This is a genomic window from Porticoccus sp. W117, from assembly GCF_030341905.1.
GTDB lineage: Bacteria > Pseudomonadota > Gammaproteobacteria > Pseudomonadales > Porticoccaceae > SCSIO-12696.
In genome coordinates this window covers 5,001-120,343 of sequence record NZ_JATAAF010000004.1, presented here as the reverse complement: position 1 = coordinate 120,343, position 115,343 = coordinate 5,001, and the positions used below count along the sequence as shown (strand labels likewise).

Here is a 115,343-nt window from a genome sequence, read left to right as displayed (position 1 = left end):
CTGGTCAGCGATGCCGAAGTGGACGCCACCACCATGTCCACTGTGGTGGCGGACAGCGCCCGCTACAACGTGTTTACCCTGGTGGACAAAATCCTGCTGGGGGACGCCCAAAGCACTGCCCGCACCCTGCGTGGTTTGCGTGAGGAAGGCTCTGAGCCACCGGTGATTCTCTGGGCTCTAAGCCGGGAAATCCGCATTCTGCTGAAAGCCAGCGACGCCCACCGCAATGGCGAGCCCCTGGAGCGCGCCCTGAAAAACGCCGGAGTCTGGGACAAACGCCAACCGCTCTACAAACAAGCCCTGCGCCGCCTGCAGGGGCCACAACTGCGTGCCATGCTGCGCCTGTGCCGCAATACCGACCAAGCCATCAAAGGGCTAGGCCGCGATGACCCCTGGCAAAACCTTACCGAGCTGGTGCTTAACCTTTCTGGCACCCCCGCCTTGACAGGTGCCACTATCAAACTAGCGGTTACTCCATAACCACCTTTGTCATCCTGAGCGCAGCGAAGGATCTCGCACTTCAATGCTACAAAGAGATTCTTCGCTACGCTCAGAATGACAGCGGGCGCGGTTCAGAATGACGTAATGTCGGGAACCCCCACCGCTTTACAGGTACTAAGGTGTCACTACCCGGAGACACTGAATGCACTTGAAATCCATCCTTGCCTGCCTGGTGCTTGCCACCACACTCAGCCACGCCGACAGCTACCAAAGCGGTCAACACCAGGTACAACTGCTGGAACTGTATACCTCGGAAGGTTGCAGCAGCTGCCCACCGGCGGACCACTGGCTGTCCCGCCAGCAGCAACACCCTGGTCTGTGGAAGCAATTTGTACCAGTGGCTTTCCACGTGGCCTATTGGGACTGGATTGGCTGGCAAGACCCTTACGCCAGTGAAAAGTACGACAAACGCCAGCGCACTTACGCCAGCACCGGAGCCGTTGGTAATGTTTACACACCGGGCTTTCTACTCAACGGCCGCGAATGGCGCGGCTTTTTTCAACATGAGCGCACACTGCCCAAAGCACTGAAAAGGGACGTAGGTAATTTGCAGCTGACAATTGATGGCAAGCAGTTTGAAGCCAGTTTTAATGGTGAAAAAGCCCAGCAATTGCACATTGCCATCTTGGGAATGGAGCTAACCAGCCAGGTGACCAAAGGGGAAAATCGCAACAAAACTCTGAAACACGACTTTGTGGTGATTGGTTTTGGCAGCTATCCGATGTCCGCGGGAAAATGGCATGGCAGGCTGCCGATGCTGATGCACGAAAGCGAACGCTACGGGATTGCCGCCTGGGTAACCGATGGCAAATCTCAGCAACCTATTCAGGCTTTGGGTGGGGGATACGCGCCTTAATCGTTATTACCAAAAGCCAGCCAATGCCAATACCGGCAATATTGGCCAACAAATCCAACCACTCCATGGATCGGTAACCACCCACTCCCTGCAACAGCTCAATCGCAATCCCATCCGCCAATAACAGCAAGGCGAGATGCCACTGAAAGCGAGCCAAAAACCACGCCCACCAACCGACAACAAACAGGTAAACATAGGTAACCCCATGGCTTACCTTATCCTGATGGGGGAACAGCGTTTGCCCATCGGGCATAGGCATTAGCGACAGCACGGTAATCAGCAACAGTGAGCCTATAAACACCAGGCGACAAAAGAGACTTCCGGGAGCGAACAGGCGTTTCACTGGGTTTATGCGTCCCTGTTGAACTGCTTTTTGCTGAGTTGAGAGTCCAGCACCTGTAAACGCTCCACGGTACCAATATCAAACCAGCGGCCGTTGTACTGCTGGCCACTTACCGCCCCGACAGTCATGGCCGGGCGCAACACATCCCACAGGGGAAAAGCAGCCTGTTGTGGTTTGTGATTGGAAAAATTCTGTGGCCGCTGCAGGCTAATACCACTGAAAGTAGATGTGCTTTGACCAAGCGATTGTGGGTAGGTAATCCGCTGGCGACTATCCATCACAAAATCCCCCTGCGGATGTTGGGGTGGGTTAGGCACCAGTACCAGATGAGCCTGCTCATCGTCTGCCAAGCCCCGTTCTGCCAATTGTCGAAACGGGAAATCTGTCCAGATATCGCCATTCACTACCAGGAATGGCTGCTCACCCTGTTGATCATCCAAAAGAAAGGACAATGCCGCGTAGATACCGCCCCCGGTTTCCAGCGGTTCCGCCTCTGGCGACCACTGTACCTGCACCCCGTAGCGGCTGCCATCACCCACATAATCCTGAATCTGCTGCCCCAGCCAGGCGGTATTGATCACCAGATCCGTAATGCCCGCTGCCGCCAAGCTCTCGATATGATATTCAATCAACGGCTTGCCACCCGCCAACAACAGGGGTTTAGGGGTGGTTTCCGTGAGCGGCCGCATGCGTTTGCCATAGCCTGCCGCCAAAATCATTGCCTTCATAAGCGCTATTCCCCAGCTGTTTGCCAATCCTTGTACCAAGGATGCTGAGGCAGTGCTGGTAACACCCGTTCATGGAACCACTGGTTGAACCCCGCCAACTCCGGATAACGCGCGGCAACGTCCAGGGTGTAACGAATCACCAATGGCAGATCATTGAGGTAACCGTGCTTGCCATCTCGCAACGACAGGCGGGAAAAAATGCCCAGCACTTTAATATGGCGCTGCAGGCCCATCCAATCAAACCAGCGCAAAAACTGCTCGTCGCTGACACCTTGCAACTGCCCCTGATTGCGAAGCTGTCTGGCATAGGCCAACGCCTGCTGTTCTATCCACTCCTTCTGCTGCAATTGATAACAGTCCTTGAGAATAGAAACCAGATCGTAGGTCACCGCTCCGATCACCGCATCCTGAAAATCAATGACGCCAACCTGACTAGAATTGAGGATCATCAGGTTGCGGCAGTGATAATCCCGGTGCACCACCACCTGAGGCTGTTCAAGAGCGCTGGCAATCAACAATTGTTCCACCTGCTGAATCAACTCCCGCTCATCCGGGCGCAATTCAAGATGCAGCAATTCCCCCAAAAACCACTGGGGGAACAACCCCAACTCATCCGCCAGTAAACGCTTGTCGTATTTGGGGAATACCTTCGCTTGGGGTGTCATCGTTTGTATCTGCTGCAAAGTTTGCAGCGCGGCGGCGTAACGGGATTCGGTCAAATCCTGTGCGTAAAGCTGGTCGCCAAAATCTTCTATCAGCAAATAACCGTTGTGGTAATCCACAGCATATACCTGCGGCGTATGAATGCCGCCATCCTGAAACGCCAACGCCTTGCTGACAAACGCCGGGCTGTCCTCCCATTGCGGTGGTGCCCACACTGCCATCAACGACGGCTGAGTATTGAGCCGAAAATAGCGCCGGAACCCGGCATCCCCATTGAGGGGCGACAAGGTCAACTCCCCTTCCAGCAGAACTGATGCGGGAAGGTAATCGAGCAGCCAGCTTTGCAGGGCTTTTGTATCGGGTTGTTCGGACATTGAAACTTCAGGTATTCAAAAGGAAACAGATTCTACTCTCTACAGATAAAAAGTCACCACACCCAAATGTAAAGAGCTGGTTCGGGTGGTGCCTTTCAGGGCCATATGCGACAGGGATGTCGCATCCGAGCCTACATGGATGTACTTGCGGCGTGCCCTGAAAGGCGCCACCCGAACCAGCTCGCCACCCAAACTAAATTGTCTACTAACTCCCCCCTGTTACGTTACAATGACCGTTTGCCGTACCAATAACAAAATAGCACCCATGCCCCCAGCCAATTCCCGCATTCGACGTCACCGCCGCACACCTCTGCATATTGCATTAAACCGCTATCGTTTAGGCCTGCTGGCGGCTTCCGTTATGGCGTTGCCAGCGGCTGCACAACAGGCGGTGGAATGGGACTGCCAACCCAACGAAAAAGGCGATGGCTGGGACTGCAAACAAGTCACCAAAAAAGCAAGCACCAAAGAAGGTGGCGCCAGCCAACTGCCAGCCCATGTAGCCGCGGGGCTGGCCCCATTAACCACCGCAGGAACCCCACTGGCCCAGCGCTTGGGCTGGGTGGAAAAAGAACAACTCAGCGAAAATCAAAAAGCGGAGGTTGCCACCGGTTGTTGTGGCATGTACGTCGCTCCCGGCGATCCGGAAAAGCGCGACCAGAACCCTGAGATTGCCCCGGTAAACGTCAAGGCAGACTGGCAGCAGGAAGCACACAAGCTAATCAGCCTGAAAGGCAATGTGGAAATTACCCAGGGTAATCGCAATCTGACCAGCGACAATGGCGTGATCGACGCCCCCAACAACACCGCCGATTTCCACGGCAATATTCGCATCGGCGAACCCAACCTGTTGCTGATGGGCGATAGCGCCAAACTCAACCTGGAGTCCGGCGCGGTAACGGTGGATAACGCCTCTTTCGTGTTTCCACAGGCCCAGGTGCGAGGCACCGCCGACAAACTGATTCGCGATGCCGAGGAAGATCTCCGCATTGAAGGCGTCACCTACACCAGCTGCCCACCGGACAGCAACGCCTGGCAACTGGTTACCGGCTCGGTGGATGTGGATACCGAAAAAAATACCGCCACCGCCCGCAACGTGCGTATTGAAGTCAAAGACATTCCCATTGTTTACCTGCCCTGGATACGCTTCCCGCTGGGAGACGAGAGCCAAACCGGCGTGCTGTTCCCCAACCTGGGAGTCGGCGGCCGCAATGGGCTGGACTTCTCCCTGCCCTACTACATCAGCCTGGCAGATAACTACGACTTAACCCTGACCCCGCGCTATATCCAGGAGCGCGGCAATATGATTGAAGCGCAATTTCGCCACCTGTCCAGTTGGGGGCGCACCGAACTCAATGCCTCCTGGCTAGGGGAAGACCAAGGCGGCGAAGCGACTAACGACCAGGAAACCGTTGTTGTTGGTGAGAATCGTTGGTGGCGCAATTTACAGCATGACGGCGCCTTCGCATTGGGCGACGGCACCTTTACCACCGAAGTGGATTACACCAAAGTCAGCGACAACCTCTACATTCGCGACTTAGGGATCAACTCGCTGGACGAGGACGAAAGCACCACACACCTTCGCCAGAAACTGGAGCTGGGTTACAACACCGATCACTGGGAGATCAGCTTTAAAAGTGAACAGTTCCAAACCATCTTTACCGACCCTAACCAGCCCTTGAGTGAACCCTACAAACAGCTGCCGCGCCTGGACGCCAACGGCACCTACAACCTGTGGGGTGGCCTCAACCTTACTCTGAGGCAGCACGTAGTGGCCTTTGAACACAGTGATGAAACCCGCTTCCAGACCGGCGACCGCGCTCGCCTGGATTGGGGCCTGGAATGGGCCAACCAGTGGCAGTGGGGCTTTTTTACCCCCGGTGTAGAATTCCGCCATATCAGCTACAACCTGGATGAAAATCTTGGGTCATTGGCGGACAAATCACCATCTGTAACAGCTCCCCTCGCCTATTTAAACGCTGGCCTGTTTTTTGAGCGCAACAGCAACGACTACACCCAAACGCTGGAACCACGCCTATTCCTGCTGTACGCCGAGCAAGAAGACCAGGACTTGTTGCCAAACCAAGGCGGGTTACCCAATTTCGACACCAGTGAACAAACCTTCGGCTTTAGCTCCTTGTGGCGCAAAGACCGCTTTAGCGGCGGCGACCGCCTTGGGGACGCCAAACAAGCGAGCTTTGGCCTGACCTCCCGCTTTATCGATAACAATGGAAAAGAATGGCTGAGTGCCAGTATTGGCAAGATTTTTTACTTTGAAGACCGTCGCACCACGCTCAACTCGGTGCTGACCAGCGCGGTACTCGATAACCCAGTGCAAGAGCTGGATACCAACGGCAACGGTGTGGTTGATGAGGGCGATGCCCGTGTTAATGAGCGGACACTCGTTGACCTTAACAACCTGACCCGCAACAGCTCACCCATTGCCGCCGAACTCAACTGGCGTATCAGCGACCGCTGGCAATTCCTCGGTGACACCACCTGGGATACCGATCTGGATCGCATCGATCGGGGAAGCGTTGGCCTGCGCTTTAACGACGGCAACAACGGGGTTTTCAACCTCGGTTACCGCTATACTCGCAACACCGCCCGGGTGGTTCGCAACCCTACCGACCCAGGGTTTACGTTCCTGCAAGACCAGAATATCAAACAGGGGGACATCTCCACCATCTACCCCCTGCGGGGCAACTTTAGTCTGATCGCCCGCTGGAATTATGACTTTACCAACAGCCGCAACCTTGAAACCTTCGCCGGAGTGGAATACAACAGTTGCTGCTGGCGCACCAGTGTCGTGGCGCGACGCTGGATTCGCCGCGACGACCTGCGCTTGTTGCCCAGTAGCAACCTGGACGAAGACGAAGGCATCTTTTTCCAGATACAGCTGAAAGGGCTGGCGGGAACCAGCACCAAAGTGGACGATCTACTGGAAGAAGGCATTTACGGCTACCAACCCGAACAGCAATGACAGAAAGAACACCACTATGAAAACTCTGATCAATAAGCACGCCCTGAAGGCGCTGGCACTCTCTACCTCTCTCGGCGTAGCGACTATGGCCAACGCCGAGCAGGTATTCCTGGATCGCACCGTGGCCATCGTTGGCGACAACGTAGTCATGCAAAGCGAGTTGGAGAGCCGTGTTAAAGACGTGATGCAACGCCTGCAACAACAACCCAACATCACTCTGCCACCGGAAGCGGAACTGAAGAAACAGGTGCTGGAGCAACTGGTGGACGAACGTCTGATTCTCAACTTCGCTGAGCGCAGCGGTGTACGAATCAGCGACCAGCAGATCAACCAGCATTTGCAAACTCTGGCGTCTCGTCAGAATCTGACTCTGGATCAGCTAGTGGAGCTGGTACACCAAAACGGCGACAGTCTCGCCGATCTACGCCGCAACATTCACGATCAGCTGGTTATCCAGATGATTGACGAGCAGGCCATCAAAGCCAATATTCCAGTGTCCCTGCAGGAAATTGAGCAACTGATGGCATCGGAAGAAGGTCAGGCAACCACTGCCGCCAGCTATCAAATAGGCCATATTCTGCTGCCACTGGCTTCAGCCGCCAGCAAAGACGAATTGGCCACAGCCATGGAAAACGCAAACAACCTGGTGGGGCAACTGCGCGAGGGCGGCAACTTCCAGCAATTTGCTGTCAACTATTCCAAGGGCCCCAATGCCCTTAAAGGTGGTGACCTGGGCTGGAAAAAGCCGATTCAACTGCCGGAGAAATTCCGCCCAGTGGTGAAAGAAATGGAAGTTGGTGGTGTCTCTGACCCCATCCGCAGCGATGCCGGCTTGCACATCCTCAAAGTACACGATCGCAAAGGTGGCGAGCCAAAAATGATGTTGCAGCAACACAAAGTGCGCCACATTCTGGTCAAAACCAATGCCATTCGCGACGACGAAGCCGCTTACAACCAACTTAATGAACTGCGCCAACGTGTCACCGATGGAGAAGCGTTCGCCGACCTGGCTAAAGAGTTCTCTGAAGACCCCGGTTCCAAGCAACAAGGGGGCGATGTGGGCTGGAATACTGTCGAAGAAGGCAGGCTGGTGCCAGAATTTCTGCAGATGATGGCATCTGTTGAACTCAACGAAGTGAGCTACCCTTTCCGCAGTGAGTTCGGCTGGCATATCCTGGAAGTGACCGAGCGCAGGGAAAAGGATTTTGGCAAGGTGGCCATGCAAAACCGCTTTTTGGAAGCCATTCAAAACAGCAAATTCGATGAAGAAAAGGCCATTTGGCTGCAGGAAATGCGCAGCGATTTCTATATCGAATTAAAACTATGACGCTTCGCCTGGCACTAACCCCCGGCGAACCCGCCGGGATTGGGCCAGACCTGGCAATACAGCTGGCCCAACAAGGGTCGCCTCACGAATTGGTGGCCTTTGCCGATCCAGAGTTTCTACAGCAAAGGGCCCAAGCTCTGGGCCTACCACTGACTTTGCGGCAGCCCGGCAGCCAACCACAACCATTGAAGCCTGGCGAGCTGGCAGTATCCCCTGTGCCGCTAAATGCCCCTTGCACACCCGGACACCTAAATACGGCCAACGCCTCTTATGTGCTTGCCACCCTAAAACAGGCAATTACCCAGTGCAGCCAGGGTAACTGCCATGCATTGATTACCGGCCCTGTGCACAAGGGCGTCATTAACGACGCAGGCATCCCCTTCTCCGGCCACACAGAATTTTTGGCCAAACACACAAACACCGAAAAAGTGGTGATGATGCTTGCCACTGACGGCTTGCGGGTGGCGTTAGCCACGACACACTTGCCGTTGAAAGACATCTCCAATGCCATTACCAGCGAGATGCTTGACCAGGCAATAACTATTCTGCACACAGATTTGCAGCAAAAATTCGGCATCGCGGAACCCACTATTCTGGTATGCGGCCTTAACCCCCACGCTGGCGAAGGCGGCCATTTGGGGCGGGAAGAAATAGAAATCATCGAGCCAGCCTTGGAAGCCCTGAGGCATAAAGGAATGAACCTGATTGGCCCTCTACCCGCCGATACCCTGTTCACCCCCAAATATCTGGAATCCGCCGATGCGGTACTGGCTATGTACCATGACCAAGGTCTGCCGGTACTGAAATACAAAGGCTTTGGCGCCGCAGTAAACATCACCCTGGGCTTGCCGATTATTCGCACCTCGGTAGATCATGGCACTGCCCTGGACTTGGCAGGCACAGGCAAGGCCGACTGCGGCAGCCTGCAGACTGCGATAGAATATGCAGCAGAGATTGCCAATCCAACCCCTACCCAGCAAGGCTGAATCCAGTTTTGGCAGCCATATCAGGTTATTGCGGGTACTGTTTTTCAGAACCGCCGACAGCATGGATGCTGTCGACGAGCTTACACGGACGTACTTGCAGCGTGTTCTGAAAAACAGTACCCGCAATAACCAGCAAACAACACAAAACAGGACTTCCCTTGCCCAAACCCCGCCACGCCGACCTTACCGACCACAAAGCCCGCAAACGCTTTGGCCAGAACTTTCTGGTGGACGATAATATCATCGACAAAATTGTTGCCGCCATTCACCCCAAAGACGGCGATAACCTGATCGAAATTGGCCCCGGCCAAGGGGCATTGACACGGCCACTGCTGGAACACTGTCCACAACTGCAAGTGGTGGAGCTGGACCGCGATTTGGCTGCACTGCTCACCGACAAATTTCACAGCTATGCGGATTTTAAGCTCCATCAGGGCGATGCCCTGAAAACCGACTTCCTGCAATTCAAACGCGGTGAAGCGCCCCTGCGTATTGTCGGCAACCTGCCCTACAACATCTCCACGCCACTTATCTTCCACCTGTTGAATTACGCTGGGAACGTCAGCGATATGCACTTTATGCTGCAAAAGGAAGTGGTGGATCGCCTGGCCGCCGCCCCCGGCGATAAAACCTATGGCCGCCTCACCGTGATGGCGCAATACCACTGCCAGGTGGAACCACTGTTTATTGTGCCACCGGGCTCATTTCATCCGACCCCGAAAGTCCAATCCGCCATTGTTCGCCTGCTGCCCTACAAGCAACCACCCTATGCGGCAACCGATCCAAAACTATTGCACAAACTGGTCAGTGCCTGCTTTCAGCAGCGCCGCAAGACATTGCGCAACAGCCTCAAACACTTTGCCACGGCAGAACAACTGGCTACACTGGAAATTGACTTGAGCCTGAGGCCAGAAGTGCTGACGGTAAAAGACTTTGTTGAACTCAGTAACCAACTGGCAATGCACCCATTATAAAAACCATGGAATGCCCGATTAGAGTCACCGTTAAGACAGAATACCTGGCCAACCAATCCCAGCCAGAACAAAACCGTTACGCCTTTGCTTATCACATAACCATCGCCAACCTTGGCGAACAGACAGTGCAACTGATATCCCGCCACTGGCACATCACCGACGGCAACAACCAGCGCCAGGAGGTTCAGGGAATCGGCGTAGTGGGTGAACAACCTCATATCAGCCCGGCCACCAGTTACCACTACACCAGCGGCGTGATTCTCGAAACCCCGGTGGGCACCATGGCCGGCAGTTACCAAATGAGTTCACCGGACGGAGACACCTTTGATGCCGCCATTCCATTGTTTGTGCTGGCCGCACCGGGGGCGGTGCACTAGTGGCCATCTACGTAGTCGGCGACCTCCAAGGCTGCCTGAAGCCGCTCAAAAAGCTGCTTAAAAAAGTCGATTTCGATCCCAAGCATGACCAGCTCTGGTCTGCTGGCGATGTGGTCAACCGCGGCCCTAAATCGTTAAAAACCCTGCGCTACTTATACAAGATGGGCGACGCCTTTCGCATGGTGCTGGGTAACCATGACCTCCATCTGCTGGCGGTGGCATCCGGCGCAGCCACCCTGCGTCCCAAAGACACCCTGCAGGAAATCCTCGACGCACCAGACCGGGAACAACTTATACACTGGCTGCAGCAACAACCTTTGCTGATACACGACCAAGGCTATTGCCTGGTACACGCAGGAATCCCCCCCAGGTGGAGCATCAAAAAAGCCAAACGCCTGGCGGCAGAGGTAGAAGCTGTATTGCGGGGGCCAAACCCAAAATCCTATTTTGATGCCATGTATGGCAATACCCCGGATAAATGGTCAAAACACCTGCAAGGCACTGACCGCCTGCGGGTTATCACCAACTACCTGACTCGTATGCGCTTCTGCACTGCCAAGGGCAAGCTGGAACTCACTCAAAAACTCGGCCCCAAACAGGCTCCCAAAGGCTACGCACCCTGGTTCTTCCACGAAGACCGCAAAGCCGCTCACGATAAAATCCTTTTCGGCCACTGGGCCGCCCTGGAAGGCCAGGATTGCGGCACCAACCTCTACCCGCTGGACACCGGCTGCGTGTGGGGAGGCAAATTGCGCATGATGCGGTTGGAAGACGAAGCGCTGTTTGAGGTGACCTGCGAAAGCTGCAGCTGAGGAGTGTTGGAGGTATATTGGCAATCGTCGTCACAGAGTAATGGAAATCTACAATGACTGAACAGAGCAAGTCCCAACAGGAGCAATGGCAACAGGCGGCCGCAAGAGAGCTGCGCTCCGATTCTGAGGATGATCAGTCAACAGCTACCCCGGAAGGTATTACCGTAAAGCCGCTCTACACCGCCGCTGATTTGCAGGGTATTGAACATCTGGACAGTTACCCCGGCTCGCCCCCCTACCTGCGCGGCCCCCGCGCTACCATGTACCGTGGCCGCCCCTGGACCATTCGACAATACGCCGGGTTTTCCACCGCCGAAGAATCCAACGCCTTCTATCGACGCAATCTGGCGGCGGGCCAACAGGGCATTTCGGTGGCTTTTGACCTGCCCACCCACCGCGGCTACGACTCCGACCACGAACGAGTCACTGGTGATGTTGGCAAAGCCGGGGTGGCTATCGACAGTGTCGAAGACATGAAGATCCTGTTCGACGATATTCCACTGGATAAAGTCTCGGTATCCATGACCATGAATGGCGCGGTGTTGCCAATTATGGCCAGTTATATTGTTGCTGCCGAAGAACAAGGTGTCGAAGCCGCTCAGCTTTCCGGCACTCTGCAAAACGACATCCTCAAAGAATTTATGGTGCGTAACACCTATATTTACCCACCTCAGCCTTCCATGCGCATCGTTTCCGACATCATCGCCTATACCGCTGAAAAGATGCCCAGATTCAATTCGGTTTCCATCTCCGGCTACCACATGCACGAAGCAGGCGCGACTGCGGCTCAGGAGCTGGCCTTTACCATTGCCGATGGTATTGAGTACGTGCGCACCGCCGTTAACAGTGGCCTGGATGTGGACAGCTTTGCGCCGCGCCTGTCGTTTTTCTTTGCCATTGGCATGAACTTCTTTATGGAAGCGGCCAAGCTACGCGCCGCCAGGGTATTGTGGTCAAAATTAATGGCGGAAAATTTCAATCCGCAAAACCCCAAGTCGCTGATGCTACGCACCCACTGCCAGACATCCGGCGTCAGCCTGACCAGCAAAGACCCCTACAACAATATTGTGCGCACCACCGTAGAAGCCATGTCTGCAGTGCTCGGTGGCACCCAGTCACTGCACACCAATGCGTTTGATGAGGCACTGGCACTGCCTACGGATTTTTCTGCCCGTATTGCCCGCAATACCCAGTTAATACTGCAGGAAGAAACCGGCTTGACTAACGTGGTCGATCCGCTGGCAGGCTCTTACTATGTAGAATCGCTGACCGATTCCCTGGTGAGCGAAGCACTAACAATCATTGAAGAAGTGGAACAGTTGGGCGGCATGACCAAGGCCGTTGAGTCAGGCATGCCCAAGCTGCGTATTGAACAAGCCGCCGCCCTCAAACAGGGGCGCATCGACCGTGGCGACGATGTGGTCATTGGCGTCAATAAATACCAGCTCGAGCAAGAACCGGACGTAGATTTGCTGGATATTGATAACACGTCGGTGAGGGAATCCCAGATAACGCGCCTCAATCAGATCCGCGAGTGGCGGGATGAAGCTGCCTGCCAGAAGACGCTGCAAAAACTCACCGAGGCCGCAGAGAGTGGCAGCGGCAATTTACTGGCACTGTCGGTAGGTGCCATGCGCGCCCTGGCAACCGTGGGGGAAGTTTCCCTGGCACTGGAAAAAGTATGGGGCAGACACAAAGCAGATATACAATCCATCAGTGGCGTTTACAGCTCCGATTTTCAGGAGGGCAGCGAGGTGCATCAAGCACAACAACTGGTGGCAAAATTCGCCGCACAAACTGGCCGCCGACCGCGCATGCTGGTGGCCAAACTGGGGCAGGATGGCCACGACCGCGGTGCCAAGATTATCGCCACCGCTTTTGCGGACATGGGCTTTGATATCGATATCGGCCCGCTATTCCAAACCCCGGAAGAAGCCGCACGCATGGCCATCGAAAACGATGTGCATATCGTTGGAATCTCCTCCCAGGCAGCTGGCCACAAAACGCTGGTGCCGCAGTTAATTAGCGCCCTTAAAGAGTTGGATGCTGAAGATATTGTGGTCATTTGCGGAGGCGTTATTCCCCCGCAAGATCACGATGAACTCCGCAGCCATGGGGTAGCCGCGATCTACGGCCCCGGCACTCATATTCCCACCGCCGCGCAGGAAATCGTCGCCCTGCTCAGCAAGCGTCAGGCATCTTGATGGCCGCCCAGGCCACATTGGCTCAACGGCTTCTCAGCGGAGAACGCCGCGCCTTGGCACAGGCCATTACCCTGGTGGAATCCACCCTGGCAAGTCATCGTCAGCAAGCTCTGGAATTGCTGGAAGTTTTAACGCCTCACACGGGCAACAGCCTGCGAATTGGCATTTCCGGCGCCCCCGGCGTGGGCAAGTCCACCTTTATCGAAGCCCTTGGCAATCATCTGGTTGAGAATAATCACAAAGTCGCGGTTCTGGCGGTAGACCCATCATCCACCCTCAATGGCGGCTCTATTCTGGGGGACAAAACCCGAATGGAAAAGCTGGCGCTGCAAGCCAACGCCTACATCCGCCCCTCGCCAGCCGGCAATACTCTGGGCGGCGTGGCGCGGCGCACAAGGGAGAGCCTGCTGCTCTGCGAAGCGGCTGGTTTCGATATTATCCTTATTGAAACCGTCGGCGTCGGTCAGTCGGAAGTGGCCGTCGCCAATATGACGGATATGTTTGTACTGATGCTACAGCCGGGAAGCGGTGATGATCTACAAGGCATTAAACGCGGCGTGATAGAGCTGGCGGATTTAATTCTGGTAAACAAGGCAGACGGCGCATCCGCTAAATTGGCGGAGAAAACTGCCCATGACTATCAATCTGTGTTGGGATTATTGCAACCAAAAAGTGAATATTGGGCGCCTCAAGTGGCTTCTATATCTGCTTTTAGCAACAAGCATATTGAAGGCGTTTGGCATACCGTTGAGGGTTATTTTTCCAAGCTGGAAAAGAACATCTCAGATTTACGCAATACGCAAAATATCGAATGGCTGTGGAGTGAAACCGCTGAGCGACTGATGGCTGAACTGCGCGCTGATTCCGCCGTAAAATCTGCTGCCGAAGCGCTTGAGCAAGCCGTAAAACAGAGCGATATACCTCCCACCATGGCAGCAGAAAAGCTGCTGAGTATTTTCAGAGAGAACAAACCATGATTGGCAAACTGAACCATGTGGCCATTGCAGTCACCGACATTACTGCCGCCAGTAACATTTATCGGGATGTTTTGGGGGCTCAAATTTCAGAACCTATGGAATTACCTGAACACGGCGTCACCACCGTTTTTGTTAACCTGCCTAACACCAAAATAGAACTGATCTCGCCATTGGGAGACGACTCGCCCATCAGCAAATTTCTGCAAAAAAATACCCAGGGAGGGATGCACCATCTCTGTTACGAAGTGGACGACATACTGGCATCCCGGGATAAGCTGGTGGCCGAAGGCGCCACCGTTTTAGGGGATGGAAACCCCAAAAAAGGCGCCCATGGCAAGCCGGTACTATTTCTGCATCCAAAAGATTTTTGCGGAACGTTAATCGAACTTGAACAGGTATAGCTCTAGCTACTCGTCACCAGCACGGCCGTAGTGGTCTTCAAAGCGAACAATATCGTCTTCACCCAGATAAGAGCCCGACTGCACCTCAATTAACTCTAAAGGAATCTCACCGGGGTTTTTCAGCCGGTGTCTGGTACCCAGTGGGATATAAGTGGACTGGTTTTCCGTCACCAAAAACTCTTCCTCGCCTTTGGTCACCAGTGCAGTTCCCTGCACAACAATCCAGTGCTCAGCACGGTGGTGGTGCATCTGTAAGCTCAATTCGGCACCGGGATTCACGACAATACGCTTCACCTGAAAGCGTTCGCCCTCGTCTACCGAATCGTAGTTACCCCAAGGCCGATAAACCTTACGATGATTCTGCAAAAGTTTACTGCTTGACTCCTTCAATTGTTGCACAACGGCCTTAACATCCTGAGCGCTATCTTTAGCGGCTACCAAAGTCGCATCCACTGTATCCACAACAATAACGTCATCAAGACCAACAGTGGCCACCAGTTTATCTGCAGAGCGAACCAAGCAGTTATTGCTGTTGTGGAATATAGTATTACCTGAAGATGAGTTACCCTGTGAATCTTTATCAGCAATCTCCCAAAGTGCCGACCAGGCACCCAGATCGCTCCAACCACAATCCAATGGCAGCATACGAATATCCTGAGCATTTTCCATCACTGCATAGTCAATAGAGTCGCTAGGAGAGCTAAGAAAAGCATTACGCTCAACACGTATAAAATCCAAATCTTTGTCCGTATTCGCCATAGCCTCCTGACAAGCACGATATATCTCTGGGCGATGCTGTTGCAGCTCCTCCAGGTACCGCTTTGCCCGAAACAGGAACATGCCGCTATTCCAGTAATAATCGCCACTATCCAGATACTGTTGAGCCGTTTTTTGATCTGGTTTCTCTACAAAATTTGATACTTCAAAAGCCAAGTTCTTTTGCTTGCCTGCACGAATATAGCCATAACCTGTTTCTGGGCTCTGAGGCACGATACCAAAGGTAACCAAGCTGCCTGCTTGGGCTACATTTGTTGCTTCTTCAATCGCTGCCTGGAAACCAGCTTTATCCAAAATAACGTGGTCTGCTGGCAACACCAGAAGCATAGAGTCTTCGTTTTGCTCGATAGCATGCAGTGCTGCCAGGGCAATGGCTGGAGCAGTATTGCGGCCCTCTGGTTCCAATAAAATACCATTGTGCCTGGAACCAAGCGCACGAACTTGTTCAGCGACCAAAAAACGGTGTTCTTCACCACAAATCATTATTGGCTCATCAACATGCTCACCCAACCGCAGAATGGTCTCCTGCAACATGGTATGGTTTCCTTGCAAATTCAGAAACTGTTTTGGGTAGCCATCACGCGACCACGGCCACAATCGGCTACCGGAGCCTCCACAAAGAACTACTGGAATTACTTTTTTATTTTCCACGTTCTGACAACTCCTTTATAAAAATGGGGAATATTCGTAATCCATCCACAAAATAGCGGCGCCACAAGCGCCTGGGATTTTGCAAAAACCGATAAAACCATTCAAAGTTCAATGCCTGAACCCATTTAGGCGCGCGACTCTCCGTGCCGACTAAAAAGTCGATTGAAGCACCAATACAAAAGCCAATACCTGTAGCCTTTCCTCGGGATTTCAGCTCATAAGCCAGAATTTCTTGTCGAGGAGAGCCTACTGCAAAAAACAGATACTTAAACGGCTTACTCTCCGCGAGCAAAAGGCACTTTTCCACCTCATCTCTGTTATTCATAAAACCCATTGGTGGATTGTAATGAGTCACATTATCCAGATTCAAATCAGATAAAAGCCTCGCGACTAGTTCATCACTCGCACCTATTATTAGCACTGAATCATCGCTTTGCACTCTTCCTAAAAATAACTCGCTGGTCAAATCGCTGCCCGGGATAACTTCTGGAAAACGAACACCACAAAGCCGCGCTAGCTTTTGCAAAATCCGACTGTCACAAACGCTGATGAATGCATTCTCATACAACGAGAGATACTCGGCCTTCTTATTTCCTCTAACAACATGGTCAACATTTGGCGTGACGCAATACTCAAAGCCAGTACTCTCTGACCAACATTGTTCAAGCCGCATTAGCATCTGCTGTTTTGTTAAAAGGTCGAAGGGGAAATTAAAAATATGCCGCCTTTTATTATCCAACACTGCTTCTCCCGACTGCGAACAACGAACTCTTTGCAGGCATAATACCGTAAACAAGCAAATACAGCGCATTCAAAAAAATGGCCATAATACCGGACAGCTCCAGTAACCAGTTAACTTTAATTCCATACCATGAGCTGGATATCAACACATCCATTCCATGAAAAGAAGACGCTCTCACTAATATAAAAACAAGCAAAAAGGTAAATCCCAATAATGCACCACTCAGGAATCTGAAATAACTTTTATACAGCATAAATATTAATAAAAACCCCAAAGCACCCAGCGATGCAATCACTACAATAAAGCTCTTTTGTATTAAGTGCTTTTTATCTACCCAATCGTTTATAACGACTATTTGACGCCCTATATCAGTTAGCAATGATTGCAAATCCAGTTGCTTATTCACCGACAAAAACAGCAAAAGTATTCCAGAGCACAGCCAAAAATATCGGTAACGTTTTGGCGAGGAAACAGATTTGCAATATACCGACACACAAGCAGAGCAGGCGAAGATGTAGGCCAAAACCGTTAACCAGCCTACTAAAGTCGGATCACCAATCTCTGGTTCCCAGGTTATTGCACTCCAAACATCTTCCAGAAGTGACATATCTTTCTCACCCATGGCAAATCAATCCAACCAGCAAACAACACCGCAACTTAAGGAAAATAACACAACAGAAGCACAAAAAAAGCCCCGACCAACCGGCCGGGGCTTTTTTTAGTGTACAAAGCCAAAGGCTAGAACACTATTACTCTTCGTCGCCCTCAACTTCTTCAACCACTTCCACTTGCGGACGATCCACCAGTTCAACATACGCCATAGGCGCATTGTCACCGGGGCGGAAGCCGCACTTGAGGATGCGGATATAGCCGCCGGGGCGCTCTTCGTAGCGCGGGCCCAGTTCGCCGAACAGCTTGCCAACAGTTTCTTTATTGCGCAGGCGGTCGAACGCCAGGCGACGGTTGGCAACGCTGTCTTGCTTGGCCAGAGTGATCAACGGCTCGGCGTAGCGACGCAGTTCTTTGGCTTTGGGCAGAGTGGTTTTAATCAGTTCATGCTCGACCAACGACGCAGTCATGTTGCGAAACATGGCCCGGCGATGCGAGCTGTTGCGGTTCAGTTGGCGGCCACTTTGACGATGACGCATGGTTAGTATTCCTTAAATTGGGCCACCGCTCAGCGAGCAGCGGCCAATTACAATTAGAGTTCTTCTTGCTTGATGCTGGCAGGCGGCCAGTTTTCAAGGCGCATTCCCAGGGACAGGCCGCGGGAGGCGAGAACGTCTTTGATTTCGGTAAGAGATTTCTTGCCCAGGTTCGGGGTTTTCAGCAACTCTACTTCGGTGCGCTGAATCAGATCACCAATGTAGTAGATGCTTTCCGCTTTCAGGCAGTTGGCCGAGCGAACAGTCAGTTCCAGATCATCTACCGGACGCAGCAGAATCGGATCGATTTCCTCTTCCTTCTCTTCCGGCTCGGATTGGGCTTCACTCTCCAGGTCAACAAATACTGCCAGCTGCTGTTGCAGGATGGTGGCAGCGCGACGGATGGCCTCTTCCGGATCCAGAGTACCGTTGGTCTCCAGATCGATAATCAGCTTGTCCAGGTCTGTGCGTTGCTCAACACGGGCGCTGTCTACTACGTAGGCAACACGGCGAACCGGGCTGTAGGATGCGTCCAGTTGCAGGCGGCCAATGGCGCGGGTTTCTTCCTGATCGCTGTTGCGAGCGTCGGCGGGCTGGTAGCCACGACCGCGCTGTACACGCAGGCGCATGCTCAGCTCAGTGTTGCCGGTGATGTTGGCAATCACCAGATCCGGGTTCATGATTTCGACGTTGCTGTCCACTTGAATGTCGCCAGCAGTCACAGCACCCTTGCCTTTCTTACTCAGGGTCAGCTCAACTTCGTCTTTACCGTGCAGAACCACGGCAACCTCTTTCAGGTTGAGCAGGATTTCGATCACGTCTTCCTGCACGCCTTCGATGCTGCTGTATTCGTGCAGTACGCCGTCGATCTCTACCTCAACCACGGCGCAGCCGGGCATGGAGGAAAGCAGAATGCGGCGCAGGGCGTTACCCAGAGTATGGCCAAAGCCGCGCTCCAGAGGCTCAAGAACCACTTTGGCGTGGGTTGGGCCCAGCTCGGTAACGTCGATGGTGCGCGGAGTCAGAAGTTCTGTCGCAGATGTTTGCATATCCGTACCTGTCAGTATTCAGTTAAACCAGATGTGTGTTCATTTACTCCAAATTAATTATTTGGAGTACAGCTCAACAATCAGGTTTTCGTTGATGTCGGAAGGCAGTTCACTGCGATCAGGAACGCGCTTGAAAGTACCGGCCATTTTGTTGGCGTCTACTTCAATCCACTCAATTTCACCACGCTGGGCAGCCAGTGCCAGAGCGCTGGAAATACGCAGCTGAGTTTTGGACTTCTCACGGATGCTCACTTCGTCGCCAGCCTGTACTTGGTAAGAAGCGATGTTCACTTTCTTGCCATTCACCAGAATGGAGTTGTGAGATACCAGCTGACGGGATTCGGCACGGGTGGCACCAAAGCCCATGCGATAAACCACGTTATCCAGACGCTGTTCCAGCAGGGTCAACAAGTTTTCACCGGTTGCACCGCGCAGACGGGCAGCTTCTTTGTAGTAGTTGCGGAATTGCTTTTCCAGAACGCCATAAGTGCGACGAACTTTTTGCTTTTCACGCAGCTGAACACCGTAGTCAGACAGACGGCCACGACGCTGACCATGCTGGCCAGGGGCGCTCTCTGCGCGACATTTGGAGTCCAGGGGACGAACGCCACTTTTCAGGAACAGGTCGGTTCCTTCGCGGCGGGACAGTTTACAAGTCGGTCCAATATATCTTGCCATGATTAAGCCCTGCCTTATACGCGACGTTTCTTCGGCGGACGGCACCCGTTGTGGGGGATCGGCGTCACGTCGGTGATGTTGGTGATTTTGAATCCAGCGTTGTTCAGTGCACGAACTGCGGATTCACGGCCGGGGCCAGGGCCCTTTACTTCCACTTCCAGGTTTTTCATACCGTATTCTTGTGCGGCAACACCGGCGCGCTCGGCAGCAACCTGAGCGGCGAAGGGAGTGGATTTACGAGAACCGCGGAAACCGGAACCACCTGCAGTGGCCCAGCTCAGGGCGTTGCCCTGGCGGTCAGTAATAGTAACGATGGTGTTGTTGAAGGACGCGTGAATGTGCGCGATGCCGTCAACAACGGTCTTTTTGACCTTCTTGCGAGCGGTCTTTTGTCCAGGTTTTGCCATGATCAGTTACGTCCTATCAATTAGCGCTTGATGGGTTTGCGCGGACCCTTACGGGTACGGGCATTGGTCTTGGTACGCTGGCCGCGCAGCGGCAAGCTGCGACGGTGGCGCAGGCCACGGTAGCAACCAAGGTCCATCAAACGTTTGATATTCATACTGATTTCCCGACGCAAATCACCCTCTACCGTGTGCTTGGCTACCGCCTCACGAAGGGTGTCCATCTGCGCGTCGGAGAGATCAGCTATCTTTACATCTTCCGCGATACCGACTTCAGCGCAGATTGCTTTAGCGGTTGGGCGGCCGATCCCGAATACATAGGTGAGAGAGATCACCGCATGCTTGTTATCGGGGATATTGACACCGGAAATACGGGCCATTGAGTTTCTCCACAGTGTTTACGAATAAAAAGTTGTAAAAAATACAAATAAAAGCACTATCCAACACGCCTTGGCTGGATAGCCATAAAAAAGGCGCGAAAGGATAGCTTTGGTTGCACTAAAAAGCAAGTGCCTGGCTGTTCAGCTACGAATCAACCCTGACGTTGCTTATGGCGCGGTTCCGCGCTGCAGATTACCCGCACAACACCATTGCGACGGATCACTTTGCAGTTGCGGCACATTTTTTTAACCGATGCACGAACTTTCATTACTCTTACCTCAGTTTCTACAGCAAACGGCGGAAATTACCGCTTGCCCTTCAAATTGGATTTTTTCATCAACGAGTCGTACTGGGACGACATCAAATGCGACTGAACCTGGGCCATAAAGTCCATGGTCACCACCACCGCAATCAACAGCGAAGTGCCACCCAGGTAAAACGGCACATTAAATTGCACCTGCAGCACTTCCGGCAACATACACACACCGGCCATATAAATACCGCCAACCACAGTCAGGCGGGTCATTACTGTGTCGATGTACTTGGACGTCTGCTCACCGGGGCGAATGCCGGGCAAGTAGGCGCCACCGCGCTTCAGGTTATCTGCCATTTCCTTGGTGTTGTACATCAACGCCGTGTAGAAGAAGCAGAAGAAAATAATCAAACCGGCAAACAGCAGGTAGTACAACGGCTGACCGCGGCCAATCAACAGGCCAACCTGGCTCACCCACTCCGGCGCATTGCTGCCCTCACCAAACCAGGTGGTAATGGTGTTGGGGAACAGCAGGATACTGCTGGCAAAAATCGCCGGGATTACACCGGCCATATTCACCTTCAGCGGCAGATGGCTGGTTTGGGCGTTGTATGCCTTGCGACCTTGCTGACGCTGAGCGTAGTTCACAGTAATGCGGCGTTGGCCGCGCTCCATAAACACCACAAAGTAAATCAGCGCGATAGCCAAAATCAGGATAAACAGCAGTGCCACACCGTGGATCTCGCCCTGACGCGCCATCTCAATGGAGCCGCCAATGGCACTGGGCAAACCCGCCACAATACCGGCGAAGATCAACATGGAAATGCCGTTACCCACGCCGCGCTCGGTGATCTGCTCACCCAGCCACATCATAAATACAGCGCCGGTTACCAGAGACACCACCGCGCCGGTGTAAAACACCGGGCCGGGATCCAGGGCAAAGCCCTGACTGCCAAGGCCAACCGCAATACCGGTACCCTGTACCAACGCCAGCAACACCGTGCCGTAGCGAGTGTACTGATTGATCTTACGGCGTCCGGAATCGCCCTCTTTCTTCAGCTGCTCCAGGCTCGGCACCACCGCAGCCATCAGCTGCATGATGATCGACGCCGAGATATAAGGCATCACGTTGAGCGTGAGAATACTCATATTCGCCAGTGCGCCACCGGAGAACATGTTGAACACGTCGAGGATGGTGCCCTGGTTGCTGTTGAAGAATTCGGCAACCTTTTCCGGGTTAATGCCCGGAACGGGAATATGAACACCGATGCGGTAAACCACAATTGCCAGGAACAAAAAGCGAAGGCGAGCTAACAGCTCGCCCATGCCTTTTTGGCTTCCCATCGGCATATTACCGGCTTTGGCCATGATTATCCTTTAACCTAATTCGTTCACAACGACGAGTAATTTCTTACTCGGCCTCTACCTTGCCACCAGCCGCTTCAATAGCAGCAATAGCACCTTTGGTAGCAGTAATACCCTTCAGAGTCACAGCCTTGGTGATTTCACCAGACAGGAACACTTTGGCGCGCTTGATATTGGCGTTAACCAAACCGGCTTTGCGCAGCTCTTCCAGGGTAATTACGTCAGCATCAACCTTGTTCAGCTCTGCCAGACGAATCTCTTCGCTAACGCGAGAGATACGCGAGGTAAAACCGTACTTGGGCAAACGCTTCTGCAGGGGCATTTGACCGCCCTCGAAGCCGGGCTTCACAGAACCGCCAGAACGGGACTTTTGACCCTTGTGGCCACGACCACAGGTTTTGCCCAAGCCGCTGCCAATACCACGGCCAACACGCTTGCCTTCTTTTACTCGCCCGGGAGCGGGACTCAATTCATTCAGTCGCACGATTATTCTCCCTCAACCTTAACCAGGTAGTTCACTTTGTTGACCATGCCGCGAGTAGACGCAGTGTCTTCAACCTCAACGGTGTGGCCAATGCGACGCAGGCCGAGGCCAGCAACGCACGCTTTGTGAGCAGCCAGACGTCCGTGAACGGATTTGGTCTGGGTCACTTTCATCATTTTCTTTGCTTTAGCCATGATTCTTTCTCACTGTGCATTTCGTCACCCCCGACTGTGCGGGGGCAACAAAGAATCAAACAATCTCTTCAGCCGCTTTGCCGCGCTTGGCCGCCACTTCGTCCGGAGAGCGCATGTTTTGCAGCGCTTTAAACGTAGCACGAACCACGTTTACCGGGTTGGTAGAGCCGTAACACTTGGCCAGTACGTTCTGTACACCAGCGATTTCCAACACGGAGCGCATGGCACCGCCAGCAATTACACCGGTACCCGCAGAAGCCGGCTGCATGTACACCTTGGAGGCGCCATGGTTGGCTTTGGTGGGGTACTGAATGGTGTCGCCGTCCAGGTGAACCTGAATCATATTGCGGCGCGCGGATTCCATCGCTTTCTGGATTGCCTGGGGCACTTCGCGGGCCTTGCCGCGACCGAAGCCAACCTTGCCATTGCCGTCGCCAACCACAGTCAGCGCAGTAAAGGCAAAGATACGACCGCCTTTTACGGTTTTGGCAACGCGGTTAACCTGAACCAGCTTCTCTTGCAGGCCGTCGCTTTCCTGTTGACCTTTTTGATCTCGTTCTCTAGCCATCTCAATAACCCTTAGAATTCCAGTCCGGCTTCGCGGGCAGCATCTGCCAGCGCTTTAACGCGACCGTGGTATTTGAATCCGGCACGATCGAAGGCAACGCGGGTAACACCGGCAGCCTTGGCACGCTCAGCCACCAGCTTGCCAACGGAGCTTGCCGCTTCGATGTTGCCAGTAGCGCCAGAGCGCAATTCCTTGTCCAGCGTGGAAGCGCTGGCCAATACACGATCGCCTTCCGGCGCGATTACTTGTGCGTACATGTGGCGCGGGGTGCGGTGAATGCACAGGCGGTTCTCGCCCAGCTCGCGGATTTTCATCCGGGAGCGGCGCGCACGACGCAAACGGGAGTCTTTTTTGTCGCTCATAATCAAACCTATTTCTTCTTCGCTTCTTTACGGCGCACATGCTCATCGGCGTAACGAACACCTTTGCCCTTGTAGGGCTCTGGCGGACGGTATGCGCGAATCTCTGCGGCAACTTGGCCCAGCAGCTGCTTGTTGGCAGAGCTCAGCACAATATCGGTCTGGCTGGTGCACTCAGCTTTCACACCTTCCGGCAGTTCGTACTCAACCGGGTGGGAAAAACCCAGGGTCAGGTTGAGCTTCTTGCCTTGCAGGGCAGCACGATAACCAACGCCTTGCAGCTGCAGCTTTTTCTCAAAGCCATTGCTGACGCCGGTGACCATATTGTTCACCAGGGCGCGGGTGGTGCCAGCCAGAGCGTTGGCTGATTTACCGCCACTTTTGGGGGCGAAAGTCAGCACGTTGTCGTCCTGCTTCACTTCCACGTCGCCGTGGATATTGTGGCTCAGCTCGCCTTTGCCACCCTTGACGGAAATTGCGCCGTCTTTCAGGGTAACGGTAACGCCGCCAGGGATTTCAATCGGGGCTTTTGCTATACGTGACATGTCGGCAACTCCTTAGAAAACCGTGCAGAGCACTTCGCCGCCGATGCCCGCTTCGCGCGCTGCGCGGTCGCTCATAACACCTTTGGAGGTGGAGATGATAGCGACACCCAGGCCACCGCGAACTTTGGGCAGCTCACCGGAACCGGCGTATTTACGCAGGCCGGGACGGCTGATACGGGCAATCTCTTCGATTACCGGCTTGCCTTCAAAATATTTCAGGTCAACGGTCAGCTCAGGCTTGGTACCTTCACTCACGCTGTAACCCGTGATGTAACCTTCACTTTCCAATACCTTGGCCACAGAGACCTTGAGCTTGGAACAGGGCATGCTTACTGCAATCTTGCTACGCTGGTGGGCGTTGCGAATGCGAGTCAGCATGTCTGACAATGGATCTTGCATACTCATCGTATTCGCTCCTTACCAACTGGCTTTAACAAGGCCCGGCACATCGCCGCGCATGGCTGCTTCACGCAGCTTGTTGCGGCACAGGCCAAACTTGCGGTACACCGCGTGCGGGCGACCGGTAACACGGCAGCGGCGTTGCTGGCGAGCCGGGCTGGCATCGCGAGGCAGTTTTTGCAGCTGCTGTTGCGCATCCCAAATCTCTTCGTCGGAAGAGTTGGCGTTTTTAATGATCGCTTTCAGTTCGGCGCGCTTGGCGGCGTACTGAGCAACGATCTTGGCGCGTTTGGTTTCGCGCGCAATCATGGATTTCTTAGCCATCTAACCTGCCCTCAGTTCTTCAGCGGGAAGTTGAATGCGCGCAGCAGAGCGCGGCCTTCATCGTTGGTGCGAGCAGTGGTGGTGATGGTGATATCCAGCCCACGCAGCGTGTCGACCTTGTCGTAATCGATTTCCGGGAAAATGATCTGCTCGGATACACCCATGGCAAAGTTCCCACGACCGTCGAACGACTTGGGGCTGATGCCACGGAAGTCGCGAATACGGGGAATCGCAATGCTGATCAGGCGCTCCAGGAACTCATACATGCGATCTGAACGCAGAGTTACCTTACAGCCGATCGGCCAACCTTCGCGGACTTTAAAGCCGGCGATGGATTTGCGTGCACGGGTTACCACGACCTTTTGACCGGAGATCTTCTCCAGATCAGCAACGGCGTTTTCCAGGATCTTCTTGTCACCCAGAGCTTCACCAACACCCATGTTCAGGGTGATTTTGCTGATGCGAGGTACTTCCATTACATTCGCCAAACCCAGCTCTTCTTTCAGCTTGGGGGCGAGTTCGTTTTTGTAAATTTCTTTCAACTTTGCCATCTCGATACTCTCCGGTTAGGCGTCAACAGCTTCGCCGGTGGATTTGAAGATACGGACTTTTTTATCGCCCTCTACCTTGAATCCCACACGATCAGCTTTGTTGGTTGCGCCATTGAAAATCGCGACGTTGGAAACCTGAATAGGGGCTTCTTTTTCCACGATACCACCGGCAATACCCTGTTGCGGGTTGGGCTTCTGGTGCTTTTTCACCAGTTGCACACCGCTGACGATCAGGCGCTGCTCGTCCAGCACACGCAGCACTTTGCCGCGCTTGCCTTTGTCGCGCCCGGCGATCACGATTACTTCGTCATCACGCTTGATCTTACGCATAGCCATTTTCCTCTTTGCTTTCCGCTTTCCAGTTTCCCGTAAACTAAACTAAGCTAAACTCAGCGTTACAGTACTTCTGGAGCCAGAGAGACAATTTTCATAAATTTTTCGCTGCGCAGCTCGCGAGTTACCGGCCCAAAAATACGGGTGCCGATGGGGGCGTGAGATGCGTTCAGCATTACTGCAGCGTTGTCGTCGAACTTGATCAGGCTGCCATCCTGACGACGAACACCTTTTTTGGTGCGTACAACCACGGCGTCGAGCACCTGGCCTTTCTTCACCTTGCCGCGGGGAATGGCTTCCTTCACGGTCACCTTGATGATGTCGCCAACGCCGGCGTAGCGACGGTGGGAACCGCCCAACACCTTGATGCACATCACGCGACGGGCACCGGAGTTATCGGCAACATCCAGGTAGCTTTGTGTTTGAATCATGTTATTGCTCCAGCATGAACGGCCGCGAAGTTACACTTCGGTAGCGCGCTCCACAATTTCGACCAGTTTCCAGGATTTGGACTTGGCCAAGGGACGAGTTTCGGCGATTTCTACAACATCACCGATTTTGCACTCGTTGTTTTCGTCGTGTGCCTTGATCTTGCTGGACTTGCTCACGATCTTGCCGTACATCCCGTGTTTTACGCGACGTTCGATCAGAACCGTGATGGTTTTGTCCATTTTGTCACTGACAACTTTACCTGCCAGAGTGCGTGCTTTTTCTGTCTGGGCCATTATCAGTTACCTGCTTTCTCTGTTAACAGAGTCTTAATGCGCGCGATATCGCGACGCACTTCTTTCAGTTTGTGGCTCTGTTGAAGCTGGCCAGTAGAGTGCTGCATACGCAGCTTGAACTGGGCTTCCAACTGAGCGTTGAGCTCAGTGTTCAGCTCGTCAACAGACTTTTCACGAAGTTCGTTAGCTTTCATCACATCACCGACCGTTTCACAAAGGCGGTTTGCACCGGCAGTTTGGCAGCAGCAAGGGCAAATGCCTCACGCGCCAGCTCTTCCGACACACCTTCCATTTCATAGAGAACCTTGCCCGGCTGGATCTGGGCTACCCAGTATTCAACGTTACCCTTACCTTTACCCATACGAACTTCCAGGGGTTTGTTGGTAATCGGCTTGTCCGGGAATACACGGATCCAGATTTTACCGCCACGCTTAACGTGACGAGTCATGGCACGACGGGCGGCTTCGATCTGGCGAGCGGTGATACGACCGCGGCCAGTGGCCTTGAGGCCGAATTCACCGAAGCTCACTTTGCTGCCGCGCAGTGCCAGGCCGCGGTTGCGACCCTTCATCATTTTCCGGAACTTGGTACGCTTGGGCTGTAACATTGTGCGTACTCCTTATTTATCCGCTGCTTTCTTAGGCTTTCTGGTCTTTTTCGGAGCCGGTGCTTCCACCTGCTCTTCGCCGCCCAGAATTTCGCCTTTGAAAATCCACACTTTTACGCCAATGATGCCGTAAGTGGTGGAGGCTTCGTAAGTTGCGTAGTCGATGTCCGCACGCAGGGTGTGCAGCGGCACGCGACCTTCGCGGTACCATTCAGAGCGAGCGATTTCAGCGCCGCCAAGACGGCCGCCCACTTGAATCTTGATGCCCTTGGCGCCTTGGCGCATGGCGTTTTGCACAGCGCGTTTCATGGCGCGACGGAACATAACGCGACGCTCCAGCTGCTGGGCAACGCTCTGGGCAACCAGTTTGGCGTCCAGGTCTGGCTTGCGGATCTCTTCGATGTTGATGTGCACAGGCACATCCATCATGCGAGCCACTTCGTTGCGCAGTTTTTCTACGTCTTCACCTTTCTTACCGATAACCACGCCAGGGCGTGCGGTGTGAATGGTGATGCGTGCAGTTTGCGCCGGACGCTCAATTTCTACTTTGCTGACAGAGGCGTTATCGAGTTTTTTCTCGATGTATTCGCGCACTTTCAGATCGCTGTTGAGGTTGTCTGCATAATTCTTGGAGTTGGCGTACCAAACCGAATTGTGCTTTTTAACAACACCCAAACGAATGCCGACGGGATGTACTTTCTGACCCATTATTCGTCTCCTAAACCGCTACTTTGACGGTGATGTGGCAAGTGCGCTTCAGGATGCGGTCAGCACGGCCCTTGGCGCGCGGCATGATGCGCTTCATGGTCATGCCTTCGTCGACGAAGATGGTAGACACCTTCAGCTCGTCGATATCCGCCCCATCGTTGTGTTCGGCGTTTGCAATCGCAGACTCCAACACTTTTTGGATCAGGTCAGCGCCTTTTTTAGGGCTGAACTTCAGGATATCCAGAGCGTCTTCAACGGACTTACCGCGAATCTGGTCAGCTACAAGACGTGCTTTCTGGGCAGAAAGCCTTGCGCCGCGCAGTTTTGCTGTAGTTTCCACAGTAACTTTCCTCTCTTAGCGCTTGGCTTTCTTGTCCACCACGTGCCCGCGATAGGTACGTGTTGGTGCGAATTCGCCCAGCTTGTGACCAACCATCTCTTCACTCACAACCACCGGTACGTGCTGGCGGCCGTTGTGAACGGCGATGGTCAGACCAACCATTTCAGGCAGGATCATAGAGCGACGAGACCAGGTCTTGATGGGACGACGGTCTTTGCTCTCTACGGCCTTCTCCACCTTGTTGAGCAGGTGAAGATCGATAAACGGGCCTTTTCTTAAAGAACGTGGCACTGTTATTTCCTCTCAATCAGTGTGGATTATTTGCCGCGACGACGTACGATGAGCTTATCGGTACGCTTGTTCTTGCGGGTCTTGTAACCTTTGGCCGGTGTACCCCAGGGTGATACCGGGTGACGACCACCAGAGGTACGACCTTCACCACCACCGTGCGGGTGATCTACCGGGTTCATGGCAACACCACGAACGGTCGGACGAACACCGCGCCAGCGGGAGGCACCAGCCTTACCCAGGGAGCGCAGGTTGTGCTCACTGTTGGACACTTCACCCAAAGTAGCGCGGCACTCAACCAGCACCTTGCGCATTTCACCGCTGCGCAGACGCAGGGTGGCGTGCTTGCCTTCGCGGGCAACCAGCTGAGCAGATGCACCAGCGGAGCGAGCGATTTGCGCGCCTTTGCCAGGCTTCAGTTCCACACAGTGAACGGTGCTACCTACAGGCACATTACGCAGCGGCAAGGTGTTGCCCACAGCGATGTCGGCGTCGGCACCAGAGCTGATCACGTCCCCAGCCTTAAGGCCTTTGGGGGCGATGATGTAGCGGCGCTCACCGTCGTTGTAGCACACCAATGCAATATAGGCTGTGCGGTTGGGATCGTATTCCAGGCGCTCTACGCGGGCTGGAATGCCATCTTTATTGCGCTTGAAGTCGATGATGCGGTAGTGCTGCTTGTGACCACCACCGATGTGACGGGTGGTGATACGACCGGCATTGTTACGGCCACCGCTTTTGGACTTCTTCTCCAACAAAGGCGCGTAAGGGGCACCTTTGTGCAGATCCGGGTTAACCACGCTAACAACGTGGCGGCGACCCGGAGATGTCGGTTTTCTCTTGATTACTGGCATCGCAACAATCCCCTTATTCCGCTACCGCAAAGTCAATTTCTTGACCTTCGGCCAGCCGAACGTACGCTTTTTTCCAGTCAGAGCGCTTGCCCATACCGTAACGGGTACGCTTGGCTTTGCCCTTGGTGACTACAGTGCGAACATCCAGCACGTCTACTTTGAAAAGCTGCTCAACAGCGGCTTTCACTTCGCGCTTGGTGGCCGTTTTGGCAACCTTGAAGATCACCTGATTGCTGCCTTCGGCAACAACGGCGGCTTTCTCAGAAACGTGAGGCCCAAGCAGGGTCTTAAAGACAATTTCCTGATTCATCCCAGCATCTCCTCAATCTTTTTCAGCGCAGACACTGTGACAACCACTTTGTCGAACTTGATCAGGCTAACCGGGTCAAGTGCACTGGTGTCGCGAACATCAACCTTGTGCAGGTTGCGAGACGCCAGGTAGAGGTTTTCATTCACCTCGTCAGACACGATCAGCGCTTCCTGCAGGCCCAGGCCAGACAGCTTGGCCACCAGACCTTTGGTCTTGGGGGCGTCGAGGTCAAAAGACTCAACCACCACCAGACGCTCCTGGCGAGCCAGCTCAGACAGGATGGAACGCAGCGCACCGCGATACATCTTGCGGTTCAGCTTTTGGCTGTGATCCTGAGGCTGAGCGGCGAAAGTTACGCCACCAGTACGCCACAGCGGGCTGCGAATGGTACCAGCACGGGCGCGGCCAGTGCCTTTTTGACGCCAGGGCTTCTTGCCGCCGCCAGAAACCGCAGAACGGTTCTTCTGGGCGCGGGTGCCTTGACGGGCGCCTGCCAAGTAAGCAGTTACCGCCTGGTGCACCAGATCCTGGTTGTATTCGTTGCCGAACGCTTGCTCAGACACTTTCACAGTGCCCGCAGCCTTGCCTTCAGCAGATGCAATATTCAATTCCATGGACGTTCCCCTCAAGCCTTCACTGCAGGACGAACAATCACGTCGCCACCGGGAGCGCCAGGTACGGCACCCTTGATGAGCAGCAAATTGCGCTCGGCGTCGACACGAACCACTTCCAGGCTCTGCACGGTGACACGCTCAGCACCCATATGACCCGCCATCTTCTTGCCTTTAAAGACACGACCGGGAGTCTGGCACTGACCGATAGAACCGGGAGCACGGTGAGAAATGGAGTTACCGTGAGTGGCATCCTGCATGCGGAAGTTCCAGCGCTTAACGCCGCCCTGGAAGCCTTTACCTTTGGAGGTGCCGGTAACATCAACTTTTTGGCCAGCTTCAAAGCCTTCAACGGTGATGGAATCACCGGCTTTCAACTCGCCTGCTTCGTCCACACGGAATTCCCACAGACCGCGGCCGGCTTCAACGCCCGCTTTAGCCAGGTGGCCCGCTTGAGACTTGCTTACTCGGGATTTGCGACGGGTACCGGTAGTTACCTGAACGGCAGTGTATCCGTCGACGTCGTCAGATTTGACCTGCGTAATGCGGTTGGGCTCTACCTCAACCACGGTCACTGGAACGGACTCGCCGTTTTCAGTGAATACGCGGGTCATGCCGCATTTGCGGCCGACAATACCTATAGTCATTTTATAACCTCTTGTGTACGGGGCTATTACCCGCTACGGCCACCCATTTCAGAGTGTTACACAGCCCATAAGGGCGTTTCGGTTTAACTTACGTTTTACTACTTATTAACCCAGGCTGATTTGTACTTCTACACCAGCGGCCAGGTCCAACTTCATCAGAGCGTCGACAGTCTTGTCGGTGGGCTCCACGATATCCAGCAGACGCTTGTGCGTGCGGATTTCGTACTGGTCACGCGCGTCTTTGTTCACGTGAGGCGAGATCAGAACCGTGTAGCGCTCTTTGCGAGTCGGCAGCGGGATGGGACCACGGATTTGGGCACCGGTGCGCTTGGCCGTCTCGACAATCTCTTGCGTCGAAGCGTCAATCAGCTTGTGATCAAACGCCTTGAGACGAATTCGAATTCGTTGATTCATGGAATCAAAATCCTGTATATAAAGAATAAAGAACCCAAGAAGCCTGCTTGAGACTTCCGAAACTATCTACTGCTTCCATTTTTTTTAGGCGATTTAGGCACACAAGGAGCCCCACCGGGAAAAATGGAGGCGCAATGGTAGTGATGTAGAAGGACTATGTCAAGCATACGAACGATCAAAAATATTTAGGGCGTGGAGCATACATTTGACCTGGACCCACACAAGCGTAGCGCAACAACCTAGACCTCAAGCACACCACCAAATCACGGCTCATTTCGCCACGTTCCTGTACGCCCGTGATCGCAAAAATACTTGCTATGCCTAACTACCACCTCCCCCCTTCTGGACTGCACAACATCGGTTGTGACTTCAGGGCCAGTGGTAGTCAACACACCCAAATCGTCTATATCTTGACCAGCAAAGAGATTACAACGCCTTAATGCCTCATCCAGACATGCCCGAATAACAGCATGCCCTGACACAGAGCCAAATAGATAGTTGCATATTTTTTCCGGGTGCTTTTCAGGTATTTGCTGCCGCATATGGTGCTGACTGCGCCAATCAATCCACTTTTGCGCCAACACTTCTTCAATAAAGTACACAGCTTCTGCTTCTTTCTTCTTCTGCAAAAAATTCAACAAAGAGAAATGAATAGGCCCTGCATCACAGTCCATATAGAAACCTCCGTGCTCCCACACAATGAGATACCTGGCTATATCTGCTCGCTGAACATCCCTTGGCACCTGTCTATATACGGCCTCCACTTCTGGGTACTTGGCAATCAACGCCTCAACCTCACTGCGCCCCCACAGCTTGGCCTCCCAACCCTGCCGCTGCCACCGGTCAATTGTTTGCTGAAACTCCGGCGGCAATGGGTCGTCACTCCACAACCCAAAAATGAAATGGGCACGTTGAGGAATTTTTGTCGCAACTCTTTTTGCAGGTGGCTTAAGAGGAATTCGGTTACACGTAGAAAGAAGAATCAGCTTTCTTATTAACTTTTTAATAAAGTTCATTTCAAAGTCTTATCCTGAAAATAACGATTTACAACACAATAGATCATGCCCGGCAAGCTCCACAAGACCTACATAAAAATATAGCCACACAATGTGTGGCTATATTTTGTCACTCTTAAATCTCATCGAGTCACTGCAAGCAACCACCTCCGAGCCAGACATAAAACTCCAAGCACAAATAGCAAGATACTCCCTACATTACCACCACCCCCAGAGCTACCAGACTCTGGCTGAGGTGCCGGCACCGTAGTTACAGGCGGCTCAGGTGTAGGTGTAGGTGTAGGTGTAGGTGTAGGTGTAGGTGTAGGTGTAGGTGTAGGTGTAACAACAGGCTCACGCTCACCTATAACGATTACATCACTGTCTGCCGGCGCCTCTTGACGATCAATCTGGCGAATATAAGCCATCAAATCCGCAAACTCTGCACTAGACACCGTACGAGCAACCGTATGAGCAGATGCCGCTTCAACAGCATCAAAGCTACTAACCGTGATGTCATCCACCATAACCGACGCGCCAGACCGAAGAGTAATGACAACCGTATTTCCAGTACCTGCATTTAGCGGAATTTCAAGAACAGCGGACTCAGCCATTGCCGCCTGCCCTCCATTAATCAATGCTGCCGCAGGAGTATCAACCGCACCGATATTCGTACCATTCACTGACACACCTAAAGAGCTACCAGTGGACTCAGCCATTGCTCGCAAGTACAAAAGACCTTGACCTCCGGCCGCACCACCATCTACATCGTTAAGAACAATCTGATCTGACTGGCTTGCCAGACGAGCAGCCCTTTCGCCTCTCAGGTTCGAATAAACACCATTATTCACCACCAGACCCGCATCTACAGCATCTTCCGCCTGATACACCACACCGCCTGAAAGCTCAAATACATCTTCTAACGTTGCCGCACGCCCATCGTGAAGATAAGGAGCGGATGCAAAAGCACCCAGCAACGAGGGGGTACGGATTTCAGTTAGCTCACCACCGAGGCGCCGACCAGAATAACTCCTGAGGCTACCCACATCATGAGAAACACCATCAGTAAATGCCCTATCAGCGTGGCACTGGGCACAACCTAACTGGCTAAATACATTCCTGCCACGCTCCCCAGCAGCAGTCATAGAACCATTACTGTTCCGATGTGGGCTGCGAGGCAAAGAATCTTGTCCTAAAGAGGAAACGTAAGCAGCAAGGTTATCCAAATCCTGACTACTTCCCGCCTTGGTGGGCCCAAGAGGCGTATCAGCTTGATCGAAGTCACCATCTGACATAAAGCCACGGCCTCTAAAAGCATTCCTTATGTCGTGCTCGAAGTCCTGGACCTCGTCAAAATTTCCAGACCAATGAATCCGGCCAAAACGGGCACCACCCCTGCCCACCAGAGAAGTTGTATTGCGCAAGCCCTCACCACGGCCAGTAAAGTCCCAAGTGCGACCGTCATGGCCACCATCGGCGTGGCAAGACGCACAGCTAATATAGCCCTCTGCACTCATGCGATCATCGCTAGCGTGATAAAAAATTTGCTTACCGGCCAATACCTCTGGGGTCAGCGCCTCATTAGTCACAGTAGAGAACACTTCAATAGGTGGATTTAAGGTTCCCTGAGAAAGAAAGGCAGTTAAGTCAACTTTCGATACATCGCGACTTAGGAAGTTTTTCACATATAGCGCGTTATTTGTCGCATCCATGCACAAGCCTTGAGGCGCAGATCCAACAGCAAAGAAACCGGTAAATTCAGCCACATTGCCCTGACCATTCAACTCTAAGGCCATCACCTCATTGTTTCCCTGCAAAGCAGCAAACAGATAGCGCTCATCCGCAGAAAACGTTAAAGCGAAAGGAGCCTCACGGTTATCTAGGTCTACCCTGCTGTCGTATTCTTCACTCGAAGACACCAGGTTAATCTTGCCAATCAGAGGGCGGACACTGTTGTCATCATCCAGATCAGAGGTACCAGTTAGCAGCCCTCTATCCGTATTATCTTTTTTACCTGTGTAGTAGGCGTAATCACCAGAAGGTGCAATAACAATAGACGACAGGTAATTTGGCACACCAAGGCCATTGATAATGGTATCTGGCTCATCACTTTTAACCAGGCGAATGGTATTGCGAAGGCTGAACGTTGCCAGGTCAATTTCCCAAATTTCACCCCAGTTTTCTGGTGATATAAAGCGGGTCACATACAAACGACGATCGTCTCTTGTAATGGCCATTGCCTTCGGTGTCGGCCCAACGGCAATCCGGTCAGCAACCGCACGAGTGGCAACATTAATTCTCGCTATTTCGCCGCTACCATAAAGAGCAACATATATATCGGCACCGTTATGACTTGCCACCAAACCGGATGGCGCGGAGCCATAGCCAGTATTAATTGTTGCAATCAGCCCACCATTGCTACTGTATGCACGAACACTGTCAGAGCCTTTTGACGCCACCCAAACAGTACCATCAGCACCCTGATATACACTTCTAGGATCATCAACACCCGAGATAGTATCGATAATGCCACCACCCTGCGCCGAAAGACTTACTACCGAGTCGTTATCTGGATTTACAACCCAAATTAGTTGATCTTCCACAGAGCAGTGTAGTGGAGAACTGGCATTAGCAAAATCAACGCCATCACTTGGAGGAGGGGAAACATTAGCCACGGATATCACACGGCTTGTGCTCACAATGCTACCGGAGTCATCACGGACTTCTACTCGAGCGGTGTAGTTTCCCGCAGCCGAATAAGATATTCCATGGCTACTGGAACCAATCCAGCCAGAAGTATAAGAGCCGTCACCAGACGTAAAGCGATAGGTAAGTGAGTCACCATCAGGATCCGCGGCACTTACAGTCAATACCACAGTCTCACCAACATCGACGCTGCTTCCCGGTGACAGGCTAACACCATCAATAACCGGCGGACGATTTGTTGGCTCTGGATCAGGATTGGGGCCAGGATCAACAACACCACTGCCCGTGGAGAACGCAAAGCTGTATGAAGGCATTGCATTGCCCATATAGTCTTCGATGCCCACCAAAGTCACTTGATAGGTAGTATTCGCCGTCAGTTCACCGTCTGGGTCAATGGTTAACATCCCAGCGTGACTGAGGCGGTAATCAAGCCCAAGAGGCTGCCCAAGATTACCCTGGGAATCTACTTGGCGAATAATGATATTTTGCCCTGGAACCAGAGTGCGGCCACGCAATGTCTCTGGAATTGAAACGCTGATCGGCGCAAAAGTAGGGTAGTTGGTTTGTCCATCCCTTGGCACATGGTAAGCTACAGATGGCGGGCGAGTATCTGGTGCCGACTGGTGAACCCACACAGACATACCTTGCTCATCGACACTCTCATTAGAGGTATCACGGGTGATGCCTCCGGCAATCAGTATATTACCTAACGGCAAGGCAAACTGACTCATCTCAGCATCATGAGCACCCTCATCAAACTCAACAGCCACCTCACAGGTTTCAATATTCACCTTGTAACGATCAACAAAAGCGTATTCATCCTGAAAGTTGACGTACATTGGGTCGTTATCCAGCTCGATGTAACAAGACACTTCCAGGTTAGTTGGATCCGAAAAGTCCACAACAATAATACCGCCACGCAGCACGCTGACATCATTAGCACGTGACGCAATAACCACATGGTGACCGTGCACTTCTTGCCAGTACCCGCCGATGGGGCGAGAGCGTGTAATTTGACCTTGGTTCTGAGCAGTAACAACAGTACCAACGTTAGTAGCACCCTCAGAATTATTCGGATTGATAACACCAACATTATCTTGCAAGAGGTCAAGCAGAACAGGGTTTGATGGATCAGAGACATCGTAAGCTGCCACACCTCGGTTCGCCTGATCACTCACATAAATCATCAGGTTGCCCATGAAGTTAGGCATACCAATCAAGTTGCCCGTTATACCCCAGTGATCCCAGGTAGCCGTGCGCTGACCCTCAAAATAGAGCTCACCAAGACTTTGGATGGGTTCATAAAAACCCCAAGTGGTCGCTGTCCATGGATAGTGGAGTGCCGACTTATTTGCACCTTGAGGGCCAGTACTTGGGCCACGCCATACACTAGTGCTCAGCTGCCCGTCTGTTCCCAGGGTTGCACCAACCTGATTGCCCAGATCTACCTGAACCTGCCCTGTCGACAAATCGTACCTTTTTACTGTGCCATGCGCTTGATATGGCATTGAGGTCTGGCCAAAGTCAGCCTCAATCAAAACAGGGTTCGACAAATTAGAAAAATCCCACACCTGATTTCTAAGATTACTGCCAGCACTACTGCCCGGACCTTCAGGAATCGATACGATATAGCCTCCCAAAGACTCCATAATGGCTAAACGCCCCTGCTGGGACAGCTCAGGATGAGTGCTCGGGCCAGCCAAGAAAGTTCCAGGCTGCCCCTGCTGCACATTAGGAACATCAGCAAACGAAGCACCCACAAAAATGGTTGCCAAAAAAGCTGAATACTTAAGTGCTGAAAAATGTTTAACGTTCATAAGATGTCTAGAAGTCAGTTCGCTCTTATCAAGAAACCTGGGCACAGCCAAGCTCTGCAATTCGCTGCCAAACGGTAGAACTTTACTACCCAGTAGCTAGGCGGAATTGTTATCTATCAAATAGTGAAATACCACGAAGGAACTACATTGTTGTGACGACTGTATCGTTCACGGGAGAATAATTTGAACCGCCTCACAAAACCCAAGAGCTTCACATACTTAGAGGCCTTCAAACAACGCCACAAAATTGGCACTGCAACCCCTTAAAACCCCCAAATGCAAAATTCCCGCCAAAAATGAGATCAAGCCAAACAAAAAGGCGCAAGCATATAGCAGCGCCTGCGCCTTTTAACCAAATACCCTTTGAAATCAAATAGCTACAGAAGGATCAATCAAAAACTCGACTATTACCATCCGCATCATTAAAGTTTTGCAGCTCGGTCCACATAAGCCTAACGATATCTGCGTAGTTATCCCTTACAAGAGGGTGAATAGTTGACGGAACCTGAAAGCTTGCCGGAGCCTCCACTTCATAAATCGCCATGTAAGTAACCAAACTAGCCAAGAAATAGATGGTTGGACGACCATGTGGTGCACTATCTTCATACAACTCTGCCACGGGAACTCCCTGCAGCGCTGAATTGCTCAATGCCGTCGTAATAACTGGGCCAACCGGTATCATCTTGACATTTGTATCGGGGCGGGCCTCCAAAACCGCATCATGGTAATCAATCCACCAAGTACTAAACCCCCCCACTACGTATGCGTTGTAATTCTCAAACTCTTGATTGGTCGGGGGGAAACTGGCCGCATAAGGCCCCATATCCGGCCAGTTCTCGTAGATGTATATATCAATGCTAGGCTCTTGCTGACGCACCCAGTCAACAATTTTCAGGGTTTCCAAAACTGGGGTAGTACCTGAAGGATTGCTGCCCTCGTAAGGGCTCGTCGGAGAACGATGCTGAATAAAATTCCCAGCCGTTAACAAAATGGTTGTGAAATCCGCATCCGCAAAAGACGCCCCAGTGGTATCCGGATCCCAAGCTGTAGGCACGATATCAAAACCCCAGTCTGCAACCGGCGGCAAGTTAGAGTGCTCTCTCAAGAAGCCGTATTGGCCAGAAACACTGTATCTTTGACTGGCCTCTTGGGCAAGAAGATACACCCAATGGGGCACCGATGCTTCATTACTATTAACTGGCTGAACAGGTACCGTGAAATTAATCAGACTATGCCCAAAAATATAGTTCCGAATCTGGCGACCACTGGTGGGCTGAGAAGATGCGATAGTGAAACTATCACTCGCGGAGCCCCCATTACCATCATTGGCCGTGATAGTTACTGTGGTAGTTCCCGCTCCCTGAGGCGTACCTGTCACTTGGCCCGCATTACTGGAAAAACCATTGGCACTGGGGCTCAGCACCACCGTGTAAGTTAGCGCATCACCGTCAGGGTCAGTAAAGGTAGCGCCACCTTGAGTAGCATCATAAGTAAAAGCCTGCCCTACGGTTGCCGCCTGATTGGCATTTGATGACGAGAGCACCGGAGTACGATTCACCGGAGGGGCAACAGCTGAAGAAGTAATGGTGAAAGCATCACTTGCCGTTCCACCATTGCCGTCATTAGCGGTTATTGTAACAGTCGTGGCCTCCGCAGCTTGCGGCGTACCACTAATCGCACCTGCACTCGCCACAAAGCCGTTATCTGAGGGACTAAACGCTATGCTATATGTCAAACTATCGCCATCTGCATCACGAAATACTGTACCTCCCCGTGTTGCATCATAACTAAATGCACTGCCGACGGTTGCCACTTGATCTGCGTTTGCTGAAGACACCTCTGGAGCCCGATTTGCCGGTGCCGGTTGGCCACCACCGCCACCGCCACCGCCACCGCCACCGCCACCGCCACCGCCACCGCCACCGCCACCGCAAGATGAAACAATAAGTGAGGTCACCAGTAAAACACCAGCTTTCAACTGCTTGAGTCGCATTTTACATCCTGAAGATATGTCACAAAGTCTGCGCGATTATAGAGAATACGCACCAATCTTGTCAGTGCCACAAGTCGCCAACTGCCCAGCACACTCACAGAATGAGAACTGCAACACAAGCCTTGATATTGGCACTTACATCTTAATCATCTTCAATTTAGAGCGGCACTCGCATAATTAATCCGCCATATCGACCACTAACTCTTCTGCGCAGTAACTCGGTGTCACACTTCTCGAGCCACTGGTACAATTCAACAGCGCAAAGCGCTCGCCCTTAAATGCCTAAATATTGAGCCACTGACCAAACAAACATGTCACACTCACAGACCTCAGCCCCCATATTCGTTGATATGGATGGCACACTTATAAAGGGCGATATTGCTCTGGAGTTGGCTGCGCGCAGCTTGAAACATTTAAACCGGTTTGCCGCACTGCTGAAGGCCTTATTCAAAGGACGCTCGGACTTCAAGAGATACCTAGCCGACCATTACACCTTTTCAGCCAAGCACCTCCCTTATAACTCGGAGGTTGTGGAATACCTAAAGACACAAAAGGCTTTGGGGAGAAAGGTTATTCTGGCAACAGCATCGGATGAAACCATTGCAGAACAGGTTGCCAACCACTTAGGCATTTTCGATGCAGTGATTGCATCTTCTCCCGGGCAAAACCTAAAAGGTGGTGCCAAACTAGCAAAAATTCAGGAAATGGCAGGGGTGGGAGAATTTGAGTACATTGGGGACTCCAAAGCCGACCTCCCAATATGGGAAGCCGCCAGTTACCGTGGGTTTGTTAACCTGTCAGCCAACATTAGCCAGCTTACGCAAGATCAGAGCAAAACAACTGTTGACGTTAGAAACAAACCCCCTTTGCTAAAAATAATTTGCAAAGCAGCCAGGCCTCACCAATGGGCCAAAAATTGTCTAATATTCGTTCCGCTTATTTTCTCCCACCAATATTCGGATATTGCCTCTGTCGGCCTTTCTGTTGTCGCTTTCTTCGCGTTCTCTTTTTGTGCATCTGGAATCTATATCGTAAATGACCTTCTCGATATTGAGTCTGATAGAACACACCCGGAAAAGAAAAACAGGCCTTTCGCTTCGGGCAACCTTTCGATCAGAGCTGGCCTCGTTAGCAGTGCTGCTCTGATTGTATTTGCCTTCGTAGCGTGCGGCCTACTGCTGAACACAAAAACTATCGTTGTACTTTCAATTTACTTTTTAATTACGAACCTTTATTCGTTCTACTTAAAGCACTATTCAACCATTGATGTCATTTCGTTAACTTGCCTGTACACCATCCGCATTGTTGCTGGAAGCACCGTCATAGCAGCCCCCCTATCTCTTTGGCTGCTCAACTTCTCGGTTTTCTTCTTCCTTAGCCTTGCCTACATGAAGCGCTACATAGAAGTATCTTCACTGTCCGACCAAGAAAAGGTGAATGGCCGCAATTACAAGAAAGATGAGATTGACGTAATTATGACAACAGGCATTGTCAATGGCGGCTTGGCAACGTTGACATTAAGCCTTTACCTAAACAGTGAGTATGTAGTGGAGTCCTATGCGTCGCCTCAAATTTTATGGCTAATTTGCCCACTCCTTCTATTCTGGATATATCGAGCTTGGTTATGGGCAAAGCGCGGAAAAATAAGCATGGACCCCGTGGTTTTCGCCCTGAAAGATAAAATCAGCTTGGTATCTGTACTGTTAGCGGGTATCGCTGTAATTACCGCCAAATTGATCCCCGTGAGTTTTTAAATTATGAGTATGAGCAATTTATGGGTCATTCTTAGCAGCGTCACTTTGTCTGCCATCGCACAGGTTTCTTTTAAGTATGGTGTATCTACCATAACTCATATGCACGATGACAGTACTATTGTTCGCGCCTTCCACCTATTGACCTCTCCATTCGTTCTAATTGGTCTTGCATTGTATGGAGTAGGAACTGTGTTATGGCTTTTTGCCTTAAAAAATACAGAACTATCCCTCGCTTACCCATTTGTCGGAATCAGCTTTATTATGGTTCTTTTTATAGGCGTTGGATTACTTGGCGAAACAGTGAGCGTCAACAAGATAGCAGGAACCCTTATCATTGTTGCCGGGCTATTTCTGCTGACACGCTAAAAACACCGCATATCTAAGAGAAAAAGCGAATGCTCAGTCGTTATTTCCAACACATTGCCGACGCGCCACCAAAAAGAATCTTCTTATTCCTCTTTATACTGGCCTTTGCGCTTCGTCTTATCGGAGTGAACTACGGTTACTGGCACGGGGACGAGCGAGTCAATGAAGCAGCAAAGGTTCTAACTGGGCAGCTGATACCTGGTCAGCACTTTTACCCTCCTTTACTAAACTACATAAATGCAGTTTTTCTTGGCATTCTTTATGCTATTGGCCGAATCATCCCTATTTGGCACAGCACCGCAGAATTTCGCGCACAATACTTTTCGGACCCAACAGCCTTTTATTTAACAGCTCGCACAGTTACTGCTGCCATGGGGGCAATTATCGCTCCTTTGTTTTATATTTTCGCGAAGTCGTTACGATTACCTTCAAAGAGCTGTCTTACTATCGGAATTCTCGGATTGCTAATTCCAGCAATGATATTTCTATGTCATATATCCAAGAGCGACATTCCTTTATCCGTTTGCTCAGTGCTGGTTTTCATTGCCATTCTGAAAAAAAACGATAATCCTCATAGCCTAAAATATGACTTCTTCCTGGGTGTAAGCATCGCCCTAGCAGTTAGCTTTAAACATTCTTACGTTATTATGGCCGCACCACTTATGCTTGGCCATTTAATACTCTTCTCTCTCCGATATGGTGCTCAGCTGGGCATTAAAACAATTCTTATTTCGTCCGCATTCATGCTACCAATATGGTGCGTGTTAAATATCGGAATTTTATTAGACATACAAAATTTTATTGACTATCAAAAAATTCAAGCGCAAATGTCCGTCAGAAGTGAGGAAGGGCTAGTAAGCAGCTTTTCCGCATGGGCATACTGGGCCGGACACCCATCCTATGGCATCAATTGGATAGCTACAGCCCTGTTCCTGATTACACCTTTTTATATAAACTCAAAGTATTGCGCGATAGGTTCGAAGAGCTTAATTAATTTATTTTGGACGGCCACATTTATCTCGATGATTGTTGTTATTGTGATTTCTGGATCGCGACAACACTCAGGCCTTTGGATACCTTACTTCACGTGTATGCAGCTTTTTGCTGCTCTAGTGATTACAGATGCGATATTTCACAAAGATCGGCCCAAGCGAACAAAGCTGGCATGCGGTTTGACATTAGCGGCTTTTTTGTCTGTTTCTTTACTTGGCTCACTAGAGATATGGCGACAAGCACTTGCAAAGCCGATCGCTGATGAAGTAGCAGATTTCATTAATGCTAACTATAAAGATAGAAAAATTTTAACTTCATTTGAAATCCGCTTGCCCAAGCAAAAAATAGCGCAAACCGATGAGCGAAGGAGACATCAAAACCTTGCCGACAAATATGGCATCACGCTACCCGAACAAGCTCAAGAGCGCTTAATCGAATCGTCTGACCCCGATGCGGTTTATTATTATGGGTTGCCTGGAGTAATGTTTGGCTTGGAAAAGGCGGACGACGACAGCCTGGAAGGCGCAGCAAAACCTTTCGCATGGCCCCTTCAGGATGAAGAGTGGCATTTAGAGTACTGGACATCGAAAGGGTTCAGCATCTTGGTCGTATCAAATTATGAGTATTTTTTGAATGAGAGTGGTGTACCACAGTTTTTTAACTTTTACAGCGAACTGGAAAAAAGCTGCTCCAAAGCAGTATCATTCGATGCCAGAAAGCCGTTCTTTCTAGAGCCTAACGTTACTGTATTTGACTGCACGGACCGCACAGACCTTTCAGTGCTGAAAGAAGGCCAAAAATGACTTCGTTAAATGCCATTAAAATACCTGATAGAGAACCTATCAACCTTGCCCCAGGTGGCATCAACATCGGAATAGTCAGCCCTTGTTATGGACTCGAAAAAGTTAGCTATGCGCTGAAACCAGATAACTATAATTTTTATAAGCTGAGAACAGTACCCTGGGAAGGGATCTCATCCCGCCATAATTTTTATGAAAACAACCGCATTTTACTTCCAACCAGAACTGACCTTATCCACACTTTTAACAAGGTTCCGATGAATGGGCCACCCTTTGTCGTCTCATTTGAGCTTGAGTTTCCCCGGCATTTTGGCCCAGTAAAAAACTGGCAAACCGAATTGACCAGAAAGGCATTGCGCTCTGATCGCTGTACAGCATTATTGGGCTTATCAGACAGTGCCGCAAAGCTTGCCATTCAAGGTTTTGAGGCAGCAGGTGAATATGAAATTGCAAAGAAGATACGTGTTTTTCGAGGAGGCATCAGCAGCTCAACAATAATTGATACCCCACCAAAGCCACCTGTTTCAAATAGGCCACTGCAGCTGCTTTTTGTTGGCAATGATTACCTTCGGAAAGGATTATTGGCTTGTATACTAGCCGTGGAAAATTTACAGGAAAAAGGGGCAGATATCGAGTTATCTGTCATTTCCAGCTTGGATAAGCACACATACTGTGGCGAGGAGTCGGAAGAGTCGAAAAAAATCATGCAGCGCGCCCAGAGTAATCCTTGGATAAAGTTACTTGGGGCTCAACCCAATGCTACTGTGAAAGAATTCATGAAAAGTACAGATATGCTGCTTTTCCCCACTCTGGATGAATCTTTAGGTTGGGTTCCCATAGAAGCGGGCATGGAAGGAACTGCCAGCGTTTGTACGGATATTTTCGCCATACCTGAATCTATCGAACATGAACAATCAGGCTTACTATTAAACGTTCCATTAAACTCCAACACAAATCGCTGGGAAGGAATAAATCGCCCTGATATGAACTCGCTATTTATGCCAATGCAATACAACCTTGCAGAACAATTAAGTAACTCCCTTGAAAAACTTTTAAACGAGCCTGACTACTGCCAGAAATTGGGCAAAGCAGCAAAACTCCGCATGGAAGAACGTTACTCCACAAAATTTGCATCTGAAAAATTGAGCTCTATCTACGAATCTTGTTTGGCATAGTTCTATTTCTTCCCAAACCTTTGAACCCATCGGCTAATCGGCGCAGAGAAAATATATTTAAATCCTATCTTTTTCACTACTGCAGAAAACACTATAGGCAGCAGCAACCCGAAAACCATTCCTAAGGCAAGGTGAACCCAAAAATTGTTTATGGAAAGCAATGACTGCAATAAAATTCTTACACCACTTCCAGATAAAATGTGAATAAGATAAATCGCCATTGAAGAAACACCCAGTGTAAGGAGCCATGCCAACCCCTTATCTGGCAACCTATGACAAAGCGAAACAATCAGAGTAATAGAGACTAGGGCCAGCAACAACGTGTTGACACCCCGGTCGCCGTAGTGCCCTCCCCAAGTTATATGAAATACATACTGACTAAGAGAAAAACCGACTATTGAAATATAAAGCAGCCACTTCTTGCGCCAAAAATCGTGGCAACTGAAGCGAGAAAAAGCGATGCCAGCTATAAAAAATACAAGATTCTGCGAAATATGAATGGATGCTGTTGATTCAGGCAATATTGACGGCCATAAATAAATAACCAAAGACGATAGCAAGGCAACGTATATAGCAGCCCCTTTAAAAGCCCAGAATATTACGCAACATAAGGAAAAAATTAAAAACAACGCATACAAAAACCAAAAGTGCGCTCTCGGATCCCAAAGCCGCAAAACCTCCGAAGCACTAACATCACCGTTAGTGTATTGAGCTAAAAAAACCTCTATAAAGCCTTGAAGCAAAGACCAGATAATATAGGGATATACAATAACATCCACTTTTTTTAAAACGCTTCTGCCTGCTTTGTATTTATTGTAAGTACTTAGGAAGAAAAGCCCGGATAGAAAAAAGAACAGCGGCATATGGAAACTATATATAACGCTATCAGATATTTGGTAGAAGCGTTCTGAAATAGGGATTCCAGCACTATATAAACCTCGCACAACATGGCCATAAACAACCAAGATGATCCCTATGCCTTTGGCATAATCTACCCAATTTTGCCGTTCTGTATTCTCTTGTAATTCGTTATTAAGTTGCGCACACACGGCCCATCTATGCTCCCCATTAGCTAGTTTGACGAACGCCATCAAATATTGCTTTTGCACTAACCTTTGAGCTAAAGCGCTGCAAGACAGTCAAACGCCCTTGTTTGCCGAGACTCTCAATAGCATCAGGGGCCTCTAGCAAGTTTTCTATTGTTTCTGCAAATTCAGTAGGGGAACGAGGCTCAACCAAAACCCCATTTTTGCCACTCTCTATCAGGTCCAACACTCCAGGGCTTCGAGTAACGATAACGGGCATTTCCATAGCCATGGCTTCCATAGTTGCCACACCCAAAGGCTCTTTCAAACTTGCAAGACAGAAGAAGTGTGCGTTTTCCAACTCTTCTTTTACTCGTTCTTCAGAAATAGACCCTAACAAATCTACGGAACACTCTACACCAAGCTCAGCAATTAACGATTCGAGGCTATCTACATAGCCAGTTCCATCTGTAGCACTTTGAGAGTCAGCAGCACCACATATTCTCAGGTGCGCCTTGACACCCTTGTCACGCAAAAGAGCAACAACGCGCACTAAATCGTCATGAGCTTTCACAAAATTTAAACGGCCGCAGGACACCAAATGGACTTGTTGATCCCGCTGAGGGGGAAGGTATGTTGAAGAGCGTCGAAATGAGTCTGTATTCACGCCCATGGGAGCCAGATGTATAGGGGGAAGTGAGCAGGCTGGCAACTTATTTTTGACCTCTCCAACAAGCTCCTTAGTAATGATGATAGCAAAACTCGCATGGCGCCACTTTTCAGCCTGATTACCACCATAATCTTGCATGGGGCCATGCAGAGTTATGCTGTAAGACGGCCCACCCAACAAACGAGCAAACATAGCGACATGGGCCGAATTAGCACAACTGTGGACATGGATATGCTCTACACCTGTTCTCTGTGCCCACTGTTTTAAATTGCTTCCGATGAGCAGTAAGCCTGGGAGCTGTAAACGCTCCTTAAAGGTCAACTCTGAACTCGATAAAATTGACTTTACCGACCGCCACCAAGCAGCTGGGCCAGACATCAGAATATAGAAAAACGCCTTTGCAATACTTTTAACGCCTATTGGAAACAAATAGTGTGTATCCTTTGCTGCCTCACTTGCCCAAGAGTGCTGAGCCATCCCCTCTCCTTCCACAGGCCTCTGAGTAGAGATCAATTCTGTATGAACACCCAGATTGGCCAATTCTGCACGCTCTCTCATAAAGAATGCATGGGTTTGGCCTGGAAACTCTGGAATAAGGAAACCAATAGACGTCATATTTGCTTCACAATTATTAGTTATACGGTGAACTCGCCCAAGATACCCGTAGCATAGATTGCTACGAACGCATAAAGTCTACATAGTAGACTCTGTGTTTCCACATAAGCATGCATTTTCGCCTAAAGGGAATAATCCTATGTATGTGTGGTATATATCTGAAGCAGCAAATGTATAATCCTCTAATCCCTGAGTCCAGAGCTTTACTTTATAAACAACGGAAATCATTCGCCATGAAATCTCAAAAGACCTTCCTCATTCCTCTTATATGCAGCTTTTTATGCCTAGTATCCTGCAAAGCGGACTCAACTGGCGCCATATCAAAAGACCACGAAGCAACAGTCAACTCAGTAGATAGCCAACCTGAGCTTGATGGAGGCGAAACATCGTCAAATACACCCACTCTAAAAATTAAACGTCAATCTAGTATCAAGAACTATTTGTTCGGGCACAGTTTAATTAACCATGTTTCCCCTGAAGCACCCGCCGGGAACAACGAAACATCTGTACCACATTGGTTACAAAAACTCGCCAAGGCAGCAGGGAACAAATATTACACTGCCGGCCAATACGGTTTTTTACGAAACCATGCTGAGTTACCACCAAAATCTCAGTGGGGGTTCAGCGAAGTTCCTACTGCTTGGGACCCTGACTTGAATGGAGAAAGCTTCTCTGATGTAGGCTTTACGAGCGTTATACTGACAGCAGCCAACTTTATTCAATACCAGTCACCAAATACCCCCTTTGATGGCGATAATCCAACAAGAAGCACCCCCTTAACGTCGACACTGGAGATCATTGACTGGATAAGCCTCCACTCCCCATCGAGCGATATTTATATCTACGAAAATTGGCCAGATATGGCTCAGTACATCTCGAGCTTTCCGCCTTCTAAGCGGGAATTCTCGCGATATCACGCCAAAACGCTTGGTGAATTCCATGAGTGGTGGATTCAGTATCAAGATCAGATTCGCGAAGCTCGACCCCAGAAACAGGTAAAAATGTTACCAGTTGGGCCAGTTATAGCCAGCGTACTTCAGCTAGATCCTTTGAATACGATACCTGCCACCGAGTTATATGAGGATGATGCCCCTCATGGCAAACCGACTATTTATTTTCTTGCCGCCTTGGTCACTTACATGGGAATCTATGGGGAACAAAGCCCTGACAACCTGAAGATTCCTTCGAGCATACACCCACTTGTAAAAGAGCATTACCAGAACATATCTCAACACATATGGAACCAGCTGTCTCTATACACCTTCAAGGATGGTCAGAGCCGAGTCTGGTTTGAAGAGAAGTAACCCCCCGAAAAGCTCCTGAAGTCAGGGGCTATATCAACAGAAGATGCGTTAGCTTTTTAAGCGTTCTAGAACTAAGGCTCGCATTCGCGAGCCCCAAGCATCCCAGTTAAGAAAATCCTTGTAATACTCTCTGGATGCCTGCCTTAACTTTAGGTAGTCATCGATATTGTTCTTGTAATAAAGCACTTTATCGACAAAGCTCTCACTCCCTGCATCAATAGGCAAACGAAACCCATTGACGCCCTGCTCGACGGGTACTCCCCCAACATCTATGCACAAAATCGGCAACCCGTAAGCACTGGCTTCGCAAAAAGCAAAACCGTAGGACTCATAGGAAGGCATCACGAAAAAGTGAGACCTGGAAAACAAACGTTGAAAAATCGCTAATTGCTCAGGGGCAGTCTTATCAAGGTATGGGTGGATTGTTACATTTTCATGATTAAGTAGTTCCGGAGGGTTGCAGCCCACAATTGTTAAATGAGCGTCGTGCTCTCTTTCGAGCAGTAAATTCAACACCTCAATCACAAGGGGGCCACCTTTATGAAACCAGTCCCTGCCAACAAATAGTAGATTGACCTGCTCGCTGATGTCAGCCGCCTCTGGAAATACTGGCTGACCAGGATCCTCAACATTTGCTCCCCAAGGCAGCATATAAGAGTGACTATTCGAAAGGCCATACAATTTATCTGCGTTATTCTTTAGCCATGCAGATGGCCAAAGTGCCAAATCCACATTTTGATATACCCTCTTCTCCAACTTGTATATATAAGAATCGAACTTACGCGATAATGAAAGATACGATCCAAAAACAGCACCAATCTCCGAGTTTTTATATACTGTATATGTTGCGTCAGATGAAAAAACCAGAAGCGAAGAGTGTGGAAGCCTCAAGTTTGCAAGACAATAAAAACTGTACGTACAAAATACGACATCATAATTACCTTTTCGTAATTCTGACGCTGTTCTTCGAGAAATAAACCGAGACAATAATAAATGCACTCGAAATCGAAGCCTCATAGATATTTTCAGAGGTAGCTTATCTATTAAAACCTTAGCCCACTGAAAGAACCCCCAGTGATATTCGATGTAGGTTGTATCACCAAGGTGTTTATCTATCGTCCGAAACAAGCGCTGATTGCCACCGGAATGCGCCCAGGCATGTACAGGATCAGTCTCACACAAATAGGCAACTTTTAAACGTCTCTCATCCATATGCTTCTATTTAAACAAAACATTAATAACGCTTGAATCCATGAGCCACCATAGCGCAATACAGATCAAGACTGAAAAGACAATTAATGACATATCTGACAAAAAGCACCGATAGCCATGGCGGTTTGCATAAGCGATCATGACAGGATGAGCAAGCAGCGAAGATATTGTAATTGCAACCACAATACCTACCGTACCCGCAAGATACCCACCCAGAAGAAGTGAGGCGATAAGAATTACCGCATTTGCTGTACTAAATTTCATTTGGCTAAAAGAATCGCCACTGGCAATCATAAAAGGCATCAAAGTTCCTGTTAACGCTCTGCCTACTTGGCCAACAGCTAATATTTGCAACATCCAACCTGCATCGCTGTACCGATCATCGTACAAAAAGTAAATTAAATGATCCCCGACGGCTGCCAAAACAATACAGATACCGACATAAAGAACATTCAGTAAATTGCGAACCCTGTAAATTTTCCCATAGTCAGAATGGTTATCAATAGCTTTTTTGAAATAGGGGTGCAACACTCTTGTTGAGATATTCACAGAGAATAACGATGTAATAGCCGCCCAAGTTGCTGCAACCGAATATTTACCAAGCTCTCCCATAGACAAGAAGGCACCTAGAATCAATCGATCACCTTGCACAGCCAAGTACGAAATAATCGACGACAATAATATCCATTTCCCGAAATTAAATAATTTTTTAACAACTTCTTTATCCCAGGCGAAGCGACTGTGATGCCCAGAAAACAAATAGTAACTGGTTATAACTTCAAGAACGGATGAAACTACTTGCCCCGCGACCAGGGCCCAAAGCGTTGGAGAAATGTACGCCCAGACGATAACTACCGCTAAACCTAAAACCTGAATCCCCAAATCTACTAACATCTGGGTTTTTAAATCCAATCTTTTGTCGTAGGCCAATGGCGCAATCGATTTAAAGCCCGTAATCAATGCAGAAAGTGCAATCCAGATTAGTACCGGAGCAATTATTGATGCGTCATAAAAACTTGCTATTGGGTACGCGATAGCAATACCCAGCAAACCAATAAACCCAGCCCTTACAATTTGTAGGGTCCATGCGGTCTGCATGAAACGAGGGTCATTAACGCGATCACTGTTTACAACCCCCTGACGAAGCCCGACATCCGACAACTGCCCTAAGCCAATCATCACCGCAGTAACGATAGCCATAACACCAAAAACTTCAGGGAAAAGTAATCGTGTAAGAACAAGATTGCCCAGCAAGCGTATTACCTGATAGCCCCCGCTTCCTACAAACACCCAAAAAGCACTATTTGCTAAAGAAGTTGAGGCAAGAGAAGATGCTCTTCGATAAATATCGGAAAGAGCTCTTCTATTTGTATTCAAGACATCTTTCACAAAGCGAACCAGCAATTTGAAGTGCAATCACACATAGATACTTCCTGATTTTTTTACTTCCAAAAAAGCAGTTTATCTAGCACGCGTCGTTTTAACGACTTTGGGGGCACCCAGAGTTCAGCCCCATCGAATATGGAACTTTCTGATTGTGTGCTGTGATTTTCTACCATGTTCACAGCCCAACGTGCCGACTCTCTTGGGTCTATACCGGTGAAATCGCTCATTCTTGTGTTCAAGTGCCCAGGTATCCATTCATGAACCTGAACATCTTTACCTCGAGTTAAAATATCCACACCTATGGCCTTTGTGAGCGCCCTTACACAACCCTTCGATGCAGAGTAGACGGCACTGTTTTCTATTGGCCCCATGTGAGCCCAACTACCAACATTAAATATGCGCCCATAATTTCTTTCCAACATAGATGGCAATACAGTTTTACAGCAATTGACAACGCCATTCACATTTACCGCAAGAGCTTCGGCCCAATCGTTACTACTTTCATCTAAAAAATTTATCTTTGGATATACCGCTGCGCTATTGAATAGCACGTCAACGTGCTTATGAACCGACAAAATTTCTTCAAAAGCATGCTCTACCTGCTCCGCACGAGAAACATCTGCCACATGACAAGTTATTGACTTGTTAGAGTTCATCAGGTCACTTAACGCTTCCTGTGATTCCGAGGTTCGAACGACAGCTGCAACTGAATAGCCGTTAGCAGAAAATTCTTGAACCAGCTCTTTCCCAAGGCCCCTAGCAGCACCTGTGATAACAACAACTTTGCTATTAGCCATAACAAAACCTCTTTAAATTCATCATTTATACGATCATCATTGGTTATTACAACTTGCTCGCCACCCTCAGGGCATTAGCAGCAATGGTCAGACTTGGGTTTGTTCCACCACTAGTAGGCATAAAAGAAGCATCTAGAACATAAAGGTTATTCAGCCCATGTACCCTGCAATCTTCATCGAGAACGCTAGAGCTGGGATCAGAACCCATTCGGCAGGTGCCACATGGATGTCCAAAATTCAGGGGAACACCCGAGCTAAGTACCATGCTTCTTTTGACACCGACTGAATGCCTGACTTTCTCTCTCATATATTTGAGTCTATGCTTCAACTCATCGTGAATAGAGTACTCAACAAAAAATCCTGATTTTTCCTCCTTGCAGTCCACCACTCTGTTCTCTTTATAAGGAAAGTCCTCAAGAATGGTTGCAAAAACCGTAGCGCCACCAAACAATTTTGAGCCAAGATACGCGGGAATTCTAAGCAACTGTTTGAATAGCTTTATTTTTGAAAATTTGCTTTGCTCAAATTTCATTATGAGTGAATACAAGATATTTCCATAATCTGCATCCAAGCCTGAAGATTGAAGTTCACCAAGTTTAAGATCGCCATGCTGATAGAAGTCTCTAATAGCGATTGTTTTTCTCGCACCGCTTTTCGATTTTTTCGACCCGCTCCAAATAGCAATAAAATCAGAAACGTGAAACATTAAATTTCGACCAACCAGATCATGATCATTCCCAATACCACTGGGCCAGCTTTTATTTTTGGAGCGCCTCAGAATGACCGGTGACATGTAGGCCCCACAGGATAGAATTATATTTTTCGAATGAATCTTAAATAATTTTCCATTCTGAACAACATCAAGACTCTCGGCAGACTTTGCATTTGCGGAAACAGTAGACACTTCACACTCTGTCGCCAACCATAGGTTGCCGGTATTCATCGCAGGCTCTATACAACTATTGTATGAATTTTTCTTGCAGTCTTTTAAACAAACTTTTCCACCACATTCGAAGCACTGATCTTTATAATCAATCCCAACATGCAGTCTGTAAGGGTTTAATCCTTTTTCCCTGAACATCTGGAAAAAGCAACTATCTACCTCAGACATAGCTTGAGGGTCATTAAGATCATAAGATTCATCAGGACTGAGGGGGTTTTTGGTACCACTAACGGAGAAAAGAGCTTCAGCCTGCTGGTAATAAGGCTCTATATCTGAATACCCAAAGGGCCATAATAATGCCTTTCCGTCACGGCAAGTTTGTTTAAAATCAACCGCTTCAAATCGCTGCAAAGCAGCCGCATATAGCTGACTTGTTCCTCCGACTCCACATCCTAGCGGCGGCCAAGTATGGCTTTCTGAACCATCAATAATACTCTTGATTTGATAAGGCCATTTTCCATGCTTGACCCTTTCGTTGGGACTCTCTTGCTCTTTTGAGACATCGCCGCTTAATAAGTTAAAGCACCCCTTTTCCAGCATAAGCACACGAAAACCTTTTTTCGTTAACGCATAGGCTGCTGCCCCACCCCCTATACCAGAGCCGGCTATCACAAAATCCCATTGTTTCTCTACACACTCATCAAGAGTAACGATCTTCGCATCAACATGATTCATTCTTGACTTACCGCTCTATGATGCTTGGCTGCGTCTATCGCTGGTTGAAATACAAAGCTCACTTTTTTGGATGCTTCAGTCGACAAATGATTATTGTCGGCATAAGCAGGAACTCCACGATAAAACGCCGAACAATTTTTTGTATCGCAAAAGATGGTGTGAGTTTTTAGAATACGAAAGTCATCATGATCTAATAGCGATTCGAAAGAATCCTGAACAAAACGTTGGCGCAGTTCAACATCCCGATAGTCTTCTATAGATTCATTACTCTCTATCTCTAACAACTCTCTCTGATTATTGAGCAGAGATATGGCAGCTCTTTTCGAATGGTAATTTTTATACTCTGGAAATTGCTCCAGAAGATAAATGGGCACACTCAGCTCTTTTAAGAATTTCGCTGTATCAAGCATAGCGTTTCTAAGCACTATACTCTGGGGCTCTCTATCATAGCTTCCATCTTCAGGCCAAACCTGTATCGTATTTTTTCTATCTATGCCATAGCCCTCTCCAGAGAAGTAATAACTCCATCTGGCAATCCACATAAAGCTTGATATCCGGTGTTTATTATTACTCAGGTATTCCTTAACACTCTCTATATGTTTACGGCAGTTTTCGGTATCAGAAAACCCATAAGAGTTTTCCTCCTTCAACACGCCAAATACCGGTGGGCAGCCAGCTTCCCACAATATAACTGCGTTTACACCTTGCTCCTCTATGGCAGAAACCAGTCCTCTTTGCAGTGCAGCAGCATGAGAGTCACCCCAAACAACCATGATATTATCGCTGACATATGGGTCGCCTGCTGTACAGTGTCGAATACCATTCAGGATGCTATTGTTTTTATCATGGCAGTTTCCGTCCCACCCAATAAAATCGTTGGCCACACTCGCAAATGTTGCAACATTGTCATCTAGCCGATCTGGCATCCCATTCGTACGATGCAGGTTGTAACCAAAAAGTATACAAACAACTGATAAAGCTGATGTCGCAACAAAAACTGCGCTCTTCTTTTTAACAAGAGGCAGATTTACTTCCCGAATCGGCTGCTCAACATAACGCCACGACAGGATAGAAAGACCCACTGTAATCAACAAAATGAAAACTTTCGTCCATCCATTGGGCAGTTCATGAAAAGAGTAGCTGTAAAATGCCAGAAGTGGCCAATGCCACAAGTATAGCGAATAAGATATTTTCCCTAAGAAGACAAAAGGCTTTAGTGACAGAAATTTCTGAACATAGCAATCTCTTGTCGCCAACTGACCGGCATACAGCAAGAGCACCGTACCAAAACATGGAACCAGTGCAGAAGCGCCTGGAAAGTCGGTGGACTGCTCATAAAAAATCGCCGAGAAGAGAATCATCAGCAAGCCCAGTACAGAAAGTGTATTTATAGTCGATGGGCTCTCTGACTGCGGGGCAATTCTCATTGCAAGAATAACACCTATAAATAATTCCCAGGCACGAAATGGATAAAGGAAGAATGCTGCACTTGTATCATGTTTCATCATTAGGACAGCCCCTATAAATGACAGGACTGTCAGCGTGAAAAAGCTGCCTATAACTATTTTTTTACCGAATTTATAACAAATCCAAGCAATGGCAGGGAAGAATAAATAGAATTGCTCTTCTACAGATAATGACCACGTATGAAGTAAAGGCTTTGTGTGGGAAGCTGTATCAAAATATCCTGCTTCTATATAGAAAAGCATGTTTGAAACATACAGTGTTGATGATGCTAAACTTTGCCCAAAATCCTTTAAATCCGAAGGCAGCAGTAAGTAGTATGCACCAATTGCTGCCACCAACATGACGACAAAATACGCAGGAAACAAACGTCTCACACGGCGCATATAGAATTCCGAGAAAGAAAATCTATTCTTCTCTAACTGTGAAAAAACGATCCCGCCTATCAAATATCCTGACAATGTAAAAAATACATCGACACCTATATATCCGCCAGAAAATCCACTGATCTCATAGTGAAAAAAAACGACCAGCAAAACAGCCAAGGCTCTCAAACCATCGATGTCTAACCTATATTTCATATTCGCTAAAGTCTGCACTTGTTATTGATATCACTTTACCGACACAATGGCTTTTCTGACCTATTGCCCAGAACCCAATCGTATATTTCTGCTGTTTTTTCCGCCTTATAAGACCAACGATAGTGCCCTTCAGCAAACTCACGCGCTTTGATGCCTCTACGTTTTATCTCATCTGGATTTAAGATCAGATACTCCAAGCTCTTAATAAACCCTTCAACCAAATTCTCCTGCTCTCCCATAGGAACCCTCATGCCGCAAGAATCTGGAACCCTAAAAGACGGCCCACCATATTCAACAACGACACTCGGCATAGATGCCATCGAAGCCATAGTTAGAACACCACCACCCTGCTCTCGTATTGACGGAAATGCAAAGATATCGGACTCATACATCAAACTAACAACTTCTTGATGGGGAATCCGACCTGTTAGCTTTATACAGTGCTCCATATTCAAGCCTTTAACCAACGACTTTAGGCGCTCTGCATCTGGGCCATCCCCCACAATAATCAGTTGATGCTTCTGCAACAGATCACTTTCGGCGAAAGCTTGAATGAGCACTTCTGGCTGTTTGAAGGGTACTAATCGACCCACAAAAAGCACCTTTTTCGTTTCATTTTCGACAAAGCGGCGCACTGGGTAGTCTGACTTGTGGATTCCGCCTTCGCTAAAATCAATAATTTTTTCAGCATCAGCACAGGGCAAGTCACTTATAGTGTGCTCGTAGGCCGCCAAAACTGCTGATGCTTTTTTATAGGTCGACCGATAGTAGGGCATCCAGCGATGCAGCCATCGGAAAAAATTCATCCACTCTCCTTCACGCAGCATTTCTCGACGAAAAGCTTTAGGCCAGGGCAAACCACCTAAGATTGGACCAATAACAAATGGTACCGGCAAGCGCTTTGCTATATAACTTGGCAACGTAGGCGACATCGGACTTGCACGATGAACCAGGCTGTACTCACCGGATCGAATGGCCTTGCCAAATTTTTTCCATACTAGATGCTCAAAATATATATAACCCGGATAACCCATAGCTACTTGCAACGTCATCGATTTATTTTCTTCACCGCTAAGAGCCATTGATAACTTGTGAAGGGGCTTGGAAATCACCTCTGTATCTATATATGTCACACAAGCATTTTTAGGCAGGCAAGGTTGCAAGTGTTCTTTATTACGAATATGTGTAACGAGTGTAATATCTACTAACTTATTGAGGGCACAGTAATATTCATATATTAGGGCTGGTAACGAGTGCCATTGAGGGTTGCACTCAGCAGCGAGCATTAGAACTTTCATTTTATTATTAACTTTTCCATACCGATCAAAAACCAAACATCAACCATTTGATTTCTCTAGAATTCCTTCTAAGGAAGAATATATTGCATCGTCAGAAAGCGTCGCCATTTGAGGGTGGCATGGAATATTCAGTATACGCTCGTATATAGAAGAGGCGACTGGCGTATTTTCCAATGGTTGATAATAGCGAGCTGTCGGCAATACCGGGTGTTCTATATCACCTAAAGGTGCCTGCGATATAAAGGGAACATTCGAAGGTATGCCTGGGTGCTGAACATTACCACCTAAGACCTGCAGACCAAGATCCGTTCCAATAGCTTTGATCCTTTCATATTCAGCTTGGTAAAGTGGCGAAAGCACTTCCATCTGCCTTAACCTGGCTAGTATATATGCGCAAGAAACATCTGATATTTTGCCATTGCCAGCATGGCGGCTCAGGGATGACTCCAAGCCGGATCCGAAGTTAATCAACGAGCGAAACAGTTTTTCGTCATCGGCCAGAACAATCGCGCAGCCACCCTCTCCAAATCCCCACGGCTTTGTATGGTGAAAACTTATACATTCATTCGCTACGTGCTTATGTGAACCAAAGGCCAGTGCAGAATCTATCAATAAAAATTTATTATTATCATTAGCGTATTTATGATATTTTTCAATATCTCTATGCGCACCAAACATATTAGTCATGATGAGAGCGTCAACGGAATCTGCTCCCACCATATTCAAATCAAGAAGGCCCGCCTCATCACAATCATAAACGACTGCTTTCTGAAGTGGCCCTTGAATGCAGCTGTAAAAACCAAACGAAGATACCCCCCATCGCTGGCTACTCCCTTGCTTAACTTCCTCTAAGGTCACCAAAGCGTGCATAGCAGCTGTTGCATTAGCGCACATAACAACTTTCAAACCACTTTCTAGCCCGAGTAACTCAGCGATGTATTCTTCCAACAGCAGGGAGACCGGGCCAAAGTTAGACCAGTGGTTATGCTCGCAGCTAATCTCTAGATAACCTTTGACTGCTTCTATATCAACACGCTTACTCTCTACATAACGTAGATCCTTACCAGCCAACCCATCATTACTCATTGTTTTTAAAGCAGGTTTTTTATTACATACCGGCGCGCGTACAACACCAACACCCTTGTCAGCCATATCTAATTATTCCCCATAAAAGCTAACTAGTGTGATTTAAAGATAAACCACACTGAATCTCCCGCCGTTATCACCCGGAAGATTGGATAAGAACTTAATGATAAATAGCAGCTATATGCTTATCTGGACACCATGAAGCACCATGTGATCTTGGCTGCTCTCTTATTTTAACTATTTCCCAGACCATAAGCGTGAGGCAACACCACTTCAGCACTGAAAAATGCGGCTAGAAGTATAGCCCACTTTAAGGCTATCAGGACATAGACAACTACGCGGTTTAAGGTGCTTCAGTAAGCACACTTTTCTGCTTTGAAAACCAGGCGGGAACCCTATGTCGTAAAAAATTATTCATTGGTTTTTCAAAAAAGTAAAATACACAAATGGATACTCCTGTTAACAATAAAAAGAAGACGCTAAAGCTTATCCATTCATTCGTCAAAATCTCTCTCGGCATGTATTTTTCGTACAGTATGTGCACTGGCTTTTGTAAAATATAAAACGCATAACTGGCCTCCCCCAGAAGCACCAAAGGGTAGCTTCTAAAAAGAGCAATTAGCCTTGAATCACACCAAGCGATTAAAACAATAAAGAGCAAAAATAGTGGTGACAGAAGACTCGATCCAAAAGCCAAGCTTAGGCCAAAATATTCCTCTATAGGTCGCTTATTATTCAATATGACAACAATAGAAAAACACACCACTACAACAGCTATTGTTAACCATGAATTTTTATTGACCGTACTTTTCTGTTCATAAATCCAAATAGCACCAGCAATTCCCAAGATAAAGCTACACAGGTGAGTGGGCGGAAAATAGTAAATCATGTCATGAGAAAAGGATGGGTAGCCTTCATACCCGTCACTCGATAAAACATAGGTTGTCGCCAAATGCACAGCCACCCAAAAACCCAATCCAATCCCAAGAACCGCCTTTGAAGTGAGAGATAACTGTTTAATGCAAATCAAAATTAAGGGAAAGGCACAATAGAAAAACGCCTCAACCGACAAAGACCAACCAGGCCCATTCAATGAAAGAGGAAAAGGCGAAACCCAAGACTGTAGAAAAGTAACGTTAAGCAATAGTGCGATAGGGTTAATGCTTTGATGAGATAGCACCATTGATGCCAAAACAAGCCCAAGGGCTAAGAAATATACTGGTGTAATACGAGAAAACCGAGCCCACAAATACTTCGTAGCAACCACCGGCTTATTGAAATAAGATATCCCCATAACAAAACCAGAAAGCACGAAGAAAAAGGTCACCATCTCTGGGCCTGATCTTAAAAAACCAGGTATACCCTCCAAGTCTTTCCCAAAATGAAAGATAACTACGATAGAAGCTGCCAGAAATCTAAAAAAAGTTAACTCTTCAATTCTCATTATTTATTCCCAGACCACCCCTATCACTCATTACCCGACTATTTATTCTCTACGCAGTGATCCCACCAGCAAGGCTGAGCGTTCATATTTAGTAGGGCCTCCCACTTAGGTGATGTAGGCTGGGTGACGTATTCTAAAGCTCCCCAACTGCCATATTGGCCTGGCACCGAAACATCAACAAAATGGAAAAACAGCCCTCCACCAGCATCTCTCCAACTCTTAAAATTTCTCTCATAAAGACGACGCATCCGTTCATCTCTATTTAAACCGATATGGAGTGCAATAAAGCGCTGATCTGTCTGTGTTTCTTCAAAATTACCAGTGATGTGTTGCCCCCCCTCATAAGCTAGTACTTGCAACCCACGACTCCTGGCAACACCAACATGGTAGGCATATACTTTCTCCATCTCTGCAGCACTGAACTCACAGGGAAAATGACGGCTATCAAACGCTTGTTCAAATGCCTTTTGCAAGCCACCATCGCTTTCATTGAGCCACTCCTCTACTTTGCGTTGACCCAAGTCATTCTCATAAGTATTGATACAACCCGTGAAATATGCAGCTATCGCGACAGAATCTATACCATGATCTTGGCAAGAGCCTTTATTTTCCTTCCACAAAGGGCAATCCAAAGAGGATGTTTCAAGACCAGGCCATGTAGCATGTGCACCTAAGACACAATTGACTCGATGCTTTTCCTCTAGAAATACTTCGTTTTTCCAGATCTTGCATATGTTTGCTGTTTTCATACCATGCCACTGCATGTAGGCATCACCTTCTTTATCCCAAAGCTCCCTAGATGCCTTTAATGCGTATTGAGACTGGGGAAATAACCAATTCCAAACCTCATTTGAGTATTCGACATAAGCCGTCAGATTTTTATCTAGGCTATTTTGAACAACTTCGGCAAAATTTTTGATGTACTGGTCAGTAGCCAAATGCGGCATGTTGAACCATGGATCTGAACCAAGTTCGTTAGCTAATCGCACCATATATTCAATCGGAACACCTTTTTGCGCAAAGCTCCTGTGTTTAGGTGTCGGCCTGTCGGACCACAGGTTCTGAGTAGAGCCATTCGTGATCATCCAGTCCATAAAACGCAATGCGCGAAATCTTCCAATATTTGCCAGAAAATCAGGGTTGAAAACCTCGCCTCTGTCATAGTTTTCTATAAATTTTGCTGGAACAACCTCTATCTCTCTAATCGGGTCTGAAGGATCAAAGCTTGAAACACGAATCAGGCAGCTATCTTCTCTAGTTTCAATAACATCTCCACCATTCGACTCCCCTACTTTCTTTGCACACCAGTCATACTCTATACCTCCAGCACCTTTCCAGCGAACAATGTATCTGTCATAAACAATTGGGTGCTCTTCTATATTTGTTAAAAAAACAACAGCCGGCCGAACCCCTGCTTCTACACTAACCAACTCACCATACTCGTCTACAACAATCCCTTCAGGGCTATTCCTATCCCAGTCATACCACTCTCTAGAGGATCGCATAATATTCAGAAAAGGAAACTGTGTTGACCAATCTGCAATCCCGCTCAACCCCATCCCTATCGAACTCTGATCTTTGAGCGAGGGGTTTGCTGCAGACTGCATAGCAAAAAGCCCCATTGCAGAAACAAGCAACAATAGGGCCCTAAACAATCTCTCAGCAGCAGATTTCACTTTGCACCTCTTAATTTTGGAAGCACCCCAACACCAACCATCATCGCAAGTATCATGTAAGACAATGGTTTGATATGCCCAAGATCCTTAACCGTTCCCATAATAAAAAGGTGGGAAATTGACAACCCTATGAGCACTGAAGAAACCAAAAAAGTTCTATCATCAGAATTTTTTCTCACACGGTTAACTGCGATCATCAAAGATAAAAACAAAAGCACGTAGGGAAGGAACCCGAAAAGCCCATAATCCAAAAGAAGAGCTATGTAATTGTTGACAATATCGATAATGCCTTCCCCCTGAATCAGCGCCAACATTTCGGGTTCATTTAAGTATTTCCCACTTGATTGCCCCAGAAGTGGATTCCTGTAAAAGACCTCTAACCCATTCTCAATAAGCTTGGATCGATATGAATCCACACCTTCCTTACCAATAAACGGGAGCAACTCTAAAAAACGCTCTTTCTGTCCCAAAAGAATCAGGCCAAATACAGAAACCAGACCAAACACACCTAAATAAGCTAAGTTTCTGAACCTATTCTTACCAAGAAATACAGTGACTACAACAAAGAACAATGCCGCCCCAACCCAGGGACCTCGAGAAGAGGTACAGTACAAGCCTGCTAATAGTAAAAAGAGCGTTCCGTATTTGAATAAGAAACTGGGCGAGAATCGTTTGGCACAAAAGTACCAAGCACCCAGTGAAACCACCATAAAATAGCCATTAACAATGGAATGAACAAACAAGGAAGATGCTCTTAAATACCCTCCCCGGTACATGAAAGTTGACTCTGTAATTGATGAAGATCCAACAATAAAGCTTGTTCCTCGATACAGCTGCCATCCTCTTAGAAACTCAAAGACATTTACTAGAGCCCCAAACAACCCTGTTAAAAGGATCACAACGAATACAGAGTCCAGAATTTTTTTATCAATAGACAATCTACTGATAACAGCGTACGGAACAATAACTTCAAAAAATGCGACAAGCGCCAGCTTCACAGAACCTGTGACACTGGCATTATCTCTAAACCCTTGAAAAATAACCAAGAGATATAATATGACGATGCATTTATCTTGAAATAGCTGGCCGAATGGGTTTTTTGACTTATCGTTCTTGAACTCCAAGAACTTCGGAAATAAGAAACAAAGAGAGACTATCGATAGATAACTAACCCCTAGTAGATACTCAATTCCGGCAAAACCTGGTATATGAGCCTCATAAAGTGGCATGATTAGCAGGAAGAATACAAACCACAAAACATCATTATCTGGGTTTTTTCTTAAGGAAAGCGAAGCAACAATTACACCAATGTATAACAACCAAATACTTTGCAAAACAAAGACACAAGCCGTAATTGACAGCCAAACAATTATTATCTTTTTAGTGTTGACACCAAAGAATCCCAACTCATCCAGATCTTTTCCATGAAAGAATCGATTAAGAGTTGATGCAATAACAAAAAACCCGGAAAGAACAACAAAAGCTTTTATATACACCAACATTTAGAGACTCATACCGTTTCCGTTACAACCGACTTATACACATCAGCTACAAACCTAGACTTTTTATTCCATGACTGATCTTCAGCATAACGCATCGCCTCACGAGACATCGACAGCCTCATTTCAGCGTCTCTAACTAATACCTCTATAGAAGCTGCTGTTTCACTAATCACATACTCCCTCGACTTAGGCTCTACCTTAAAGCCTACTTTTTCGTTAACAAACTCTCCGATACCCCCGTTATTTACAACAATGCAAGGAAGAGCATTCGCCATTGCCTCTAACACAACTGCGCCGCCAAATTCTCGAACAGAGGGGAAACAAAAAATATCCGACCTTCGGTAGTAATCCAGCGTCTGGCTTTGTGATACCCAACCACACAGCTCAACAAGTTCTTCAAGACCTAGCTCCCTAACCATTTCACGCAGTTTCGGCATCTCTGGCCCATCACCCACAATCAGTAAGTTAATCTTTTCTTTAACTGCTGAATCTAACTGACCGACCGCTTCTAGCAGCATATCTGCACCTTTATATGGCACTAGGCGGCCAACAAATATTAAGGTAACCTTTTCGGGGTTCAAGCTTCTCTCAGATAAATTCTTCCTCCCTTGCGACAAGAACTCTTCCGTTACACCATTTTCAAAAAACAGCCCAACCTTCTTTGGGTTTAAATCGAAGGTCCTCTCAACCAATCCTTTGGTATAACTAGACCCGGAAAGCACATAACGAGCTTTTTTATAGGTTCTCTTATATCCGGGAATCAGAAATCGGCCAAAAATACGAATAAAATTAAAATAGGCAAATTCTTGACTCGCTACTTTTTTGAATCCTTTAGGGAAGGGAACGCCGCCATTTACTGGGCCAATAACAAATGGTGTTTCATCGCACACTTTCGCTATTTTCACTGGGTAGCGAGGCATCACTGGAGTTAATGAATGAACAACGTCATACTTGCCTTTTTCGATATCACGCTTAAAGGTGCGATACACTTTATTGTCGAAATCACCGTATATAAAATAACCAAAGGAGTTGTAAATCGGCCATATAATTCGATCCCTTATTGTACTAATACGCTTAACAATTCGTTCGTAAGCACTAATTAGTCGACTTTCCTTAATAAAAAAAACATTCGCATCTGGACATGCTTTCTCAAGCGCTTCTCGATTCCTTTCATGGGTCACCAAGGTTACATCAACATGCTGCCTAATCGACTCATAAAGCCGATAGCCAACGAGTGGAGCTGAAAACCAATCAGGGTTACACTGCTCCACAATTAGTAAGACTTTTAGTCGTGCTTCAGCCACATTTTTTCCTTATTTCTTACAATGAGAAGATAATTCACTTTCAGGGCGATACAGCACGCCATCCCGCCCTGAATATTGAAGCGCAAGCGCGACTTCATTCACGTGAAGAGCAAACTGACTATCGGCCTTACTTTTCTCGCCTAAAACGGTTTTTCTCAGGCCGTCAACGCCCAACAAAAAATCCATTTTAGTTTTCCCGCCAGACGTGGTCGGCATTTTCTCTCCGCACACACTCTTCAGTTTTTTGCGAATCGGAGAAAGAAATGTTTTTCGACGAATAGTTATTAGGCGCCTAAAATAGACTGATCCATTATTATTCCAGCAATCATCCACCTCCAGAACTCCTTTTTCACCAATCACCTGCAGAGAACGCTTGCTAGGAGCAACAATTGTAGTGCTCAATCGAGCAACAACGCCCTCAGAAAACACCAGAGTTGCTAGCGATGTATCTGCCGTGTATTTGGGAGTTAATTCTTGGTCATGCACTTTTTCTTTTATGAGGCAATCTGAAAAGGCAATAACTTTTTCGACACGGCCAAACATAGCAACCAACCATGCCAGGTAGTACCCTGCATGCTCAAGGGTGCAACCCACCTCAAATTCATCTTTATAAGGCCAGGGAGCACCACTTTTGCTAACCCACATTTTATAAGGCTGCTTGTGGATCATTCCGTCATCTAACTCAGCATAAACCAAGCGAATATCACCACAAACCTTTCCAGACACCGCAGATTTCAGCGTCTGTGCCAAATTACCAAACAAACTACAGGGAGCAGAATGTATATGAAGCCCTTTTTTTTCTGCCAAACAAACAAGCTCTTTGGCATCCTCATAGGACATAGCCAGGGGTTTTTCACTGTATACATTTTTACCTTTTTCTAAGCATTGCTTAGACACTTCGTAGTGAGATCGAGGATCTGTCAAGTTTAAAACAATATTGATATTCGAATTAGCGAGAATGGCTTCAAAGCTTTCATAAGCATCTAGCTGGTAAAAATCACAGAACGTCTTCAAACGCTTGGCATCAATATCAAACACGCCCGCTATATTGATGTGTGGATAATGTTCAATGGTTGCCATATAGTAGTCAGCCACAAAACCACAACCAACAATAGCTACTGACATTTCTTCAGAATTATTCATACTTTTTAAATAGCGCAGCCAATTTATCTACTTGCTTATCTATATCAAATTTTTCACAGACTACTCGTCTGGCGTTGCTTGCTACGTGTAGGCAAAGCTCATCATCATCCAGATAGCTGGCAATTGCCTCTGACAGGCCAGAAACATCTGATGGCGATACAACAAGACCTGTTTCTCGGTCTCTCACAAGTTCAATCACTCCGCCTACGTATGTAGCAATCACCGGAGTTCCACAGGCCATTGCCTCCATAAGAGCAACCGGTATCCCTTCTGCAAAACTGGGTAGCACAAAAATATCCGCCATGGACAGCCACTCTCTCACCTGCGATCGATTGGCAAAGCCATGAAATATAACCCTTTCCGACAAGCCCAACTCAATCGCCAAAGTCTCAAGACCTGCACGCTCCTCACCATCGCCAAGAATATGCAGTTCAAAGTCGCGCCCCGACTTCAGCAGAGAAACCATACTCTCGAAAAGAATTGGCAGTCCCTTCTCAGAAGAAAGCCGTCCGACATACAACATCTTTTTAGCACTGGTCTCTGGAGGCAAAAAAGGAAATTCTGCCGGGCGTATACCACAGCGAACTATCTTTAGTTTATTCCAAGAATCTTCCTGCGTATAAAGCATCATTTGGCTCTTGCAAAAATGCCCTATACAAGAAACAAATTCTGAATTAGCTAATTTTTCAGCCAAAGCCCAATGAAGAGCATCAAAAAAAATGTGCGGGCCGTGAATACTGATGCTGTATGGTATTCCGGTCATTTTTGATGCCAGTAGCGTTACTGTTCCACTATTATCACCCAAATGATTATGCAGGTGCTCTATGCCGCCTTTTCGGAGTTCGCAAGCCAACAGAACAGCTTCTTGAAAGTAAAAAACTTGCAACAAAAAACCTTTCGCCCCTGGTCGAGCGGTTTTCAGGCCTAACAATATTGTTGATAAGTAACGCACTGGAGAACAAACCAACAGCTTAATATTTTTTAATAATAAAAATAAATAATTAGTAGGGAATAAATAGTGTGTATTGGATTTTTCTTTGACAACTTCTTCATCCACATCGTGGGCCAGCCCCACCTTATGGACAGAGAATGTGCTTACAGAAAAGCCCCTTTCACGCAGACCAACAACTTCTCGACGAATAAATGTGTCGGTTGCTCTTGGGTAACTATTGGTAAAATACGCTAGACGCACTAAGCCACCTTCACTTTATAAAAACTTTAAATTCTTGATCAAGAATTAATATTTGTATTACTGCAACCGAAACCATCCAAAAATTATGCCTCTTTCTGGGAAGAAAACTGCAATGGTTTATAACGACCACTAACGCTATTCCCACAAAAACTATCGGGTAATTTTTTGCGCCCAGAAAAGCCTAAAGCACACCTAACAAATGCACAAAATGTAGAGAATAGCCACCATGGTAAAGGTATTATGAAGCGAGATAGCAAACCTCTTTTCTTGAGTTCATAGAGATATTGCTTCTGGTTCGGCAGTTCATCATCCAAGACGTGCAAAGCTTCACACTGTGTCACTCTTGTGTTTTCTGCAGCAGCGATTGTTACGGAGGCTAACCTCTCAACATTTATCAGCGGAACCTGCCCTTTATGAGAAACGACTATTCCAAGTCTACCGGCTAACAGACCAGCATGAGCTGTGGATAAATTCTCTGCGTCATAAACCAACCCAGCCCGAAGTACCGTTACGCGTTTATCGCCACTCACCCACTTTTTTACAGTCAACTCTTCGTTACGCTTCATCAAAGCGTAATCTCCTAAATTCTCATCAGTTTCACATATGGGAATATTCTCATCGACCGTAAAAAGCACTGGCAACTTTTTGTAATCCAGGACAGAGAGGCTTCCCATTAGCACTAATTTTTTTAGGTCAGCCTTATCCATGGAAGCCAATATATTTTTAGTGATTGCAGAGTTTACAACATCACTCTGTTCCTGGTTGCTGGACAGGTCAGCAGCCAAGTGGATAACAACATCCAGGTTCTTGCCCGAAACATCCAACAACTCCGTTTTTAGATCAGCGTTTATCCACTGCAAATTTCCATGCTGGGGAAGTTGAGACACATCCCTTCGGCTCACACCAATAACACCATGGCCAGCATTCAATGCCTTTCTCACCACTCTCTGACCTATAAAGCCTGCTGCACCGGTTATAAGTATATTCACGAAGCAAATACTCGAAGCATTACTGCTTTTTCAGAAAACATATTGAGACAAGGAATACTTACGACCACTGTTTTTCACCGTATTGCTGAGACAAAGGCTCTTCAATTCCTTTACGAATCAGCTCTTCACGACGGCTTTCGGGCTGCCAATTCAAATCTTGGCGAGCATTGCTGGTATCAAAGTGAGCGTATTGGCCACGACATTGCCAATCATGTAGTGAAGGCGTTCGTTCACCATCCGGATGACCCACCAAACGCTTAACGGCCCATCTGATCATATCTTGGGTATACAACAACCAAGCCCGACTGGATTTAGCATCAATGCGGCTCTTCAGCATTACCTCTACTTGTTGAACATAATCACGCGCACTGAGGCTTGGCTCTGCAGACAAATTGTAGCTTTTCCCCACTACTCCTTCCGCATGGAGGGTTGCAGCGATGGCATTCGCCACATCATCAACCAAAACAAAGGGAAGAAGATTTTCGCCTTTACCCCAGTAACGACAAACGCCGAGGCCAAACCAATTCGCAACACCCAAGTGTGTTATCGCTCCACCTTCGCCAATAACTATTGCAGGCCGAACTACCACTGCGGGAAACCCTTCATCACGGTACTTCTTAGCTAGGTACTGCTCTATATCAGCTTTACTGCGCGCATAGTTGTTGCGGCGTTGAATTTGCTTATCAATACCGTCGTTCTCACTAATTAAACCGGCTGAAGGACCAAGGTGCAGAGAGTCAATCGTTCCTGAGTAGATAAATCGTTTTATCCCTAATTTTTGGCACAGATCAATCAATTTTTTAGTGGGGTCAACATTATTTGCAACATAACCTGGATAGCTATTTGCAGGGGTAACCGCAAGATGAATAACACTCTCAACTCCCTCGAGGGCTGTTCGTAAAATACTTTCATCCCTGTAATCCCCAACAACAACGTCAATACTTTCCTGAGGCACTACGCCAGTTAGAGCAGATGGATTTCTCACCAAGGTCCGTGCAGATATTTTCTGGCGAACAAAGCTTTTTAAAAGTGCCTTACCAATAAAACCTGTAGCACCAATAACCAAAACCGTCGGAGTAGTACCTGAAGCAGAGTTCTGATCTACCACACTCTGCGAAAGCGCTTCCAGAAAGATTTTTTCATCTGCTTGAATGGTCGGATTAGCGAACTTTCGAATTCGCTCGAGCATAGTAATAACTTGAAGAGCAAATAAACCTGTCGATCCTTGGTAATCATGCGTGTTAGATCGAATCGTTTCGTAGCAAGCTTTGATACCACTACTCATACATATCTCGTATGGCCCACCCCCAATAGACTTAATAACTCTCGAGACTGCATAACGAAAATAGGTTTGTGTCGATTGCGCTAAGCGGCTAAACGCCGAGCGCCAGTTAACGGCCAAACGCTCACCATCTATAGATTTACCTGAGTGTCGATCAAGGGTGCAAATATCTTTCTCTATATCAGCTCGAGCTACGCCGAATAAACCTTCCACTTCTACATAGTGCTCTTCATAACCCTGATCGACGGCAATATCTATTTTAATGGCCGTTTGCTTCTGTCTACCGGCAATACTCCAACGGCTATAGTACAAACCTCCCGTGGGGAATTTCTTGCGCCCAAACAGGTCAACAAACTCGATATCCATTGTTTCGCTGGAGTCGCCACCAAGAACCCCAAGCAACTCCGACACAGTATGCACTGCTGTTTCATACAACAAGTTATCTGGCTGCCTTAGCATCCATAAATTCCAAGGGCCAGTATCAATCGGTGGCAGATGTTTTTTCCATACCACGCGAATGGATTTTATTGGCCCAATATCTCCACTGCTTACAATTTTTTGCAGTTTTTTATAGGGCGTGGAATAAATAAAGTTGTGATTAACACTAATAGTGACGCTATTATTCTCTGCGACTTCAATTAGCTCACGAGCATCTTCACAATTGAGTGCGATAGGCTTTTCCACTACCGCATGACACCCCGCCTCAAGTACTTTCTTAGCCAAAAGATAATGGCTATCTGGCTGAGTAAGTACATGCACAACATCCAGGTTTGCTTCTGCCAGCATTTTATCGGCATCATCGAAAACCTGGACACTCTGGCAATCGGATATAAATTGGTTAGCAGCATGGTTATTGAAGTCACAGACCGCAACCAGATCAACATTCTCCAGCATCGTAACGGTTCGCTTGTGATGGCTAGATATATTACCTACGCCAATAAAGCCAACCCTTAACTTATTTTCTTTAGCATCCATTACTTGTACTCAATCAGCTCTTGCCGGCGGCGAGACAACTGCCCCACCATATAGTTGGCCATTCCGGCAAACTCACTGATTTTCGCAGTTAAAATTAAAAACCCATAAACAAAAGTCGTACGAAACCCCAATTTCTTTCTAAGATTCCCTAGCAGCATTTTGCCAATGGATATACCGTATAAGAACAATACACATAGGGTGAAAAATGGGGATAAAAACAAGGAGCTTAATAACAACAATGGTATTAATGCGCCCCAGAATAAAGCGCTTAACACTTCTCTGAAAAAATACTTCTCTGGCCCACGACCATGTAGATGCCAGATATTGGCAAAGCCGTAACCCCCGCGCACAGCGCGTTTATACCATTGGCGTATGCGAAGAATATTTGCATCGTGCCGACTCATCGGACAGTCCAGTCGGTACACTTTGTATCCCTGCGCACGTGTACGTATACAGAAGTCATCATCTTCAGCAGCAATAATTTCATCTGAAAACCCGCCCACTTCCCGAAAGATATCGACTTTAACCATCATATCTCCCAACACAGCCTTAGCTTCTCCTATAGCCGTATTCCACTCCACATCCATTAGCCGGTTGTAAACAGAAACATCTTGGTTTTTTTCAGAACGACGGCCGCTGGCAATGGCCATGTCTGTACTCCTGGAAAATTCAGCTAAAGCGTACTCGATCCAACCAGGCTCAAGCTCACAGTCACCATCCATAAACTGAACAAACTCCAGCTCTGGAAATGCAGACAGCAACTTTTCAAAGCCTGCATTTCTGGCTCGAGCTGCAGTAAATGGTATCGAGGTGTCTAGCTCTACCACTAAAACGCCCAGTGATAACGCGAAAGCTACACTGCCATCATCTGAGCCTGAGTCAACATACACAATCGGTGAGTTAACCGCATATTTACGCATTGCCAAGAGGCTGTTTTTTAAACGCTCGCCTTCATTGCGGCCGATAGCAACAAAGCCCAGGGCATTAGGTGTGTTCACAGAGCTACTCATTGATACGCTTGGCTCCGACATAAGCTAAACCTTAGTGTGAGCAATGAGATCGCGAACAAAGTGCGGCGGCACGTGATTTCGATCTTTGGAAATCAAGCGTTTACAAAACCAAATACCACATCCCAAAACACGGAATACAGTCGCTACGATTGTATATAGCTTGCCATGATTTTTTTTGAAGTAGTGTGTTCTTGATTCAAACCAATATGAAGGTAGCCGAACAGTATTGGCGCGCCCTTCCTGGGCATCATCTGATGACTCTTTAATTTTGGTGGATGCAGATCCTATATGTGCCACCTTACTCGCAGGCACGTAGTGAGTCTTCCAGCCTTTTAACGCCGCCTGCCGGCACAGATCGGTTTCTTCAAAATACAAGAAAAAAGTTTCATCAAACAAACCCACCTTTTCCAGCATTTCTCTGCGCATCATCAAGCTGGCCCCCGCAACCCAATCAACCTGGGCTGGTTGATCTGGAATTCCAATAGGCACTGTATAGTTTTTTAGCAGCTTGGTAATTATGCCAAGACAGGCTCCGCCTTCGAGCTCTCCCCAAATAGATGGAAACCGGAATGCGGTAATATGTGGTTTTCCATCAACACCGTAAATATAGCTACCTGCCATTCCAAGCTTATGGTTTTCATCCATATAGTCCAGCAATCTCTGGATAGCGTCGGAATCTGGGAAAGCATCAGAGTTCAGCAGATAAAAGTACTCAGGTGGATTTTTTGAGTCGAGGTATTTTTTTATCGCAAAATTATTTCCCGCACCAAAACCCCCGTTATTGCCGGATTGCAGAACAAAAACCGATTCCCAGCCAGCCAATCCATCAGAGCGTCTTTGATCGACAGCATTTTTCATTTTCTCGTAGCTGCCGTCGCCTGAGTCATTATCGACAATGGTTATCGACCACTCATCATCAATATGACCTAGCGCCCCAATTGCTGCACTTACGGCCTCAAGCGTCATATCGGCGGTCTTGTAGTTTACAGTGACAACCGCAACTTTCATTGCTCGTCCCTTTTTGAAGCAAAAGTTTTCATCATACTTTTAAGCGCCTAGACACTGTTGAAATTTCGCTGCAAGAACTCTAACACTTGGTTCCAAAACCATACCGTCGTGATCTCCAGGCACTTCGTGCACTTCTACGCTTTTTACGTAGTCATTCCAACCGTTATCATGAATTGCCAATCTCATGTCAGATTTCAATACACGGCCACCAGGCAGATCAAAAGCTTTTTCTGGTTTGGGCCTGAACAATACGATGTCAAGGTCCAAGGGTTTCAAATCGTAGCGATCCAGCGCTTCATAAAATGCGACAGCGATTCTTTCCGACTGGAAATCGCCTGTAGGGGTTTGCGTTTCTTGCGGAGAGTCGTAACGCTTCCGGAACTTATCCAATTCCCATTTGTAGCGGCTTACAGCCCACTCAGCAAAATAAGCAGGTCCTTTGGATTTAAGCTTCTGCCAATGAATAGCCACGCGATCCACGGAGCTCAATGCTGGCATCCAAGGCAGAGGAGTATCAAGGAGGATAAGCTTTTCCACCTCCTCCCCTTGATCCATCAATTGCCTGGCCATTTCGAATGCTGTTATGCCACCACCAGAGAATCCACCCAGCATATAGGGGCCGCGAGGTTGCACCGCTTTCATTTCGGCAATGTAATCTCTCGCCATTTCCTCAAAGGTTTCATGTGGCTCGTGGTCTCCATAGAGGCCACGCGCCTGCAAACCGTAAAAGGCTCGATCTTGACCAACTAGATGTGCTAGGTGACGAAGGTTAAGAACGTTGCCGAACATGCCTGCAACCAGGAAGAACGGCGTTTTTTCTCCGGCTTTACCAGAATGCATAGGCACCAAATGGGTATAACGGGTCTGGTGTTTGGGCTCTTTTGCCTCGGTGGAATCACTGCCAGGCACATCCCCAATTACCTGTCGTATCATCTCTGCACAACCGGCAATCGTTGGCGCTTCAAACAGCACCGAAATCGGATAATCCAAATCGAAGGTTTGCTGAATTTTTGAAAACAGTCGCACGGCTACCAACGAGTGGCCGCCAAGGTCAAAGAAATTGTCCTCTACGCCAACCTGATCAACACCCAGGAGCTCTTCCCAGAAGCCAACCAGGGTGCGCTCAATTTCGTCTCTCGCCTCCACGTAGTCGTTGTCGAGGTCCGGACGAGCGAATTTGGTCGCATCACCATCAGCCTGCAAAGACGCAGCAGCGGCTCCAGCTTCTTCCACCAAACCCTCGATATCCAAAGAACTGACAATAACCTGCGGAGCACTGTGCGACTGCAATATGTTCGACAGTGCCCGAGTGCCTTCCGCCGGCAAAATCCCCTGGGAAAGGTTGTGTTGAAAAGCCATCTCTGCGGGAGACAACTGGCGCACTTCACTGGCAGCACTTGCATCAGGCTCCAGCTCTAATTCTTCAGAAGACAGCGACTCTGTGGCAGAAAAATCCACCTTCCCTTCCAGCCTTTTAATGGTCAACTGTGATACTTCCGCCAGTACCTGACCCGCTGCGTCCAGCAAGGTGACGTCAAAACTGGCAAAATCGTCATCCACACTAACTGGGCGCGGGGTACGCACCCAGCTAAATAAACTGTCACCGAGAGGGCGGAAATACCGGAAGCTGCCATAGGAAACTGGCACCCACAAATTCTCTGCTTTGTCACCGCTGGCGTAGCCGGAAATCAATTCCATGGCATGGCCAGTAGCCAGATCCAGCAAGGCTGGATGCAATTTAAAATGCTCTAAGTCACTGCTGTATTCAGAGTCCAGACTCAACTGTGCTACAGCTTCGTTATCACCATAAGCCTGTTGGCGTATCACATGCCAACGAGGGCCAAAATCCAAATGATCTTGCTGTCGGCTGCGTATCGCAGGAGCATTGTTGTTACCAGGCTGTAAATTACAGCGTGCCAGAATATCTTCAAGCACAACTGATTGTGGCTGCATGACAGATTTAAAAACAATTGCGCCCTGGGCATGGCGTTGCCAACCTTTGGCCCCATCGTTTTGAGTCTGCTCACTCTGTACTTCAAACTGGTAACCGCGCTCAGTTTTTTGCAACTTCACACGCACTTGACGAGACTCTTCATCGGCAATGTAAAGAGCCCGAAAGAACATTAGCTCACGAATTTCAAAAGGCGCTTGCTCGCCACACTCTGCCAACGCCGCCCTTGCCAGCTCGATATAGGCCGTACCGGGAAGAATAGCCTGCCCATCAGCCGTTCGATGTTCATCCAGAAACCAGTCTGTTTTGGGTGAAAAGTGGCCGAGAAGAATTTGCGTTTCTTGACCACCATCAATAACAGCAACACGCTGTTCAAATAATGGGTGGCTCGCCGACTCACTGTGCGACTCCGCCTTTTGTGGGGCAAAGCCCATATCCCGAGCGGTTGCTGCCGCCATGCCAACTTCATTCCAGATTCCCCAATTAATGGCAACCGTATATTGGCTACCACTATTGCGGCTTTGTGCGTAGGCATTGAGGAAAGCATTTGCAGCCACATAATCTGTTTGTCCAACTGGCGCAATGGCGGTACTTGTGGAAGAAAACAGCACCATAAATTCCAATGGTTCATCACGGAATAATTCATCCAATATCAAGGTGCCATAAACCTTGGGCGCAAAGACGTCTTCAATTTCAGTTTGAGTCTTAACAGGAATCAGGTTGTCTTTCACCACACCGGCAGCGTGAATCACGCCATTAATAGAACCAAAATGCTCTTTGGCTTCTGTTAACACTCGCCTCATGCCGTCTACATCAGTTACATCCGCACTCAACGCAAGTACTTCTGCACCACTGCCTTGCAACTCTTTTACTCGGCGAATACCGACACTGATTGCATCGTCATGTGGGTGTGTTGTCAGCCATTGCGCCCACTCTTCCTGCGCAGGCAGGGGCTTGCGGTTAACCAAAACCAAGCGTGCATTGGCATTTACCGCCAGGTACTTGGCCATTTCAAAGCCAATACCACCCAAACCACCGGTAATCAGGTAGACACCTTCCTGTTTAACCCGGGATGCCGGAGCTTCTGCCCCCTTCGCTGGCAAGTGATCGTAGTGTTGTTGCCAACGGCTATCATTCCGATAGGCAAACACTCCATTAGTGGCCGGAGCCTGCGCCTCGGCAAATAGCCGCTCTGCCAGATTTTCGATTTCTCCATCGCGGCCCTGCTCACCATTGCCCAGCAAAGTAAAACGCTGCGACTTAGCTTGGGGCAGCAAAACATCGACACTACTGCAAGTGACGCCGGGAAACTCACGAGGGATTACTTTACAGGGGCCAAGCACTGTGGATTTTTCAGGGTAAGGCAGCTCCTCGCCCTGTACTTGCTGCATCCCACTAGACGCAACAATCATATGTATCTCACGATCAGCCACGCCCTGCTCGCTCAGCGCCCTGGCTAGGAAAAACAGGCTATAAAAACCATATTCCTGGTTGCGGTGGAAGAAGCTGGAGCCGGGCCGAAATACTTCGTCCTGAGTTACCAGCCACAGGTGAACAATGCGGTTAGGCACCTTCCCACTGGCCACCAAATCATTGACCAGCGCTTTATAACCTTCACCACCCGCTTCTGGTGAAAGGCGATACTCCGTAGGGCTTATTTGGTAGTAAGCATCACCTTCGCGTACAGTCACGACTTCGTGGCCAGCGTTTTGCAGCCGAGCAATCAATGGCTGGCACACTGGCCCGTCATCAGCAAATACTAAATAGGTGCTGGGCTCAATTTGAGAGGAAGGCATCAACCCCTGCTGAACCCAAACCGGTTGGCTGAACCACTGCTCAAAATTATCGATTTTTTCCAGCTGAGCAAACGCGCGCTGGGAGGTATCAGCCAGCTTGCCTGGCTCAATCCAGTAATCTTTATGCTGGAAAGCGTAAGTCGGTAAAGGCACCCTGTGGCGATGCTCATCAGGCCACAGACTACTTTTATCCACATCAACACCAACCGCCCACAGGCGGCCAAGCACGGTTAAGAAGTAGGCATCGTCACTCACTTCTTCGTCTGGGTGCCTGAGCGATGAAAACACTCGCTGTGCCGGGGCGTTGCTGTTTTGCCGAGTCAGGGAGCCAAGGATATTACCCGGCCCTACTTCCAAAAATACTCGGCCGGGCTGTTCCAGTAAAGTATCGATGCCCGCAGCAAACAACACGGTATTACGCAGGTGTTCTACCCAGTATTGTGGGCTTGTGGCCTGCTCATCCGTAATCCAGGTGCCCGTTCTATTGGACACAAAAGGCAGTTGTGGCTTGCTCAGGCCAATACCCTTCAGGTAATCGCCAAACACATCAAGAATCCCATCCAGCATCGATGAATGAGCGGCAATATTGATGGGCACACGCTTGGCTTCTACATCATCAGCCGCCAAAATTTGTGATAGCTGCTCCAACCAATGAACCGGGCCAGATACAATGGACAGCATAGGGCTGTTGATACAAGCCAGCTCTAGTTTATTCTCCAACCGCTCATCAGACAGGTAAGGTCGCAGCTCATCCGCAGACAGAGGTACACTCAGCATCCCCCCTTCTGGCACGCCATCCATCAGTTTGCCACGAAGTGCCACCAAGCCCAGCGCATCTTCAAAAGAAAGCACACCTGCCACACAAGCGGCAGTATTTTCGCCCATGCTGTGACCAATTAACGCTTTGGGCTCGATCCCCAAGCTTATCCACAACTGGGCCAGTGCATATTCCACCATAAAGATGGCCGGCAGCTGAATGGACGGTTTTTGCAACTCTATCGCCGCTTGCTGCTGGTCTGCCTCATCAACAAATAACAATGGTTTTAAATCGATACCATTGCGTTGTTTCAGCAACTCAAAGCCTTTATCCAAATGCTCTCGGAATACGGCTTCGGTGTCATACAGGTCTCGCCCCATATTGAGGTACTGAGCACCGCCACCTGGGAACATAAAGACAACCGATTTATCGTCTTCATCGGCGATATGGGTAAATACGCGGCGGGGGTCATTATCCTGCAACAAACGGGATGCTTCAGCCAAACTACCACTCGCAAGCACTCGGCGATGTTCAAAAGGCTTTCTGCCAACGAACAACGTATGGGCTATATCTGCCAAAGAGTCGTTAGCGCCAGTTTGAAAACAGTTAGCCAGTTTTTCGCTGGCCCCATCCAGGGCCTTACGGTTGCGAGCAGACATAACCAGCAGTTGGCAATCACGGGCCGGCTCGCTGGCGGGGTCGGGCTCCGGGGCTTGCTCCAGCAACACAAAAGCGTTCGTACCTCCCACCCCCAACGAATTGACTGCCGCCCGACGCAAACCGTCTTTCTTTGGCCAGGGGCGCAGCTTGTCGTTGACATAAAATGGGCTGCTGTCGAAGTCGATGGTGGGGTTCGGCGCCTCGTAGTTCAGGCTGGGCGGTATTTCGCCGTGTTCAATGGCCAACGCCGCTTTAATAATACCGGCAACACCGGCAGCGGTATCCAAGTGGCCGATATTGGTTTTTACCGAGCCAATACCACAATAGCCATTGCGCTCAGATGATTCACGAAATGCTTGCGTCAAGGCAGATACTTCAATGGGGTCACCTACTGGCGTGCCCGTGCCGTGACACTCCACGTAGTCGATATCGTCCGCCGACAGATCCGCCATCGCCAGTGCTTCGTTAATCGCTTCGGCCTGGCCTTCGACGCTGGGAGCCAAATAGCCCACCTTGCCAGAGCCATCGTTGTTCACCGCAGAAGCAGAAATGACTGCGTGGATGTGATCGCCGTCATCAAGGGCATCTTCCAAGCGGCGCAACACAATGACGCCTGTGCCACTACCAAATATCGTACCTTTGGAGCGGTGATCAAAAGCACGGCAGTGCCCGTCTGGAGAGAGGATTTCCCCTTCTTTGTAGAGGTAGCCCACTCTATGAGGCAGCTCAATGGTCACGCCACCAGCCAATGCCATATCGCACTCGCCACTAATCAAGCTCTGGCAGGCCATATGAGTGGCTACTGATGACGTGGAACAAGCGGTTTGTACGTTGACGCTGGGGCCTTTCAGGTCAAAACTGTAGGAGACTCGGGTAGAAAGAAAGTCTTTGTCATTGCCTGTATGGCGCAACAAGAATAGGCCCACAGAATCCAACAAGTCCTGATTGGTCAGAATATTCTGGGCAAAATAGGCCCCCATGCCACAACCCGCAAAAACCCCTATGGCGCCATCGAAAGCGTTTTGATCACTGCCTGGCATATGCCCAGAGCGCTCCAATGCTTCCCAGGCGCACTCGTAAAACTGACGATGCTGAGGGTCCAAAATACCGGCTTCTTTGGGGCTAAAACCAAAGAATTCCGGATCAAATCCTTTCATGTTGTCTAACGGCGCCCCGGCACGAATGTAATGGGGGTTTTTCAGCTGCGCCGGATTAACGCCGCGCTCCGCCAACTCAGCTTCGTCATAAAACTCCACTGACTCCACGCCATTGCGTAGGTTGTTCCAAAACGCTTCCGGGGTGTTTGCTCCAGGTACACGCAATGCCATCCCCACGATGGCGATATCGTAGCCCGTTGTTTCTTCTGTATTAGCCATTTGTATCAATCACTTACTGAGTTACCGCGGAAGCAAGCCGCTGTTGAATCCCTATTTTATTATTATTGTCCTGTTACGTTACCTTTTAGGACTACCTGGCACGACGCCGCCTACCACCCATCATGGCACGTCGACGCTGGGCACGATCGGAGCTTTTCTTCATCGACTCCCCTGCCCCATCTGTATTGAGGAAGGCGGTCAACGACTTGATGGTCGGGCAACGGTACAGATCCGTCAGCGATACAGGCTGATCCAGCTCTGCTTTCAGCTGCGAGTGCACTTTCACAATCAACAGCGAATGGCCACCGAGGTCAAAGAAGTTGTCGTTAATACCCACCTTGTCCAGCTGTAGCGTCTCCTGCCAGACTTTGGCGATGGTTTTTTCAATGCCATCTTCCGGTGCCACATACTCTGCAACCTGAGCCTTCTGCAAAGATTGCGGTGATGGCAGTGCCTTGCGGTCGATCTTGCCATTGGGGGTTTGCGGAAAGGCGTCCAGAATCACCACATCATTGGGCACCATATATTCCGGCAGTTTTTCCCGCAAATGGGATTTCAGCGCTGCTATGTCAAAAGCAGGATCCCCCACCATCAAGTAGGCCACCAAGCGTTGGTCTCCGGGACTATCTTCCCGCAGTAGCATTACATTTTCGCGAACGCCAGCGTACTGGCCTATGCGCGTCTCGATTTCGCCCAACTCAATGCGATAGCCACGAATTTTCACCTGGTGGTCAACACGGCCAAGGAAATCGATAACACCATCTTCCTGGTAGCGAGCCATATCGCCCGTCCAGTAAATAGTGCCCTGTTCCATAAAGGGGTTGGTGATAAAACGTTCCGAGGTCAAATCCGGCCGATTCAAGTAGCCGCGCACCACACCATCGCCACCAATAAACAGATCCCCTGGCACCCCTGGAGGCACCGGGCGGCGATGTTCATCCAGAATATAGATCTGGGTATTGGCAATAGGCCGCCCAATAGCGACAGACTCTGTGTCACCAATAACCTGAGTGGTCGACCAAATCGTGGTTTCCGTCGGGCCATACATATTGGTCACGCGGCGTTTAACAATGCCGTTCAACTCTTGGGCAAGGCTGGTAGGTAGTGCTTCGCCACCCACCATCATGTAATCGATCTCTCCCAACGCCTGTTTGGCATCGTCATCGAAGGTCAGCATACGTGCCATTGAGGGCGTGCACTGGAAGTGCGTCACTCCGTGCCTGCGAATCTGTGCTGCCAGAGACTGATCGGCAGTGGCGTTTTTCGTATCGACAGATGGGTTGGTTAAGTCCCTGACCTGCTTCAATAATGGCAGGCTGTCCATCACCACATTGGTATCCACACCAAAGTCCATCAAGCAGGCAATTTCGTCGATATCCGCTGCCTTACAACGATTAATCATCGCTTCACAAGTGGCCACGTCGCCAAACAGTCCGCTGGTTTCAAAATAGCGTTCAAAGGCGAATTCCAAAATAGCGTCGGTATCCTCAGCACTGAGGTTCTTGATGTCGATATCTTCCGGGTTGCTGTCTGCACCGCCAGGGCGCTTGAAGGCCGGAAACGCCCAGGCAAAATCCAGCACCAGTTTCATGGCCGAGCTCAGGTAGTCCTTCATGGGTTGACGGACTAACTCGCGAACCTCATCGGTGTTATCACCCACCAGCGTATGCAGCATCAGGGAGACCTTGCCCGCAGCCGGATCGTGGCCTGCTTTGGCTCTGGCCTCGCGATAAATTTTGACCTTTTCTGCCAACTCTTCTACTGACTGCCCCAGCAGGTGGGTGAGCACATTAACGCCCAGCTCGCCAGCCTGGCGGTAGGACTCCGGATTACCCGCTGTGGTAAACCAAACCGGCAACTCTTTTTGCACCGGGCGTGGCAGAGTCTCGATATCTACCATTTGTCCCATGGGGTTCTCGAAAGCCACCTTTTCACCGCGCCAGAGCTTCTTCACGGTTTCGATCTGCTCCATCATCACCTGTTTATTGTTTTTGTGGTTTTCAGGTTTGATCACAAAATCGTTCGGCTGCCAGCCAGCAGCAAAAGACAGCGCCACTCGCCCGTTGGAGAGGTTATCGACAACCGCCCAGTCTTCAGCAATACGAATAGGGTGGTGCAACGGAGAGACACAACTGCCAGAGCGAATAGAGATATTCTTGGTGACAGCGGCAATGGCCGCACTGGTTACCGCCGGGTTGGGGTAAGGCCCACCAAAGGCGCCAAAGTGGCGCTCTGGCGTCCAAACCGCATTAAAGCCGTTCTCGTCAAAGTACTTGGAGCCCTCCATCATCAGGCGGTATTTGGCTTCACCGGGGCCATCATCATTGCCCCACATAAATAGGCCAAAGGACATTGGGCGCCCACTCACCGATATAGGTACTGAAGACGCATCTGGCATCGATAGCTTCTTATCACGATCCAGGTAGATGACTACTTTCAGGCCACGGGTGAGCGTCCAAAACAGCTCCAACACGGATATATCGAAAGAGAGGCTGGTGACAGCCAACCAGGTACTGTTGTCATCGTGAGGGATGACTCGATCCATCCCAACAAAGAAATTCACCGCATTGCGGTGTTCCACCATGACGCCTTTGGGCTTGCCGGTGGATCCGGAGGTATAAATCACATACGCCAGATTTGATGACGTGATATCAACAGCCGGCGCAGTAGCGGGACACCCCGCTATTTGCGGCCAGTCGGAGTCGATAGATATGGTTTTCGCTTGATGTGCGGGCAACTGAGACTCAATGGCCGACTGGGTGAGGATCACCGGCATAGCGGAATCCTCGATCATAAAGCGAATACGATCTGCCGGGAACGCCGGGTCCAGCGGCACATAGGCACCACCGGCCTTCATCACCCCCAGGGTCGCTACCATCAAATCCAAAGAGCGCTCTATATGCACTCCCACCATGGTGTCTGGCCCAACACCCAATGCCATCAAGTGATGAGCAAGCTGATTGGCGCGTTGGTTGAGTTCACTGTAGCTGAGCTCTTTATCTTCAAACACCAACGCAGCGGCCTCTGGCTTGCGCTGCACCTGCTGTTCAAACAATTGGTGGACACAGGCGGTCTTATCATAAGACGCCTCGGTATCATTCCACTCCACCAATACTCGATTTTTCTCTTCCTGTGACAGCAGTTCCAAACTGGCGACAAGCTGTTCAGGGTTGGCAGCCATACTGTTAATCAATGCTGCCAACTGCCCCGCCAGCTTGCTGGCCATATCACTGGCAAGTCGGTTTTCGTCATAAGCCAGATGCACCCGCCCAGATGACGTGCAAAGCAACGTCAGCACCCTGCCCTGCTCCAGCACCACATCGGCACCGTCATTACCAACTGAAACACCCACTGGCAACAAACCTGGCAATTTCAATTCAGCAGCGGTGCGCAATTCCGGATAACGTACTGCCACCTCATGTAACCAACTTCCCTGAGAGGCAGTTTCAGACATTTCCCGCCCAACGCGCTCAATCAGCTGATGGCAGCTGCCATTACTTTCAGCAGTAGCCCGAAGTATTGAATTGGCACTCATCAAACCAGGGGCAATCAGTGCATCAGCCCGCAGTTGCTCATTGGAAAAGGCAATATCGACCTGCTCTCGGCCAGCAAGACGACCCAGCAACAACACAAAAGCGGCGATAGCGTAATCACGGGCATCACCTGCCACCAATCCAGCAGGCACATCAATGGCCAGGGATTGACTGTTTGCTGCTTGATGGCTAGAAACCTCAGAGGCATAAGGCGCTGGAGTCGACTCCAGGGATACTAAACGGTTAAGCCAAAAGGCTTCTGCTCGACTACACTTGGCATTCACACTATCCAAGGCGTCCATGTTTGGTACAGCCAGAACACAGCCCGGCTCAAGCCGGCACTGTTCTGCCACTTGCGCAGGAGACAGCTCTTCTCCACCCACACTACTGAAGCCCGTCAGGCTCAACGCGCCCTGACTACAAGCAACCTGGATAGACTCATCACTAATAGCCAATACAGTGCCAACCGCCGAAGTGGCTTCAACGTCTACAGCCGTGGCGGAAGCCACCACAAATATCTGACTACCAATGACTGCTTTAGCACAGTTCAACGAATTGAGATAACTGCCAAAATCCAAGGCACGAATTTGCGCCTCCAACACCTGTGCCGAGCGCTGCCAATCCAATACGCCGGCCCCAGCGGGGCGCTGGTATTTTCCAAAATAGCTTCTTTTTGAAAGGTCTTGCGCTGTGCACTGAACCGTGCCGGATACCAGTTCGTTCACCAATTTTGGGAAACTCTCCAAGGCAGCCGCAAAGCACTTGGTATTGATAGACAGCGATGTCTCATTGGCAGAGACGCCAAACATTTGTTGCTTGAGCAAATCCCCCTGATCCACCCCAGGAGCCATTACATGCCAACTGATTCCGTATTCAGATTCACCATTCATCAACGCCCAAGCTGGGGTATTCAGGCCCGCATATCGAGGCAATGGGCCATCGTGGAAGTTGATGGCCAGCTGCTTGGGCAACGCAAGCACACTCTCAGAGATCATTTCTAGGTGGGTAATGCTAAACAGGTAATCGAACGGCTGCTTCGACAACTCGACTTCATAGTCCGAGTCCAGAGGGATAACAGGGATAGATCGGTCATTAGCCCAATCTGCAATGCGCGGAGCCCTTGTGATAATACCCAAAACAGAGTGACCTGATTCAATGAGTAGATCACCGCACTCCAGCAGCAGCGTATCGCCCCCGATAAGGAAGCAACTGAATGTACCTTCAGCATTCATTTTATTGAGAACCATTAGTTTTAATAAGCAAATTGAAGTCAATCACAAAGGAAGGGGGGATGACATGCAATAACAACGCGACACAGGCCGCTAATCGATCGATAAGAGGCATACAATCGCAAAACGAAGCGCCAATTAACTCGTTGTTATTGCTCAGAATTTCTAGAGGTACGCTTCCAGGCACGCTGGCGACTACCCAACAACCGCAAGGACAACGGCACCTTCCATAGCAAAAATAGGGGTGCAGCCAACAAATTTCGCCACACTTTCAGCGAAGCTCCCGTCTGCAGGAGGGCGCTACAGGAATAGGCCATTACGCACAAAATACCTACAACACCTACGTACACCAATACCCCATGAGCAGCCCATAAACCAACCAATAGTACACAACAAGCCAACAACAGCATTAAGGTAAAGGGGGGCACCATGAGATCAAGTACCGCATCAAAATATCGCCATTGACCGGTTGTAAAAAAGCGCTTCAGCAATTGTGGTAAGTACTGCTTAGCCACTTGATGGCGCCCCCCTTCCCAACGCTCCCGCTGGGAATATGCCTGACCTGCTGTCAAGGGCATTTCTGAACGAACAACAGCATCGCCCACATAAGCTACTCGATGACCTGACAGCAATAATCTCAAAGTCATCTCTAAATCTTCCACTATCGAATGAGCTGGCCACCCAAATTGCTGCAACAACTCTCGTCGAAAAGCCATGCCATTACCTTTAATGCCTGCACTCCCCCCTAAAGCGTACTGGCCACAGGGGCGCACGTGATTTACCCCAGCAAACCCCAGATAAGTGAATGAGGCACGCCAATTATCTTCACCATTGAGCACACCGTGAAACCCCTGAATCACATCAACCCCCTGAATACTGAGTGCAGAATTCACTTTGGACAAAAATTGCTGATCCACCTGCGTATCCGCATCCACAAAAGCCACGTAGTCAAAACCGTCCAAAACCTCCTGATGATTTGAAACCGCCCACTGAATAGCCTGCCCCTTACCAGGATTTAATGTATCGAACCGCTTCCAAACATGCGCACCTCGACTCAACGCCAGACTGGCAGTGGCATCTGTACAGTTGTCAGCAATAACGAAAACCTCAAAGCACCCACTGTAATCAGCCTGCTGAATGGAGTTGATAGTGGCAACTATGGAAGCCTCTTCGTTATGGGCAGGAATCAAAATGGCAATCGCGGCAGCAGCATCGTCCATGACTGGCATTATGGGCCTATACCGGCGCCACCAAGACGCCGCCACCAACAGCAATACGTGCAAAAAGAGCACCGCCAAGCATGCCCCTACAAGACACAAAAACCACCATACTATTCCGTCCAATGTCACCACCTAATACCAATCACCCGTCATATTTCCCTATAGACTTCACCAGAGCCCACACCAAGCATCACCAAAAGCAGCCGTCTATCCTACACATAATGTTTGCAGGCGAACTACTTCAACGACCACTACTACAGAAAGCAGCCCACTTACGACGAAAAAAAACCAATAACTCCATTAAAATCAAAACCTTATAAAAAATCCAAGCATCCAGACATTAGGTTCTAACAGTTCGCGTCACCCAAAAACAGGATACGTCAGGATCAATCCAGCCTATATACACCCTCTGTAGTGGGCTAAAATTGTCTACTGGGTCACACTAACTTTACCAATCAAGAGACCAAAAAACTGGCAAACCCCGCCAAGTGTATAGAAAAAGGTTATAAACCATGCGGCAGCTACTCCCTAATTCATCATTGTTGCACCTCATTAGCAGGCTAGCATTTGTACCTTTATGTCTAATTCTGGCGTCTTGTTCAACATCGACTCCAGTACAAAAACAAATTCGCAAAGCACCTACCATTACAGAAGTGTACAAGATTGGCGTAGGGGATCAGTTAGAGATTAATGTGTGGCGCAATGAAGAGCTGTCTGGAACGGTACCTGTTAGGCCCGACGGCATGATATCTACACCATTGGCTGGAGATGTTATTGCCGCCGGCTTAACGGCCGAACAACTTGCCAGCAACATCACTGAAATATTGGCTACATACCTTAAAACACCCAAGGTAACGGTTATTGTCAGTAACCCTGGCAGCACTGATTTTCAACGGCGTGTTCGTATTACAGGTGCAGTCAACTCACCGCAATCTATCGCCTTTAGAGACGGCATGACTGTACTCGATCTGGTATTACTGGCCGAAGGCCCTAACGACTATGCGGCACTCAGCAGAGCAAAACTTTATCGCCGCACTGGAAGCGGGGTCGAGGTTTACGACATAAACCTTGACGACTTGCTAAACAGAGGCAAGCTTGAAGCGAACTACCCTCTACAACCCTCAGACCAAATAACAGTACCAGAGCGACGCTTTTAAAGTAGGCACAGCACCATGAACTTAGACTTTATTCGGCAAATCGTACTCTCTACTTTGGAGGAGCTAAAAGCTAACATTAAGCTGTGCTTGGCACTGTCTGTTGTCGTTATGAGTGTGTGCCTACTGCTAGCCGCTAAATGGCCCAATACCTATAAAACTACTGCGTTAATCCAAGCTGACCGGAAAAGCGTAACAACCGACTTGTTGCGCGGCCGGGCAGCAATACAAGAAATCGCTCCTGTAAATATTGCAGAAGACATTATACGTTCTCGCCTTATATTGACTGGAGCAGCCAAGGAGCTCGGCATTATCGATGAAAAAAGTTCTCAGTACGACATTGACGAAGCTATCAATGGGCTGTCTGCCTCCTTTGAAACTGAGCCACTTAACAATAACCTCTTAAGAATTAGCTTAAAGAGCCAAGACCCCCAACGGTCTTATTCTTCACTGAATACATTGATTGACTCCTTCATTAACAGTGCTTCTCAACAAAAGCAAAACGAAAGTCTTGATGCCTATAATTTCATTAATAGCGAAGCCCAAAAGTATAAAGCAGAGCTAGAAGCGGCAGAAAAAAAGCTATCCAATTTTAAAAAACAAAACATGGATGGCACAGAATCTGGCGTCAGCGACAGCATCAATGAATTGCGTGCTGACCTGGATACACTTGTTATTGATATTGATGAGACCAAAACTAAAGTTCGCACTATTAAGGGAAAGCTGAACAAAGAAAGAGAATATCAAAAAGCAAAAGTAAAGCTTGCTGCTCTGGCTGAGCAACGAACTGAAATGCAGCGAGACCTGGACGAGCTCTTGCTGATTGGTACCGAAAAACATCCAGACATCATCTTGCTCCGCAGCCAACTGGCCACACTAGATGAACAAATCACTCAACTGCAAAAAACAGTTCCAGGCAGCTTTAATAGTGGTAATGCCAGCGAAGAAGTGGCCTTATTTGAAGTTCTCAGACGGCAACAGGCCGAAGCCGAAGTGAATCTCCAGGGCATGCAGCAGCGACAGCGATCGCTGAAAACCCTATTGACTAACGAGCAACGGCGGGCAGAAAGAATCGCCTCCAACCAAGCTGAACTCGCTGAACTGACGCGTGATTATGACACTACCAAGCAAATTTATGAGGAAATGCTCGAAAGACGGCAAAACGCCGATTTATCTGCTTCAATAAGTCGCGAAGGCAAAGGGATGACTTACCGGCTGCGCGAGAGTCCTGTACTACCTCTGCGACCATCCGGGCTACAAGCTCGTCATTTTATTTTTATTGGCCCTCTACTGGCAATATTCGCTCCAATAGGGCTAATGCTTGTTTATGTTTACCTGGATCCAAGAATCAGAAATGGCGAGACACTTAGCACTCAACTGCCAGAAGGTATTGAGCTGCTTGGCAGTATCCCTGCTTATCAAGCACAGGGAACCGAAACGAGCTGGTTTCAGGCCAATACACCTGTCATCATCATTGCGGCCGTTGCGATACTAGCTTACGGTTATAGTTCATTTCTTCTTATCATGGATTGAATCTCATGGCTGACTCATCAAGCAGAATCACTAGTGCGAAGCCATCGGTTATTCGCTTAGCCGACTCAGATACACGCTCCAAAATCAACCAAATCAATCAATATGTTGAGCGAAGCTTAACGTTTACACTCAACGAAGAAGAACAAAAAAAACTTTGGCTGCCTGACACATGTCAGCAAAAAGAGATTATTTATCCAAGCATGAAACAAAGTGACATTTTGTCCGCATATCGTGGCATTCGCACCAAAATTGTGAAAAAGTCTCAAGGCTCTGGAGCTGTAATTGCTGTGACGTCGGTAGGACAAGCTACGGATCATAACACAATGATTTCTTTCAATATTGCTACATGTTTTGCCCTAGATGAGAGTAAAACTGCACTTTTTATAGACTGCAATCCAAATGCAGGGGATACCGACACACTATCGATTCGTGATATGCAATTTGGCCTTACAGACTATCTAACTAGCTCCAGTGTATCCTTATCAGATATTACCTATCCTTCCGGCATAAACCGTCTAAAACTGATACCCACAGGAAACACCACAGAAAGTGCCGCAGAGCATTACAACCACCCTAAAATGGAAGTAATCATCAGTAGCATAAAGTGCTCTATGCCCAATGCCTTTGTTATTATGAATACTCCTCCAGTAAGACATTACCCAGAGACAGCTATACTGGCAGAGAAGGTCGACATGGTCATTTTAGTTGTGCCTGCCAAGAAAATTACGCAAAAAGATCTTCAGGAAGCAATACAAATCATTGGAGAGGAAAAAGTGGCCGGGGTGGTTTTTAACAGCTGATTATTACCAAAGAGAGCCCCCCAAGAGACATGACAATAAAGAGAGCTCATCGTGAAGAAAAATCAAATAACTCTAATATTGCTCCCAAGCATACTGTTAGCAACCAATGCTTCTGCAAATCGGCTTGACATTGAACTGGGGCTCGAAACGGCTTACACAAATAATGCAAATTTTAGCTTTTCCAATAAGCTCTCTGAGCGGCAAGACCGCCTAACTGCGAGAGCAACCGGAAAATATAAAAACACCTGGCTGAGCAGCGATATTGACTACCGTATAAGTCAGCTACTTTTTAATAAAGACTCTCAAGATAATCGCATTGAACTAGATGGCACCGCAAATATATTATTGGGTGCTGAAAACGGGCGCTTCAATGTCGCCATCAACAACTCTAAGCGGCAAGTGTTGGGAAATGCCAGCGAAACACCAAGTGCTGACAACCAACAAACCCGCGATGTTACCTCGATCCTTCCACGCTTCAATATCATACAAAACCAAGCGGACCAGCTCTCTATCGCCGGCATATACAGTGCTGTTAATTTTGATCAAAACCAATCGACACAAGATTCATTTGACAGTACTAGTACAGGCGTTGAATTACTGTATTCAAGGAACATAAGTCGTGTTGACACTATTAGCGCAGTAATACAGCAACTGGAAGTTGAATATGACGACATCTCTGTTGAATACGACTACCAAAGTGCCTTACTTCGCTATTCAACAGACTTAAGGCAACTGGATTATTCTATCGCCATTGGTTATAACTCTGTCGATCCTTCTATTGGGCCAAAAGATAACGCTATTCAGTGGGAACTGTCGGCTGCTTTCGATAATGGGGTTCATCAGGTCACGTTTTTAAGCGAGTCATACCTAACTGACCCATCTCGTGGCAACCAAAATTCAATCCTTCAGGATGGCCTGGACCAAGTCGCACTGGGCAATGGCTTTACGGCCATCGTAGACCAGTACAACCGCACTGCACACACCCTATCGTACAGCACCTCAAGTCTATGCAAATTGTGCAATGTATCCTTCACAATCAGTGCATCGGAAGAGGAATACAACGTTCAAACACAAGAAGACAATGATGAGCTCTTTATTACATTAGGCGGTTCCTACCAGCTTAGCCGCTCTTCTGAAATAGGCATTAGCTTATCTCGCCAAGAAGCAACGTATGAACCTGGAAGCACACTATCCAGTTTTGACGCAGACATCGTGTCACTGCATTACAACAAAGAGCTAAACAGAAATTTGGATATCTCATTTCTAATCAGCCAAAACGAGCGTACAGGATCAACTACTCAAGACAGCTTTGATGAAAAACGAGCTGTACTGGGGATTACATACCGAATTAACTAGCACTTATCAGTTTTTTGATGGCGGTCTTCCAGTCGGCCGCCTTTATACCCAACTCAGTTGCTTTTTGAGTACTCATCACAGAATATTGCGGGCGCTTAGCAGGCGTCGGGTAATTTTTACTAGCTAGTGGCGACAACTTTGCAACACTTTTGGAAGACTGTGTGGCATGCAACTGAAATATACATTTAGCAAACTCATACCAGCTGGTTTGCTCACTCCCACAATAGTGATATATACCCCAGCCATCGAAACTTTTATCTACGGAAAGTTCAGAAAACTTTAACAGTGCAGAAGCCAAGTCACCCGCATAAGTAGGGCAACCATATTGGTCATCAACCACTGAGACTTGTTCTTTTTCTAGAGCCAGTCGGCTCATAGTCTTAAAAAAATTACTTCCGTATTCGCTAAAGACCCATGAAGTTCGAACAATAATGTACCGCCCTATTCTCTGAGCGATCAGCTCCTCACCCAATAATTTTGAGCTCCCGTACACATTAATCGGATTGACTGCATCCACTTCTGTGTAAGGGCGTTCCGACTTACCATGAAAAACATAGTCGGTAGATACATGCACAAGAACAGCCCCAACACCTTCGCAGGCACGGGCAAGATTTTCAGCACCAGTTGCATTTACCGAAAAGGCCTGCTCCTTTTGTTCTTCCGCCTGATCAACAGCAGTGTAAGCTGCCGCATTTATGACAACAGCAGGGCATTCTAGCGAAATAACATTTTGCACAGATTCTAAATCTGTGACGTCCAGTTCTTTGGAACTATAGGAAGAGAACACCGTGAGTCGTCTGGTCAGCTCATCACACAAACAGCGACCAAGTTGGCCGCCAGCACCGACTATTAACACTTTCAAGGAAACAACTCCTTAAGAGTTTTCCCTAAACTGTCCTTTTCAGAAAGAACCGGATGTTCAACAGGCCAATCAATTGCCAAGCTTTTATCATCCCAAGCCAGGCAGCATTCATCATTGGGGTCATAGTAATCTGTACACTTATATTCGAAATCAGCACTTTCTGATAGCACCACAAAGCCATGAGCCATACCTGGTGGAACCCAAAGTTGCTTTTTATTTTCTTCAGTTAACGTAACACCCGCCCAGTGGCCAAAAGTCGATGAGCCCGGCCGAACATCCACAGCCACATCAAACACCTCACCTTTAACCACACGCACCAGTTTTCCTTGTGGCCGTTTTTTTTGAAAGTGCAACCCTCTCAACACTCCTTTCGCGGAACGAGAGTGGTTATCCTGAACAAAATCAAAATTAATATTCAACGCTTTTTTATACCTTTCCGCCTGAAAGGTTTCTAAAAAGAAGCCACGATCATCCCCAAAAACTTTGGGTTGGATAATCAGTACACCGTCGACTGATGTCGCCGTCACAATCACATTAATACCCTTCTGCCACTCGCCTTAGATAAGCGCCATAACCGGTTTTCCCAAGAACTTCTGCCTGTTTCATCAAAGACGACTGATCGATCCACTGGTTTCGAAAAGCAATTTCTTCTAGGCAACCAATTTTGAAGCCTTGTCGATGCTCCACGGTCTGAATAAATTTTCCAGCATCTAACAATGAATCATGAGTTCCTGTATCCAACCAAGCAAACCCCCTTCCCAGTACAGCGACGTTCAAATCTCCCCGCTGTAAGTAGGCGTTATTTACATCTGTAATTTCAAGCTCGCCACGAGGGGACGGCTTAATTGAGCAAGCAATATCAACCACATCATTGTCGTAAAAATACAAACCTGTTACCGCGTAATTTGATTTAGGCTGGGCTGGTTTTTCTTCAATACTTAAAGCCATTCCTTTTGAATCAAATTCAACCACACCAAAACGCTCAGGGTCTGTCACATGATAACCAAAAATAGTAGCCCCACTGGCTCTATTAGCAGCCGCAACCAATTTATCACTGAAGTGCTGACCAAAAAATATGTTGTCCCCCAAAACCAGAGCAACATTATCCTCACCTATAAATTTGCTTCCTATAAGAAATGCTTGGGCAAGGCCATCAGGTGATGGCTGAATTTCATATCTGAGCTCAATACCATATTTTGAGCCATCTCCAAGCACCTTCCGAAAGCTTTCCAAATCATCAGGCGTTGTAATAATTAACACATCACGGATCCCCGCCAGCATTAATACTGACAGGGGATAATAAATCATCGGCTTATCGTAAACTGGCATTAGTTGCTTGGAGGCACCCAGCGTTAACGGGTGCAATCGGGTTCCAGACCCTCCAGCCAAAATAATTCCTTTATACTTATTCATACTCATTTCAAAAACATCCAGTCGTCACAAATACGTAAAAAAAACATCAGTTTTCACTATCGACACCGATTCGCTCCAGTCGGTAGCTGCCGTTCAGAACTCGCTGCCACCAGTTACGATTTTCCAAGTACCATAAAACTGTTTTTCGAATGCCTGATTCAAAGTTCTCCTCAGGCCTCCAACCCAACTCTCGATCAATCTTTGAAGCATCAATTGCATAGCGCACATCATGTCCTGGCCGATCAGTAACATAGGTAATCAAATCGCTGTATCTATCAACACCTTCAGGCTTTTCAGGAGCCAACTCTTCCAAAAGGGCGCAAATAGCTTCCACTACTTCAATATTTTTTTTCTCATTGTGACCGCCGATGTTATAGGTTTCGCTAACACGTCCTTCTGTGGCAACTTTTGTTAAAGCTCTCGCGTGATCTTCCACGTACAACCAGTCCCTCACCTGCTGCCCATCACCATAAACCGGCAACGGCTTTCCAGACAAAGCATTTAATATCATGTGGGGGATTAGCTTTTCTGGGAAGTGATATGGGCCATAATTATTTGAACAGTTGGTTATCACTATGGGCAAGTTGTAAGTTCTTCCCCATGCCCTCACCAAATGATCTGAGCCAGCCTTACTAGCGGAATAAGGGGAGCTGGGATCATATTTAGTCTGTTCAGTAAATAGCTCGTCATTTAGTGAAAGGTCGCCATACACTTCGTCAGTAGATATATGATGAAAACGAAATTTTTTCTGCTTTTCCTCCGGCAACCTCGCCCAGTGCTCTCTGGCCACTTCCAGCAAAGAGAACGTACCCACCAGATTGGTCTGAATAAATGCGGCCGGGCCATCAATAGAGCGGTCTACATGCGACTCTGCAGCCAAGTGCATAACAACATCCGGCATGTGCTGAAAAAAAACTCTTTTTAGCTGCTCTGCATTACAAATATCCACACACTCAAACACATAGCGCTCTGAGTGAAAGTCTTTAGGGATTGAATCAAGATTCCCCGCGTAGGTTAGGTTGTCTACATTGATAACACTATAATCAGTATCTGAAAGTATATGCCTAACAACAGCGCTACCAATAAAACCAGCTCCCCCCGTAACTAATATTTTCATCTTGTTATTTTCCACTGCTATGATGTTTCTACATTAACATAACTCTTCTTCTGTTTTGCTCACACACAGAAGCAAATACAAACCATCCGGATATAAAAAAACCCCGCATCTCTCAATGCGGGGTTTTTTATCGAAGCAATGCTTCAGCTGTTAACTAAGCTATCGATCACTCAATAATCTTAGCAACAACACCAGCACCTACGGTACGGCCACCTTCACGGATGGCGAAGCGCAGGCCGTCTTCCATAGCGATCGGGGCGATCAGGGTAACGGTCATTTGAACGTTGTCGCCAGGCATTACCATTTCGGTGCCAGCAGGCAGTTCAACATTACCAGTCACGTCAGTAGTACGGAAGTAGAACTGAGGGCGGTAGCCTTTGAAAAACGGAGTGTGACGGCCGCCTTCGTCTTTGGACAGTACGTAAACTTCCGCTTCAAACTTGGTGTGCGGGTTTACGGAGCCAGGTACGGCCAGAACTTGTCCACGCTCAACTTCGTCACGCTTGGTACCACGCAACAGAACACCAACGTTCTCACCGGCACGGCCTTCGTCCAGCAGTTTGCGGAACATTTCAACACCAGTACAAGTGGTTTTGGTGGTTTCTTTGATACCAACGATTTCGATTTCGTCACCAACGGTAACGATACCGCGCTCAACACGACCAGTTACAACAGTACCACGGCCAGAGATGGAGAATACGTCTTCCACAGGCATCAGGAACGGTTGGTCAATGGCGCGCTCGGGCTCAGGGATGTAGCTGTCCAGAGCTTCAACCAGCTTCTTAACGGCAGTGGTGCCCAGCTCGTTGTCGTCTTTGCCTTCCAGAGCCATCAGAGCAGAACCAGCGATGATTGGAGTGTCGTCGCCTGGGAACTCGTAAGTGTCCAGCAGCTCGCGCAGTTCCATTTCAACCAGTTCCAGCATTTCGGCGTATTCTTCAGAGTCAACGCCGCCACAGTCTTCAGCCAGCAGGTCGGCTTTGTTCAGGAATACAACGATGTAAGGTACACCTACCTGGCGAGACAGCAGGATGTGCTCGCGAGTTTGAGGCATGGGGCCGTCGGTGGCGCCACAAACCAGGATAGCGCCGTCCATCTGGGCGGCACCGGTGATCATGTTTTTCACGTAGTCGGCGTGCCCTGGGCAGTCAACGTGCGCGTAGTGACGATCGTTGGAATCGTACTCAACGTGAGAAGTAGCGATGGTAATACCGCGCTCACGCTCTTCCGGTGCGTTGTCGATCTCACCGAAGTCTTTCATTTCACCGCCGAATACTTCAGCACAAACGCGAGTCAGGGCTGCAGTCAGGGTAGTTTTACCGTGGTCAACGTGACCGATGGTGCCCACGTTTACGTGGGGCTTGTTCCGTTCGAACTTCTCTTTAGCCACTGTAATATCCTCTTAGCTTCAGATTTTTAGGATTGAAAAAAACAGCCTCACAAGCTTTCACCCTGACCAGCTAGCGCTGGGTGCGGGCAATCACTTCTTCAGCGATATTGTTTGGAGCTTCGGCGTACTTCTCAAACTCCATGGTAAAGGTCGCACGACCCTGAGTTGCAGAGCGCAGATCGGTCGCGTAACCGAACATCTCCGCCAGAGGCACCTCGGCATTTACTACTTTGCCCATAGTGCCATCGTCCATACCCAGGATCAGACCACGACGACGGTTGAGGTCACCCACAACATCGCCCATGTTCTCTTCCGGAGTAACGACTTCCACTTTCATCATTGGCTCCATCAGCACAGCACCACCATCCTGGGCCAGCTTCTTGGTTGCCATTGATGCAGCGATCTTAAAGGCCATTTCGTTGGAGTCAACATCGTGGAAAGACCCATCGTACAGAGTGGCTTTCAGGCCCAGCAGGGGGTAACCCGCCAGCACGCCATTCTTCATCTGTTCGCTGATGCCCTTCTCCACCGCCGGAATATATTCCCGGGGTACCACACCGCCAACAATCTCGTTGACGAACTCCAGCTCTTCGGCACCTTCGGTGCCTGGCTCAAATTTCACCCACACGTGGCCGTATTGGCCGCGGCCGCCAGATTGACGAACAAACTTGCCTTCAATCTCGCAGGTGTTTTTAATCATTTCACGGTAGGCCACTTGCGGCTTACCGATATTGGCCTCGACACTGAATTCCCGGCGCATACGATCCACCAAAATATCCAGGTGCAATTCGCCCATACCAGAAATAATGGTCTGGCCGGTTTCCTCGTCAGTTTTGACGCGGAATGACGGGTCTTCCTGAGCCAATTTGCCCAAAGCAACACCCATTTTTTCCTGGTCTGCCTTGGAACGCGGCTCTACCGCCACCGAGATCACCGGCTCCGGGAACTCCATACGTTCCAGAGTGATCACCGATTCTGAAGCGCATAAGGTGTCACCGGTGGTGACGTCCTTCAGGCCAATACCAGCGGCGATGTCGCCCGCCAGTACTTCTTTAATTTCTTCGCGGTTGTTGGAGTGCATTTGCACCATGCGGCCAACGCGCTCTTTCTTGCCCTTCACCGGGTTATAAACCATATCCCCGGATTTCAAGGTGCCGGAGTAGACCCGGAAGAAAGTCAGCGTACCCACAAAGGGATCGGTGGCGATTTTAAACGCCAGTGCCGCAAAAGGCGCACTGTCATCCGCTTCACGGGTAGCGACCGTTTCTGCTTTATCGTCCAACACGCCTTCAATGGCTTTTACTTCTTCCGGCGACGGCAAGTACTCAATCACCGCGTCCAACACTGCCTGCACGCCTTTGTTCTTAAAGGCAGAACCGCCCAGCACCGGCACAATTTCATTGGCCAGGGTGCGCTGGCGAATGCCGGCTTTGATTTCTTCCTCTGTCAGGGTTTCCCCTTCCAGGTACTTATCCATCAGCTCATCGCTGGCTTCTGCGGCGGATTCCACCAGGAATTCGCGCATCTCCTCGCACTGATCCACAAGGTCAGCAGGCACATCGGCGTAGTCGAAAGTCATACCCATGTCACTTTCGTTCCACAGAATGGCCTTCATCTTGACGAGATCGACTACGCCTTTAAATTCGTCTTCCGCACCAATGGTCATTTGCAACGGCACGGGGGTGGCACCCAAACGCTCTTTGAGCTGGTCTACCACCATCATAAAATCGGCGCCAGCACGATCCATCTTGTTGACGAACACCATGCGCGGCACTTCGTACTTGTTGGCCTGGCGCCATACGGTTTCCGTCTGCGGCTGTACACCGGAGGAACCGCAAAGCACAACCACCGCACCGTCGAGAACCCGCAGAGAACGCTCCACCTCAATGGTGAAATCCACGTGCCCCGGCGTATCAATAATATTGATGCGGTGCTGGTCAAACTGCTGCTGCATACCAGCCCAGAAGCAAGTTGTTGCAGCCGAGGTAATGGTAATCCCCCGCTCCTGCTCCTGTTCCATCCAGTCCATGGTAGCGGCACCGTCGTGAACTTCACCGATCTTGTGAGACAAGCCGGTGTAGAACAACACACGCTCAGTCGTCGTGGTTTTGCCCGCATCCACATGCGCGCAAATACCGATATTGCGATAACGACTGATTGGAGTTTGACGAGCCACTATTTTTCTCTATTTCTGTGGATTCTTAAGTCACAAAAAGGCAGCTAAATAGCCACCTTTTTGTGAAAAGCCCAAAACCTGTTCGATAACAGTCGTCAGAACCGGAAGTGGGAGAAGGCCTTGTTGGCCTCGGCCATACGGTGAACGTCTTCACGCTTCTTCACCGCGGCGCCCTTGTTCTGGGAGGCGTCTACAATTTCGCCAGCCAGACGTTGAGCCATGGATTTTTCGCTGCGGTTGCGCGCGTAGTCCACCAGCCAACGCATGGCCAGTGCAGTGCGACGGGCAGGACGCACTTCTACGGGAACCTGGTAGGTAGCACCACCCACACGGCGGGATTTAACCTCAACCGATGGAGCGATGTTTTCCAGCGCCTCTTCAAACACCTCGATGGGGTCTTTCTTGGCGCGGCTTTCCACGGTGTCCAGCGCGCCGTATACGATGCGCTCAGCCAGGGACTTCTTGCCGCTGACCATTACGTGGTTCATAAATTTCGCCAGGGTTACGTTGCCGAATTTGGGATCCGGCAGAATTTCGCGTTTGGCGACAACTCTTCTTCTTGGCATGTCTTTGCTCTCTTCAGGTGGCCCGAGTACTTATGACTCGGCCTTACTCTCAGTTCGTACACGAGGTACGCAAATTTAGTAGCTATCCGTTCAAGTCAATTAAGACTTAGGACGCTTGGCTCCGTACTTGGAACGGCCGCGACGACGTCCTTCAACACCGGAGGTGTCCAGGGCGCCACGAACGGTGTGATAGCGAACACCCGGCAAGTCTTTAACACGACCACCGCGAATCAATACCACGCTGTGCTCCTGCAGGTTGTGGCCTTCACCGCCAATGTACGAAGTTACTTCGAAACCATTGGTCAGACGAACACGGCACACCTTACGCAGTGCAGAGTTTGGTTTTTTCGGGGTAGTGGTGTAGACGCGAGTGCACACACCGCGGCGCTGCGGGCAGGCCTGCAGGGCCGGTACGTCGCTCTTGGCTACTTTGCGTTTTCTCGGCTTACGAACCAACTGGTTGATCGTTGCCATTAAATAAACTCCAAAACCTTAATTTCACATCCGTAAAACGGACTATCTTAAAAACCCAACACAAATAACCCCTGACCCCACAAAACTTTGGGGGGGCTATAGGCGGGAGCGGCATTCTAATGACACCGCTACCGGACGTCAAGCGAATTACAAAGCCTCCCAAAGCTGCAGAGCAGCGGTGAGAGCGCTTTCAGAACCGTTGTCAGCAGGGACGCTGACAACGAGCCTACATGGACACTTTCTTATGCAAAAAAGCACGGCGTGTTCTGAAAGCGCTGTCACCGGTGCGGAACGAGATCCTCGCGGTCGCTCCGCTCCCTCAGGATGACAGTGTTTTTATCACTCTTCGCCGCTGGAACTCAGGGCTTCGCTCAGCGCTGCTTCCACATCGCTGGCGGTTACGGCCAGACCTTCGGCCTGCTCCGCTTCGCGCTCGGCACGACGTTGTTTGTGGTGCGCCAGACCGGTACCCGCCGGAATCAGGCGGCCAACCACCACGTTCTCTTTCAGACCGCGTAGACCGTCTTGCTTGCCGGTAACAGCAGCTTCGGTCAGTACACGGGTGGTCTCCTGGAAGGAGGCCGCAGAGATAAACGACTCAGTGGCCAGCGACGCTTTGGTGATACCCAGCAACAGGCGCTCGAACTTGGCGGGAATCTTGCCGTCCAGCTCCAGCTGCTCGTTCACTTCCATCACCCGGTTGAACTCCACCTGCTCGCCTTTCACGAACGGAGAGTCACCCATATCGGTGATTTCTACCTTGCGCAGCATCTGGCGAACAATCACTTCGATGTGCTTGTCGTTAATGCCCACACCTTGCAGGCGGTAAACGTCTTGCACCTCGTTGGCGATGTACTTGGCCAGCGCGTCCACACCCAGCAGGCGCAGAATATCGTGGGGGTTATCCGGACCTTCAGAGATCACCTCACCCTTCTCCACGTGCTCACCTTCGAACACGCCCAGCTGACGCCACTTGGGAATCAGTGCTTCGTAGTGGGTGCTGCCATCGGGCAACGGCTGACCGTCCTTAGGTGTGATAACCAGACGATTTTTGCCTTTGGTCTCTTTACCGAAGCTCACGGTACCGGAGATTTCTGCCAAGATGGCTGGGTCTTTCGGCTTACGGGCTTCGAACAGGTCGGCCACGCGGGGCAGACCACCGGTGATGTCCTTGGTACCGCCGCTTTCTTGCGGGATACGGGCAATCACCTCACCAACGCCGATCTGACCACCGTCGGTGGACATCACAATCGCCTTGGCGGGCAGTGCATAGTGCGCCGGAACCGTGGAGTTCGGGAAGCACAGCTCTTTGCCTTTGTCGTCCAGCAGAGTCACCAAAGGCTTCAGGTCTTTACCGGCCGCCGGGCGCTCGTTGGGGTCCAGTACTTCGGTGCTAGTCAAACCGGTCATATCATCGGTAGTGCGACGAACAGAGAGGCCATCTTCCATACCAGAGAACTGCACCTTACCGGATACTTCCGAGATAATCGGGTGAGTGTGCGGATCCCAGTTGGCCACTACATCACCAGCGGCAACGGAAGCGCCCTCTTTAACCTTGATAACGGCACCGTAAGGCAGCTTGTAACGCTCGCGCTCACGACCGTTCTTGTCTGCCAGCGCCAGCTCACCGGAGCGGGATACGGAAACCAGCTCGCCGGTTTCGCGCTCAACCACCTTGGCGTTCACCAGGCGAACCACACCTTCCTGCTTCACCTGGATGCTGTCCACTGCCGAAGCACGGGACGCCGCACCACCGATGTGGAAGGTACGCATGGTCAGCTGGGTACCGGGTTCACCGATGGACTGAGCGGCAATAACGCCCACTGCTTCACCGGAGTTAACCTTGTGACCACGGGCCAGGTCGCGACCGTAACACTCGGCACAGATGCCGTAGCGGGTGTCACAGGTAATCGGAGAGCGAACCAGAACTTCGTCGATACCCAGTGCTTCGATGCGCTCCACCCACTTCTCATCGATGATGGTGCCAGCGGGCAGAGCGATTTCGTCACTGCCGGGTTTGAGTACATCCTGAGCCACAACACGGCCCAGAATACGATCACCCAGGGACTCGATGATGTCGCCACCTTCAATCACTGGCGTCATCAACAGGCCTTTGTTGGTGCCACAGTCGTCTTCCACCACAACCACGTCCTGAGCCACGTCTACAAGACGGCGGGTCAGGTAACCGGAGTTGGCGGTCTTCAGGGCGGTATCCGCCAGACCTTTACGAGCACCGTGGGTGGAGATGAAGTACTGCAGTACGTTCAGGCCTTCACGGAAGTTGGCGGTAATGGGCGTTTCGATAATAGAACCATCCGGGCGGGCCATCAGGCCACGCATACCCGCCAACTGACGAATCTGCGCGGGTGAACCCCGGGCGCCAGAGTCGGCCATCATAAATACGGAGTTGAAGGAATCTTGATCTTCATCGTCGCCATCGCGGTTGGTGACGGTTTCAGAAGAAATGCCTTCCATCATCGCCTTGGCCACCAGGTCGTTGGCGCGAGACCAGATATCCACCACCTTGTTGTACTTCTCGCCCTGAGTTACCAGACCGGAAGCAAACTGGGCTTCGATTTCTTTTACTTCGTCTTCGGCACGGCCAATGATTTCCGCTTTGGCGTCGGGAATCATAAAGTCGTTCACGCCGATGGAGGCGCCGGACTTAGTGGAGAAATCAAAACCGGTGTACATCAGCTGGTCGGCGAAGATAACAGTATCTTTCAGGCCAACCTGACGGTAGCACTCGTTGATAATGCTGGAGATAGCTTTCTTCACCATCGCCTTGTTCACCAACTCAAACGGCAGGCCTTGGGGCACGATGTCCCACAGCAGGGCACGACCTACGGTGGTGTCGGCTACAAAGCTGCGCTCCTGGCGCTCGCCGTCTTCGTCGAAGGTTACTTCGTCGATGCGCACTTTTACACGAGCTTGCAGGTCAGCCTGCTTGCTGTAGAAAGCACGAGACACTTCTTTCACGTCGGTGAACAGAGTGCCTTCGCCCTTGGCGTTAATGCGCTCGCGAGTCATGTAGTACAGACCCAGAACCACGTCTTGCGACGGCACGATAATGGGCTCACCGTTGGCAGGCGAGAGGATGTTGTTGGTCGACATCATCAACGCGCGGGCTTCCAGCTGGGCTTCCAGAGTCAGCGGCACGTGTACCGCCATCTGGTCGCCGTCGAAGTCGGCGTTGTACGCAGCACACACCAGCGGATGCAGTTGAATGGCTTTACCTTCAATCAGTACCGGCTCAAACGCCTGAATACCCAAACGGTGCAGGGTCGGTGCACGGTTGAGCAGTACCGGGTGCTCGCGAATCACTTCATCAAGGATGTCCCAAACAACCGGCTCTTCGCGCTCCACCATTTTCTTGGAGGCCTTGATGGTGGTGGCCAGGCCACGACCTTCCAGCTTGGCGAAAATAAACGGCTTGAACAGTTCCAGAGCCATGCGCTTGGGCAGACCGCACTGGTGCAAGCGCAGGGTGGGGCCAACCACGATCACGGAACGACCGGAGTAGTCAACACGCTTACCCAGCAGGTTCTGACGGAAGCGACCTTGCTTACCTTTGATCATGTCGGCCAGAGATTTCAGCGGACGCTTATTGGAACCAGTGATGGCGCGGCCGCGACGACCGTTATCCAGCAATGCATCCACAGATTCCTGCAGCATGCGCTTTTCGTTGCGCACGATGATGTCGGGGGCGTTCAGCTCCAACAACCTTTTCAGTCGGTTGTTACGGTTGATCACGCGACGGTACAGGTCGTTCAGATCGGATGTGGCAAAACGGCCACCGTCCAGCGGTACCAGCGGGCGCAGATCTGGCGGCAGAACCGGCAGCGCCTCCATCACCATCCACTCCGGGTTGTTGCCGGAGTTGTAGAAGGCTTCCAGCAGCTTGAGGCGCTTGGAGTACTTCTTGATCTTGGTTTCGGAGTTGGTGGCGGGAATCGCTTCACGCAGCTCAGCGATATCGTCTTCCAGGCTGATGTCTTTCATCAGCTGCTGGATGGCTTCCGCACCCATCAGAGCGGTGAACTCGTCGCCAAATTCTTCCAGAGCTTCGAAGTATTGCTCGTCGTTGAGCAGCTGACCGCGCTCCAGAGTGGTCATGCCGGGATCGACAACCACGTAGGATTCAAAGTACAGCACCCGCTCGATTTCGCGCAGGGTCATATCCAGCAGCAGGCCGATACGGGACGGCAGGGATTTCAGGAACCAGATGTGGGCAACCGGGCAAGCCAGTTCAATGTGGCCCATACGGTCGCGACGCACTTTGGCGAGGGTGACTTCAACGCCACACTTCTCGCACACGATACCGCGGTGCTTCATGCGTTTGTATTTGCCGCACAGGCACTCGTAGTCTTTTACCGGGCCAAAAATCTTGGCGCAGAACAGGCCTTCGCGCTCTGGCTTGAAGGTACGGTAGTTGATGGTTTCCGGCTTTTTGACTTCGCCAAACGACCAGGAGCGAATCATGTCCGGTGACGCCAAGCCGATACGGATTGCGTCGAATTCGCCAGTTTGGTCCTGAGACTTCAAAAGATTCAGTAAGTCTTTCAAGGTCTTTCCTCCAGTGGGTAGTCTAGTTGCCCCGCTACGTAAAGTAGCGGGGTTTGCTATTTCTTATGCGATCAAGCCCAGGGCTTATTCGCTCTCCAGCTCGATATTGATGCCCAGTGAGCGGATTTCTTTAACCAGTACGTTAAAGGACTCCGGCATACCTGGCTCCATGCGGTGGTCGCCGTCCACGATGTTCTTGTACATCTTGGTACGACCATTCACATCGTCCGACTTCACGGTCAGCATCTCTTGCAGGGTGTAAGCGGCACCGTATGCTTCCAATGCCCACACCTCCATCTCACCGAAGCGCTGGCCACCAAACTGCGCCTTACCACCCAGCGGTTGCTGGGTAACCAGGCTGTAAGAACCGGTGGAACGGGCGTGCATCTTGTCATCCACCAAGTGGTTCAGCTTCAGCATGTACATGTAGCCAACGGTTACCGGACGCTCGAAGGCGTCGCCAGTACGGCCATCGAACAGAGTCATTTGACCGGATTCCGGCAGATCAGCCAGCTTCAACAACTCTTTCACCTCGCTTTCTTTGGCACCGTCAAACGCCTGAGTGGCCATAGGCACACCACCGCGCAGGTTGTTGGCCAGCTCCATGATTTCGCCGTTGTTGAGCTTTTTCAGGTCAGCCGGAGCGGCGCTGGCGCCAGAAGAGTAAATCTCTTGCAGGAACTCGCGCAGTTCAGCGGCTTTCTTCTGCTCTTTAATCATGTTGTCGATCTTGCGACCCAGACCCTTGGCAGCCAGACCCATGTGGGTTTCCAGTACCTGACCCACGTTCATACGGGACGGTACACCCAGCGGGTTGAGAACGATGTCTACCGGCTCGCCATTGGCGTCGTGAGGCATATCCTCTTCCGGCATAATTACCGAGATAACACCTTTGTTACCGTGGCGACCGGCCATCTTGTCACCGGGCTGGATGCGACGTTTAACCGCCAGGTACACCTTGACGATTTTCAGTACGCCGGGCGCCAGGTCATCGCCGGTTTCCAGCTTGCCTTTCTTGTCTTCAAAGCGGTCGTCCAAAATGGCGCGGCGCTCTTTCAAACCTTCTTCGGCACGTTCCAGCTGCTCGTTGTGAGCCTCATCGGCCATGCGCACGCTGAACCAGGCGTCTTTGTCGTAATCGGCGGCTACCGCATCGGTGAGCTCGTCGCCTTTTTTCAGGCCCGGCGCCTTAACCACTTTGCTGCCCACCAGCGCGGTGCGCAGGCGTTCGAAAGTGGCGTTTTCCATAATGCGGTATTCGTCGTTCAGGTCTTTGCGGAACTGATCCAACTCGGCTTTCTGGATGGCCAGAGAGCGGGCGTCGCGTTCGATACCGTCACGGGTGAATACCTGCACGTCGATCACCGTACCCTTGGTGCTGGAAGGCACACGCAGGGAGGTATCTTTTACGTCAGAGGCTTTTTCACCAAAGATCGCGCGCAGCAGCTTCTCTTCCGGAGTCAGCTGGGTTTCACCTTTCGGCGTAACCTTGCCCACCAGAATGTCACCGGCGTTGACCTCAGCACCGATGTATACGATGCCGGACTCGTCCAGACGAGACAGCGCAGATTCGCCCACGTTGGGGATATCTGCGGTGATTTCTTCAGAACCCAGTTTGGTGTCGCGAGCCACACAGGTGAGTTCCTGAATGTGGATGGTGGTAAAGCGATCTTCTTTTACCACGCGCTCGGATACCAAAATGGAATCCTCAAAGTTGTAGCCGTTCCAGGGCATAAACGCGATGCGCATGTTCTGGCCCAGGGCCAGCTCACCCAGGTCAACGGACGGGCCGTCGGCGAGAATGTCGCCGCGCTCTACCTTATCACCAGTGCGCACAATGGGGCGCTGGTTGATGCAGGTGTTCTGGTTGGAGCGGGTGTATTTGGTGAGGTTGTAGATATCCACACCGGCGTCACCGGCGTCTACTTCCTTATCGCTAACGCGAACCACAATACGACCGGCATCAACGCTTTCAATCACACCGCCGCGCTTGGCTACCTTACACACACCGGAGTCACGGGCGACAAAACGCTCCATACCGGTGCCCACTACAGGCTTGTCGGCACGCAGGGTCGGCACCGCCTGACGTTGCATGTTCGACCCCATCAGGGCGCGGTTGGCGTCATCGTGCTCCAAGAACGGAATCAGTGACGCAGCCACAGACACAACCTGTTGCGGGGATACGTCCTGATACTGAACATCCACTGGCGGCTTAACGGTAAATTCGCCCTGGTGACGCACAGAAACCAGTTCTTCCACCAGCTTGCCTTTGCTGTCCACTTCCGCAGACGCCTGGGCAATCACGGTCTCGCCTTCGTTGATGGCGGACAGGTATTCGATGTCTTTGGTGACCTTGCCGTTGACCACTTTGCGGTACGGACTTTCCAGGAAGCCGTAGCTGTTGGTGCAGGCGTAGGTGGCCAGGGAGTTAATCAAACCAATGTTTGGACCTTCCGGCGTCTCAATGGGACATACACGACCGTAGTGAGTCGGGTGTACGTCGCGCACTTCAAAGCCAGCGCGCTCACGGGTCAGACCACCTGGGCCCAACGCAGAGATACGACGCTTGTGAGTCACCTCAGACAGCGGGTTGTTCTGGTCCATAAACTGGGACAGCTGGCTGGAACCGAAGAACTCTTTCATGGCCGCAGCAACGGGTTTGGCGTTCACCATGTCCTGAGGCATCAGACCTTCGGATTCCGCCATGGACAGGCGTTCCTTCACGGCGCGTTCAACGCGAACCAGGCCAATACGGAACTGGTTTTCTGCCATCTCACCCACAGAGCGAATACGGCGGTTACCCAAGTGGTCGATGTCGTCGACGGTGCCTTTACCGTTACGGATATCGATCAGGGTTTTCAGCGCAGCAACAATGTCTTCGCGATCCAGTACACCGCTGCCGGTTTCGTCTTCACGGCCCAGGCGGCGGTTGAACTTCATACGGCCAACCGCAGACAGGTCGTAGCGGTCAGGGCTGAAGAACAGGTTCTGGAACAGGCCTTCCGCAGACTCTTTGGTGGGCGGTTCGCCCGGGCGCATCATGCGGTAGATTTCCACCAACGCTTCCAGCTGAGTGCGGGACGGATCGATACGCAGGGTATCGGAAACAAAGGAACCGCAATCCAGATCGTTGGTGTACAGGGTTTCAATGGCAGTCACTTCCGCTTCTGCCAACTGAGTCAACACCTCGGCGGTGATTTCAGTGTTGCATTCCAGCAGCACTTCGCCGGTTTCTTTATTGATAATGTCTTTCGCCAGAGCGCGACCCAGCAGGTACTCGGTAGGCACTTCCAGCTCGGTGGTGCCGGCTTTTTCCAGCTCACGAATATGGCGAGCGGTAATGCGGCGACCCTGTTCAACCAGTACCTTTTTGCCCGCTTTAATATCAAAAGCAGCAATCTCACCACGCAGACGAGACGGCACCAGTTCCATTTTGAAGACTTCTTTCTTCAGATCCACGCTGAAGTTGGTGGTGTCGAAGAACAGGTCGAGAATTTCTTCGGAGCTGTATTCCAGTGCGCGCAGCAGAATAGTCGCCGGCAGTTTGCGGCGGCGGTCGATACGTACATACACCAGGTCTTTGGGGTCGAACTCGAAGTCCAGCCAGGAGCCGCGGTAAGGAATGATGCGCGCGGAGTACAGCAATTTACCGGAGGAGTGAGTCTTGCCCTTGTCGTGGTCGAAGAACACGCCGGGGGATCGGTGCAGCTGGGAAACGATCACACGCTCGGTGCCATTCACCACAAAGGTGCCGGTGTCTGTCATCAGGGGCACTTCGCCCATGTAGACTTCCTGCTCTTTGATGTCTTTGATGGCTTTGTTGGACGACTCTTTGTCGTAAATCACCAGGCGCACTTTGACACGCAGCGGGGCAGCGTAGGTAACGCCGCGCAGCTTACACTCTTCCACGTCGAAGACGGGCTTGCCCAGCTGGTAGTCAACGTATTCCAAAGCGGCATTGCCAGAGTAGCTGACAATGGGGAATACGGAATTCAAAGCGGCGTGCAGACCGGTTTTCTGCCGTTCTTCGACGGGCAGGCCTAATTGTGTGAAGTGGCGGAAGGAGTCCAGCTGAATGGCCAACAGGTATGGCAATTCCATTACCTGCGGCAGCTTGCCGAAATCCTTGCGAATACGTTTTTTCTCAGTATATGAGTAAGGCATCTGCATTCCCCGTACGTACTACTGTGCTTGTGTAGAGTCCGGCCTCAGTGGCCGGGCCCATTCGTTACCGCATCACTGCCATAACGTCTTGAATATCGCCGCTTCGGGCTTGAAAAAGTGCTGCAAAAAAGTACAACGCCTGAAGCGGGAAAAGGCCGGTGGGCAAAATGCCCACCAGCCTCGCGCCTAAAACAAGTTAGGCCGCGTACACAGAATCGAACTTACTTAAGCTCGACAACTGCGCCAGCTTCTTCCAGCTGCTTCTTGGCTTCTTCAGCGTCGTCTTTGGAAACGCCTTCTTTAACCGCAGAAGGTGCACCGTCAACCATAGCCTTGGCTTCTTTCAGGCCCAGACCGGTGATAGCGCGAACGGCTTTGATCACGTTTACTTTCTTGTCGCCAGCGGAAGACAGAACAACGTCGAATTCAGTTTGTTCAGCAGCAGCGGCAGCTTCACCACCAGCGGCAGGAGCAGCAGCAACTGCAACAGCGGCTTGGGCAGAAACGCCAAATTTTTCTTCCATGGCTTCAACCAGCTCAACAACGTCCATTACGGACATTTCGGCGATTGCATTCAGGATGTCGTCTTTAGAAAGAGCCATTACTCATTCTCCTAACAAATTAAAAAGTTTAGTAACAAAAAGCTGCCTGCTTACTTTTACGTAAGTTAGGCCGCTTCTTTTTGGTCGCGAACAGCTGCAACAACACGAGTAACCTTGCTGGGCACTTCGTTGAAGGTGCGAACCACTTTGGTAACCGGCGCCAACATAACGTTGGCCAGCATGCCGAGGGCCTGCTCAAGGGTAGGCATTTTCGCCAGAACGTCGATTTGACCGGCGTCCAGCATCTTGCCACCCACAGACAGAGCCTTAACCTCGAACTCTTTTTCTTCTTTAGCGAAGTCTTTAAAGAGTCGAGCAGCAGCGCCTGGATCTTCCATAGAAAATCCAAACAGGCTGGGGCCTTTCAGTGATTCAGATACACATTCAAACTCGGTGCCTTCGATAGCGCGCTTCGCCAGAGTGTTACGTACCACACGCAGGTGGATACCATTCTCGCGAGCTTGCTTGCGCAAGGCGTCCATAGCGCCGACAGTCACACCACGTGCGTCGGCAATTACCAGTGACAGCGCGTTAGCTGCAGTCTCGTTAACATCAGCGACGATCGCTTTTTTGTCTTCGAGTCCAATAGCCACTTATTTCTCTCCTGGATTTGAAGTTAAAGATTGGGAACATTCCCAACCCGTTTTCGGTGATCAAATCCAGCGTTCTTAAACTGCAACTTACGTTACAAGAATGCTGATTTGGGTCACACGTCTGCGTAGGGAATTAAGAGTTGCGGTTCAAACTCCTCATAAAGAAGTTACTGCTGATCTGCGCCTCACCTACGGTCTTTGACGGCCTGCCTGCAACTGCAAAATACAAGGCAGACCCCAAAGTTCTTTTCGTCTTTACCGGATCAGATATCCAGAGAAGACTGGTCGATAGCGATGCCCGGGCCCATGGTGGTGGACAGGGTCACTTTCTTTAAATACACACCTTTGGCGGATGCCGGCTTGGCCTTTTTCAGGTCAGCGATCAGCGCTTCCAGATTCTCTTTCAGAGCACCTTCTTCAAAGCTGACGCGACCAATGCCGCCGTGAACGATACCGGCTTTGTCAGCGCGGTAGCGAACCTGACCGGCTTTGGCGTTCTTCACCGCAGTGGCCACATCAGGGGTTACGGTGCCGGTTTTCGGGTTCGGCATCAGGCCGCGAGGGCCGAGGATCTGACCCAGAGCACCAACAACACGCATAGCGGCGGGGTCGGCAATCACCACGTCAAAATCCAGGTTGCCGCCTTTCACTTGCTCAGCCAGGTCTTCCATACCGACGATATCGGCACCGGCAGCCTTGGCCGCTTCAGCAGCATCGCCCTGGGTGAACACGGCAACGCGAACGTCTTTACCAGTGCCGTTGGGCAGGGTGGTAGCGCCGCGTACAGCCTGGTCGGATTTACGGGGGTCGATACCCAGATTTACCGCCACATCAACAGTTTCGGCAAACTTCACAGTAGACAGCTCTTTCAGCAGGGAAACAGCGTCAGCCATTGGGTACTGCTTGCCAGCTTCTACTTTTTCACGGATAGCGCGTTGGCGCTTGGACAACTTGGCCATTTACACACCCTCCACTTCGATACCGGCACTGCGGGCGCTGCCAGCGATGGTGCGCACAGCGGCGTCCATATCAGCAGCCGTCAAGTCGGCTTCTTTAGTTTTTACAATTTCTTCCAGCTGGGCACGGGTCACTTTGCCTACCTTGTCGGTATTGGGGCGACCACTACCCTTCTTGATGCCAGCGGCCTTGCGCAGCAGTACAGCGGCAGGCGGCGACTTCATAATGAAGGTGAAACTGCGGTCACTGTAAACAGTGATCACAACAGGAACCGGCAGACCGGGCTCGATGCCTTGAGTCTGGGCGTTGAACGCCTTACAAAATTCCATGATGTTTACGCCGTGCTGACCCAACGCGGGACCAACAGGGGGACTTGGGTTGGCCTGACCGGCCTTCACTTGCAGCTTGATATAAGCTTCGACTTTTTTAGCCATGGTTTCACTCCAGATGGGTGGTTAGCGCCTCAGATAAATGCTGCCGTGGCAACAGTTACCGTCTCAGGCTCCCCGCCCTGCCGACCCATTCGGCAAGGCACTTAAAATTTTATCTTCGTAGGGCGGATTAGCGCAGCGTAATCCGCCAGCGCTCCGCTTCCGTACAGCATTGTGGGTTACGCTACGCTAACCCACCCTACACTCAGGTTTTCTCGACCTGGGTAAATTCCAGCTCAACCGGCGTGGTGCGACCAAAGATGGACACTGCCACGTGCAGGCGGCTCTTCTCGTAATTGACCTCTTCCACAACGCCATTGAAGTCGTTGAAAGGGCCATCGATAACACGCACAACTTCGCCCGGCTCGAACATGGTCTTGGGCTTCGGCTTTTCTTCCGAATCGTGCATACGCTGCAGAATGGCTTCCGCTTCACGCTCAGTAATCGGAGCGGGTTTGTCCGCCTTACCACCGATAAAACCCATCACACGAGGGGTTTCTTTTACCAAGTGCCAGCTGTCATCGCTGAGCTCCATCTGCACCAGCACATAACCGGGGAAAAACTTGCGCTCACTCTTGCGCTTCTGGCCGGCGCGCATTTCCACCACTTCCTCAGTGGGCACCAGCACTTCGCCAAACTGCTCTTCCATACCGTGCAGGGCAATACGCTCCAGCAGGCTGGCGGCAACTTTCTTTTCGTAGCCCGAATAGGCGTGTACCACATACCAACGCTTGGCCATTCTCAAACCCTATTAACAGACTTAACCGATCACCAACTTGGCCAACGCACCAAACAGTGCATCCAAACCCCACAACAGCAGTGCCATAACAATCACAACGGCCAGCACCATCAATGTGGTTTGGTTGCGTTCCTGAGCAGTGGGCCACACCACTTTGCGCAGCTCGGTACGGGCACCGCGAAACAGAGCAACAAAACCTGCGCCTTTGGCCGTTTTGGCCGCCACGAAAGCAGCCATGGCAAACAGAGCCAGAACACCCAGTACGCGGTACAACAGGCCGGGGTCGCTCTCCGCCATATTGGCGAAGTAATAGTTACCGCCGATGCCAGCAACCAGCAGTACAACCACCAGCAGCCACTTCAAACCATCCAGCTGATATTCTTTCTCTTCGCTTACCGCGCTCATCAACGCTTTCCTACTCTGCTAACTGCTTCACTACCGTAAATGGCAGGCCAGGAGGGACTCGAACCCCCAACTTTCGGTTTTGGAGACCGACGCTCTACCAATTGAACTACTGGCCTGTAAATCAATCACCCAATCTTCCACCAACCGGGCTTACTTCTTTAAAAATCAGCCACTTGAGCAACTTCTCGCAACGCCTGGCGGATTTTTAAATGCCAAAAAATCCCGGCGAAACAAGCAGTTCCGCGGGAAAATCTGGAGCTCTTGAGCAGATTTGAACTGCCGACCTCACCCTTACCAAGGGTGTGCTCTACCAACTGAGCTACAAGAGCGCTAACTTTTAACAAACAGCCCCAGCAAAAGCTGGAGCGGGTAGCGGGAATCGAACCCGCATATTCAGCTTGGAAGGCTGACGTTCTACCACTGAACTATACCCGCCGAACTTACTTAAAATGGTGCTGGGCTCGATTACTCCGGGCTTCCTGCCCTCCGCCCTTCGGGTCAGCGCTACGCGCTGCTCAAATTTGCTCCTGCAAATTTGTTGAACCACCGAAGCTTTCGCGTCAGAGCGCCTGCGGCGCATAAAAAGCCAGTCTGATCCCTTTGGCCACTCGCTTTTATTACGAGAAAGCCCGGCGCAAAACTGTTTTTACCAACCCCTACCTGGGGCGAACTACTTCGGGCATCCTGCCCTTCGAATATGGTGCTGGGGGGTGGATTCGAACCACCGAAGCTTTCGCGTCAGATTTACAGTCTGATCCCTTTGGCCACTCGGGAACCCCAGCAAACTTACTTCAAAAAAACTGCTTCAATGCCAAGCAAGCCCTTTTGGTCACTCAAACCCAAGGAAGCCCAGCAAAAACGGCCGGACATTTTCTTTATCCAACCTCGCCCTGTCAACATCTAAGTGCTTCAAAGGGCTACAAAAAATGGAGCTGGTGATAGGAGTCGAACCTACGACCTGCTGATTACAAGTCAGCTGCTCTGCCAACTGAGCTACACCAGCTTTTACCGCTTGCAAACATCCCTTCAAAAGGGCTTGCGATTAAACGGAGGCGGGATTCTAGGGGAAGTCGCTCGTGGACGCAACCGCTGTACAGCTTTTTTGGGAAATTTCCGTATCTGGGCTTTGGGAGAGGAGTTCGAACCAAAAACGCCGCGGCAATCGAGATTCCAGCGAAACAGCGAATTGCAGCCAGTAAACCTGGCTATCGATATCAGTTCCAGCACTTTGTGACCAGCGCTGATGAGCCACATTTCGTGCCGTGAGGCCAGCGGAAAGAGGCTCGATCAAAGCCAAATCGGTAACCGGCCCCACCACTACACACTCGCCCGTAGGCACTTCCGCTACAGCACGTTCAGACAGCAAGATTAGCTGCGACACATTTTTATCAACAGGGACCACAGGTGAGTCAAGTTCCTCCGGCTGCGACACAAACCAGTAAAACGCCACTGCATTTGCCAACAGCAGCACGGCCAAAAACCAGCGCATAGAGTCTTCCTTTATAGATATTGCCCGAAAACAACTCAGGGCATCAGAACAGCCAAACCATCCAGCACCAATTCAGGCACCCATTCAACCTCACCACCCAAATGGGGCAGCAGGTATTCTGCATCTCCGCCACTGAGCAGCACCGGAGCCTTATCAGACAGCTCCTTGCGAGCACAGCTAACCAATTCAACCACCATCGCCAAGCAACCATTGAGCACCGCATCGACCGTACTACTACCCGGCATACGCCTCGCCCCTTGCCACTGGCCGGCGACTTTTACCTGGCTGGTACCGGCATACAGAGCTCTGCGCTGCATCTCCAAACCAGGGACGATATAACCTCCCAAGTGGTTGCCTGCGTCTGTCAGAATATCCACTGTCACAGCACTGCCGGCACTGACTACTACTACGCCACCAGAAACTCTCAGTGAAGCCGCCAATATCGCCAACCAGCGATCAATGCCTAATTGCGTTGGATCCGGATAGCCGCACCCTACTCCAGCAGCAGAGTGGCTGGTAACTGCCAACTCCAGGGGCAGGCCCCAGTTATCCGACACCCAGCGAGCCAAATTAGCTTCAATATCCGGGCCTGCTACATTGGCCACGCGAACACGACCGGGGCAAACCTTCAGTGCCGCCAGGCCAGCCCCCCAACTCTCATCACGGGCCACAACCCCACGCTGTTCACCACAGCGCCATTTCGTCCGGGTATTGCCAATATCAATATCCAGTATTGCTGTCACTGCGCGCCCCTCAAGGAAATTTCTCCGCCATTGAAATAACGCTGCTCTCCTTCCACTAACAAGCCGATAGCACCGGTTTCAGAAACCCCATTGGCAATACCGCTAATCGAGTTTTTCGCCATGACCAGCTCCACCGGCTGACCGCGAAACGCATCGCTGCCCTGCCACTCTTCCCGGTAATGGCAAAAGCCTTTTTTCTGATAACTGGCCAGCATGGGTAATAACTCATTCAACAAGGCAACGACAACCTGGTTGCGGGAAACACTCTGGCCACTGACCCGCCTGAGGTCAGTCCAACTCTGGTCAATATCGGCGCCTTTACTCTCAGGCATATCAATATTAATACCGATGCCCACCACAACCTGACAGAAGCCCGCCGGGTCACCGATCATCTCCAACAAAATGCCCGCCACTTTCTTTCCATTAAACAGAATATCGTTGGGCCACTTCAGTTGCGCCCCGGAAATACCCAGGCTGGCCACTGCACGCTTTACCGCAACACCCACAGCCAAGCTCAGGCCTTCCAATGCCGCAGCGCCACCCTCAAAACCCCAGGCAACAGATAGATAGAGGTTGCGGGCAAAGGGACTTACCCACTGGCGCCCGCGCCTGCCCCGGCCCGCTGTCTGCTGCTCTGCGAGAACAACACAACCGCTGGCATCAGCTTCCTCTGCCAGCTGGCGAACAACGCTGTTGGTAGAATCCGTGGTGGTCAAAATATCCAGCCTGGCAAGCAGTGGCTCCGCAGCGGGTAACAAATCAGAGCGGATACGCTCGCCGGAGAACAGTTCAATACCGCCAGGAACGCAGTAACCCCGGCCTTTGATTTTGTCCACCTCAAGCCCCAGCTCAACGAGCTTTTGCACCTGTTTCCAGACCGCAGTACGGCTAATGCCCAGCAACGCACCCAGCTCCTCTCCGGAGTGGAACTGACCATCCGCCAGAGCATCGATCAATTTAACGCTTGAATCAGACACTATTCCCCCACAGGTCCGCAGCATTAAGCCAGATAAAACGTATGCCAAATGCCAGTATCACCAAGGCAAACAAGCGCTTTAGCAATTGCGCCGGAAGCCTGTGTGCCAATGCAGCGCCCCAGCGGGCGCTGAGAGTTGCCGCAATGGCGATGCCCAGAAATGCCGGCATATACACAAAACCCAGAGACCCCGCTGGTAACTCTTTTTCCCAACCGGCAGCCATAAAGCTGGCCGCAGAGAAAAGCCCAATTGGCAGACCACAAGCGGCGCTGGTGGCAATGGCGCGATGAATGGAAACGTTACACCACAACAAGTAGGGTGTGGTCAGTGAGCCTCCGCCTATGCCAAAAAGCGCCGAGAGCACGCCAATAATAGAGCCTGCCGAAGTATTGCCAAAAGCGCCGGGTAAATTGCGGTGGGCAGCAGGTTTCACTCCCAAGCCAAACTGTATGGACACGGCCACCATCAAGACACCAAAGATCAGCTGCAAAACAGCGCCAGACAACAGCGCGGCAATCACTCCTCCCAGCACCGCACCCAGAGCAACCCCCGGCGCCAGCTGAACAAACGCTGACCAAAGCACCGCTTTCTTGCAGTGGTGTACCCAGGTGGCACTGATGGAAGTCACTACAATGGTTGCCAATGAGGTACCAATGGCCAAGTGGGTAAGAGTGCTGTCATCAAACCCCTGGGCGGTAAACGCAATAATCAAAAGTGGCACAATAACAACACCACCGCCCAAGCCAAGCAAACCGCCCACAAAGCCAGCCAGTACGCCTAACAACAAGTAAAGGGTATATATTTCCATTAAAGGGTTGGCAGTGCCCGCTCCAGCATGGCTTTAATCTGTTCGAAAATCGGCCTGGCCTGTTCCGGCGATGCCTTTTTCAGAACCGGAGTATGTATATGGCCAGTGGGAATTTGTGAGCCCAACATATTGCGAAGGCGAATACTGCGATAGGAAATTTCGTTAGACAGGTAACCGCCGCCACCGCCCTGCACAGCGGTTGAGCCTGCCAGCTCATTGAGTGTACGAGCATCGAATTCACCCTTCTCAAGAGTTTCAACGCCGTGGTTATCATTAATTTGGTACTTGCCCTTGGCCTGCTGCATGGCCTTGACCGGTAAACTGAATTCCACAAACTCCGGCCCCTGCAGGCCATAGCGGCCCACATTGGAAATCACCGGCCTGGCCTTATCACCTTCGATATACTTGTTGAGATTATCTGGCGCCTGAGAGCTGCGGCGACGCCCAGGAAAGCGCTCCAAATCAAAATCGCTGCGCCCCTGACTGATGGTAACCACCATGTCGACAGAATTGAGGGCATAGAACGGGGCCAGTAAGGTCTCCACCTCGCCACGATCGAAATCCTCAAAGCGCACGGGGAAGATAACGCTGTTTATTTCCGCCCTGCGACCCTGATATTCGATCACCTGATCGTCTAGCAACAATGCAGCGATGCCAGAGGGATTGCCCTGTTCAATATTTCGATCCAACAAGAACGGATCGAAACCGGTGATAAGGATTTTCAATGGGGCATCGGTGAGGTATTCCAGGTCGTGGCGGCCGCGGCTTGAGTTTTCCAGAATCTCCACTAACTCAAGACGCTGTTTTTCCGATAAAGCAAAATTTGGATTTATAATGCGAAAGATTTCTGCAGCCTGAAGTCTGGCCCAGTAAAGAGGACGATCGTCAAAGTCTTGCATATTAGCTTTACTTTCAGTCCATAGGTAATCGCCAATAGTTTCCGCAAGAGCTTTGGCACCAGCATAGCTACTAGTTTGGGAAGACCACATCCTTTTAAAGCCATTCAGGTCTTTTTCCCAGCGATCGACAACAGAAGGAATAACCTTTCTGGCTTTTTCGATTCGCAGCTCCTCAACCGTAGATTCAGCAAAACAAATCATTGGCATCGTCACCGATAAGGCGACAGCAGAAATGAGCTTTTTCATAGACCATCCGAGTTATTTCGAGACGCCATGATTCTGTAGTTCGGTGTTCATCCCGTCAAGAGAGATTGCCGCGTCGCCCTATGGGCTCCTCGCAATGACGTTGTCTTTTTAAGTTTCTAGCCACAACGTGCATCACATTGGGACAAAAAGGCAGGAAGCCTTTTTGCACAGCCGCAGGCTGCCCGAAGGGCGAGGTGCATGGATGCACCGAGTGAACCCCCACACATATAGAGCGGGTTTCCCCGTGTGAGAGTATTCGGAGCACAAAAGCAAAACGCCCTGACTCTCTCGAATCAGGGCGTTTTAAATAAACCCTGGCGATGACCTACAGTGACTCAGGCCATCCCGGCCTTCGGGCTACGCCCGCCTACGCTTCGCTACAGCGCCCAAAATCGTTCCCGACGATTTTGTCACATGGGGCCCATTTTCCGTAACAATAGGCCGTAAGGTCTATAAATAAAAACCCCCAGCCGCTGTGCGACTGGGGGTTTGTATTTAAATCCTGGCGATGACCTACTCTCACATGGGGAAACCCCACACTACCATCGGCGATACATCGTTTCACTACTGAGTTCGGGATGGGATCAGGTGGTTCCAATGCTCTATGGTCGCCAGGAAAACGGGTTTGGATTGGCTGTCGTCTTATGTCTGTGTGACTGCGTTGTGCCATGTCCAAATAGGGTGGCAGATTCTTAAGCTCTTTCTAATGCTTTGTTCAAGTGTGTTTCTTACTTTTCTACATGCTTGTCCGAACGTCACTGCAATCAGCAGCCTCAGTTATATGGTCAAGCCTCACGGGCAATTAGTACGGGTTAGCTCAACGCCTCACAACGCTTCCACACCCCGCCTATCAACGTCATAGTCTTTAACGGCCCTTTAGGGGAATCAAGTTCCCAGGGAGATCTCATCTTGGAAGAGGCTTCCCGCTTAGATGCTTTCAGCGGTTATCCTGTCCGAACATAGCTACCGGGCAATGCTTCTGGCGAAACAACCCGAACACCAGAGGTTCGTCCACTCCGGTCCTCTCGTACTAGGAGCAGCTTTCCTCAAATCTCCAACGCCCACGGCAGATAGGGACCGAACTGTCTCACGACGTTCTGAACCCAGCTCGCGTACCACTTTAAATGGCGAACAGCCATACCCTTGGGACCGGCTTCAGCCCCAGGATGTGATGAGCCGACATCGAGGTGCCAAACACCGCCGTCGATGTGAACTCTTGGGCGGTATCAGCCTGTTATCCCCGGAGTACCTTTTATCCGTTGAGCGATGGCCCTTCCATACAGAACCACCGGATCACTAAGACCTACTTTCGTACCTGCTCGACGAGTTTGTCTCGCAGTCAAGCACCCTTCTACCTTTGCGCTCATAGCATGATTTCCGACCATGCCGAGGGTACCTTCGTGCTCCTCCGTTACTCTTTGGGAGGAGACCGCCCCAGTCAAACTACCCACCATACACTGTCCCCGATCCGGATAACGGACCTGGGTTAGAACCTCAAACATACCAGGGTGGTATTTCAAGGGCGACTCCACGCAGACTAGCGTCCACGCTTCTAAGTCTCCCACCTATCCTACACAAATAGGCTCAAAGTTCAGTGCAAAGCTGTAGTAAAGGTTCACGGGGTCTTTCCGTCTAGCCGCGGGTACACTGCATCTTAACAGCGATTTCAATTTCACTGAGTCTCGGGTGGAGACAGCGTGGCCATCATTACGCCATTCGTGCAGGTCGGAACTTACCCGACAAGGAATTTCGCTACCTTAGGACCGTTATAGTTACGGCCGCCGTTTACCGGGGCTTCGATCAAGAGCTTCGCACAAGTGCTAACCCCATCAATTAACCTTCCGGCACCGGGCAGGCGTCACACCGTATACGTCCACTTGCGTGTTTGCACAGTGCTGTGTTTTTGATAAACAGTTGCAGCCACCTGGTCACTTCGGCCAGCCTCAGCTTAGGGAGCAAGTCCCATCAC

At 49.8% G+C, this 115,343-nt stretch carries 100 protein-coding genes, 5 tRNA genes and 2 rRNA genes (2 of these 107 cut by a window edge); 20 read left to right on the top strand and 87 right to left on the bottom strand.

Annotation, left to right across the window (positions count from 1 at the left end):
* A protein-coding gene (holA, locus tag QSV34_RS04860; protein WP_289152469.1) for a DNA polymerase III subunit delta crosses the window boundary here: on the top strand, positions 1 to 480 show its end. 564 nt of this gene lie to the left of the window's left edge; the window shows 480 of its 1,044 coding nt (coding positions 565-1,044); the start codon falls outside the window, past its left edge; the stop codon is at positions 478 to 480.
* Between the two features lie 163 nt (positions 481 to 643).
* Positions 644 to 1,357, top strand: coding sequence for a DUF1223 domain-containing protein (locus tag QSV34_RS04855; RefSeq protein WP_289152467.1), 714 nt, complete (start codon positions 644 to 646; stop codon positions 1,355 to 1,357).
* Here the strand turns inward: QSV34_RS04855 and QSV34_RS04850 are convergent.
* Genes QSV34_RS04850 through QSV34_RS04840 form a run of 3 tightly spaced genes read right to left on the bottom strand, consistent with a single transcriptional unit; the run spans position 1,323 to position 3,465 of the window.
* Entirely contained in the window at positions 1,323 to 1,700 is a 378-nt protein-coding gene (locus tag QSV34_RS04850) for a VanZ family protein (protein WP_289152465.1), read from the bottom strand. The genes QSV34_RS04855 and QSV34_RS04850 overlap by 35 nt on opposite strands.
* 5 nt (positions 1,701 to 1,705) lie before the next feature.
* A complete protein-coding gene (gene murU, locus QSV34_RS04845) occupies positions 1,706 to 2,428 on the bottom strand; it encodes an N-acetylmuramate alpha-1-phosphate uridylyltransferase MurU (RefSeq protein ID WP_289152463.1) in 723 nt (240 codons plus the stop codon).
* A 5-nt stretch (positions 2,429 to 2,433) separates the two neighbouring features.
* Positions 2,434 to 3,465, bottom strand: coding sequence for an aminoglycoside phosphotransferase family protein (locus QSV34_RS04840; protein ID WP_289152461.1), 1,032 nt, complete (start codon positions 3,463 to 3,465; stop codon positions 2,434 to 2,436).
* Positions 3,466 to 3,730: 265 nt separating this feature from the next.
* On the opposite strand from QSV34_RS04840, the gene QSV34_RS04835 reads away from it, so the two are divergent.
* From QSV34_RS04835 to mce, 9 genes are all read left to right on the top strand, one after another.
* Positions 3,731 to 6,448 carry an LPS-assembly protein LptD gene (locus QSV34_RS04835; protein WP_289152459.1) on the top strand — a complete coding sequence of 906 codons (2,718 nt, stop codon included), beginning with the start codon at positions 3,731 to 3,733 and terminating at the stop codon, positions 6,446 to 6,448.
* A gap of 16 nt (positions 6,449 to 6,464) precedes the next feature.
* Positions 6,465 to 7,775 carry a peptidylprolyl isomerase gene (locus tag QSV34_RS04830; protein WP_289152458.1) on the top strand — a complete coding sequence of 437 codons (1,311 nt, stop codon included), beginning with the start codon at positions 6,465 to 6,467 and terminating at the stop codon, positions 7,773 to 7,775.
* A complete protein-coding gene (pdxA, locus tag QSV34_RS04825; RefSeq protein ID WP_289152456.1) occupies positions 7,772 to 8,761 on the top strand; it encodes a 4-hydroxythreonine-4-phosphate dehydrogenase PdxA in 990 nt (329 codons plus the stop codon). The genes QSV34_RS04830 and pdxA overlap by 4 nt, the downstream gene beginning before the upstream one ends.
* Before the next feature lie 158 nt (positions 8,762 to 8,919).
* A complete protein-coding gene (gene rsmA / locus QSV34_RS04820) occupies positions 8,920 to 9,735 on the top strand; it encodes a 16S rRNA (adenine(1518)-N(6)/adenine(1519)-N(6))-dimethyltransferase RsmA (RefSeq protein ID WP_289152454.1) in 816 nt (271 codons plus the stop codon).
* A gap of 5 nt (positions 9,736 to 9,740) precedes the next feature.
* Entirely contained in the window at positions 9,741 to 10,112 is a 372-nt protein-coding gene (gene apaG / locus QSV34_RS04815) for a Co2+/Mg2+ efflux facilitator ApaG/CorD (RefSeq protein ID WP_289152453.1), read from the top strand.
* Positions 10,112 to 10,924, top strand: a complete 813-nt coding sequence (locus QSV34_RS04810) for a symmetrical bis(5'-nucleosyl)-tetraphosphatase (RefSeq protein WP_289152451.1) — start codon at positions 10,112 to 10,114, stop codon at positions 10,922 to 10,924. The genes apaG and QSV34_RS04810 overlap by 1 nt, the downstream gene beginning before the upstream one ends.
* A gap of 53 nt (positions 10,925 to 10,977) precedes the next feature.
* Complete coding sequence (scpA, locus tag QSV34_RS04805) at positions 10,978 to 13,128, top strand: methylmalonyl-CoA mutase (RefSeq protein WP_289152450.1); 2,151 nt, start codon at positions 10,978 to 10,980, stop codon at positions 13,126 to 13,128.
* On the top strand, positions 13,128 to 14,105 hold the full coding sequence (gene meaB / locus QSV34_RS04800) for a methylmalonyl Co-A mutase-associated GTPase MeaB (RefSeq protein ID WP_289152448.1): 978 nt from the start codon (positions 13,128 to 13,130) through the stop codon (positions 14,103 to 14,105). The genes scpA and meaB overlap by 1 nt, the downstream gene beginning before the upstream one ends.
* Positions 14,102 to 14,506, top strand: a complete 405-nt coding sequence (gene mce / locus QSV34_RS04795; protein WP_289152446.1) for a methylmalonyl-CoA epimerase — start codon at positions 14,102 to 14,104, stop codon at positions 14,504 to 14,506. The genes meaB and mce overlap by 4 nt, the downstream gene beginning before the upstream one ends.
* A 6-nt stretch (positions 14,507 to 14,512) precedes the next feature.
* Here the strand turns inward: mce and QSV34_RS04790 are convergent, their stop codons facing one another.
* The 34 genes from QSV34_RS04790 to QSV34_RS04625 all read right to left on the bottom strand — a co-directional run bounded on the left by QSV34_RS04790 (position 14,513) and on the right by QSV34_RS04625 (position 38,723).
* Complete coding sequence (locus QSV34_RS04790) at positions 14,513 to 15,934, bottom strand: mannose-1-phosphate guanylyltransferase/mannose-6-phosphate isomerase (protein ID WP_289152445.1); 1,422 nt, start codon at positions 15,932 to 15,934, stop codon at positions 14,513 to 14,515.
* Positions 15,924 to 16,676, bottom strand: coding sequence for a WecB/TagA/CpsF family glycosyltransferase (locus QSV34_RS04785; protein WP_289152444.1), 753 nt, complete (start codon positions 16,674 to 16,676; stop codon positions 15,924 to 15,926). The genes QSV34_RS04790 and QSV34_RS04785 overlap by 11 nt, the downstream gene beginning before the upstream one ends.
* The gene (locus tag QSV34_RS04780) at positions 16,666 to 17,298 is read right to left on the bottom strand and encodes a hypothetical protein (protein WP_289152443.1); all 633 of its coding nucleotides are present in this window, start codon (positions 17,296 to 17,298) and stop codon (positions 16,666 to 16,668) included. Before QSV34_RS04780 ends, QSV34_RS04785 begins: the two co-directional genes overlap by 11 nt.
* Before the next feature lie 127 nt (positions 17,299 to 17,425).
* A complete protein-coding gene (gene rplQ / locus QSV34_RS04775) occupies positions 17,426 to 17,824 on the bottom strand; it encodes a 50S ribosomal protein L17 (protein WP_289152441.1) in 399 nt (132 codons plus the stop codon).
* A 53-nt stretch (positions 17,825 to 17,877) separates the two neighbouring features.
* Positions 17,878 to 18,870, bottom strand: a complete 993-nt coding sequence (locus QSV34_RS04770; protein ID WP_289152440.1) for a DNA-directed RNA polymerase subunit alpha — start codon at positions 18,868 to 18,870, stop codon at positions 17,878 to 17,880.
* Between the two features lie 57 nt (positions 18,871 to 18,927).
* Positions 18,928 to 19,548 carry a 30S ribosomal protein S4 gene (gene rpsD / locus QSV34_RS04765; RefSeq protein WP_289152438.1) on the bottom strand — a complete coding sequence of 207 codons (621 nt, stop codon included), beginning with the start codon at positions 19,546 to 19,548 and terminating at the stop codon, positions 18,928 to 18,930.
* Between the two features lie 14 nt (positions 19,549 to 19,562).
* Positions 19,563 to 19,955 carry a 30S ribosomal protein S11 gene (rpsK, locus tag QSV34_RS04760; protein WP_289152437.1) on the bottom strand — a complete coding sequence of 131 codons (393 nt, stop codon included), beginning with the start codon at positions 19,953 to 19,955 and terminating at the stop codon, positions 19,563 to 19,565.
* 20 nt (positions 19,956 to 19,975) lie between these two features.
* Positions 19,976 to 20,332: a 30S ribosomal protein S13 gene (gene rpsM / locus QSV34_RS04755; RefSeq protein ID WP_289152435.1), complete on the bottom strand. Its 357-nt coding sequence runs from the start codon at positions 20,330 to 20,332 to the stop codon at positions 19,976 to 19,978.
* Between the two features lie 152 nt (positions 20,333 to 20,484).
* The gene (gene rpmJ / locus QSV34_RS04750; protein WP_289152433.1) at positions 20,485 to 20,601 is read right to left on the bottom strand and encodes a 50S ribosomal protein L36; all 117 of its coding nucleotides are present in this window, start codon (positions 20,599 to 20,601) and stop codon (positions 20,485 to 20,487) included.
* 36 nt (positions 20,602 to 20,637) lie between these two features.
* Positions 20,638 to 21,954: a preprotein translocase subunit SecY gene (gene secY / locus QSV34_RS04745; protein WP_289152431.1), complete on the bottom strand. Its 1,317-nt coding sequence runs from the start codon at positions 21,952 to 21,954 to the stop codon at positions 20,638 to 20,640.
* 43 nt (positions 21,955 to 21,997) lie between these two features.
* Positions 21,998 to 22,435 (bottom strand): 50S ribosomal protein L15, encoded by a 438-nt coding sequence (gene rplO, locus QSV34_RS04740; RefSeq protein WP_289152429.1) that lies wholly within the window; start codon positions 22,433 to 22,435, stop codon positions 21,998 to 22,000.
* A gap of 2 nt (positions 22,436 to 22,437) precedes the next feature.
* Positions 22,438 to 22,629: a 50S ribosomal protein L30 gene (gene rpmD, locus QSV34_RS04735; RefSeq protein WP_289152427.1), complete on the bottom strand. Its 192-nt coding sequence runs from the start codon at positions 22,627 to 22,629 to the stop codon at positions 22,438 to 22,440.
* Positions 22,630 to 22,684: 55 nt separating this feature from the next.
* A complete protein-coding gene (gene rpsE / locus QSV34_RS04730) occupies positions 22,685 to 23,197 on the bottom strand; it encodes a 30S ribosomal protein S5 (protein ID WP_289152426.1) in 513 nt (170 codons plus the stop codon).
* Positions 23,198 to 23,208: 11 nt separating this feature from the next.
* Positions 23,209 to 23,559 carry a 50S ribosomal protein L18 gene (gene rplR / locus QSV34_RS04725; protein ID WP_289152425.1) on the bottom strand — a complete coding sequence of 117 codons (351 nt, stop codon included), beginning with the start codon at positions 23,557 to 23,559 and terminating at the stop codon, positions 23,209 to 23,211.
* A gap of 8 nt (positions 23,560 to 23,567) precedes the next feature.
* Positions 23,568 to 24,101 (bottom strand): 50S ribosomal protein L6, encoded by a 534-nt coding sequence (rplF, locus tag QSV34_RS04720; RefSeq protein ID WP_289152424.1) that lies wholly within the window; start codon positions 24,099 to 24,101, stop codon positions 23,568 to 23,570.
* Between the two features lie 12 nt (positions 24,102 to 24,113).
* A complete protein-coding gene (rpsH, locus tag QSV34_RS04715) occupies positions 24,114 to 24,506 on the bottom strand; it encodes a 30S ribosomal protein S8 (protein ID WP_289152423.1) in 393 nt (130 codons plus the stop codon).
* Positions 24,507 to 24,518: 12 nt separating this feature from the next.
* Positions 24,519 to 24,824, bottom strand: coding sequence for a 30S ribosomal protein S14 (gene rpsN / locus QSV34_RS04710; protein WP_289152421.1), 306 nt, complete (start codon positions 24,822 to 24,824; stop codon positions 24,519 to 24,521).
* A gap of 11 nt (positions 24,825 to 24,835) precedes the next feature.
* Entirely contained in the window at positions 24,836 to 25,375 is a 540-nt protein-coding gene (gene rplE / locus QSV34_RS04705; protein WP_289152419.1) for a 50S ribosomal protein L5, read from the bottom strand.
* Positions 25,376 to 25,390: 15 nt separating this feature from the next.
* Positions 25,391 to 25,705 (bottom strand): 50S ribosomal protein L24, encoded by a 315-nt coding sequence (gene rplX / locus QSV34_RS04700; protein WP_289152418.1) that lies wholly within the window; start codon positions 25,703 to 25,705, stop codon positions 25,391 to 25,393.
* 65 nt (positions 25,706 to 25,770) lie between these two features.
* Positions 25,771 to 26,139 (bottom strand): 50S ribosomal protein L14, encoded by a 369-nt coding sequence (gene rplN / locus QSV34_RS04695; RefSeq protein WP_289152417.1) that lies wholly within the window; start codon positions 26,137 to 26,139, stop codon positions 25,771 to 25,773.
* A 30-nt stretch (positions 26,140 to 26,169) separates the two neighbouring features.
* Positions 26,170 to 26,433 (bottom strand): 30S ribosomal protein S17, encoded by a 264-nt coding sequence (gene rpsQ, locus QSV34_RS04690; protein ID WP_289152415.1) that lies wholly within the window; start codon positions 26,431 to 26,433, stop codon positions 26,170 to 26,172.
* A gap of 2 nt (positions 26,434 to 26,435) precedes the next feature.
* Entirely contained in the window at positions 26,436 to 26,627 is a 192-nt protein-coding gene (rpmC, locus tag QSV34_RS04685) for a 50S ribosomal protein L29 (RefSeq protein ID WP_289152413.1), read from the bottom strand.
* Positions 26,627 to 27,040: a 50S ribosomal protein L16 gene (rplP, locus tag QSV34_RS04680; RefSeq protein ID WP_289152411.1), complete on the bottom strand. Its 414-nt coding sequence runs from the start codon at positions 27,038 to 27,040 to the stop codon at positions 26,627 to 26,629. The genes rpmC and rplP overlap by 1 nt, the downstream gene beginning before the upstream one ends.
* 12 nt (positions 27,041 to 27,052) lie before the next feature.
* Positions 27,053 to 27,748, bottom strand: a complete 696-nt coding sequence (rpsC, locus tag QSV34_RS04675; RefSeq protein WP_289152410.1) for a 30S ribosomal protein S3 — start codon at positions 27,746 to 27,748, stop codon at positions 27,053 to 27,055.
* A 10-nt stretch (positions 27,749 to 27,758) separates the two neighbouring features.
* Entirely contained in the window at positions 27,759 to 28,088 is a 330-nt protein-coding gene (gene rplV / locus QSV34_RS04670; RefSeq protein ID WP_289152409.1) for a 50S ribosomal protein L22, read from the bottom strand.
* 15 nt (positions 28,089 to 28,103) lie between these two features.
* On the bottom strand, positions 28,104 to 28,379 hold the full coding sequence (gene rpsS, locus QSV34_RS04665; RefSeq protein WP_289152407.1) for a 30S ribosomal protein S19: 276 nt from the start codon (positions 28,377 to 28,379) through the stop codon (positions 28,104 to 28,106).
* A gap of 26 nt (positions 28,380 to 28,405) precedes the next feature.
* Positions 28,406 to 29,230 carry a 50S ribosomal protein L2 gene (gene rplB, locus QSV34_RS04660; RefSeq protein WP_289152405.1) on the bottom strand — a complete coding sequence of 275 codons (825 nt, stop codon included), beginning with the start codon at positions 29,228 to 29,230 and terminating at the stop codon, positions 28,406 to 28,408.
* A gap of 13 nt (positions 29,231 to 29,243) precedes the next feature.
* Positions 29,244 to 29,540, bottom strand: coding sequence for a 50S ribosomal protein L23 (rplW, locus tag QSV34_RS04655; protein ID WP_289152403.1), 297 nt, complete (start codon positions 29,538 to 29,540; stop codon positions 29,244 to 29,246).
* Entirely contained in the window at positions 29,537 to 30,154 is a 618-nt protein-coding gene (gene rplD / locus QSV34_RS04650) for a 50S ribosomal protein L4 (protein WP_289152402.1), read from the bottom strand. Before rplD ends, rplW begins: the two co-directional genes overlap by 4 nt.
* 11 nt (positions 30,155 to 30,165) lie before the next feature.
* Entirely contained in the window at positions 30,166 to 30,798 is a 633-nt protein-coding gene (rplC, locus tag QSV34_RS04645) for a 50S ribosomal protein L3 (protein WP_289152401.1), read from the bottom strand.
* 105 nt (positions 30,799 to 30,903) lie between these two features.
* Positions 30,904 to 31,212, bottom strand: coding sequence for a 30S ribosomal protein S10 (gene rpsJ, locus QSV34_RS04640; protein ID WP_289152400.1), 309 nt, complete (start codon positions 31,210 to 31,212; stop codon positions 30,904 to 30,906).
* Between the two features lie 263 nt (positions 31,213 to 31,475).
* Positions 31,476 to 32,228: a glycosyltransferase family 32 protein gene (locus QSV34_RS04635; protein ID WP_289152398.1), complete on the bottom strand. Its 753-nt coding sequence runs from the start codon at positions 32,226 to 32,228 to the stop codon at positions 31,476 to 31,478.
* A gap of 122 nt (positions 32,229 to 32,350) precedes the next feature.
* Positions 32,351 to 36,730: an Ig-like domain-containing protein gene (locus QSV34_RS04630; RefSeq protein WP_289152396.1), complete on the bottom strand. Its 4,380-nt coding sequence runs from the start codon at positions 36,728 to 36,730 to the stop codon at positions 32,351 to 32,353.
* Positions 36,731 to 37,118: 388 nt separating this feature from the next.
* Complete coding sequence (locus QSV34_RS04625; protein ID WP_289152395.1) at positions 37,119 to 38,723, bottom strand: putative Ig domain-containing protein; 1,605 nt, start codon at positions 38,721 to 38,723, stop codon at positions 37,119 to 37,121.
* A gap of 311 nt (positions 38,724 to 39,034) precedes the next feature.
* On the opposite strand from QSV34_RS04625, the gene QSV34_RS04620 reads away from it, so the two are divergent.
* The 4 genes from QSV34_RS04620 to QSV34_RS04605 are packed head-to-tail and all read left to right on the top strand — an operon-like array spanning position 39,035 to position 43,811.
* A complete protein-coding gene (locus QSV34_RS04620) occupies positions 39,035 to 40,477 on the top strand; it encodes a UbiA family prenyltransferase (protein WP_289152394.1) in 1,443 nt (480 codons plus the stop codon).
* 3 nt (positions 40,478 to 40,480) lie between these two features.
* Positions 40,481 to 40,843, top strand: a complete 363-nt coding sequence (locus QSV34_RS04615; RefSeq protein ID WP_289152392.1) for an EamA family transporter — start codon at positions 40,481 to 40,483, stop codon at positions 40,841 to 40,843.
* A 29-nt stretch (positions 40,844 to 40,872) separates the two neighbouring features.
* Positions 40,873 to 42,639, top strand: coding sequence for a glycosyltransferase family protein (locus QSV34_RS04610; RefSeq protein ID WP_289152390.1), 1,767 nt, complete (start codon positions 40,873 to 40,875; stop codon positions 42,637 to 42,639).
* Positions 42,636 to 43,811 (top strand): glycosyltransferase family 4 protein, encoded by a 1,176-nt coding sequence (locus QSV34_RS04605; protein ID WP_289152389.1) that lies wholly within the window; start codon positions 42,636 to 42,638, stop codon positions 43,809 to 43,811. The genes QSV34_RS04610 and QSV34_RS04605 overlap by 4 nt, the downstream gene beginning before the upstream one ends.
* Positions 43,812 to 43,813: 2 nt before the next feature.
* Here the strand turns inward: QSV34_RS04605 and QSV34_RS04600 are convergent, their stop codons facing one another.
* Both QSV34_RS04600 and epsE read right to left on the bottom strand, forming a co-directional pair.
* A complete protein-coding gene (locus QSV34_RS04600; RefSeq protein WP_289152388.1) occupies positions 43,814 to 44,902 on the bottom strand; it encodes an acyltransferase family protein in 1,089 nt (362 codons plus the stop codon).
* A complete protein-coding gene (gene epsE, locus QSV34_RS04595; protein WP_289152387.1) occupies positions 44,880 to 46,121 on the bottom strand; it encodes an exopolysaccharide biosynthesis GT4 family glycosyltransferase EpsE in 1,242 nt (413 codons plus the stop codon). Before epsE ends, QSV34_RS04600 begins: the two co-directional genes overlap by 23 nt.
* A 233-nt stretch (positions 46,122 to 46,354) precedes the next feature.
* On the opposite strand from epsE, the gene QSV34_RS04590 reads away from it, so the two are divergent.
* Positions 46,355 to 47,425, top strand: coding sequence for a hypothetical protein (locus tag QSV34_RS04590; RefSeq protein WP_289152386.1), 1,071 nt, complete (start codon positions 46,355 to 46,357; stop codon positions 47,423 to 47,425).
* Between the two features lie 48 nt (positions 47,426 to 47,473).
* Here QSV34_RS04590 and QSV34_RS04585 read toward each other — a convergent pair whose 3' ends face one another.
* From QSV34_RS04585 to QSV34_RS04490, 20 genes are all read right to left on the bottom strand, one after another.
* A complete protein-coding gene (locus tag QSV34_RS04585; protein WP_289152384.1) occupies positions 47,474 to 48,637 on the bottom strand; it encodes a glycosyltransferase family 4 protein in 1,164 nt (387 codons plus the stop codon).
* A 6-nt stretch (positions 48,638 to 48,643) separates the two neighbouring features.
* A complete protein-coding gene (locus tag QSV34_RS04580) occupies positions 48,644 to 50,026 on the bottom strand; it encodes an oligosaccharide flippase family protein (RefSeq protein ID WP_289152382.1) in 1,383 nt (460 codons plus the stop codon).
* Between the two features lie 53 nt (positions 50,027 to 50,079).
* Positions 50,080 to 50,820 carry an SDR family NAD(P)-dependent oxidoreductase gene (locus QSV34_RS04575; RefSeq protein WP_289152380.1) on the bottom strand — a complete coding sequence of 247 codons (741 nt, stop codon included), beginning with the start codon at positions 50,818 to 50,820 and terminating at the stop codon, positions 50,080 to 50,082.
* A gap of 46 nt (positions 50,821 to 50,866) precedes the next feature.
* Positions 50,867 to 52,438 (bottom strand): GMC oxidoreductase, encoded by a 1,572-nt coding sequence (locus QSV34_RS04570; protein ID WP_289152379.1) that lies wholly within the window; start codon positions 52,436 to 52,438, stop codon positions 50,867 to 50,869.
* Positions 52,435 to 54,483, bottom strand: a complete 2,049-nt coding sequence (locus QSV34_RS04565; RefSeq protein ID WP_289152378.1) for an acyltransferase family protein — start codon at positions 54,481 to 54,483, stop codon at positions 52,435 to 52,437. The genes QSV34_RS04570 and QSV34_RS04565 overlap by 4 nt, the downstream gene beginning before the upstream one ends.
* 35 nt (positions 54,484 to 54,518) lie before the next feature.
* Entirely contained in the window at positions 54,519 to 55,781 is a 1,263-nt protein-coding gene (locus QSV34_RS04560) for a glycosyltransferase family 4 protein (RefSeq protein ID WP_289152377.1), read from the bottom strand.
* Between the two features lie 39 nt (positions 55,782 to 55,820).
* A complete protein-coding gene (locus tag QSV34_RS04555) occupies positions 55,821 to 56,933 on the bottom strand; it encodes a DegT/DnrJ/EryC1/StrS family aminotransferase (protein ID WP_289152376.1) in 1,113 nt (370 codons plus the stop codon).
* Between the two features lie 277 nt (positions 56,934 to 57,210).
* Positions 57,211 to 58,311, bottom strand: a complete 1,101-nt coding sequence (locus QSV34_RS04550; protein ID WP_289152375.1) for an acyltransferase family protein — start codon at positions 58,309 to 58,311, stop codon at positions 57,211 to 57,213.
* A gap of 38 nt (positions 58,312 to 58,349) precedes the next feature.
* Entirely contained in the window at positions 58,350 to 59,987 is a 1,638-nt protein-coding gene (locus QSV34_RS04545; RefSeq protein ID WP_289152374.1) for a hypothetical protein, read from the bottom strand.
* Entirely contained in the window at positions 59,984 to 61,489 is a 1,506-nt protein-coding gene (locus QSV34_RS04540; protein ID WP_289152372.1) for an O-antigen ligase family protein, read from the bottom strand. The genes QSV34_RS04545 and QSV34_RS04540 overlap by 4 nt, the downstream gene beginning before the upstream one ends.
* 8 nt (positions 61,490 to 61,497) lie before the next feature.
* Complete coding sequence (locus tag QSV34_RS04535) at positions 61,498 to 62,793, bottom strand: glycosyltransferase family 4 protein (protein WP_289152370.1); 1,296 nt, start codon at positions 62,791 to 62,793, stop codon at positions 61,498 to 61,500.
* A gap of 9 nt (positions 62,794 to 62,802) precedes the next feature.
* Complete coding sequence (locus QSV34_RS04530) at positions 62,803 to 63,936, bottom strand: Gfo/Idh/MocA family protein (RefSeq protein ID WP_289152369.1); 1,134 nt, start codon at positions 63,934 to 63,936, stop codon at positions 62,803 to 62,805.
* Positions 63,929 to 65,128 carry a glycosyltransferase family 4 protein gene (locus tag QSV34_RS04525; protein ID WP_289152367.1) on the bottom strand — a complete coding sequence of 400 codons (1,200 nt, stop codon included), beginning with the start codon at positions 65,126 to 65,128 and terminating at the stop codon, positions 63,929 to 63,931. Before QSV34_RS04525 ends, QSV34_RS04530 begins: the two co-directional genes overlap by 8 nt.
* 83 nt (positions 65,129 to 65,211) lie before the next feature.
* The gene (locus QSV34_RS04520) at positions 65,212 to 66,117 is read right to left on the bottom strand and encodes an NAD-dependent epimerase/dehydratase family protein (protein ID WP_289152366.1); all 906 of its coding nucleotides are present in this window, start codon (positions 66,115 to 66,117) and stop codon (positions 65,212 to 65,214) included.
* Between the two features lie 58 nt (positions 66,118 to 66,175).
* The gene (locus QSV34_RS04515; RefSeq protein ID WP_289152364.1) at positions 66,176 to 68,374 is read right to left on the bottom strand and encodes an NAD-dependent epimerase/dehydratase family protein; all 2,199 of its coding nucleotides are present in this window, start codon (positions 68,372 to 68,374) and stop codon (positions 66,176 to 66,178) included.
* On the bottom strand, positions 68,374 to 69,372 hold the full coding sequence (locus tag QSV34_RS04510; protein ID WP_289152362.1) for a glycosyltransferase family 2 protein: 999 nt from the start codon (positions 69,370 to 69,372) through the stop codon (positions 68,374 to 68,376). The genes QSV34_RS04515 and QSV34_RS04510 overlap by 1 nt, the downstream gene beginning before the upstream one ends.
* A gap of 36 nt (positions 69,373 to 69,408) precedes the next feature.
* Positions 69,409 to 70,392 carry a glycosyltransferase gene (locus QSV34_RS04505; protein WP_289152360.1) on the bottom strand — a complete coding sequence of 328 codons (984 nt, stop codon included), beginning with the start codon at positions 70,390 to 70,392 and terminating at the stop codon, positions 69,409 to 69,411.
* Positions 70,393 to 70,431: 39 nt separating this feature from the next.
* The gene (locus QSV34_RS04500) at positions 70,432 to 76,932 is read right to left on the bottom strand and encodes a type I polyketide synthase (RefSeq protein WP_289152358.1); all 6,501 of its coding nucleotides are present in this window, start codon (positions 76,930 to 76,932) and stop codon (positions 70,432 to 70,434) included.
* 91 nt (positions 76,933 to 77,023) lie between these two features.
* Complete coding sequence (locus QSV34_RS04495) at positions 77,024 to 81,508, bottom strand: MupA/Atu3671 family FMN-dependent luciferase-like monooxygenase (RefSeq protein ID WP_289152356.1); 4,485 nt, start codon at positions 81,506 to 81,508, stop codon at positions 77,024 to 77,026.
* A 335-nt stretch (positions 81,509 to 81,843) separates the two neighbouring features.
* The gene (locus tag QSV34_RS04490) at positions 81,844 to 83,043 is read right to left on the bottom strand and encodes a glycosyltransferase family 2 protein (protein WP_502928986.1); all 1,200 of its coding nucleotides are present in this window, start codon (positions 83,041 to 83,043) and stop codon (positions 81,844 to 81,846) included.
* Positions 83,044 to 83,426: 383 nt separating this feature from the next.
* Between QSV34_RS04490 and QSV34_RS04485 the strand changes: the two genes are divergently transcribed.
* From QSV34_RS04485 to QSV34_RS04470, 4 genes are read left to right on the top strand one after another with little or no spacing between them, the layout of a single operon-like run.
* Entirely contained in the window at positions 83,427 to 84,071 is a 645-nt protein-coding gene (locus QSV34_RS04485) for an XrtA/PEP-CTERM system exopolysaccharide export protein (protein ID WP_289152354.1), read from the top strand.
* Positions 84,072 to 84,086: 15 nt separating this feature from the next.
* Entirely contained in the window at positions 84,087 to 85,601 is a 1,515-nt protein-coding gene (locus QSV34_RS04480; RefSeq protein WP_289152352.1) for a hypothetical protein, read from the top strand.
* Between the two features lie 5 nt (positions 85,602 to 85,606).
* A complete protein-coding gene (locus tag QSV34_RS04475) occupies positions 85,607 to 86,401 on the top strand; it encodes a P-loop NTPase family protein (protein ID WP_289152350.1) in 795 nt (264 codons plus the stop codon).
* 51 nt (positions 86,402 to 86,452) lie between these two features.
* On the top strand, positions 86,453 to 87,757 hold the full coding sequence (locus QSV34_RS04470) for a porin family protein (protein ID WP_289152348.1): 1,305 nt from the start codon (positions 86,453 to 86,455) through the stop codon (positions 87,755 to 87,757).
* Here QSV34_RS04470 and rfbD read toward each other — a convergent pair.
* From rfbD to QSV34_RS04330, 28 genes are all read right to left on the bottom strand, one after another.
* A complete protein-coding gene (gene rfbD / locus QSV34_RS04465; RefSeq protein ID WP_289152575.1) occupies positions 87,750 to 88,613 on the bottom strand; it encodes a dTDP-4-dehydrorhamnose reductase in 864 nt (287 codons plus the stop codon). The two genes, QSV34_RS04470 and rfbD, sit on opposite strands and share 8 nt — an antisense overlap.
* 2 nt (positions 88,614 to 88,615) lie before the next feature.
* Positions 88,616 to 89,152 (bottom strand): dTDP-4-dehydrorhamnose 3,5-epimerase, encoded by a 537-nt coding sequence (gene rfbC, locus QSV34_RS04460; RefSeq protein WP_289152346.1) that lies wholly within the window; start codon positions 89,150 to 89,152, stop codon positions 88,616 to 88,618.
* 1 nt (position 89,153) lies between these two features.
* Positions 89,154 to 90,038 carry a glucose-1-phosphate thymidylyltransferase RfbA gene (gene rfbA, locus QSV34_RS04455; RefSeq protein ID WP_353738344.1) on the bottom strand — a complete coding sequence of 295 codons (885 nt, stop codon included), beginning with the start codon at positions 90,036 to 90,038 and terminating at the stop codon, positions 89,154 to 89,156.
* A gap of 40 nt (positions 90,039 to 90,078) precedes the next feature.
* On the bottom strand, positions 90,079 to 91,149 hold the full coding sequence (gene rfbB, locus QSV34_RS04450; protein WP_289152344.1) for a dTDP-glucose 4,6-dehydratase: 1,071 nt from the start codon (positions 91,147 to 91,149) through the stop codon (positions 90,079 to 90,081).
* 166 nt (positions 91,150 to 91,315) lie between these two features.
* Positions 91,316 to 92,539 carry an elongation factor Tu gene (gene tuf, locus QSV34_RS04445; RefSeq protein WP_289152343.1) on the bottom strand — a complete coding sequence of 408 codons (1,224 nt, stop codon included), beginning with the start codon at positions 92,537 to 92,539 and terminating at the stop codon, positions 91,316 to 91,318.
* A gap of 70 nt (positions 92,540 to 92,609) precedes the next feature.
* Positions 92,610 to 94,715 (bottom strand): elongation factor G, encoded by a 2,106-nt coding sequence (gene fusA, locus QSV34_RS04440; RefSeq protein ID WP_289152341.1) that lies wholly within the window; start codon positions 94,713 to 94,715, stop codon positions 92,610 to 92,612.
* A gap of 95 nt (positions 94,716 to 94,810) precedes the next feature.
* A complete protein-coding gene (rpsG, locus tag QSV34_RS04435) occupies positions 94,811 to 95,281 on the bottom strand; it encodes a 30S ribosomal protein S7 (protein ID WP_289152339.1) in 471 nt (156 codons plus the stop codon).
* 99 nt (positions 95,282 to 95,380) lie between these two features.
* Positions 95,381 to 95,755, bottom strand: a complete 375-nt coding sequence (gene rpsL / locus QSV34_RS04430) for a 30S ribosomal protein S12 (protein WP_289152337.1) — start codon at positions 95,753 to 95,755, stop codon at positions 95,381 to 95,383.
* Positions 95,756 to 96,094: 339 nt separating this feature from the next.
* Complete coding sequence (gene rpoC, locus QSV34_RS04425; RefSeq protein ID WP_289152335.1) at positions 96,095 to 100,321, bottom strand: DNA-directed RNA polymerase subunit beta'; 4,227 nt, start codon at positions 100,319 to 100,321, stop codon at positions 96,095 to 96,097.
* 84 nt (positions 100,322 to 100,405) lie between these two features.
* On the bottom strand, positions 100,406 to 104,485 hold the full coding sequence (gene rpoB, locus QSV34_RS04420; protein ID WP_289152334.1) for a DNA-directed RNA polymerase subunit beta: 4,080 nt from the start codon (positions 104,483 to 104,485) through the stop codon (positions 100,406 to 100,408).
* 221 nt (positions 104,486 to 104,706) lie between these two features.
* Positions 104,707 to 105,087, bottom strand: coding sequence for a 50S ribosomal protein L7/L12 (gene rplL / locus QSV34_RS04415; protein ID WP_289152333.1), 381 nt, complete (start codon positions 105,085 to 105,087; stop codon positions 104,707 to 104,709).
* A 65-nt stretch (positions 105,088 to 105,152) separates the two neighbouring features.
* Entirely contained in the window at positions 105,153 to 105,680 is a 528-nt protein-coding gene (gene rplJ, locus QSV34_RS04410; protein ID WP_289152332.1) for a 50S ribosomal protein L10, read from the bottom strand.
* Between the two features lie 263 nt (positions 105,681 to 105,943).
* Complete coding sequence (rplA, locus tag QSV34_RS04405; protein ID WP_289152331.1) at positions 105,944 to 106,639, bottom strand: 50S ribosomal protein L1; 696 nt, start codon at positions 106,637 to 106,639, stop codon at positions 105,944 to 105,946.
* Entirely contained in the window at positions 106,640 to 107,071 is a 432-nt protein-coding gene (gene rplK / locus QSV34_RS04400; RefSeq protein ID WP_289152330.1) for a 50S ribosomal protein L11, read from the bottom strand.
* Between the two features lie 202 nt (positions 107,072 to 107,273).
* Positions 107,274 to 107,807 (bottom strand): transcription termination/antitermination protein NusG, encoded by a 534-nt coding sequence (gene nusG / locus QSV34_RS04395; RefSeq protein ID WP_289152329.1) that lies wholly within the window; start codon positions 107,805 to 107,807, stop codon positions 107,274 to 107,276.
* 21 nt (positions 107,808 to 107,828) lie between these two features.
* Positions 107,829 to 108,212 (bottom strand): preprotein translocase subunit SecE, encoded by a 384-nt coding sequence (gene secE, locus QSV34_RS04390; protein ID WP_289152328.1) that lies wholly within the window; start codon positions 108,210 to 108,212, stop codon positions 107,829 to 107,831.
* Between the two features lie 40 nt (positions 108,213 to 108,252).
* Positions 108,253 to 108,328: transfer RNA gene (locus QSV34_RS04385), tRNA-Trp, on the bottom strand.
* A 137-nt stretch (positions 108,329 to 108,465) separates the two neighbouring features.
* Positions 108,466 to 108,541: transfer RNA gene (locus QSV34_RS04380), tRNA-Thr, on the bottom strand.
* A gap of 32 nt (positions 108,542 to 108,573) precedes the next feature.
* A tRNA-Gly gene (locus QSV34_RS04375) sits at positions 108,574 to 108,647 on the bottom strand.
* Between the two features lie 263 nt (positions 108,648 to 108,910).
* A tRNA-Tyr gene (locus tag QSV34_RS04370) sits at positions 108,911 to 108,994 on the bottom strand.
* Positions 108,995 to 109,139: 145 nt separating this feature from the next.
* Positions 109,140 to 109,215 (bottom strand) — tRNA-Thr (locus QSV34_RS04365).
* A 57-nt stretch (positions 109,216 to 109,272) separates the two neighbouring features.
* Positions 109,273 to 109,701 (bottom strand): hypothetical protein, encoded by a 429-nt coding sequence (locus QSV34_RS04360; protein WP_289152327.1) that lies wholly within the window; start codon positions 109,699 to 109,701, stop codon positions 109,273 to 109,275.
* 35 nt (positions 109,702 to 109,736) lie between these two features.
* Positions 109,737 to 110,444, bottom strand: a complete 708-nt coding sequence (locus QSV34_RS04355) for a type III pantothenate kinase (protein ID WP_289152325.1) — start codon at positions 110,442 to 110,444, stop codon at positions 109,737 to 109,739.
* Complete coding sequence (gene birA, locus QSV34_RS04350) at positions 110,441 to 111,421, bottom strand: bifunctional biotin--[acetyl-CoA-carboxylase] ligase/biotin operon repressor BirA (protein ID WP_289152323.1); 981 nt, start codon at positions 111,419 to 111,421, stop codon at positions 110,441 to 110,443. Before birA ends, QSV34_RS04355 begins: the two co-directional genes overlap by 4 nt.
* Positions 111,414 to 112,229: a sulfite exporter TauE/SafE family protein gene (locus QSV34_RS04345; protein ID WP_289152322.1), complete on the bottom strand. Its 816-nt coding sequence runs from the start codon at positions 112,227 to 112,229 to the stop codon at positions 111,414 to 111,416. Before QSV34_RS04345 ends, birA begins: the two co-directional genes overlap by 8 nt.
* On the bottom strand, positions 112,229 to 113,374 hold the full coding sequence (locus QSV34_RS04340; protein ID WP_289152321.1) for a pyroglutamyl-peptidase I: 1,146 nt from the start codon (positions 113,372 to 113,374) through the stop codon (positions 112,229 to 112,231). Before QSV34_RS04340 ends, QSV34_RS04345 begins: the two co-directional genes overlap by 1 nt.
* Positions 113,375 to 113,874: 500 nt before the next feature.
* Positions 113,875 to 113,990 (bottom strand): 5S ribosomal RNA (gene rrf, locus QSV34_RS04335).
* Positions 113,991 to 114,155: 165 nt separating this feature from the next.
* Positions 114,156 to 115,343 (bottom strand): 23S ribosomal RNA (locus QSV34_RS04330) (it continues 2,064 nt past the right edge of the window).

Coding starts and splice junctions, on each gene's coding strand:
- QSV34_RS04475 (WP_289152350.1), top strand. CDS start 85,607: ATGGCTGACTCATCAAGCAGAATCACTAGTGCGAAGCCATCGGTTATT.
- QSV34_RS04555 (WP_289152376.1), bottom strand. CDS start 56,933: ATGGCTGACAAGGGTGTTGGTGTTGTACGCGCGCCGGTATGTAATAAA.
- QSV34_RS04560 (WP_289152377.1), bottom strand. CDS start 55,781: ATGAAAGTTCTAATGCTCGCTGCTGAGTGCAACCCTCAATGGCACTCG.
- QSV34_RS04505 (WP_289152360.1), bottom strand. CDS start 70,392: ATGAAAGTTGCGGTTGTCACTGTAAACTACAAGACCGCCGATATGACG.
- rplN (WP_289152417.1), bottom strand. CDS start 26,139: ATGATTCAAACACAAAGCTACCTGGATGTTGCCGATAACTCCGGTGCC.
- QSV34_RS04840 (WP_289152461.1), bottom strand. CDS start 3,465: ATGTCCGAACAACCCGATACAAAAGCCCTGCAAAGCTGGCTGCTCGAT.
- QSV34_RS04830 (WP_289152458.1), top strand. CDS start 6,465: ATGAAAACTCTGATCAATAAGCACGCCCTGAAGGCGCTGGCACTCTCT.
- epsE (WP_289152387.1), bottom strand. CDS start 46,121: ATGACGTCTATTGGTTTCCTTATTCCAGAGTTTCCAGGCCAAACCCAT.
- apaG (WP_289152453.1), top strand. CDS start 9,741: ATGGAATGCCCGATTAGAGTCACCGTTAAGACAGAATACCTGGCCAAC.
- QSV34_RS04635 (WP_289152398.1), bottom strand. CDS start 32,228: ATGAACTTTATTAAAAAGTTAATAAGAAAGCTGATTCTTCTTTCTACG.
- rfbA (WP_353738344.1), bottom strand. CDS start 90,038: ATGAGTATGAATAAGTATAAAGGAATTATTTTGGCTGGAGGGTCTGGA.
- rfbB (WP_289152344.1), bottom strand. CDS start 91,149: ATGAAAATATTAGTTACGGGGGGAGCTGGTTTTATTGGTAGCGCTGTT.
- QSV34_RS04570 (WP_289152379.1), bottom strand. CDS start 52,438: ATGAATCATGTTGATGCGAAGATCGTTACTCTTGATGAGTGTGTAGAG.
- QSV34_RS04515 (WP_289152364.1), bottom strand. CDS start 68,374: ATGGATGCTAAAGAAAATAAGTTAAGGGTTGGCTTTATTGGCGTAGGT.
- rpsN (WP_289152421.1), bottom strand. CDS start 24,824: ATGGCTAAGAAATCCATGATTGCGCGCGAAACCAAACGCGCCAAGATC.
- QSV34_RS04630 (WP_289152396.1), bottom strand. CDS start 36,730: ATGAACGTTAAACATTTTTCAGCACTTAAGTATTCAGCTTTTTTGGCA.
- rplD (WP_289152402.1), bottom strand. CDS start 30,154: ATGGAATTGAATATTGCATCTGCTGAAGGCAAGGCTGCGGGCACTGTG.
- QSV34_RS04480 (WP_289152352.1), top strand. CDS start 84,087: ATGAACTTAGACTTTATTCGGCAAATCGTACTCTCTACTTTGGAGGAG.
- QSV34_RS04360 (WP_289152327.1), bottom strand. CDS start 109,701: ATGCGCTGGTTTTTGGCCGTGCTGCTGTTGGCAAATGCAGTGGCGTTT.
- QSV34_RS04600 (WP_289152388.1), bottom strand. CDS start 44,902: ATGGCGTTCGTCAAACTAGCTAATGGGGAGCATAGATGGGCCGTGTGT.
- QSV34_RS04540 (WP_289152372.1), bottom strand. CDS start 61,489: ATGTTGGTGTATATAAAAGCTTTTGTTGTTCTTTCCGGGTTTTTTGTT.
- QSV34_RS04610 (WP_289152390.1), top strand. CDS start 40,873: ATGCTCAGTCGTTATTTCCAACACATTGCCGACGCGCCACCAAAAAGA.
- QSV34_RS04620 (WP_289152394.1), top strand. CDS start 39,035: ATGTCACACTCACAGACCTCAGCCCCCATATTCGTTGATATGGATGGC.
- QSV34_RS04565 (WP_289152378.1), bottom strand. CDS start 54,483: ATGAAATATAGGTTAGACATCGATGGTTTGAGAGCCTTGGCTGTTTTG.
- secY (WP_289152431.1), bottom strand. CDS start 21,954: ATGGCCAAAGCCGGTAATATGCCGATGGGAAGCCAAAAAGGCATGGGC.
- QSV34_RS04340 (WP_289152321.1), bottom strand. CDS start 113,374: ATGAAAAAGCTCATTTCTGCTGTCGCCTTATCGGTGACGATGCCAATG.
- rpsM (WP_289152435.1), bottom strand. CDS start 20,332: ATGGCCCGTATTTCCGGTGTCAATATCCCCGATAACAAGCATGCGGTG.
- rpsD (WP_289152438.1), bottom strand. CDS start 19,548: ATGGCAAGATATATTGGACCGACTTGTAAACTGTCCCGCCGCGAAGGA.
- QSV34_RS04625 (WP_289152395.1), bottom strand. CDS start 38,723: ATGCGACTCAAGCAGTTGAAAGCTGGTGTTTTACTGGTGACCTCACTT.
- rpsJ (WP_289152400.1), bottom strand. CDS start 31,212: ATGAATCAACGAATTCGAATTCGTCTCAAGGCGTTTGATCACAAGCTG.
- nusG (WP_289152329.1), bottom strand. CDS start 107,807: ATGGCCAAGCGTTGGTATGTGGTACACGCCTATTCGGGCTACGAAAAG.
- rplX (WP_289152418.1), bottom strand. CDS start 25,705: ATGCGTAAGATCAAGCGTGATGACGAAGTAATCGTGATCGCCGGGCGC.
- rplB (WP_289152405.1), bottom strand. CDS start 29,230: ATGCCAGTAATCAAGAGAAAACCGACATCTCCGGGTCGCCGCCACGTT.
- QSV34_RS04780 (WP_289152443.1), bottom strand. CDS start 17,298: ATGGGTGAGAAAGATATGTCACTTCTGGAAGATGTTTGGAGTGCAATA.
- rpsL (WP_289152337.1), bottom strand. CDS start 95,755: ATGGCAACGATCAACCAGTTGGTTCGTAAGCCGAGAAAACGCAAAGTA.
- rpoB (WP_289152334.1), bottom strand. CDS start 104,485: ATGCCTTACTCATATACTGAGAAAAAACGTATTCGCAAGGATTTCGGC.
- rplK (WP_289152330.1), bottom strand. CDS start 107,071: ATGGCTAAAAAAGTCGAAGCTTATATCAAGCTGCAAGTGAAGGCCGGT.
- QSV34_RS04345 (WP_289152322.1), bottom strand. CDS start 112,229: ATGGAAATATATACCCTTTACTTGTTGTTAGGCGTACTGGCTGGCTTT.
- rpsQ (WP_289152415.1), bottom strand. CDS start 26,433: ATGGCCCAGACAGAAAAAGCACGCACTCTGGCAGGTAAAGTTGTCAGT.
- QSV34_RS04615 (WP_289152392.1), top strand. CDS start 40,481: ATGAGTATGAGCAATTTATGGGTCATTCTTAGCAGCGTCACTTTGTCT.
- QSV34_RS04605 (WP_289152389.1), top strand. CDS start 42,636: ATGACTTCGTTAAATGCCATTAAAATACCTGATAGAGAACCTATCAAC.
- rpsC (WP_289152410.1), bottom strand. CDS start 27,748: ATGGGTCAGAAAGTACATCCCGTCGGCATTCGTTTGGGTGTTGTTAAA.
- QSV34_RS04855 (WP_289152467.1), top strand. CDS start 644: ATGCACTTGAAATCCATCCTTGCCTGCCTGGTGCTTGCCACCACACTC.
- mce (WP_289152446.1), top strand. CDS start 14,102: ATGATTGGCAAACTGAACCATGTGGCCATTGCAGTCACCGACATTACT.
- QSV34_RS04550 (WP_289152375.1), bottom strand. CDS start 58,311: ATGAGAATTGAAGAGTTAACTTTTTTTAGATTTCTGGCAGCTTCTATC.
- rpsE (WP_289152426.1), bottom strand. CDS start 23,197: ATGGCTAGAGAACGAGATCAAAAAGGTCAACAGGAAAGCGACGGCCTG.
- QSV34_RS04485 (WP_289152354.1), top strand. CDS start 83,427: ATGCGGCAGCTACTCCCTAATTCATCATTGTTGCACCTCATTAGCAGG.
- rpmD (WP_289152427.1), bottom strand. CDS start 22,629: ATGGCTAAAGCAAAGAAAATGATGAAAGTGACCCAGACCAAATCCGTT.
- rpsK (WP_289152437.1), bottom strand. CDS start 19,955: ATGGCAAAACCTGGACAAAAGACCGCTCGCAAGAAGGTCAAAAAGACC.
- rplF (WP_289152424.1), bottom strand. CDS start 24,101: ATGTCACGTATAGCAAAAGCCCCGATTGAAATCCCTGGCGGCGTTACC.
- rplR (WP_289152425.1), bottom strand. CDS start 23,559: ATGAGCGACAAAAAAGACTCCCGTTTGCGTCGTGCGCGCCGCTCCCGG.
- rplA (WP_289152331.1), bottom strand. CDS start 106,639: ATGGCCAAGTTGTCCAAGCGCCAACGCGCTATCCGTGAAAAAGTAGAA.
- rpsG (WP_289152339.1), bottom strand. CDS start 95,281: ATGCCAAGAAGAAGAGTTGTCGCCAAACGCGAAATTCTGCCGGATCCC.
- secE (WP_289152328.1), bottom strand. CDS start 108,212: ATGAGCGCGGTAAGCGAAGAGAAAGAATATCAGCTGGATGGTTTGAAG.
- rplE (WP_289152419.1), bottom strand. CDS start 25,375: ATGGCAAAGTTGAAAGAAATTTACAAAAACGAACTCGCCCCCAAGCTG.
- pdxA (WP_289152456.1), top strand. CDS start 7,772: ATGACGCTTCGCCTGGCACTAACCCCCGGCGAACCCGCCGGGATTGGG.
- murU (WP_289152463.1), bottom strand. CDS start 2,428: ATGAAGGCAATGATTTTGGCGGCAGGCTATGGCAAACGCATGCGGCCG.
- rpmJ (WP_289152433.1), bottom strand. CDS start 20,601: ATGAAAGTTCGTGCATCGGTTAAAAAAATGTGCCGCAACTGCAAAGTG.
- QSV34_RS04585 (WP_289152384.1), bottom strand. CDS start 48,637: ATGGATGAGAGACGTTTAAAAGTTGCCTATTTGTGTGAGACTGATCCT.
- rplP (WP_289152411.1), bottom strand. CDS start 27,040: ATGTTACAGCCCAAGCGTACCAAGTTCCGGAAAATGATGAAGGGTCGC.
- rplQ (WP_289152441.1), bottom strand. CDS start 17,824: ATGCGTCATCGTCAAAGTGGCCGCCAACTGAACCGCAACAGCTCGCAT.
- QSV34_RS04590 (WP_289152386.1), top strand. CDS start 46,355: ATGAAATCTCAAAAGACCTTCCTCATTCCTCTTATATGCAGCTTTTTA.
- QSV34_RS04770 (WP_289152440.1), bottom strand. CDS start 18,870: ATGCAAACATCTGCGACAGAACTTCTGACTCCGCGCACCATCGACGTT.
- scpA (WP_289152450.1), top strand. CDS start 10,978: ATGACTGAACAGAGCAAGTCCCAACAGGAGCAATGGCAACAGGCGGCC.
- QSV34_RS04500 (WP_289152358.1), bottom strand. CDS start 76,932: ATGGCTAATACAGAAGAAACAACGGGCTACGATATCGCCATCGTGGGG.
- rpsH (WP_289152423.1), bottom strand. CDS start 24,506: ATGAGTATGCAAGATCCATTGTCAGACATGCTGACTCGCATTCGCAAC.
- QSV34_RS04530 (WP_289152369.1), bottom strand. CDS start 63,936: ATGAATAATTCTGAAGAAATGTCAGTAGCTATTGTTGGTTGTGGTTTT.
- QSV34_RS04575 (WP_289152380.1), bottom strand. CDS start 50,820: ATGGCTAATAGCAAAGTTGTTGTTATCACAGGTGCTGCTAGGGGCCTT.
- rplC (WP_289152401.1), bottom strand. CDS start 30,798: ATGACTATAGGTATTGTCGGCCGCAAATGCGGCATGACCCGCGTATTC.
- rpmC (WP_289152413.1), bottom strand. CDS start 26,627: ATGAAAGCTAACGAACTTCGTGAAAAGTCTGTTGACGAGCTGAACACT.
- meaB (WP_289152448.1), top strand. CDS start 13,128: ATGGCCGCCCAGGCCACATTGGCTCAACGGCTTCTCAGCGGAGAACGC.
- rplL (WP_289152333.1), bottom strand. CDS start 105,087: ATGGCTCTTTCTAAAGACGACATCCTGAATGCAATCGCCGAAATGTCC.
- QSV34_RS04835 (WP_289152459.1), top strand. CDS start 3,731: ATGCCCCCAGCCAATTCCCGCATTCGACGTCACCGCCGCACACCTCTG.
- rplW (WP_289152403.1), bottom strand. CDS start 29,540: ATGAATCAGGAAATTGTCTTTAAGACCCTGCTTGGGCCTCACGTTTCT.